Consider the following 115,343-nt stretch of genomic DNA (forward strand, 5'->3'; position numbering starts at 1 on the left):
CCCAAAACGCCCGCGAGCTCGCACCGGTCGTGGTCAAGGCCGGCGCGGAGATCCTGTTCATCCAGGGCGAGATCATTTCCGCCGAGCATGTCCAGGAGGGCGGCGAACCGCTCAACCTCAAAGAGTTCATCGGCTCCCTCGATGTTCCCGTCATCGCCGGCGGTGTGGCCGACTACACCACCGCGCTGCACCTCATGCGCGCCGGCGCGGCCGGCATCATCGTCGGACAGGGCGCGACCACCTCGTCGGTCGCTTTGGGCATCGACACGCATCTGGCTACCCAGATCGCCGACGCGGCAGCCGCGCGCCGCGAATACCTCGACGAGACCGAAGGCCGCTACGTGCACATCATCGCCGACGGCGACCTTGCCACCAGCGGCGAGATCGCACGCGCCGTCGCGTGCGGCGCGGACGCCGTCATGCTCGGCAGTGCGCTCGCCGGCGCCGCAGAGGCGGCGGGCCGCGGCTACTACTGGCAGCCGCAAACCGCTCACCCGCGATTCCCGCGCGGCACGATTTCCAACGCCGTGGACGGCTCCGGTTTCGGTTTCGGCCTCGGGTGGTACTCCACGGAAGGAGACACCCCCGCAGATCAAGAGCGCGCCCGCGAAGAGATGCTGGACAAAATCGGCGACGGCCGTCCGAGCCTGGAGTCCATTCTCCACGGGCCGAGCACCAGCACCTGGGGGCACTCCAACTTCGTCGGCGGGCTGCGCCGCGTCATGGCCAAATGCGGCTACACCGACATCAAGAGCTTCCAGAAGGTGGACATCAGTCTCACCAACTAGCTGCGCACTTTCACAGCCGACAACGCCCGGTGGATCTCCAATGATCCCCCGGGCGTTCTCATGTCTCCGGGTTGAGGCGAATGTCACGGTCGAGTCATCTTGACTCTCCTGCAAGTACGACTAAAGTATGGCCAGAGCAAAAGTACGGCTAGACGTAACGTATAGAAAAGCCTCGGCGGAATACAGTTTCAGGAAAGGAAAAACTCAATGGTTCGGTCGGAAAATCAGGCGTCACGATCAGCGCTGTTTGTGGCGGCAGCCGCGATGATGGCGATGGTTCTTGCGGGGGCGCTCACAGCGTGCGCCCCGGAGGAGGATCGCGGGGACGGTGGAAAGCCGAAAGTGCTGACCACCTTCACCGTGATCCAGGACATCGCCCAGAATGTCGCGGGGGAGCACTTGACCGTGGAGTCTTTGACGAAGCCGGGGGCGGAGATCCACGGCTACGAGCCCACGCCGGCTGATATCCGCCGCGCGTCCGATGCCGACCTCATTCTGGATAACGGGCTGAACTTGGAGAACTGGTTCGCGCAATTCGTCGAGGGAGTCGACGCGCCCCACGTCACCGTCAGCGACGGCGTGGACCCGATCGACATCACCGAGGACGAGGGCGCAGGCAAACCGAACCCGCACGCGTGGATGAGTCCGGTTGAGGTGGAGAAGTACGTGGACAATATGGTCGCCGCCTTCAACGAACTCGATCCGGACCATGCTGAGGACTTCACGCAGAACGGCGAGCAGTACAAAAAGCAGCTGCAAGAGGTCCAGGACGGCATGGTCAACGAGTTGGCGAACTTGCCTGAGCAACATCGCGCACTGGTGACGTGTGAAGGCGCATTCTCCTACATGGCACGCGACGCTGGTTTAGAGGAACGGTTCCTTTGGGCCGTGAACTCCGAGAATGAGGCAACCCCGCAGCAGATCACCCGCGCCATCGAATTCGTCAAGGAAAACGACGTGCCGGCCGTGTTCTGCGAATCCACGGTCTCGGACGCACCGATGCAGCAGGTGGTTGACGCGACCGATGCCACCTACGGCGGCACCCTGTACGTCGACTCCCTTTCGGAGAAAGACGGTCCGGTTCCGACCTACGTCGACTTGATCAAGCACGACGCCGACGTGATCACGCAGGCGTTGACGGGTAAGAAGTAGGCGTCGCGATGCAACAGGAAACGTCAACACCCGCGGCGGCCGTGCCGTCGAACGCGACTCCCGCGATATCCGTGCGCGATGTCACCGTTCACTATGGGAGCGTGCTCGCGCTCGACGGCGCGTCCCTCGAGATCGCGCCGGGACGCGTGTGCGGACTCGTCGGAATGAATGGATCCGGGAAATCTACGCTTTTCAAAACGATTATGGGGCAGACTCGGCCAGATTCAGGGACCGTCGCCGTGAACGGAGATGACCCCGCTGTCGCCCGCCGCACCGGTGTGCTCGGGTACGTTCCTCAGCGCGAGGCAGTGGACTGGGATTTCCCGGTCAGCGTATGGGATGTGGTCATGATGGGCCGCTACGGACAACTCGGTTTCACCCGCCGGCCTCGCCGGGCTGACATCGAAGCCGTTGACCATGCACTCGAGCGTGTGGAGCTCACAGATTTCGCCGCCCGTCAGATCGGTCAGCTTTCGGGCGGCCAGCGGAAACGCGCCTTTGTTGCCCGGTGCATTGCCCAGGGGGCGAGGATCATGCTGCTGGACGAGCCTTTTGCGGGCGTCGATAAGCGCAGCGAAGCGACAATGACCCGGCTGTTTCGCGAGCTTGCTGACGGCGGCGCCACCGTCTTTGTGTCGACGCACGACCTCCCCACGTTGCCCGATTTGGCTGATGAAGCGATGCTGCTCAACCGGCATGTGCTCATGCACGGCTCGCCCAAGGATGTCCTGCAACCCGATAATCTCGCCGCTGCCTTCGGACTGGATGTGATGAAACGATGATCTCTTTTCTCTTCGACCCGTTCGCCTACGACTTCATGGTCCGCGCGTTCGCCACGAGCCTGATTTCCTCCATCGTGTGCGCGGTGCTGTCGTGCTGGCTGGTCCTCGTCGGCTGGTCGCTGATGGGCGATGCCGTGTCCCACGCGGTGTTCCCCGGCGTGGTGCTGGCGTATATCGCGGGCGTTCCCTTCGCTCTCGGGGCAGTGGTCTTCGGCTTCCTCGCTGTGGGATTGATCGGTGTTGTGCGTGATACGAGCCGGGTCAAAGAAGACGCTGCGATCGGAATCGTCTTCACCACGCTCTTCGCGTTCGGGCTCGTGCTCATATCCGTCACGCCCTCGCAGACCGACCTCAACCACATTATCTTCGGCAACCTGCTCGGCGTCTCCAAAGCTGATCTTGTACAGATCTTCGTTTTGGGCGTGGCCACGCTGGCTGTGCTCGTGCTCAAGCGCCGCGATTTCACGCTTTTCGCTTTCGATCCCGTGCATGCTCACGCGATTGGTTTGCGGCCGAAGCTGATTGGGGCAGTGTTGCTCGCCCTGCTCGCGCTCACTTGCGTGGTGGGGTTGCAGGCCGTCGGGGTGATCCTCGTGGTGGCGATGCTGATCATTCCGGGCGCGACCGCATCCCTGCTGACCGACAGTTTTGGCCGCATGCTGCTGATCGCCCCTGCGGTGGCCACCGTATGCTCTGTCGTGGGGCTGTACGCGAGCTATTACCTCGACGCTTCGCCTGGCGGACTCGTGGTCATGGCGCAGGGGGTCGCATTCCTGCTGGTGTACCTGTTCAGCCCGCGCCAGGGGATCGTCACAGCGCGTGCGCTCCGGGGCGGAACGGCGCGTCTAACTGGAGACGAACAGCGCGCCGGAAGCGGTGCGGCCGAGCGGAACTGAGTTCTTTGCCCCGTCCACCTTCACATCTAGCGACTCGGAAAACGGCGCACCTTCTGAGACCGTGAGGACGGCACCGACAACGATGCCGTTCTCCTCGAAAAACTTCAGCAGGGTCGGGTCCGAATCGGAGATCCGCTCGACAGTGACCGTCGTCCCCGCTGCGCCGGCGCCCACCCCAGCATCCGTGAGGCGGCGCGCGTCCAAAACGGGCACCGTACCGTCGGCGGCCGGGATCGGATCCCCGTGCGGGTCGCGGGTGGGATGGCCGAGCAGCTTGTCTAGCCTGTCCACCAGGTAGTCAGAGACTGCGTGCTCCAAGTGCTCCGCTTCGTCGTGCACTTCGTCCCACGTGTACCCGAGAGTCTCCACCAAGAACGTCTCGATGAGCCGGTGGCGCCGAATCATGTCCACTGCGTATCCGTGGCCCTTCTCGGTCAATTCCACCGAGCCGTAGGGGGCGTGCACGATCAACTCCTGTGCGGCGAGCTTGCGCACAGCATCCGAGACCGACGACATCCGCAGCCCCGTCTGCTTCGAAATCAGGGTCGCCGTGACGGGTTCCGTCGACCATTCCGTGAGACTCCAGATGACCTTCAAATAGTTCTGGGTCGAGGTGGATAATTCGCTCACCGACATGCGTTCAACTCTACTTATCTTCCGGGAGCATGCTTATCGACGTCGCCCTGAACCCGCAATTCACCCTGCACAGTTGCGACTGTTCGGTCTATTCAGGCCATGAGTTAGACTCTGAAACCGTGACTACCTCCGCGAACGCACCAGAGCAGACCCCGCCCGCAAACGCCCACCCGCGCCCGGTCCTTGTCGTCGACTTCGGCGCGCAGTACGCGCAGCTCATCGCCCGCCGCGTGCGCGAGGCCCGCATCTACTCCGAGGTCGTTCCGCACACGATCACGGCGGATGAACTCAAGGCGAAAGACCCGGTGGCGCTCGTGCTGTCCGGCGGCCCGTCGTCGGTGTATGAGGCCGGTGCACCCCAGCTCGACCCGGAGATCTTCAAGCTGGGCCTGCCCACGTTCGGCATTTGCTACGGCTTCCAGGTGATGACGCAGGCTCTCGGCGGCACCGTGGCCAAGACCGGCTCGCGCGAGTACGGCCGCACGAACATGGACGTGCGCGGCGGCGTCCTCCATTCCGGCCTGAACGAGCAGCACCCGGTGTGGATGAGCCACGGCGACTCTGTGACGAAGGCGCCCGACGGTTTCGATGTCACAGCTGCGACTGAGGGCGCACCCGTCGCCGCTTTCGAGAACGTGGACCTGTGCATGGCCGGTGTGCAGTACCACCCGGAGGTAATGCACTCGCCGCACGGCCAGCAGGTGCTCACCCGCTTCCTCACCGAGATCGCAGGCCTTGAGCAAACGTGGACGGCGTCCAACATCGCCGACCAGCTTATCGACGCCATCTCGGAGCAGATCGGCCCCGACGGCCACGCCATCTGCGGTCTGTCCGGCGGCGTGGACTCCGCCGTTGCTGCAGCCCTGGTGCAGCGCGCCATTGGCGACCGTTTGACGTGCGTGTTCGTTGATCACGGTCTGCTGCGTCAGGGGGAACGCGAACAGGTGGAGACGGACTTTGTCGCTGCAACCGGTGCCCGTTTGGTCACTGTCGACGAGCGCGAAGCCTTCTTGGGCAAGCTCGCTGGTGTGACTGATCCGGAAGCGAAGCGCAAGGCCATTGGTGCGGAGTTCATCCGTTCCTTTGAGCGGGCCGTGGCCGGTGTCCTTGAGGGGCAAGATGTCGGCTTCCTAGTGCAGGGCACCTTGTACCCGGACGTTGTCGAATCCGGCGGCGGCACGGGTACCGCGAACATCAAGAGCCACCACAACGTCGGTGGTCTGCCGGACGACGTTGAGTTCGAGCTTGTCGAGCCCCTCCGCACCCTGTTCAAGGACGAGGTCCGCGCCGTGGGCCGCGAGCTGGGCCTACCGGATGTGATTGTGAACCGCCAGCCCTTCCCGGGCCCGGGTCTAGGTATCCGCATCGTCGGCGAGGTCACCGCTGAGCGCCTGGAAACTCTCCGCGCCGCCGATGCCATCGCCCGCGAGGAGCTCACCCGCGCCGGCCTCGACGACCAGATCTGGCAGTGCCCTGTCGTCTTGCTTGCAGATGTCCGCTCCGTCGGCGTCCAAGGCGACGGCCGCACCTACGGCCACCCGATCGTGTTGCGCCCCGTCACCTCCGAAGACGCGATGACCGCGGACTGGGTCCGTGTCCCGTATGAGGTGATGGAAACCATCTCCACCCGCATCACCAACGAGGTCGAAGACGTCAACCGCGTGGTTGTGGACATCACGTCTAAGCCGCCGGGAACCATCGAGTGGGAGTAGTGAGCGGCCTCGCCGCTCACCCGACGAGGCCAGTCTTAAGATCTCGATTGCATTTTTGCCCCGTCAATCAAAATCGACCAGGGCTTTTATCGCGTGTTTGACGCGGTGATGTAATCGAGATCTTGGGGTTTGGTCTACTTCGCCCACGCGACCTGAATCGAGCCCACGTTCTGGTGGATGTTGATGGTCAACAGTTCGCCATCGCCGTGGATTTCCTCTGGCGGGCAGGCCGTGTCACCGACATCGATATCGCAGTTCACACGAGCGTGGACTTTCTCGTCGGGCATGAGCACTTCGATCGAACCGACTTTCTGGTTGATGTCGAGAGTCACTGGTTCCTTCAGCGGCTGCAGGTCGGTGAGGTCCACGGTGAGTTCACCAACGTAGGTATTAACCGGGTGGATGCCATCTGCGTCAGGGAAGACGATGACCGTTTGTCCGAAGCGGGACCAGTCGCGGTTGCGGATCTCGCTTGCGGCCGCCATCGCCACGAATGTCGCAATGGTGAGCAATAAAGCTACGGGAATCCACACCCACAGTGGCCGGTTTCTCTTCGCGCTCGGCTGCTGCGGCGGTTCGTATCCGGGGTCGGGCAAGTGCCACAGTTCCGGAACAGTTCCTAACGGGTCCCACGACGGCGGCCTCGTATGCCCGTGGGCCGGGTGCGGATAACCTTCCGGAGCGGTGAATCCACTGGTGACAAGGTGGCTCGCCGGAGTCGTGGCTGGCTGGGGCTCCGGATCCCCAAAACCAGGCCCCCCAAAACCAGGCCCCCCAGACTCAGGCTGGCTGCCCTCCAGCTTCTTCGGTTGTGCGATCACCCCCGGGGGCGGCTCTGGGAGGCGGCGGTAGAGCACCCACCATGCGAGCGCGGAAAGGGCTAGCCCGGCGAGCGCGGAGGCGGTTGCTTCGGCCCAGGTCCACGCGCTGATCGTCGGGAAGAAGAGGAACAGCAGGACCAGTAGGCCCCAGCCGGTGTCGCGCTCTTTAACCTCCACGGCGTCGAGCTGACGTGTGGGGGTTGAAATGGCTTGGGCGGGGGACGTCGATAAGCCGAAGCGCGGCATGAGGAAACCGCACAGGGTGTAGACGAACAGCCCCACACCGAACGCGAGTGACAGCGCGGCGAACGCAACGCGCACGAGGGTGGGGTCGATGTGGTAGCGGACGCCGATTCCTTCGCAGATGCCGGCGACCATGGCGTCTCCGCCTTGTTTCTTCGGGATCCGCGGTGGGCGGGTGTCCCACATCAGTTTCAGTGTCTCGTTCATGGTTTCAGTATGCGAAGTACTGGGTGAAAGCGGTATCGGGATTCACCCTGAAATCACAGGTTCAGGGTTTGTCCTGATTCCCTGCCGCACGCCGCGTGCCATGATGTACAGCATGCCCCAGCACTACGCCCCCGAGCCGCCCCGGCCCTACCCGCGCTTTGTGCGCGAGCAGGAGCACCGGGTCATTGCTGGTGTCGCGGCGGGGTTGTCTGCGCATTTGCTTGTCGACGTCACCTACATCCGCCTTTTCCTCTCCCTCTCCTCCCTCCTTGGCGGGCTGGGCATCATCCTGTACGCCGCTTTGTGGATCTTCACCCCGCTGGGCGCACCGGAGCGGCCTGTCGTGGACAGCAAGCAGATCGGAGGGGTTTTCAACCTGCTGTTGGTCGGGGTGGCGTTTGTGCTGTGGTCGATGTCGACATCTGCGGTGGGTGATCCCGGTAACGGCGCGTTCGTGGCGGTGGTGGTCATGGTCGCGGTCGGTGCGGTGCTGGCCTGGCGCGCGTACGACCGTGGCATGCGCACCGCCGGTTCGATTGCGTCCCTGCTTGTTGGCGGTGTGCTGGTCATGGGCGGTGTCATTGTCATCGCGCTCATGGGGGATCGCGGCGGGATTATGGGCGTGGTTGTGGCTGTACTGGTGGCGGTGCTCGGGGTGGGCATTCTCGTGGTGCCGCTCATTGCGCGTCTGTTCCGTTCGCTCGTGGAGGAGCGCCAAGATAAGGCGGTCGCCGCGCAGCGTGCCGACATCGCCGCTCACCTGCATGATTCCGTGCTGCAGACGCTCGCGCTCATCCAGAAGCGCGCCAGCGACTCCGAGGAAGTCGCCCGCCTTGCGCGCCGCCAGGAACGCGAGCTGAGGGCATGGCTTTACGACGCTTCTTCCGCCCCCGGCTGGACCACCCACACCACCAATCCCGAACCCGCGCCGACTGCTGCCGCGCCACCCACGCCGGCTACCTTCTTCGCCGCGATCAACACCGCCGCCGGAGAAGTCGAGGACCTGTTCAACGTGACCATCCGCCCTGTCACAGTTGGGGAGGACACAGCGTTCGACGACACTGTCGAGCCCATCGTCCTGGCTGCCCGGGAAGCTATGGTGAACGCGGCGAAGCACTCCGGAGCGGGAGGGATCGACGTGTATGCCGAGAACCTCGCCGGTGAGCTCTCCGTGTTCGTCCGCGACCGCGGCGCTGGGTTTGACCCAGCGGCGATCCCGGCCGACCGCCACGGCGTTCGCGATTCGATCACCGGCCGCATGGAGCGCGCCGGGGGCACAGCGACAATCAAGACCGCCCCGGGCAAAGGCACCGAGGTCGCACTGACTTTGGCTGCGTGACCCAGCACCTTCGGTGCGGGGTAGTGTCGGGTTCATGGCAGTCAAGGTGTTCCTCGTCGACGACCACTCGGTCTTCCGCTCCGGCGTCCGGGCAGAGCTGAGCGCGGCGCCCGGCATTAAGATTGTTGGTGACGCCGGCACGGTCGCCGACGCGGTCACAGGAATCGGGGACACCCAGCCTGACGTCGTGCTTTTGGACGTTCACATGCCCGATGGCGGCGGCCTCGCCGTGATCACCCGAGCACCCGGGCCGCAGTACCTGGCCCTGTCCGTCTCCGACGCCGCCGAGGACGTCATTGCGCTGATCCGCGCCGGTGCCCGCGGGTACGTGACCAAAAATATCGACGGGCCTGAGCTGGCCGAAGCGATCACCCAGGTGCACGGCGGGGACGCGTACTTCTCGCCGCGGCTGGCCGGTTTCGTGCTCGATGCGTTCGCGTCAGGCGGGGTAGTCGAGGATCCTGCGGGGGAGCCAGAGAAGGCGGGGGAGGATGAGGCGGTCGTCGATAAGCTGACGCGGCGCGAGCTCGAGGTGCTGCGGTTGCTCGCGCGCGGGTACACGTATAAGGAAATCGCGTCTGAGCTGTTCATTTCCGTCAAGACGGTGGAGACGCACGCGTCGAATGTGCTGCGCAAGACGCAGACATCGAACCGGCATCAGCTCACGCGGTGGGCGTCGGAACGCGCGCTGGACTAAAGATCAGCTTGGCGCTCGCGAGGTACTCGAAAGCTACTCGAAACGTACTCGAAACACGTTGTATCTAGTCTGACCTGCGCAGATCAATCTACTTGAAACCTACTCGAAACGGTTTCAAGTAGATTGCGTCATGCATGGTCTGAAGTCGCTAGGCCATTCCGCCGCATAGAAAGCATGTTCGACTTTTTCGATTGACCTTGGTTACCCCGGCGAGCATAATCATCTCCGTGAGTGGAACAAGTGTTCGCAAGGTGGATGTGGAGGCGCTGGCCGGGTTGGCTGCCGCCTCCGGCTCCGCTGCGCCTGCTGGTCCCGCCAGTTCCGCTCGCACCGAGCAGATCGCGCAGCTGCGCGCCCGCATGGCGCAGATCGGCGGGGAGGTTCCGGACCAGCTCGGCGGGCCTCATGCTGGCCACATTGCAAGGGCTGATGTCCTGGAACTCGGTACGCAATTCGAGAATATTCTGCCCGGCGGCGGCCTGCCGCGCCACGCGGTGACGCACATGAGTGACACCCCGGCACTGGTGGTGGAGATGCTGCTGCGGATCACCGAAGTGGGCGGGTATGTCGGCGTGGTCGGCTGGCCGGAGCTGTCGTACGCGGCGCTTCCGCCAGAGTGTTTGAATCGTGTCATTGCGGTCCCGGACCCCGGGGTGGACCCGTTGGGGATCACCGGGGTGCTGGTGGAGGGGCTGGATCTGGTGGTCTTCCGCACCCGCGCGCGCGTGGAGCTGACCCCGGTGCGGGCGCGTCCGCTGCTGGGCAAGCTGCGCAAAGGCCGGGCCGCGCTCATGCTCGTCGGCGCGACGGTGCCGTCGCCGGCGCTCACTGTCACTGGTGACGTGCAGGAGTTCCGGGGGATCGGCCGGGGCACAGGGCGCATCACAGGGCTGGATATCCGGGTGCGGGCGCAGCCGAAAAGCGCGCATCCGGCATCGGGCACGGTCACCGTCGGTCAGGCTCGGGAGACGGTGGCAGCCCCGGCAGCTCCGGCGCTCAAGGTGGTGACGTAGATGCGCGTCGCCGCCATATGGTTCCCCGATTGGCCGGTGCAGGCTGCATGCCTCGAAGACGATCTGGCAGAGCCACTGGCCGTCGCGCGCCAGCACCGCATCAAGGTCGTTTCGCACGCCGCCCGCAAGCTGGGCATTCGCCGCGGTATGAAGGTGCGCCACGCGCAGTCGGTGTGCCCGGGACTCACGGTCGTCGACGACAATCCGGACCGTGACGGGCGCATCTTCGCTGCGCTCGCGGCCAGTTTCGATGATGTGGCTTCGTCGGTCGAGGTGTTGCGCCCTGGGCTTGTCGTCGTGGACATTGCGGCTGCAGGCAAGTTCCACGGCGGTGAGGAGCGCGCTGCCGAGATGCTTATCGACGCTGCATCACGCCCCGGCATCAACCCGCTCATCGGGATCGCGGACGAGATCGCCACGGCCGTCGTCGCCGCGCGCACCTGCGCGGTGGTCCCGCCGGGCGGGTCGGTGGACTTCCTGGCCAACCAGCCGTTGCGTGTGCTCACAGCGGAGACGGCGCTCGGTGCAGATGCAGAGACGGTGAAGTCGCTGGGGCAGCTGGGGATTAGCACGCTGGGGGATCTCACTGCCGTACCCGCCACCGCAATCTCGACGCGTTTCGGCCAGACGGGGCTGCACTGCCACCGGATTGCGCGGGGTGCTCCGGACCGCCGCGTCGCCCCGGAGCTGCCCACGTCTGATCTCGCGGTGTCCGTGACACCCGAGGATCCGATCGACCGCGTCGATGCCGCCGCCTTCGCCGCCCGCGCGCTGGCCGCCAGCTTGCACGAGCGGCTTGCTGACGCTGGGCAGAACTGCGTGCGGCTCAAAGTGAAAGCGGAGCTGAGCGACGGTACCTCCCTTGAACGCATCTGGCGCACCCGCGACGCCCTGACCGAGGAGGCCACTGCTGACCGCGTGCGCTGGCAGCTCGACGGGTGGCTCACCGGCGGGGGAGCGGGCGCGATCGCCTCCCTCATCCTGGAGCCGCTGGAGGTCGCGGCACCTGAACCGGCCGGTCAGCTCTGGGGCGGTGCTGCCGCGGGGCCGGAGGAAGCGGCCCGGGAAGCCCGCCGCGTCGCCGAGCGGATCCAGTCCTCGCTGGGCATTGATGCCGTTGTACAGCCCCGCCCCGCCGGGGGCCGTGGCGTTGCCGAGCGCATCGCCCTCGTCCCCTTCGGCGAGCAGGGCAGTGAGGCTGCCAGTGCCGCAGCGGCTGCCTCGTGGCCGGGCGCGATCTTGGCCCCGCTGCCTGCCCGGATCGGCGGCGGTCTGGACCACCCAGCGTCGCGGGTGAAGCTGATCAGCGCGGACGCACGGCAGATCGGTGTGACAGCGGAAGCGCTGCTGACGGGGGAGCCGTACGCGTTGGGATGGGGTGAACACCGCTACGTGGTCACCGGCTGGGCGGGGCCATGGCCTGTGGACGAAGGGTGGTGGGGCGACCACCCCCAAAAGGTCGCTCGCCTGCAGGTGGTAGGGGAGAAACCCACGGGCGGTGAGTGCGCGGCGTGGCTGCTGTTGTGGTCGAAGCAGCAGTGGCGGATCGAGGCTTTATATGCCTGAAAGCGAGATAGGCTACCCTAAGAAGTATGCCCGCTCCCCGCCAGCCAATGTGTTCCGATGTCGAAGTCGAACCGCTGCCCGGCACCGCCAAAACGGCGGGGACCTATGTCCTGTTCGAGCACCCTGGCCCCTGGAGCCACGATGTTCTCGACGGTGGAACCTTAGGTGAGGAGCTCACCGCGAAGCTCAAAGCGCACCTGAAGAAATTCGATGCCTCGCTTCAGCTCATCCGTCACCCCACGCGGGAGGGGCGCGACATTGACAAGCCGCACCTGTACACCGTCTTTTCAGATGTCGGAATCACGGAGGTCCACCACGTCGATGGTGTTGAGGACCTTCTGGAGATGGATTTCTCCGCACCGGGCCTCAACGGCGGGCAAACGCGCATCGCGCCACTGCTGCTGGTGTGCACGCACGCGAAGCGCGACCGTTGCTGTGCCGCGAAGGGGCGCCCGCTGGTGATGGAGCTGGAGCGGCGCTATCCGTTCCGCCGCACCGGTGACATCGTGTGGGAGACCTCGCATGTCAAGGGGCACCGTTTCGCCCCGGCAATGCTGCTCATGCCGTGGGGGTACAGCTTCGGGCGGATGAATCTGGAGGCCACGGAAGCGATGATCGGCGCTGCGATGCGCGCGCAGTACTTCGTCCCCGGCAACCGCGGGCGCGGAACGTTGTCGGCGCCGGCGCAGGCCGCCGAGATCGCCGTGGCCGCCCACCTGCAGAACGAGGGCGAGGATGTCGCCTACGGCCAGTTCACGCTCGTGGACGAAACCGTTGGTGACGGTGCAGCCACAATCGTGTTTGCCGACGATACGCACCGGGGACCGCGCCAGTTCGCAGTCACCCTTACACAAAACGAAGCCGCAGGAGTGATTTCCTCCTGCGGCGACGAACCGAAAACGGGTAAGTACTGGGGTGTCGAAAAGCTCGAACTTATCGGCGCATGACCTTCCGCGACAGCACGTTGCCCAGCAACTGGGCGAGCTGAACGATGACCACAATGGTGATCACTGCCAGCCACGTCACCTGCGGCTCAAACGCGCGGTAACCGTAGACGATAGCGAAGTCACCCAGACCGCCGCCGCCGATGTAGCCGGCCATGGCGGACATGTCGATCACGGCGATGAAGATGAAGGTGAAGCCCAAGATCAGCGGGCCGAGTGCCTCCGGGACGATCACGGTGCGGATGATGCGCCATGGGCCAGCACCCATCGCGCGGGCTGCTTCAATCACGCCGGGATCGATGGCGACGAGGTTCTGCTCCACGATGCGCGCCACGGTGAACGTCGCGGTCACGCACATGACGAATGTGGCCGCCCCGCGTCCGATCGTCGTGCCTACCACCGACAGAGTCACGGAGTAAAGCATGGCGATCATGATGATGAACGGGATGGGGCGGAAGAAGTTCACCAGGATGTTCAGCGTCCAGTAGACAAACCGGTTCTCCAGCACACCGCCAGCGCGGGTGGTGTAGAGGAACATGCCGATGATCAGGCCGAAGAACCCGCCGACGAGCATGGTGATGATCACCATGAACAGCGTGTCCTGGATGGCCTGGAAGTAGGTGGGGCCGAGGCGGTCCCAGTCCATTTGGGCGAGGATCTGCTCAGTCATTTACTTCTCCTCCCCAATCTCAGCAGTGGTATTGCCGGTGATCTCGTGAATGGTGGTGGTCTCCTGCATTCTGCGGTAGAACTCCTCGATGGCGCGGTTGTCGCCGGTCAGGCGCACCGTCATTTTGCCGAAGGACTGTTCCTGCAGGGTGGTCACGCTGCCGTGCACGACATCGAGCCCCACGCCCTGCTCCTGCAGCTTCGCGGCCGCGGAGAAGAACCCGGAGTTCGACGACAAGTCGACGGTGAACAGTCGGCCGTCGCCGCCCAAGAGTTCGCGCTCTTCGCTTTTCGACGGAGTGTTGCGCAACGACGTCGACACAAACCGCTGCGCCACGTGCGTCTTCGGATTGGAAAACACGTCGTAGACAGGGCCGTATTCGACGACCTTGCCGGCCTCCATGACAGCGACCTTGTCCGCGATGGCGCGGATGACGTCCATCTCGTGGGTGATCACGACGATGGTGATCCCGGTGCGCTGGTTGATCACCCGCAACAGTTCCAGGACTTCCTGGGTGGTTTCGGGGTCGAGGGCGGAGGTGGCCTCGTCGGCAAGCAAAAGCGAGGGATCCGTGGCAAGCGCACGGGCGATGCCGACGCGCTGCTTCTGGCCGCCGGACAGCTGCTCCGGGTAGTTCTTGCCGCGCTCACCCAGGCCGACGAACTCGAGTAGTTCCTGCACGCGGGCGGCGCGCTCGGACTTGCTCATGTCCGTCATTTTCAGCGGGTACTCAACATTGCCTGCCGCAGTGAGCGAGGTGAGCAGGTTGAACTGCTGGAAGATCATGCCGATGTTGCGGCGCACGTCGCGCAACTGCTTGCCCGGTATGCCGACAATGTTGGTGCCGTCCAGCAGAATCTCACCGGAAGACGGGGTGTCCAGCCCGTTGATCATGCGCACGAGCGTGGACTTGCCGGCACCCGAATATCCGATGACGCCCAAGATCTCACCGGGTTCAACGGTGAGGTTGACGTTGTCGAGTGCGACGACATCCGCCCCGCCCTTCTTGGAGCGGAACGTCTTGTGGACGTTCCGGAACTCAATCCGGGTGCCGGTGGGTGCCATTACTTGAAGTCCTCTTCCAGGCGCTTGAGGATCTCGTCGAGCTCCTCCTTGGTCTTCTCCACCTGGACAGCGGTGCCGTTGGAGTCCTCGTTCAGAGCCTCGGTGACCTCGTCGGACTGCCAGATCTCCACGAGCTTGTCGTAGGTCGCGTTGTCGACGTCGTCTGCGCGGACAGCGAAGATGTTGATGTACGGCTCCGCCAGCTCAGAGTTCGGGTCGTCTGCGAAGACGGCCGTGGATGCGTCGATGCCGGCGCGGCCCAACCAGGTGTTGTTGATCACGGCCGGGTCGCCCTGGTTGTAGACGGTCGGGGTCTGGGACGCGTCGACCGGGGTGACCTCAACCTTGGAGGCATCCTTGTCGATGTCGGCCGGGGTCGGGTTCAGCGTGTCAGCACCGTCCTTGACCTTGACCAGGTCAGCCTGGACCAGCACGTTGATGGCGCGGCCCTGGTTGGACGGGTCGTTCGGGATGGCGACTTTCTGGCCCTCGATGTCGTCGAGGCTGTCGTGGTCCTTCCAGAACAGACCCAGGGTGTTGATTTCGCCGGAGCCGACGATCTTCAGGTCGTCGCCGGAGGAGGCGTTGTACTCAGCCAGGTACAGGATGTGCTGGAACTTGTTGATGTCGATCTGGTCCTGAGCCAGCGCCGGGTTGACCGGCGGGTACTCGGTGAACGGGGTGAGCTCGAGGGTGATGCCCTCCTTCTCAGCCAGCTCCATGAAGACAGACCAAGCCTTCTGGTCGGAGTCGGTGGTGCCGATCCGGACAACCTGATCGTCGCCGCCGTTGTTCTTGCCGGCTGCGTTGTCAGCCGACTCGTCAGAGCATGCGACCAGGCCGGTTGCCGCCAGAACGGAGGCTGCGGCGGTCGCGATGATGCGGTTGAAGCGCATATCTTTTCCTGCACTTTCTTGCTAGGGGTGGTCAGATGTGACTTCGAAAATCTAACACCTAACGGACCGCTTAGTCTAGTTTGGGTTCACACCAACCATTGCTATGCCGGCACTGGATACGGCCCCGCGCCCGTTGCTGATTGGAACAAAGTTTCGACCGTGATTATTCTGGGGGCGTGCGTTTCCATGGCGGCGAGAGAATGTCCTGGTCGCGGCTGGAGAGGATCCTCTCCGGCCGCCCCGGGCCTACTCCTGTGCCCGTCAACCACACGGGCACGCCCGCCGGGGCGGTCTATGCGCCAGAGGGATCCGAAGCAGAAGGCGGCGCCGCGCCGGGGGATGGGTCGGCAGGCACCGCGCCCCGCCGTGCACCTGCCGTCCCGTTCGCCGAGCTGCACGCCGTGTCCACCTACAGTTTCCTCAGTGACACCGGCGGTGCGAGCGAGCCGGAAGAGATCGTGGCCCGGGCGCAAGAACTGGGCCTATCGGCAGTCGGCCTGCTGGACCGGGACGGTTTTTACGGCGCGGTCAAATTCGCTGAGGCAGCGGCAGAAGTGGGCATGCCCACAGTCTTCGGTGCGGAGCTGTCGCTCCCGCGTGACGATGGCGGCCCAGGCGATGACTCGGTGATTCCGCTGTCCGTCATCGCCCGCGGCCCCGAAGGCTACCGCCGCCTGTCGCACCTCATGGCCGCCGCCCACATGGCAACGGGGGAGAAAGACACAGTCCTCTATCCGCCCCTGCCGGTGATTGCCGATGAGCTTGCCGGGACGTGCACCGTCCTGGCCAGCTGGCAGTGGGCGGACCGTATCGATGATTTGATCGAATACTTCGGCCCCGACCGGGTTGTGCGCGAATTCACTGCCACCATGCTCCCCGAAGACGCCGACCATAACGAGGCGTTGCGTGCATACCCGCACGTCCCCGCGATCATCAGTGCGGCACCCGGGGCGGCTACGCGCCAGGGGGCGCGGTTGGCGGGGGCGAAGAGGTCGCTGGCGCGTCGTCAAGCAATGGGCGTTGCGTACTGCGACCTGCACCCAATGGGCGCGAACTGGCTGCGCAGCGGCGAGCAGCTGCTCGCGATGGCACCGGGGTGCGCGGACATGCTCGCAGCCACCGTCGATCTGGCGGCCGAGTGCGCGTTCACACTCAACCTTGTCGCGCCGCAACTGCCGCTCTTTCCCACGCCCGACGGCCACGACGAAATGAGCTGGCTGCGCCATCTCGTGCGTGTCCGCGGCGAGGAGCGCTACGCCTCGCGTCCCGCTGACGTGCGTGAGCGGGCGTGCACACAGATCGAGCACGAACTGAACGTCATCGAGCAGCTGGGGTTTCCGGGCTACTTTCTCATCGTCAACGACATTGTGGACTTCTGCCGCGAGTCCGACATCCTGTGCCAGGGGCGCGGGTCGGCGGCGAACTCGGCGGTCTGCTTCGCCCTGGGGATCACTAATGTGGAGCCGATTTCGGCGCAGCTGCTGTTCGAGCGGTTCCTCTCGCCGGACCGCGACGGGCCGCCGGACATTGACATTGATATCGAATCCGGCCGCCGCGAGGAAGCAATCCAGTACGTCTACCGCACCTACGGCCGCGACAACGCCGCGCAGGTGGCCAACGTGATCACGTACCGGTCAAAGGGTGCGGTGCGCGACGCCGCCCGCGCGCTCGGATACCCGCAGGGTGCGGCAGATGCCTGGTCAAAGGGGCTCTCAGAACCGCCGAGTCTTGTCTCTTCGCTAGCCGAGCAATTGCGCGGCCAACCCCGCCACCTGGGCATCCACTCCGGCGGCATGGTCATTTGCGACCGCCCGATTGCCGATGTCGTGCCCGTCGAATGGGCCCGCATGGAGGACCGGTCGGTGGTGCAGTGGGACAAGGACGATTGCGCGTCCGCAGGCTTGGTCAAGTTCGACCTGCTCGGCCTGGGCATGCTCGAGGCGCTGCACCACATGATCGACCTCGTGCGCGAGACCACAGGCCGCGAGGTGCGCTTGTGGGAGCTTCCGCTTGACGACGCTTCCGTGTACGACATGCTCGCCCGCGCCGACGCCGTCGGAGTCTTCCAGGTGGAGTCCCGCGCCCAGATGAACACGCTGCCGCGGCTGAAACCGCGCGAGTTCTTCGACCTGGTGGTGGAGGTCGCCCTGATCCGCCCCGGCCCGATTCAGGGCGGATCGGTGCACCCCTACCTACGTCGCCGCGACGGGCGCGAGCCAATCGACTTCGATCACCCGGTGCTGGAGAAATCCCTCGGCCGGACGCTGGGCATTCCGCTGTTCCAAGAGCAGCTCATGCAAATTGCTGTCGACGCCGCAGGCTTCACCGGCGCCGAAGCCGACTCTCTGCGCCGCGCCATGGGGTCGAAGCGGTCACCGGCGAAGATGGAGGCGCTGCGGCAGCGCTTTTTCGACGGCTGCCGTGAGACGAACGGCATCGACAGTGCCGTCGCCGACAGGCTCTGGCAGAAGATCGTCGCGTTTGCCGCCTACGGTTTCCCGGAGTCCCACTCCCAATCGTTCGCGTCGCTGGTGTACTTTTCCGCCTGGTTCAAGCGCTACTACCCGGCGCAGTTCTGCGTGGGCCTGCTGCGCGCGCAGCCGATGGGGTTCTACTCGCCGCAGTCGCTCATCCAGGACGCGCGCCGCCACGGCATTGACGTGCTGCCGGTCAGCGTGAACGACTCTGGGTGCGAAGCGCGCTGCGTTGTGGATGCTGTTTCGGGTGCGGATCCTGCCATCCGGGTAGGCATGAACCTGATCAAGGGGCTAGGTGACAAGGCCGCTGAGCGGATCGAAGCTGCCCAGCCGTTCACCGGCATTCCTGACCTGTCGCGCCGGGCTGACTTGTCGGTCGAGCACGTCGAGGCTTTAGCGCGAGCTAGCGCGCTGGACTGTTTCGGGGTGGACCGCAGGCAAGCACTGTGGCAGGCAGGCGTTGCCGCCACCGAGCGAGACGGGATGCTTCCTGGGCTTTCTGCGATCTCGGCACCGGCACTGCCCGGCATGAACGCCTTCGAGCTCATGGCTGCCGACGTTGCCGCCACCGGTGTCACTCCCGGCTTGATGCCGATGGAGATGCTGCGCGGGGCGCTAGGCGCCAACGGGGTCGTCGCCGCCGCGGACCTCATGAGTGTTGAGGACGGCACCCGCGTGCGCATCGCCGGCGTGATCACCCACAGACAGCGCCCCGTCACCGCCGGTGGGGTGACCTTCATGGGTCTGGAGGACGAAACCGGGCTGATGAACGTGGTCATTCCCGTCGGGCTGTGGAACCGCCAGAAAGTGCTTGCCCGCACCGCCAAAGCACTGATCATTCGCGGCATAGTGGAAAACGCCACCGGCGCGGTGAGCATCATCGCCGACAAATTCGAGCCGCTGGAGATGGGCGACTGGCTCGCCCGTGGGGCGCGTGACTTCCACTAGCGGGGCAGGTGCCAGGTGGGCGCCGGGGGAGGCAGTCAGTCGGGGTAGAGCCAGACCGGAATACTGCTCGATTCTGGGGTGGAATACTGCTCGGCAATATCAACCGAAACGCATGCTTTTGACCTGCACGTTTGCGTGAGCAGTATTCCGGAAAACCGCCAACAGTATTCCAAGGCCGATCCTGCAAGAGGGGAGTGTGAATCTAAAGGCCACCCAGAGCGACTTAAATTCAGAGCACCCCTCGAGGTTGGATAGTCTGATTCTGTAATGACTGGAAACAACATCCCCAAAGCGGGCGACACTCCGAACGCCAACGTTCCTGCAGCGCCCAAACCCCCGGCCGCCCCAAGCGCGCCGGCTGCACCGGCTGCACCGGCTGCACCGGCTGCACCGGCTGCACCGGCTGCTCCCGGAGCGCCGAAACCCCCGGCTGCTGCACCGAAACCGTCCGCTGCGCCTACAACACCTGCAGCTCCGAAACCTCCGGCAGCGGCACCAGCGGCTCCCGCAGCGCCGAAGCCCCCAGCGGTGCCAGCTGCACCAGCGGCACCTGTCGCGCCACAGCCTCCTGCTGCGGCGGTACCACCGGCGGCACCTGCTGCACCGAAACCGCCCGCTGCGCCTACAACACCTGCAGCACCTGCTGCACCGAAACCGCCCGCTGCGGCACCAGCTGCTGCTGCACCGAAACCCCCGGCTGCTGCACCGAAACCGCCGGCAGCCGCACCGGCTGCAGCCAAAACTGCTCCCACCACACCCGCCGGGGAGAAGAGTGGTGGGGGGATGACGGTGGCGCGGGGCGTCGATAAGCGGAGGCGCTGGGTGTGGATCGCTGCGGTGGTCGCACTGGTGTTGCTTGCACTGGGTGTCGGGGGCGCCCGAGCGTTCCTGGATACGGAGACGGGCCAGGAGTTCGTGGAGAAGTACCCCGGTTATGCACCGATGCCGGAGAGCGCGCCGGTGGGCATTCCCGCGTGGCTGAACTGGTCGCACTTTTTCAACATGTTCTTGATGGTGCTGATCATCCGGACGGGCATGCAGATCCGCACCGAGCGCCGCCCTGAAGCGTACTGGCGGCCGAAGAAGGGCGGGCGGAAGATCAGTTTGACGCTGTGGTTCCACCAGGTGCTCGATATCTTGTGGGTGGTCAACGGGCTGGTGTTCGGTGTGCTGCTGTTTGTAACGGGGCAGTGGATGCGGATTGTGCCGACCAGCTGGGGTGTTTTCCCGAATGCGGTCTCGGCCGGGCTGCAGTATCTGTCCTTGAACTGGCCCACGGAAAACGGCTGGGTCCACTACAACGGCCTGCAGCAGCTGGCGTACTTCATCACAGTGTTCGTGGCGGCACCGCTGGCGATCCTGTCGGGTGTGCGCATGAGTAGCTTCTGGCCGGCCAACTCGGCCCGATGGAACAAGGTCTTCCCTGCGCAAGCGGCGCGGGCGATGCACTTCCCGGTGATGATCTACTTCGTGGTGTTCATCGTGATTCACGTCGGGCTGGTCTTGGCTACTGGCGCGCTGCGCAACCTCAACCACATGTACGCGGCGCAAGGCTCGACGGACCCGACGGAGTACGCGGGGAACTGGACGGGCTTGATCATCTTCCTGGTGTCGCTGGCGGTGGTCGCGGCGGCGTGGGTGGCGGCTCGTCCGGCGACGCTCGCACCGCTTGCCCGGCGCTTCGGTGAGGTCACCGCACGCTAGGCTGAACCGCATGCAGGGCGCCCACGAAGCAGAATCGCCGGATCGCCGCCGTTCGCACCTGAACCAGCCAGCACAGATGCCTACTGATGTCAGTGGCATGAATCCGGTGAGCCGAAAGCTCATCACCGCGCGCTATATCTCGCAGACGATCTGGGCTGCGGTCCTAGCTGGCAGCTTCGGCCTCGCCCAGCACCAGCTTGGCGGCGTGTGGTGGTGGGGTGCTGCCGCCATCGGCCTCTGGTATGTCTTTCAGCTGATCATGATTCCGTTGCGGGTGCGCAATACCGGCTGGTTAGAGACAGACAATGAGCTGCTGATCACCAAAGGCAAAATCACCCAGAATTTCACAGTGGTGCCGTACGGCCGGATCCAGTATGTCGATGTCAGCACCGGCCCATTCACGCGTCCGCTGGGGCTTAAAGAGTTAGCGCTGCACACGGCCTCTGCTACAACGGACGCGACCATTCCGGGGCTACCCGCCGAGGAAGCCGATGCGCTGCGTGAGCGTCTCGCGGTCCAAGCTCGTGAACGAATGAGCGGGCTGTGAATACCGCCCCGCAGTACCGCCGCGTCCACCGTCTGACTCCGCTGCTGCGTGTGTGGGCTGGCGTGGCGGCGATTGTCACGCTGATCGTGTTCAATTTCTTCACGTTCGTGGCTGATGCGTTGCGTGAGCGGGACCTGACGTGGGCCACCGTCGGGCAGGTCGCCGGCGGGGCAGGGGTGGCGATGCTTGTGGTCTTTCTCGGTTCACAGGTGTGGTGGTACCGCACGGGTTTCCGTCTCGGCACAGATGAGGTGGAGCTAACACGGGGCGTCATCTCCACCAAGGTGCGCGCGGCGCGGTACGACCGTATCCAAGCTGTCGACGTTGTCGAGCCGCTCGCCCCGCGCCTTATCGGCCTTGCGGCTGTGCGCGTCGAGGCAGCCGGAGGGTCCAACTCTGCCATCGAGATCGGCTACCTGCCCCGCACGGAAGCAGAGAATGTCCGCACGGAACTACTGCGAAAGATCGCGCAGCAGGGCACCGACGAGCAGCTGGACACGCTCACACAGACTGCGGGCGCTTATCTCGTTGAACCGATTCCGGTCGCGCGCTCGCTCGCCGGCGCGGCACTGCGTCTGACCACGGTGTTCACGGTCGCATGGTCGTTCATTCCGATCTTCACGGAGCTCACCCTGGCGGTCATCCTCCCGGTCCTGGCCGGGTTCATCCCGCAGATCTGGCGGCAGATCGACCAGTCATGGCGCTACACCGCGACGCTGGACGGCGACGTTGTGAACTTGAGCTACGGCCTAGCCAACCGCCGCCGCCAAGCAGTGCCGCTGGATCGGATCCACGCGATCGGACTGTCCCAGCCGGTGCTGTGGCGCATCTTCGGGTGGTGGTCGGTCACCGTCAACATCGCCGGTTACGGCCGCGAGTCGAATAAGCAGTCCGGCACGTCGCGGCTGCTTCCCGTCGGTTCGTACGAGCAAGCGGTCGCGCTCATCGAGGCGATCAGCCCGCTCACCCGCACGCACATCACAGAACCCGACTGGGATCTCCGCTCGCCGAAGCGCGCACGGATCCCATCGCCAATTGACGCGTCCCACCAAGCCGTCTCCCTCGACCTCATGGGCGGCATCCCCATGGCGACCACGAGGTACGGCCTGCTGAGCCGCCGCTTCGCATTCATCGAAGTGCCGCACATCCAAGAAATCACGTTCCGCCAGGGCCCGATTCAGCGCCGTCTCAACCTGGCGCACGTGCGCTTCGAGCTTGTCCCCGGCACCGTGAAGATGTGCGCGCGCGACCTCGCTACGTCCGACGCCTGGGCGCTTATCGACGAGCTCCGCACCCGCAAACTTCCCCCTCACACCCCGCCGGGGAACCCCAACTGCCGCCACGCCTCGTAGGAGGCCACGGCAGCCGAGTTGGCCAGGTTCATCGACCGGCGCCCGGGCAGCATCGGGATGCGCAACTGGTCTGTCACGCGCGGGTGGTGGGAGTGCTCCTCGGGCAATCCCGTCGGCTCTGTGCCGAAGAGAAGCGCATCTGTGTCCCGGTACTCCACGTCTGTGTAGTGGCGGGTGGCGTGGGTGGTGAAGGCGAAGATGCGTGCGTCGATAAGCGACGCGAAGCAGGACTCGATGTCCTCATGAATCTGCACGTCGGCGAGGTCATGGTAGTCCAGGCCGGAGCGTTTCAGATGCTTGTCATCCAGCAGGAAGCCCAACGGTTTGACCAGGTGGAGCGTGAACCCGGTGCCCGCGCAGAGGCGGATCGTGTTGCCGGTGTTGCCGGGGATGACGGGGTTGTCGAAGATCACGTGCACGCCGCTTAGTCTAAAGCTCAGTCTAAGATGACGGGTGTGACTGCGATCAAACTGGACGGAAAACTCTACCGCGAAGAAATCTTCGCCGACCTTCAAGCTCGTGTAACTCGCTTGAAGGAGAAGCATGGTGTGACGCCGGGCCTGGCCACGGTGCTTGTCGGTGAGGATCCCGCCAGCCAGAACTACGTGCGCATGAAGCACAAGGACTGCGAGGAGCTGGGCATCGCGTCCATCATGAAGGAGCTGCCGGGGGATTGCACCCAGGATGAGCTCGACGCTGTCATCGAGGAGCTCAACAACGATGACGCAGTGACTGGCTACATCGTGCAACTGCCGTTGCCGAAGCACCTCGACGAGAACCGTGTGCTGGGACTGATCGACCCGGACAAGGATGCTGACGGCCTGCACCCGGTCAACCTTGGCCGCCTCGTGCTCAACGAGCCCGCCCCGCTGCCGTGCACCCCCAACGGGTCGCTGGCTCTTCTGGAGCGTTTCGGCGTTGACCTGAACGGTGCCATCGTGTGCGTTATTGGTCGCGGTGTGACCGTTGGCCGCCCGATCTCGCTCATGCTGACTAAGCGCGACGTCAACGCGACCGCCGTGCTCTGCCACACCGGCACCAAGGATCTCGCCGCGGAGACCCGCCGCGCCGACGTCATCATCGCCGCCGCGGGCAAACCCCACATGATCACCGCGGACATGATTAAAGACGGTGCCGCAGTGCTCGATGTCGGCGTGTCGCGTGTCGACGGCAAAACCACCGGCGACGTCCACCCCGACGTGTGGGACAAAGCCGGCTGGGTGTCGCCCAACCCCGGTGGTGTTGGCCCGATGACGCGGACCTTCCTGGTGCGCAACATTGTGGAGAGGGCAGAGCGGATTGCCCACGCCGAGTAGCTCACGCCCAGCAAGACGCCCCCCAAGGTGCCCTAACGTAGACCCGGCGGGGCGGGCCGCAACCGCGCCAGCGTCAGCGGCCGCTCCAGCGCAGGTGTCTACGGCTCCGCCGCCGAGCTTGGATAATCCGCACGACATTGGCACCCCGCTGTCCCGGCTGCCCGTGCGCGTCCAGCAGATAATGATCGTGCTGTTCGTCCTCGGTTTCGTCGCGGCCTCGCTGTTCTCGGTGACAGAGCACTGGCGCCGGGCGGCATTCACTCTCGGCGTATCTATGCTGTGGCTCACCGTGTGCCGCTTGACGTGCGACTCGCAAGTGATGGGGTTGTTGGCGGTGCGGTCGCGACGTTTCGACGCGCTATTCTCGGCGTCGACAGGCGCACTGCTGCTCTGGTTGGCGCTGTCGGTGGATGCGTTGGGGAGCTAGAGCGCAATGGATATGACGTCTCGCGAAACGCAGGAAGCTTACTCGGACGTGGCGGGCAGGTACATCGATCAATTGGGGAGCATCGATTCTGTCGACGAGGCGGATCGTCTGTTCATCGCGGAAGGTTTCAAAGGCGTCACCAACAGCATTCTCGATGTGGGTTGCGGTCCTGGTCACCTCACGGCGTACCTCAACAGTCTGGGGCATCAAGCTGCTGGAATAGACCTAGTTCCTCAGTTCGTGAATCATGCGCGGAGGGCATATCCAAGCATTGAGTACTCGGTGATCGACATTGAGAGTTTCGAAGGGGACGTCGAGAGCGCGGGTGGGGTGCTGGCGTGGTACTCGCTCATCCACATGACGCCGGAGGACATGCTGACGACCCTCGAAACGCTCTCGAGGATTCTCGTTCCTGAAGGCGTGCTCGTTTATGGCGGGTTCCTTGCCGATTCCCGAAAGCTCTTCGCTCACAAAGTTTTCCCGGCGACGGCGTACTCGGAAGACGACATCACATCCCTTATTGAATACGCAGGCTTTCGGGTTAGCAGAGTGGAAACTCGTCCTGCCACCGCACAGAAGCGTGCACATATTGCTGTGACTGCAGTGCGAGCCTAGCAGTGGGTTCTAGTCATCAACAGGCGTTGGCTGGGGCTGTTGGCGGACGCACTGAGGTCTAACTGGAGGGTTTCAGATATTTCATAATCTGTTCACTGCGAATCCATAGTTTATTTCATTGGCCACCCCTAGTGTAGGACCGTTAGTTCTTAACGCTGGAGCAGGTATGGATAGTTCGCACGTCTCATTGCGCGGAGTGCGCCGCGAGTTCGCTGACGGAACGGGGTTGCACAAAACCTCGCTGGACATCGCGAAAGGTGAATTTGTCTCAATACTCGGCCCGTCTGGATGTGGAAAGTCGACGCTATTGAGGTGCATCGGTGGACTTGAGACACCGGACGACGGAGTTATTGAGTTTGCAGGCAACGAAGTGTTCGGTCCCAACACCAATGTCCCAGTAAACAAACGCAACCTGTCGATGGTGTTCCAAGATCTCGCGCTATGGCCGCATATGACGGTGGCCAAGAACGTTGAATTTCCGCTGACGACTGGTAACCAGAAGGTTTCGAAAGCCGAGCGCGAGGAACGCGTCACTCGTGCAATGGACATGGTGGGCATCGGTGCTAAAGCCGAGCAACGTCCGAACGAATTATCCGGTGGCCAACAGCAGCGTGTCGCTATTGCGCGCGCACTTGTTTCAGATCCGCAGCTGTTGCTCATGGATGAGCCGCTGTCCGCCTTAGACGCCGCTCTTCGCACACAGATTCGTTCGGAGCTGACCCGCTTGGCGTACGAGCTGAACCTGACCGTCATTTACGTCACGCACGACCAGTCCGAGGCGTTGGCCATGTCGGACCGTGTCGCCGTGATGAATGCTGGCAACGTCCGCCAATTCGCCGACCCGGTCGAGCTGTACGACCACCCGGCAGATGACTTTGTCGCCGGTTTCGTCGGTGTGACCAACACCCACGAAACGCTTCCGGCGAACCGCCCCGAGGACCTCGAGGTCACTCCCCTCGATGGAAAGCGACCGGACACGCAACCGGCGAACTCCATCATCGGCGAGGTGGTGGAGAGCCAATACACCGGTGGACGCTACGAGGTCCGCTGTGTGGTGCCCGGTGCCGCCGATCCCTGGCTGGCTTACTCGCGGCACCGCCTCGGCCGAGGTGACCAGGTCCTGCTGACGGTCACCTCGCATTCCTAAATTTTCCCGTTTTTCAACAAGGAGTTTGCTTTCATGAAGAAGTTTGCTGCTGCACTCGTCGGCATTGGTACCGCTTTCGGCTTGGTCGCCTGCGGATCTGTTGAATCGAGCGATGATGCTGGATCCACCGGCAACGATGACACCGCCTCCACTGCTGAACAGTGGCAGGCGCCGGACGGGCTGTCTGGTTCCATCGACTACTACTCGGCAAACCCGCAGGGTCTTACCGATGCTCTGGTGGAAGCGTTCCAGGAGCGCACTGACGTGACCGTCAACGTCTTCGCTGGTACGACCGGTGAAGTCACTGCGAAGATCAAGGCAGAAGAGGCTAACCCTCAGGCCGATGTCGTTTACCTCGCTTCCTGGAGCGCAGCGGACAAGCAGTCTGAAGGCGGCGCACTAGAGGAGTACAAGCCGGAGAATATCGACTCCGCGAACGCTGATTGGAACGCATCCGACGACACGTTCCATGGTCGTGACGGCTCTGCTTTGGCTCTGGTTGCCAACACCGGTGTAGTCACTGACATGCCCAAGGACTGGGAGGATCTCGCTGACGAGAAGTACAAGGACCAGGTGATCATGCCGGATCCTCGCGAGTCTGGCACCGCGGCTGACCTGATTGCCGCCATGGTGTCCCAGTGGGGCGAAGACAAAACCTGGGAACTCTTTGACAATCTCTTTGACAACGGCATGATCGTTCAAGGCGCCAACGGCCCGGCTCTTGACCAGGTCACCTCTGGTTCCAAGGGCATTGTCCTCGGCGGCGTGGACTACTCGGCTTACTCCGCTAAGGACAAGGGTGAGCCGATTGAGGTCATCATCCCGTCCTCCGGTACCACGGTGACCCCTCGCCCGGTCATGATCATGAAGTCTTCCGACAACATGGACGCAGCAAAGGCGTTTGTCGACTTCATGTTCTCCGAGGAAGCGCAGCAAATTTCTGCTTCCAAGAACATGATTCCGGCTAACAAGAACGTGGATCCGAAGAACGGCCCGAAGCTCGACGAGATTGATCAAATCTCCGACGATTGGTCTGCAATTTCCTCTGAATCGAAGGATCTCCGTGACAAATTCGCTGAGCGCTACCTCTCCTAGGTCGCCAGAGAGTAAGGACAAGTTCTAAGGCGATGAGAACGAGAGCTAAAACTAACGCCGGTGTGTACCCGGTGCTGCTGATCTTGCTAGTGCTGGTTGCGGCGCCGCTCGTGTCCGTCTTGGTCACCGCAGTGACGGGCTACCGGGACGAGGATTCTGCACTGCATACCCTCTTCCGTCCCGAAATGCTTCGGGTCATCTGGAACACAGTTTGGCTTTCGTTCCTCGTCGTCATGTTCTCCACCCTCTTCGCTGCTCCGCTAGCCTTCCTTCGCGCTTGGACACCCATGCGGAAGGCAGAATGGGTAGAGGTCATGATCATGATCCCGTTCATGACGCCGCCTTTTGCCGCAGCTCTGGCGTGGATGGACTTCACACGCCTGCGCGGCGTTGCGGACATGCTCCTCGGCCCCGCGCTCGGTGACGCGGTCCGTTCCGCGATCAACTCGGTGTGGGGTATGGGCTTCATCATGGCGGCGGAACTCTTCCCGTTCCTGTATCTCATCCTCAGAAATGCCTTCGCCTCTATTCCGGCTTCGCAGCTGGAAATGGCGCAAGTGGCAGGGGCGAGTCGCTGGCAGCAATTCAGCCGTGTGGTCGCTCCCATTGTGCTCGGGCCGTACTCGCTAGGAGCACTCATTGTCTTCATTAAGGCCGCGGGTGAGTTCGGTACTCCGGTCACGCTCGGTAACGCGATCGGGTACCCGGTTCTCGTTTCCTCTATCTACCAAGATGTGACCATCGATCCGCTGAACTTCTCAAAGGCTGCTGCATCCTCGAGTGTTCTGTTCACACTGGGCGTGCTCGCTTGGGGTACTCAGCAGTGGGTTGCACGTACTGACTTGGTGAGCGGTGGCCGGGTCTCCCGGGCTGTGCACCTGAACCCCTCGCGCCCCGCGATGGTTGTGGCTTGGATCTACGCTGCGGTGGTGTTCATCCTGCGTGTGGTGATTCCCTACATCTCTATCATCCTCGCGTCGATGACGATCCTGCGTTCAAAGCCGCCGACACTCAACAACCTGACTTTCGATTACTTCAAGATTGTCCTCCAGATGCCGTCCGGGCAGGAGGCGCTAACGCGTTCCATTGCGCTTGGTGCAATTGGTGCAACGACAGCGGTTGTGCTTGCTCTTGCAGTAACGATCTTCACATTGCGTAACCGCACGCTGTCTTCCCGCTTGAGCGACTTCCTTGCAGTGGCTCCCGATACTGTTCCGGGAATCGTGCTCGCGATCGGTTTCATCTTGCTGTGGAACTCTCCGCGTTTGCCGTTCACGCCTTACGGTTCACAAATCATCCTTGTGATGGCATTCACCGTGCTGTTTGTCCCCATGGCGGTGCAGAACATCAAGACGTCTGCAGTGTCCATGTCGCCGACACTCAGCGAGGCATCCGCCGTTTCGGGTGCTACGCGATGGCAAACGTTCACGCGCATCACACTCCCCATGCTTGCCCCAGGAATTTTCGCAGGCTGGCTGCTGGCGTTCTTCGTGGGCATCCGCGAGCTGGTCATGTCGTCTCTGATTAGGCCGTCGAACATCAACCTGCTCGCACCCTGGATCATGAACCAGTTCGAGCAGGGACACAGAGCCGAAGCAATGGCGATGACCCTGATCGGAGTGGGTACATCGACTGCGGTCCTGGTGCTCATCCGATGGTGGCAGGGGCGTGCAAGCCACCAAGCCCGCTAGAGGAACCCTACAGTTTTCGGTTACGGTTCATCTTGTGAGTTCTGTAGCAGTCCTTGCTGACGTACACCTTGGCCGCAAACAGACCGGAGACAAGAAAACCGGGCCCGGAATTGAATGGGCCCTAGAGACCCTTGATCATGCGACCGCTGCCGGGGCGAGCCACCTTGTCGTGGTCGGTGACATCATCGACCGCAAGCGCTACACCGAGGCCACGTACTCTGAGGTGGCTGCATTCTTCAGCCGTGGGCTCGAACTGTTCGAAACGGTGGTTTTCACCGCGGGCAACCATGACGTCTACCACGATCTCGGCGCCGTCATTCCGCGGGGAGTCATTGTCTCCGGCACACAGCCACACACCATCGAGGTGGGTGAGTGGGCATTGCATTCCGCTGCTGTTGAGGTAGATAGGGACCCGCGCTCACTCGTGAGCGACTTTCCGCACCCTTTACCTCATGCCGTGAACCTTGGGTTGCTTCACACTTCGGTTACCGGCGAGTACTCCAAACACGATTGCCTTCCATGCACGACAGAGGAACTCCTCGCATGCGGGTATGATGCGTGGATCTTGGGTCATGTCCACTCGCAAATCACACTGAACCCTGAGCCTTTTATCGGCTGGGTAGGTATGGGGCGGGCGTATCTCATTGACGTGAACGACGGAGACGTCCGTGTGCAGAACCTGGTGGTGTAAACACAGGCTGGCACCGCGTTACCTTTTCCGGAGGCTTTTGGTGCGTTCGAACGCATGCAGGGCTAAGCCCCTAGATGTCGTAGTTGCCCTGCTCCTTCGCTAAGTCGCTCGCGGACGGGGTCTGGTCCGCCATGGCAATGAAGTTGCGCAGGATGTGGCCCATTTGGCGGGTTTCCACTAGGAAGGCGTCGTGGCCGACGGGGGAGACGATCTTGTTCATGGCCAGCAGGTTGCCGATGTTGCGCGAGATGTGCTCTTGCTGGTGGAACGGGTAGAGGATGTCGGTGTCCACGCCGACGACCATCGTGGGCACGGTGATTTGTGCGAGTGCCCGGTTCAGTCCGCCGCGTCCGCGGCCGATGTCGTGGCGGGAGAGGGACTCGGTGATGGCGACGTAGGAGCCGGCGTCGAAACGCTCCACGAGCCGCTGGCCCTGGTAGTCGAGGTAGCTCTGCACGGCGAAGCGCTGCTGCCTGTCGCGGAAGGCGCCGAGGGGGTTCTCGCCTGGCTGGGCCATGGTGCCAAAACGCTCGTCAATCTCCAGCTCACCGCGGTAGGTCAGGTGCGCCAGCCTGCGTGCGGCGGATAGACCTGCATCGGGGGAGCGGCCGGTGCCGTAGTAGTCGCCGCCCTGCCAGTCCGGGTCGCGTTCGATGGCGGAGATTTGCGCGGACTGGATGCCGATCTGCCAGGCGCTCGCGCGCGCAGACATGGCGATGACGCAGGCGTAGTTCGCCCAGTCCGGGTACATCAGCGTCCACTCGAGGGTGCGTGCGCCGCCCATGGAGCCGCCGATCACGGCGTGCATCGAGGTGATGCCGAGCGCCTCTAAGAAGTGGGCTTCGGTGCGCACATGATCGCGTATCGACGTCGCCGGGAACCGCGAGCCCCACTTACCGCCGTCCGGGTGGTCGCTCGACGGGCCGGTCGTGCCAGAGCAGCCGCCGAGGACGTTCGTGCAGATGACGCAGAAGCGGTCCGTGTCGATCGGCGCGCCGGGGCCGATCAGCCCGTCCCACCACACGACGGCGTTGGAATCGCCGGTCAGGGCATGTTCCACAAGGATGAGGTTGTTGCGGCCATGGGGATCCCCGTGGAACTCACCCCACCGCTGGTAGGCGACAGTCACGTCGCGGATGACGGCACCAGCCTCCGTCTGGAAGTCACCGATCGGTTGGTGGGTGAGTTCGCCTTCGGGCGGAAGCGGGATCATGCGATGGCCGCGAATCCGTGCTCGAGATCGGCGATGATGTCGCGGACATCTTCAATACCGACGGACAGGCGGATCGTCGCCTGCGTGATGCCCGCGCGCGCCAGGCCCGCTTCGTTGGACTGCGAGTGCGTCGTCGACGCCGGGTGCACGACCAGCGAGCGCACATCGCCGACGTTGGCCAGGTTGGAGTGGAGCTTTAGTGCATCGATGAACGCCCAGGCAGACTCGCGGGACGCGTCCGCGATATCAAAGGACAGCACGGACCCGGTGTACTTCAGCCCGAGCTTCTCCTTCGTGGTGTAGTGCGGGGAGCTAGGCAGGCCAGCGAAGTTCACGGTGGCAACTTGCGGATTCGCATCCAGGAATTGTGCGACTTCCAGAGCGTTCGCGTTGTGCTTTTCGACGCGGAGGCCCAACGTATCCATCCCCTGCAGCGCCAACCACGCGTTGAAGGGGGAGATCGCCGCACCTGTGTCACGCAGGATGCCTGCGCGCGCCTTCACGGCATAGGCCGGCGCACCCAGATCCGCGTAGACGAGACCGTGGTACGCCGGGTCGGGGTTGGTGAAATAAGGGAAAACGTCTGCTCCGTCGCGTTGGACGGTCCAGTCGAAAGATCCGCCGTCGATAATCGCTCCGCCGAGCGCCGAGCCGTTGCCGGTGTAGAACTTCGTCGTGGAGACGACAACGATGTCCGCGCCGAGCTCAAGCGGCTTGACCAGCGCGGCTGTGGCCATCGTGTTATCCACGATGAGCGGGACACGGTTAGCGTGGGCGACGTCCGCGATGGCAGGAATGTCCAAGATGTCCGCGATCGGGTTGCCGAAGGTCTCGCCGTAGAAGGCCTTCGTGTTGGGCTTGACCGCAGCCTCCCAAGAGGCCGGGTCATCCGGATTATCCACGAACGTGAACTCGATGCCGAGGCGGGGGAGGGTGACCTCAAACAGCGTCTCGGTGCCGCCGTAAAGGCGCGGGGAGGTGACAATGTGGTCCCCGGCGCTGGCCAGGTTCGTGATCGCCGCAGTCTCCGCCGCCATGCCGGAGGCGAACGCCACTGCCGCGACACCGCCCTCCAGGGAGGCCAGACGGTTCTCGAACGCGTCCTGCGTCGGGTTGGTGATGCGGGTGTAGATCGGCCCCGGGTCAGCCAGCGCGAACCTCGCCTGCGCGTGCTCCGTATCGTTGAAGACGTAGGAGGTGGTCATGTAGATCGGCTGGTTGCGTGCACCGAAGTCAGAGTCGACATTCTGGCCGGCGTGGACAGCGCGGGTATCAAAACCCCACTCGCCTGCAGCGCTGTTGTCGTATTGAGGCATATTTCCAACCTAGAAGCCCCCTGGTGCAGGGTGCAAGAAAGCCACGTGAATTTTATTCGTGTCTAACAGACGGCAGCAACAGCGAGCCAGCGGCGGGGGAGATCGCTCACGTCGGCGTGGAAGCGCCCGTCGAACCCGCGGGTGCCTGCTGCGGCGGCATCGGCTAACCGCTCGAGGAGGTCTGCCCGGTGTCCGCTAGCGTGTGCGCGCAGCCACGCGGCATCGGCCATGAGACGGTCGCGGTTGGTTCCCGTCGCCCCGCGCCGCCCCTGCCGGGCTACAGCATCACGCCAGCGCCGCAGCACCGTCGCCGGTTCCACCCGCGATGACGCCACCGCTTTCGGTGCGACGTTTTGGGGGACGCCGAGCCAATGCTCATTCGGCCGGTCCAGCCCGGGAAACACCCAGGTGCCGTCGTGGCCGACTCCGATGAGCACCCACGGGGATCGGCCCGGTTCTTCCGGCCTCCGCTCCCGCAGGCGCAGTTGGACTTGTGTTCCCACAGCGCTGGCCAGCACGCGCAACGCCGGGAGGCCCAGCCGTTCTGCCGCCGTGGTGACCTGGCAGCGTAGCGGTCCATCTCCAGTCTCAACAACGAGTACCGGGTGCTGGCCGTCGTCCTCCACTCCAGCCAGGACGCCGTCACCGATCCACCAGCCCTGCGCTGGCACAGCGGTCTCATCCGGGGTGCGAGCGCTCGCGCGGACCTTCGCGCCACGGCCCAGCCTGCCGTCGGCCGAGGCGGTGGCGTGGGTGAGCAGCAGCCCGCTGCGAGCAAGATCATGGTGGCTCAGCCCAAGTTCAGCAAACCCAGCGCTGGCGCGGTACGCCTGATCCACCTGTGTCTCATCCCCGGGAACCACAGACGGCAGCTGCCAGACGTAGCCATCGCGCTCATCGACAAGGTAGGTGATCACGCCCGCGTAGCCAGACTTGGTCAACACCGGCTCGCACGCCCATCCGCGCAGCTTCAAACCACCCACCGGTTGGTAGGTTCGCCGCGCTGTGCCGACGGCATCGATGCTCAGCGTCCCCGCATCGTGTCCGTGCCGGAGCTGATGGGTGACCAGGGCAGCGTCGACCAGCAGCGAGATGGCAGCCTCCGTCACTCGCCCGTCTGCACTACCCAATTCACCGTGCAGTCGGGCGAACGCCCCCGCCAATGACGGAAGGCGCTGCACTCGCCCAGCGGACACAAGCCAGAGGACCGACGAACTGTCCATCGCGGTGAGGCCGCCCAATCCCCGGTCAAGCAAACCCCTTAAGCATTCTTCAGCGAGGGAAAGGGTGGCCAACTGGTCATCTGTCAGCGTCAACGGCTCGTCGACGGATGCGGGATCTGCGGCGCCGTCCACGTCGGCGGGCTCGGACAATTCTGCGGAATCTGCGGTGTCGTCAGGGCTGGCCGCTGCAGGCGGGCAGGCCATGAGCACCTGGGCGAGGTGGAGGCACCGTGGGCTGAGCAGGCAGTCGCATTCCGCGCTGGCAGGCGGGTGCAATGTCACGGTGGCGGTGCCGACGGTCACGGTGGTGCTGCTGATCGTCCAGCTGTCCAGGTCGGCGGAGCCCAGGCGCTTCTGCAGGCGGCCGGGGAGTGCCTCGATCGTGGCGGCGACAAAGGCCGGGTCCATGCCAGGCAGGTCGTGGCGGGAATCCGTGTGCGTCATTGCTGCACCTGCTCTGCTACCCACCGGGCCAGGGCTGTTGGGGAGACCGCGGAGACAGCCATGCCGACGTCCGCGAGCTGCCTGGCGATTCCTACGTTGTACCGGGCCTGCCCTGTGTCATCCAGGGCGGCGCACCCGAGTAGCCGCACCCCTGCATTATTGAGCGCCTGAACGCGGGCCAACAACCTTTCCACGGAGCCGTATTCGTCGAAATCGCTGATGGTGATCAGCAGCGTGCGCGACGGCACAGTCACGTGCTCGTGGGCCACTGCCAGTGCTCCCGCGATGTTCGTGCCGCCGCCGATGTGGATCTCCAGCAGCAGAGATAGAGGGTCCGAGACATGCCCGCTGAGATCAATTACCTCGGTGGAGAAGGCGAGGAACGTCACCGATAAAGCGTCTACCCCGGACAGGATGGAGGCAGTGAGCGCCGCGAACACTGTCGATGGCTCCATCGATGCAGACACATCCACGACAACGATGACATGCCACTCGGACCGTTTAGCGATGGGTTGGCGGAAGATCGGTGTGGCCACCACCAGCTGGGGTGTGCCGTCGCTGTCAAGCACAGCGTGGCGCAGATTGCGGTGAATCGTGCTCAGCGGGTCCAATTCCGGGGAGGGGCGTGTGCTGGGACGCCATCCTTGCAAGCCGCGCAGGGCGGGACGCAGCTGGCTGGCCAGCACCTGTGACAGTTCCTCGACCATGCGCCGAAGCACCGGGCGCAGTTTGGCCAGGACGGATTCGGGCATGCCGCCAGCGAGGGTGAGAACGTCGCTCAGCAACTCCACGGATGCGCGCGGCTGCGTCTCTGTGAGCAGCTCCATGGCGTACGGGTGGCGCGTGTCTACCGCGGTGGCCGCGATGTCCTCGCGCACCTCTTCACCGAAGAGCGCGTCGAGCTCGTCGACCCAATCGCGTGCTGTGGGGTAGGGCGGTTCGTTGCCGGCGCGCCCGCCCATGGACCCGGCGGTGGATCCTTCGCCGGCGCCGCTGCCGTAGAGCTGGTCGAGACTGCGCGCCAAGCGGCGCTGGGTAGGGGACGGGTTTTCCTCACGTCGCCGCCCCAGCACCAAAGACCACCGCTGCGCCGGCGTCAGTGCCGCAGACGCCAGCCCGAGCCGCTGCAGGCGTTCCCAGGCGGCGATGTCGTCGGCTGCCCAGCGGCCGAGCTCTTCGACCGGCACGTTGACAGGGCGCGCCCGGTCAGCACCGACAGCGTCCATGAGACGTTCACGTTCGGCGGCGGACAGCGGGTCGAAACCGCCGCGCAACGCGGGAAGGCGGGCGATGAACACAGCCTCTTCGAGATCTTCGACGCCTTCGCGGAGGTCGTCGAGGAGGTCGGAATCGTCGGTAAGCAATTCGGGGCTCGCACTGATGAACCCCGTCAACCAGCGGCGCAGGTCCATCCGGCCCGAGGAGGTGGCGGCAGCACGGATTCGCGTAGCGATGCTGGGCAGATCCTCCGGTTGTGCCCCAAGCCGGTGCAATAGTGCGGTAGCTGCGCCCTGCATCAGCGGGGACGCATCTGCGACGAATCCTGTGAGGGTGTGCGCAAGCCGCACTCCGAAGTCGGTGTGCTGCAGCGCGACAAGATGCCCTAACGCGGCGGCATCGTCCGGTTCGTCGCTGCCTGCAAGCCCGCTGACTTGGGCGACCGCGGCGCGCGAGAGGATGTCCAGCGCTTCCGCGATCGCTTTACGACGCTCCGGCCCCACCCCCAGCATCCCCGCCACGGTTCCTTCGCTCATGGCCACTACGGCAGTGAGCACGCTTGCCAATGTGCTCACTCCGGCGCGACCTGGCAGCGTGTCTACCACCGCACCCAGCCACCAGTCGAACTCGTCGAGCAGGCCCGCGGCGGCGGCATCCGCGAGACCCGTGGCGAGAGCATAGTCGGCAGTCACGTCATCCGCATCGTCCACCGGGTTCGGCCGGCGTGCGCGCAGCGTGCCCGCCGCGACTTGTTCCACGGTCACTCCGTAGCGGGAGGCACGGGCGAGACTGGCATCGGTAGCGGCGTCATACAGCACCGTCCACCGCGTACTCACTGCCTGTGCGCCTCCGACACCAGCGACGTGGTCGGGAACGGCATAGCCGATCGCGGCGACTCGGCAGCGGTGTAAGAACACCTCGCGGCGGGTGTCCAGCGTGTCTTGCGGCGACGAGTTTTTCAGGCGCAGCGGCTCCAACGTGAGTTCGCGCGAGGGCTCCCCCGGTCCGGGCAAGCGCAGATCCTCAATCTGTGCGAGGAATTCGGGGGCCAATCCGGACTTCGGAGTACCCGGCGCAAGCTGGCCCACGCCAGTGCCTACGAGAATGCTTTGGGCGGCGCGGGCGACGACGCGCCCGCGCCCGAGCACATCACCCTGGGCGAACACGCTCGTGCACGCCTCCAACAGCTCCCGGCGCCCCGGCACCGGGAGTGCCCGTAGCGCCGCGAGATCGAGCGCCATGCGGTGGGCCTCCTGGATCTCGCCCGGGCCGCAGGGGTGCCCCTGCGCGCGGATGCCGGACGCCATGCGGGTCAGCAAAGTAGCCACGGCGTCCTCGAACGCAGCCCGGTCGCCCCCGTCCTCCAGCACCGCCTCCTGCCAGCGCGGGTCGCGAATGCCCGAGGGATAGCCCGACCGAGAATCCAACAGCGCGTGAGAATACGGGACCAGGCTCGCCGTTGTTGTGCGGCTGTTCCGCAGCGGCTGAAGTTCGCTGAGCAGCGCAACGTCCGCTGTCGCGTCTTCGCTGATGCGGGTCTCGGTGAGCACCGGGCTGTGCCACGCTCCCGTGACCGCCGCGATGCGGGGGCCGTGTTCGGCGCGGGCGCGGCGGATGCCCTCACGCATGGAGGCTTCGCGGGCAGCGGTGCGGGCATCAAGCGGCTGGCCCTGCCGGTACGCCCAGCCGAAGGCCAACGCGGCGCGCCGGACCGCCTCGCCGCTCGCCCCGGCAGAAGGCACTTCGACTAGGCGGTCCCACGAGTCGTCGTGGTGGTCGGCGCCTACGTAGTTGTCAAGGAAGCGGCCCACACTCGAGGTGGGGTGCTCGCTGTCATCGGGTGTATCCCCCTCTGGGCTCGCGCCGGGGGAGAGGTCCGCGCAGATCACCGGCACCCCGTGCGCGTGTGCCCAACGCAGCGCGGTCAGCTCCGGGCTGAAGTCAGCCAACGGCCAAAAACTGATCCCGCCGCCGTCATCAGCAACTGCGAACGCCATCGGTGCGACAGCATCGGGGTGGGCAATCCATTCGCACCACGGCGCTGCTTCTTCCGGTATTTCCAGCACCAGCGCATCCGGTTGCGCGTGGTCTAACAGCTCCGGCAGCACGCGTGAGAGCGACGGCGAATGGTGGCGCACACCGATCAGGTACACAGAATCGCCGGCGAGCTTATCGACGGCCCCCGCAACCTCCGGTTGTCGAACTTCCGTGTTGTATCTGGCCATGTCAGGCGAGTTCTTCGCGCTGGTCCCACAGGGTGCGCCACGGAGCAGCACCCTCCTCGGCCCGGCGGTGAACAACCGCATCCCAGTAGCCGCGCAAACGGTCAGCGTCAGCGGGGTCATCTTTGAGGACGACGCCGAGCAGGTGGCCGGCCAGGTCGCGCAAACCGTCGCTGCGGGCGGGGAAGTAGGCGGCCGACAAGGCGATCGAGGTGCTCACGGACACAGCTTCTGCGGTGGAGAGAACCGTGGTGGGCTTTTCCACGGGCCACCCTTCGCGGCTCACACCGGCGCGCAAGTCGCGGAACGCGGTGACCAGCACTTCCACCACGACATCGTCGACAGGCGTGTCGATCTGCGCAGTCTCCAGCGCCCGCTTTGTTTGGGCTGTCACGAGGGCGACTTCGGCGTCCAGGTCGGCGATCGGGTGGACCGTCTCAAAGCTGAAGCGGCGCTTCAGAGCAGCACTCATCTCAGACACCCCTCGGTCGCGCAAGTTCGCTGTGCCGATGAGACCGAACCCTTCGGTCGCGGCGACGGACATATCCCCGAGCTCGGGGACAGCGATGCGGCGCTCCGACAGCAGCGACACTAGCGAGTCCTGGACCTCCGGCAGGCAGCGGGTGATCTCCTCGATCCGGGCGATCTGGCCTTGCTCCATGGCGCGCATCACAGGGCTGGCTACAAGCGCCTCCCGCGTCGGCCCCTGGCCGAGCAACATGGCGTAGTTCCAGCCATAGCGCAGCTGATCCTCGGTCGTGCCGGCGGTGCCCTGCACGACCAGCGCGGAGGTTCCGCAGATCGCGGCCGACAGCAGCTCCGAGAGCATGGACTTGGCGGTGCCGGGCTCACCGACGAGCATGAGTCCGCGCGAGCCGGCGAGTGTGATCACGCAGCGTTCCACAAGTGCGGGATCGCCCACATATTTCGGCGCAATGGTCAGTCTCGAGCGGCCGGCCTTCAAATCGGCCCCGCCCATGATGAACGTGACCACGGCACGCGGCGTGAGCCGCCACCCCGGCGGACGCGTGCCGGTGTCCCAGCGCTCCAGAAACTCCAATTCTTTGGCGTAGCGCTCTTCAGCGAGCACGACCTGTTGCGTCATCGGCGTCTCCTTCGGGTGGTTTCCAGTTCGGCGAAACGCGGTGCATCCTCACCTTGCGAGCGCTCCCAGCACGCGGCGAACCAATCCGGCGGCGGCAGCGGTGCCACCGGAATACCCAACTGGGGTTCGTACACGCCACGGTATCCCGTCGGCTCGATGGCGAACGCACTGAGCTTCCACAGCTCGATGGGCAACTCCGGAGCAGTCGCATCGATCCAGCCGCCCATGAGGAAGAAACTGCGCCCTGAACGGGGCCGTTTCCCGGCCACAACGACATCGGCGGCGACCAGCTCATCACCCGCGCGGGTGATGTCGGCCTTCTTCCAGTTGTTCCAGCGGCGCACGTTGGCGTCTGTGGGATCCGGCCATGCCAGCAATTGCAGGTAGTAGCGGGCGGCATCCTCGCTGACGCCCAGTGCAGCAGCCGCCTCCGCCACCAGGCCAGGCGCGGAGACGAGAGGGTCGCGCGGCTCGCCGTCGCCCGGTTGCCGCAGCCACTCGGCGAAGGCAGTCAGAGCCCCGCGCACATGGTAGACGGCCGCCTGGACAACCAACCTCCGCTCGGAGTCCCTCAAGTCCCTGGCCCACTCACGTGCCACTGCCAAGTCGGGGTCAGCCGGGTCGGTGATTCCGGTGAAGTCGAGGTACACCCAGTCTGACGAGGACTCCTGGAACAGGGTGAATCGACCCGACTGGATGGTCTTGTGGCTCTCATCGCCGGGCACCCTCTCCGGCACACCGATGGCGCGGCGCAGCTTGCTGCAGGACTTGTCGCCCCAGGCGACACCGATCATTACGTGGTCGATTCCCCTCGGGTTCGCGTGCAACCGTTCAGCGTAGTCCGCTAGCACGGGACGCAGCGGGTCAGAAAGATCCAGCTCGCTCGCTACCCAGAAAAGGGCGGCCATCTCCTCAGCCCACGCGGTCTCCGAGTCGTCGCCGTCCGCGTGCCGGCCAGCGACCACGCGCTGCGTCACCTCTTCCGGTAGCGTCTTCGGTTTCCGGTCCGCGATGTGGGGTGGCAGCGCAGGAAGGTAAGCGGGTCCGTGTTGGGACCAGAACTGGGCCATGGATGCGGTGTCCAAACCGTCGTCAAGCAGTGTGCTGGCATCTTCGGGCACACCCGCAGCCAACACACCAAGGAATTGCTCGCTTTGGTCCCACAGCCGCTCCCGGGCGAGCTTCGCTTCATCCACCTTCAACCCCATGGCGGTGCGCAGTTCCTTCGACAGGAAGTTGACCTCAAGTGCGCGGAAGTTGGGAAACCCGGCCATGATCAAGTGCGCATCCGCCAGCGGCGATCCAGTGGCGGCGGCGAAAGCTTCGCCTGGCTCCGGCGACCACGGCAGCGGGCCCTCGGCACTGATCCGCTCAAGCAGAGCATCGAAAACCGGCTCAAGGTCGGTACGCGAGGCAGGGATTTCGGTGCGATTCTTCAGCGAAACCGCCTTACCGCCTGCAGTCAAAGGCTCGCTGCCTGCAGCCCGGACAATCACCTCGTCACGCGTGAAAGGCGATAGGAGTTCTTTCGACTGTGGCGGCAGTTGCTTTTCAAGACTCACCGGATACGGGATGCATTGATAGGACTCCACCACGAGGTTCTCCGCTCCCAGAGCACCTGCGTCACGCATCACCGTCCATAGTTCCTTCAACGCCTGGACTTCTTGCGCAGTCCGGCCGGGGATCGCCGCGAGTGCGAGCAAAGCGTCGCCGTAACCGAGCAGGTGCATCCAGTCGCTGCTTCCATGACGGCGGTAGCCGGATTGCCGCTTTGTGGATACGTGGCGGTCGTGCAGCCCCAGTTCCGACGCGCCTTCCCATATGTCAAAGGCATCGAAGTCATTGAGGCTATACCGTTTGACGGGGTCAAGAACGTGCCGGTGCTCCGCAAAGGTCGGGGCCGGTGTCAATGTTTCTGCCTGTGTCTCCGCGTCCGGCTGCGGCCAGGAAGAAGCCACGTCGTGCACGACACTCGCGATGGCAAAGCGCAGCACCGGATCCTCAATACCGAGCAGGTCGCCTACCGCTGTGCACAGCTTCTCGGTGACCCCCGCAGCTTGCTCGGTGTGCGCGTGGTCAATCAGCGGGCGCACCTCCTCGGCGGTGATCGACCGCAAACGATCGCTTACCTCCTGGTCGCGTACGCGAGTGTGGTGCCACCACATAGCGCAGTCGGAATCGGTGCCGCGCAGCGGGATCGGCGCGAGATCTTCTGGGTCTACAACCGCCGGGTCCGAAGCCCATGTGGAAAGAATCCAAGTACCCCCGCCTGGGCGGCGCAAAGTGCCCTGCGCATCTCTGGCGGAGGCGCCGGTGATGGTGTATTCGGTTCCGTCTGCGTCCACGATCAGGCAGAAGTCCGGGTCATCTGGGCGAGTGAACACCGCGTGCCGGTGATAGCCTGCCGCGGTGGAGAAGGGGGACTCGCTCGTTGCATCTGTCGCCGGGCGATGCTGCGAACGCTGTGGATCGAGCACCAGGTCTGGGTGACGGCGGCGTTGCTCCTCCATCCAGTCAGGCAGGCAGGCGCGCCCTGTCGCACCGGTGGCAGGGTCAATCTCCAGCACCTTTTCGTCCGTGACCAGCCATACTCGCTCACCATCCACAAAGAAGTGCTCGCTGCCCCTGGCCCACGTCGATTGGCCGGGGCGCATGATCACTCCCTCGCCGAAAAGCCGGCCCCCGGGTACCGGCACGGAGACGTTCAACCCTTGGCTGTCAAAGTGTTTCAGGTTGCTCGACATGCCCTTCGGGGCTTCGGGCCACCACACCCGGGGGTTGTTATCGTGATACGTCGCCAGACCGAACTGGCCGTCGACTTCCTTCACGTCGAAAATGCTGTCACCAGTCCAATTTGGGATCGTGGTGGAGGTTCGGCCGCGCAGGTATGTGATGCCAGATCTGTTCTCCACAATGACACCGGGCCAACAATCGCTGGTGTCAAGCCACGTGGAAAGTTGTCTGCACTCCCCATAGTCTCTCTGGGCCTGTTCCAGCTCAGGCCAGCCGAGCTCGTCGGGCAAGCCGCGGCGCAGTGACTCCGCCAGCGGTACGGCCGGGTCGCGGTGGATGACCCGGACTCGGTCGAGGAGCGATTGGATTTCAGGGTCATCGACCTGCTCAAAACCCCGGGCGAACCCGGTGATACGTGTCAGCAGTTCGACTGGCGGGATACCAGTTTCAAGCTTTTCGACGCTCTCACCGAGCAGCTCCAGCACCAAGGGGCGAATGTGCGGATCGGAGGCGAGCGTATCCACTATCTCGGGGTAGGCCAGGCAGGCGGTTATTCCCTCGACCATGTCTTCGCGCAGTGACTCGTCTGCAGCGAGATGGGGCAGGGGTTCCCGATCCGGTCGGCGGGCCCACCTCCCGAGAGCAATGTATTCAGCCTGTTCGTGATGAGAGAAGGCGAAGGGGATGCCGGAGGCGGCAACTTGCTCGACTACGGCGGCGGGAAGATAGCTCAGCCGGTCGTGGGGAAACGGCACCTCCTTCAGCCCGGCGTGCGGCAGGATGTCGGCCAGCACCGACGCTAGGTCCTCAGATTCGGTCGGGGGCCAGTCCCGCAGGATGGATTCAAACCACAGAATGCGCGGGACGAAGTCGGGGTGGTTGCCTTCTTTGACCTTTTCCAGCGCTCCTGTCTTGCTCAGCAGGTTCAACCACACGTCGGTGTCCACACCGTAGGGAGTGAGCGAAAGGAGGCGGTCTACTAGGTCGTCCTCTTCCGTGACAGCCTGGCAGATCGCTTTCTCGTAGTTCTTCCAAAAATGCGCGCCGGCGTACTGGATTGATGCTGCCCGGAGCATCTCCTTGGCGATGGTGCGCTCTTCCGCTGCCGGATCCAATCCGGCAGCGGAGGCGAGCTTGGCCAACTCTTTTTTCATTCCGGCATGCGGTGTGAGACCGCCGCGCACCCGTTCCACGCACAACGTGCGGTAGGTCTGGTACGCCTCGGCCGGCTCCATGCTTTCTGCGAGACGTTTCGCTTCGTTGCTGAGCTCCTTGGTGTTCATCGCCCCCGCGTAGGCGAATTCCATCACGGCTTCGAGGTGGCGCTCTTCGTCGATAGGCAGCCGGTGGCGCTTTTCTGCATCGCGTGCGAGCGTGAACATTTGCGCTGCGAACCGGGGGTTCTCGGCCGCGATGCAGATTCGCCCGGCCTCTTCCAGGAACGTGGGTAGGAAGTGCGGCGCACTGTTGTCCAGCTTGGTTGCAAGCGTGTCGACGATCTCTTTGAAACGCTTTGGTTTCGTGTGCGCGTATCGGCCGGCCCGCTCAAGATCGGTGATCAAATTCAGCGCGTGGTGCGCGTTGGCGGGGTCGGTGAGAATTGGCCACGCTGGAAAACCGATTGCACGGCGGCGCGTGTGACCGACGTGGACGTGGCCCTGGGAGACGAGTCCGGCGACCCCGAGAGCGAGATCCTCAGCTTTCGCTAGAGCCTCTGGTATGAGCTGGACGATGGTGCGGTTCGGCAGCGCCGGGTGGGTGTAGCTCGCCGCGACGAGCGGTACGGACGTGTCCGTTGCATCGGTAGTGATGCCGCCCTGTTCAAGGCGGACTGTACTGGGTTGCGTCATTGGCGCGTCCTCCGGGTGGTTTCTAGATTGCTGAACTGCGGTGCGTCATCACCACGGGAGCGTTCCCAGCACGCTGGGAGCCACAACGTGGGCGGAAGGGGCGCCACGGCCACTCCCAGCATTGGACGGGGTTTGGTGAAGTCAGGCAAGACGACCATGCCGAAAGCCTCCTTCTTCCACAGCTCCAGCGGCACGTGCGGGGGAGCGGCTTCAAGCCATCCGCCCGGCAAGAAGAAGTTGCGTCCAGAGCGAGTCCGCTTCGCTTCTAAGACGAGGTCTACCGCAGCGAGTTCTTTGCCCGCGCGGGTGATGTCGGCTTTCTTCCAGTTGTTCCAACGGCGCACGTTCGCGTCGGTCGGGTCTGGCCACGCAATCAATTGCAGGTAGTACCGCGCGGCGTCCTCACTCACGCTTAGCTCTGCGGCGGCGTCGGCAACAAGCTCAGGCACAACGACGAGCGGATCGTGAGGATCCCCCTCACCGTGTTCACGCAGCCACTGCGCATACGCGAACAACCCGCCCGACAACCACACATCCACCGCAGCAAGCGTCTGGACATCGCCGCCGAACGCCACACCCCACTGGCGCGCCAGGTTCAGATCGGGATCCTCCGGGTCAGTGATGTCGCTCAAATCCGCGTGCAAACTGTCTTGCCAGCGATTGGATTCGACGCGGAACCGTCCTGCCTTTTGCTGTTGCGATCCGATGCTCGCCTCCTCCGGGCCGGGAAGTCCGAGACGCTGGCGAACATGGGCGTAATCGCGAATGCGGCCGAGGTGAACGGAGTCCAGGCCAGCGGGGGACTGCGCCAACTCCTCGGCGTAGTCCGCCAAAGCGATGCGAAGTGGGTCGGACAGGCCCACATCGTTGGCGATCCAGAGCAGCATAGCCACCTCCTCGCCCCAGAACCTCTTGTCGTGCTTGCCCGCGATGACATCTCTGAAGGTGGTATCCCACAAAGACGTCGGTTTGCGGTCGGCCAACGTAGCGGCGGGCTTTTCGCGGGCAGAAGTGTCAGCGTGGAGCTGTTCGGGGGCAGGAGGGTGCCCGGGCCAGCGTGCCGCCATAGCCTGGGTGTCCAGTCCATGCTCCAGCAGCTCAGCTGGGTCCTTAGGCACACCGGCAGCAAGGACGGCCAAGAAGTGCTCGTTGACTTCTTGCAGCCTTCTTTTCGTATCCAGCGCTTTCTGGACTTTAAGGCCTAGTGCTGTGCGCAACTCTTTTGGCAGATAGTTTTCTTCAAAATCAGCAAAGTTGGGGAAACCGGCCATGATCAGGTGCGCATCCGTCACCGAGACCCCACTGGCGGCGGCGAACGCCTCGCCCGGTTCCGGTGACCACGGTTGGGGTCCATTGGCGCTCACACGCTCCATCAGCGCATCAAAGACCGGTTCGAGATCTGTGTGCCCTGGCGCGATCTCGCGCCGTTCCAGCAGCGTGAACGTGCGCCCTCTGCGGGCCACGGGCTTGCCGGAATCAGCACGCAACAGGGTGACCGTATCGATGCCATGATCAATCTCCAGTGTCCGCGGGGGTGCGACGTGGAGGAACGGGTCAACTCCGTCAGGTATTTGCAGGACGTCAACAAAGAGGTTAGTGGTGCCCACGAGCCCCGATTCGCGCAGCACGGACCACAGCTCTTTCAGGGCCCGAATCTCGCCAGCGGTGCGGCCCGGAATAGCGGCGAGAGCGAGAAGCGCATCGGAGTTGCCCAGCAAATCGCCCCACGAGTGCCGCAGACTAGGAAGGCGATCTTTTTGGGCGTGCTTGGGCAGCTCGCGGTCATGCAACCCGAGCGTTGCTGTGTCGCGCCAAATGGACATGACGTCGAACTTGGTCAAGTGCGTGTGCATTGCCGACGTGAGCACGCGCAGGTGGTGCTTCAGCGTTGGAGCGTCCGGAAGTGCGGGGGTCGGGGCTGAGGTGGCCCAGCCCGGCCACGAGTGCACTAAAGCATCGGCATGCTTGGCGACGGCATCGCGTACCGCAGAGCTGGGCAGCCCGAGCAGCTCGGAGACCGCCTTCTGGATCACGGTGACAGTAGGGAGACCGCGCGCCGAGATACGCTCGATCAACGGGCGTATCTCCTCTGCAGTGATCTGGCGTAACCGTGCACTGAGTTCGGGGTCACGCGGAACTGCGTGATGCCACCACAGGGGCGTTTCGAAGCCGATTCCATGGTGAACCGTGGGCATGAGGTCATCCGGGTCGAGGAGATATATGGTGCGGCCGTTTCCGGCAAGAACACGAGGTTGCCCGTCGGGTAAGCGAATGACACCGCGTACTAGGGGAGCGTACGTGCCGGTAACGGGATACTCGGTCCCGTCGGCGTCGACGACGAGCTGAGAGTGCGGATCATCCGGACGGTAGAACACGGCGCTTCTGTGATAGCCGTCCGCAGTTGAGAAGAGTGAGCCCGTGGTCTCGTCGGTGACGGGTCGCAGCTGCGAACGAGTCGGGTCAAAGACGAGATCGGGGTGGCGGCGGCGTTGTTCCTCGAACCAATCCGGTAAGGATTCGCGGCCCTTGGCGCCGGTTTTCGGATCAATCTCAACGACCTTGACGGTCTTGCGGTTGTCTTGGACCATCCAAAAGCGGTCTCCCTCGTTGAAGAACTGCTTGCTGCCGTCGCTCCACGTTGATCGGTCAGGGCGAATGATCGTATTCGCGTCGACAAGCCGCCCACCGGGAACGGGAATAGATTCATCCGGATCGTGGAACCAGGATTGACGTGTCCGGGCCACGAGCCGCTCGCCAGAACTAGACCAGTTGACGTAATTCTTTCCCGTGGAGAAGTCATGATCCATGATCGCGAACTGCCCCTCGACTTCAGTCACACCGTATATGGATGCGCCGGTCCAATTCTGGATGTCGTGGCTCGTGCGTCCGCACACATACGTGGCCTTGCTGTCGTTGTATGCCACGACACCCGGCCAGCACTCTTGCAGCCGTGCCCCATGGCGACCGTTGCCAGCGGTGTTGTTTTTGTACGCCTCCTCGAATTCTGGCCAGCCCAACTCATCGAGCAAACCGCGGCGCAGAGTCTCGGCGAGCACTTCGGCGAGATCGCTGTGATAGGCCCGCACACGGTCCAGCAAGGCTTGCACCTCCGCATCAGCAATGAACTCGAAGTGACGGACGAATGAGGTCACCTCGGTCAGCCGGTCGGCCGTCGGCGGGGCCGACTCAAGTAGTTCAACCTGCTCAGTGAGCATTTCGATCAAGACGGGACGAAGGTCGGGGTCGGTGGACACAATCGTCACAACGTCCGGGGACGTGAGCGCACGCTCTATGCCGTTGATGAGATATTTCCGTAAATCCTCATGGGCTGCCAGGTGCGGCAGGGGTGCGCGATCTTCGCTGTCCACCCATGCCTTCATATCGACGAAGGTCTCGGGGCCGGCGTCGTCCACCTCGACCGCCACGTCGTGAGCCGCCAACTGTTCAAGCACTGCGGCGGGCATCTCATTGATTGTGCGCCGCGACAACGTCACTCGAGTGCATCCTGCGTGCGGAAGAATGTCAGCGAGCACCGGTGCCAGCTTCTTGCTCGGCTCTGGGGAACCCCACCGCCCCCACCTGCGCTCGGAGGCGAATGACACGATTAAAGGCACGAACTCTGGGTGGGTGCCTTGTTTGACTAGTTCGAGCGCCCCGGAGGCGTCGAGAAGCTCCAGCCAGTTGTCATTATTCGCTTCTTTCGGTGCCAGCGTCAACAGGATGGCGCGCAGCTCCTCGTCCTTCGCTGCCGCCTTGCGGATCGCTGATTTGTAGTTCTTCCAGAAGCTCTCGTTCGCGCGCTCGATGGAACCGATCCGCAGCAGTTCGGAGACGATGCGGACTTCTTCGTCGGCAGGTTTCAGTCCAGCTGCTTTCGCCAACTTAGCCAGGTCCTTCTTCATTCCGGAGTAGGGAGTCAGACCACCGCGGATGCGTTCCACACACAGGGTGCGGAACGTCTCGTAAGCGTCAGCCGGCTCTAACCGTTCGGAGAGGCTTTGAGCCTCAGCAGAGAGCGCTTTCGCACTGATGGCGCCAGCGTACGCGAACTCCATTAGGACGTCGCGGTGGCGCTGCTCGTCGATAGGTAGCGCGTAGCGGCGTTCGGCTTCACGCGCCCTACCGAACATTTGCGCGGCATAGGCGCTGTTTCCCACGCTCAAGTAGACGCGGGCAACCTGTTCTAGGAACGTCGGCAGAAAGTGCGGTGCGCTGTCTTCCAGCGAGGCGGTCAGCTCTAAGATCTCTCGCTTGGTGGCGCCCGGCTTCGGACGCGCACGCCGGGTCGCTCGCTCCAAGTCGCCAACGAGGTTCAGCGCATGCTCGGCATTGTCAGGATCGTTGAGGATCGGCCACGCCGGGAAACCCACCCCGCGGCGGCGCGTGTGACCGACCGGAGTGCTTCCCTGTAACTCAACCCCGGACACATCTAAGGCGAGGCGTTCTGCTTCCAGCAGCGGCTCCGGGATCAGCCGGACGATGGTGCGGCCGGGCAGGACAGGGTGCGTGAAGGTAGCCGCAGTCAGCGGGTAAGTAGTGTCGTCTGCCTGCAGCGTGATGCCGCCTTGTTCCAGGCGAGCTCGGTTGTCACTCATTTCCCTCCCCTTCCACTGACCGGCCTGCGTAAATGAATGTGGCCATGCGGACACCTTCGCTGTAGGCGACGGGGCCGAGTTCGCGCACGGGGACGGTCTCGCCTTCAACCTCCCACTGCAGTTCACCGGTCCAGGTTTCTACCTCTGGGTTCTCGTTCGCCCCGATCCAGTACCGGGCTTCCACAAGGCGGCCGGCTTCATGAATGCGAGCCACCGCGAATCCGCCCTTGATGGCGAATCCGGCGGTTTGTGCGCGGCCGGTGGAAAAACGTCCCTGTTCGAACCGACCATTCGCCCACGTGTCCAGCTTGGTCACGGCAGGCTCTGGAAGCGGGTCGGGCAGTTCATAGACAGCGCGTTGCAATTGGTCGAAGCGCTGCTCCACGCCGAGATCTGCGGCGAACTCCCGCAAATCAGCAAGATCCTCAAGCAGTGCAGGGTGGGGGATGAGGATCTCGTCCGTCACGATGGTGCGGGTTTCGCCGTCTAAGTCGACGATGCCGAGGTGAATCTGGTCATCTGTCGCTGATGCGTCCCGCAGAAACCCGGCTTCTTCAGCATCAGAATCTTCACCGTCAACCGGCTGGATGATGAGGTCGCGCAGCCAGGACTGCCATGTCTCATCCGGCCACACAGCCGCAATGACGGCGGTGGGGACAGGCAGCGAGCGCAGCAGCCAGGTTTCCACTGTTGAGCCGCATTCAGCGTCGTGGGACTGCAGCCACGTCAGCAGGTTGTCTAGCTCAAGGAATTCATCAGTTTTCTTCACCTTTGCAGGCACCGACTTCAGTACCTTGCCCTTGGCGTTACGTGCCTGGATCGCACCGTCTGCAATGGTCAGGGCGTATCCGTCGGGGGCTTGAATCCAAGTAGAGTCTGCGGGCTCAGTCATGTCCACAAACTTACCTGCTTCTCAGCTTCTGGGTGGGAGAGAAAAAGTGCGCCGCCAGCACCCCAGGCGGGGCTCCGGCGGCGCTAGTTGGCGCTCGTCGTTCTAGTCGTCCTCAGTTTTGTCGACGATCTTGTTGAAGGTTTCCGACGGGCGCATGACCTTCGTGGTCTTCTCGTTGTCTGGCCAGTAGTAGCCGCCGAGATCGGCGGGATCGCCTTGGACGTCGAGAAGCTCTTGCAAGATCTGTTCCTCGTTGTCGCCGAGGTCCTTCGCAATGGTTTCGAAGCCGGAGGCCAGCTCTGTGTCGTCCTCCTGGGAGGCGAGCTCTTCGGCCCAGTAGCGGGCGATCCAGTAGTGGGAGCCACGGTCATCGATCTCGTTCACCTTGCGCGACGGGGAGCGGCCCTCGTCGAGGAAGGTCTCAATCGCGCGGTCGAGGGTGTGGCCCAGAATGCCGGCGCGGGCGTTGTCGTTCTTCTCTTCCTCGTGGAAGAAGGATTCGGTTAGAGCGAGGTACTCACCAAGGGAATCCCAGCGCAGGTGGTTTTCCTCCTGGACCTGCTGGACGTGCTTCGGGGCGGAGCCGCCGGCACCGGTCTCGAACAGGCCGCCGCCTGCCATGAGCGGGACGACAGAGAGCATCTTCGCCGACGTGCCCAGCTCGAGGATGGGGAACAGGTCGGTGTTGTAGTCGCGCAGGACGTTACCAGTGACGGAGATGGTGTCCTCACCGCGACGGATGCGGTCGACCGTGGTCTGGGTAGCTTCCTCCGGGGACTGGGAGGAAATGTCCACGCCCTCGAGATCGTGCTCTTCGAGGTGCTTGTTCACCAGCGTGCGGATGTTGTTGTCGTGGTCGCGGGCCGGGTCGAGCCAGAAAATGGTCTTCATGCCGGACTTGCGTGCGCGGTCGACGGCCAGCTTGACCCAGTCCTTGATGGCGGGGCCGCGCGTGTGGCAGGAGCGCCAGATGTCGCCCTCTTCCACCTCGTGCTCCATGAGCACGTCGCCGCTCGAGGAGACGACCTGCATGGTGCCGTCGAAAGGCATCTTGAAGGTCTTGTTGTGGGAGCCGTACTCCTCTGCCTTCTGTGCCATGAGGCCGACGTTGGGGGAGGTGCCCATCGTGGTCGGGTCGTAGGCGCCGTTGGCGCGGCAGTCGTCGATGACCACCTGGTAGATGCCGGCGTAGGAGGAGTCCGGGATGACAGCCAGGGTGTCCTGCGGCTTATCGTCGGCGTTCCACATCTGGCCGGAGTTGCGGATCATGGCGGGCATGGAAGCATCCACGATGACATCAGAAGGCACGTGCAGGTTAGTGATGCCCTTGTGGGAGTTGACCTGCGCCAGGTCCGGGCCCTCGGCCATGGCCTTGTCGAAGGCCTCACGGATCTCCGCGCCGTTCTCGAGGTTTTCCAGCCCGGAGTAGATAGCACCCAGGCCGGACTCGCCGTCCAGGCCAGCCTCCATGAGCTGCTCACCATACTGGTCGTAGACGTCCTTGAAAAAGGCGCGCACTACGTGGCCGAACATGATGGGGTCCGAAACCTTCATCATAGTGGCCTTCAGGTGGATGGAGAACAAAACGCCTTCATCCTTTGCGCGCTGAATCGCGTTCAACAGGAAGGCATCCAGTGCCTTGGCGGACATGAACGTCGCATCCACAACGTCACCGCTATCGACCTTCATGTCATCGCGGAAGACCTCTTCGCGCCCGTCTGCGCCCACGAGCTTCATGGTCAGGGTGTCGTCGTTGTCGAGGATGACGGACTTCTCGTTGTGGCGGAAGTCGTTGTCCTCCATCGTGGCCACGTTGGTCTTGGAATCGGAGGACCACTCACCCATGGAGTGGGGGTTCTTGCGCGCGAAGTTCTTCACCGAGCGCGGCGCACGACGGTCGGAGTTGCCCTGGCGGAGAACCGGGTTCACAGCGGAGCCCTTCACAGCGTCATAGCGGGACTTGATGCCCTTCTCCTCGTCGCTGGACGGGTTAGCCGGGTAATCCGGAATCTTGAATCCGGCGTCCTGCAACTCTTTGATGGCGTTCTTCAGCTGGACCAGGGAGGCAGAGATATTCGGCAGCTTCACAATGTTGGCTTCCGGCGTCTCCGCCAACTCACCGAGCTTTGCTAGGTCGTCGTTGACGCGCTGGTCCTCGTCGAGGTAATCCGGGAACTGTGCAAGGATGCGGCCTGCCAGTGAGATGTCGCACGTTTCCACGTCCACGCCAGCGTTCGACGCGAAGGCTTCGACAATCGGTTTGAGGGAGTAAGTTGCCAGCAGCGGGGCTTCATCCGTCTGCGTCCAAATGATCTTGGCCATGGTTCACCTCAATTAATAGGAGCTATTCGTTTCGCTCCCACACTACCTATTTGGTCAAACCTGCGCCGAGTACCCTGGCTTCCTATGAGTCTCACTATCGCCTCCGTGAACGTTAACGGCATCCGCGCCGCCACCAAGGTCCGCAACGAGTCCAACCCGGGCATGCTCGCCTGGTTGACCGACACCACTGCCGACGTGGTGCTCATGCAAGAAGTTCGCGCAACTGAGGAGCAAGCCCAGGCAGCACTCGCGCCCGCCATCGAGGAGGGGTGGTATGTGTACACCGCGCCCGCAGCCGCGAAAGGACGTGCGGGGGTGGCCATCGCCTCGCGCACGCCGCTTATCGACGTCTCCTACGGCATCCCCGGATTCGAAGACTCCGGCCGGTTCATTGCCGGAACGACCGCCGGTGGGGAACGCGTCGCATCCCTGTACCTGCCGTCTGGGTCCACCGGCACAGAGAAGCAGGACGAGAAATGGCAGTTCCTCGATCAGTTCGAGCCGCTGCTAGCCACCTGGCCCGACGTGTACCCCGACATGGTCATCGGCGGCGACTGGAACATCTGCCACCGACGTGAAGACTTGAAGAACTGGAAGACGAACCAGAAGTCCTCCGGCTTTCTGCCGGGCGAGCGCGCCTTCATGGACTCCGTCTTCGGTTGCTTCCCGGACGACGAGGCCCAGGACACCGCCGCCAAGGATGAGGCCGGTTTCTTCGGTGCTGTCGACTATGTCAGCGATGCGCGCCGTTCCGCCTGCGACGAGCCGCGCTGGTTCGATGTCGCCCGCCGCCTCCACCCGGAAGATGCTCCCTACACGTGGTGGACCTACCGCGGCCAGGCTTTCAACAACGACGCTGGCTGGCGCATCGACTACCACGCCGCCACCGCGAGCATGCTTGAGCGCGCCGAGCGCACCTGGGTGGAAAAGGCGCCGACGGTTGAGCAGCGGTGGTCGGATCACTCACCGCTGCTTGTGGAGTACCGCTAACTAGCGGCGCTGTCCTTTCATCACTGTCCTGTATCTACCGCGAAGTTCTACCAGTCGTCTGGGCTTTACCGTCGCAGGCGCGGGGTGCGGGCGATCATGTATGCCGAAGCGGACAGCATGATTAAACCGGCGATGGATGCGGCGGCGATGGGAACAGACCTTGGTTCGGCCAGCGGAACGATCATGTGCGCGGGATCAACTGGGTCTACCTGCCCGCTGGTGTACGGGAAGGCGAGCACGGTGTAGGTGATGGCGTACGCCACGATCGCGATGACCACGGCCGCCGGGAAGAGTAAACCGCCCCGGCGCTTCATGGTCAGACCGAGCGCGAGGCCCCCGACGCAGCACAGCGCGAAGAAGGTGAACGTGAGCAGGGCCGTCAAGGCGACGGTGAGGATGCTCTGGCCAGCGTTTTCCACCAAATACGGTTCAGGAACGAAGCTGGAATCGGCAAAGGGGCCCGGGGAAGTCGCCCACTCGACCGGTTTGTCGGTGGTGAACAGGAAAAAGTCGTAGCCCTTGTAATAAGGATTGAGCTTTTGGTTGATCACCGAGGAAGCTGCCGTCACAAGTGCGAGCACTCCGGAGCCGGTGATCATCGTGAAAGCGGCGGAGTTCATCCACTTGGTGAAGCTCGCTCCGAGTTGGTCCACGGCCTCCCAGTTCCTCCCTGCAATTGCGAAGAGGGCGAACATGCCCGCACCGCCCAGGAGTGTCCACACGGTGCCGTCCCCGGCGAGGAATCGGCCAAGGGGCACAATCACGCACAACACGGCGAACGGCGCGAGGTATTTAACGGGCTTGTGCGGGCTGAGGAAGAGTTTCATAGTTAGGCCTTTCCTGCTCGTGCCGGGGTGGCGGAGGAATGTTTTGACACGGGACGAGTATTTCTTTGGTTTATAGGTTCACCACTCATGTGGGTAACCATATAACTGGTTGGCTCAGTAGCGCAAGCGGCAGGAGGATGCGAAAGGTTTGCTGCGCGCAGAAAAAGGCCCAGCCTGCGCCGATAGTCGGCGAGGCTGGGCCTTGAGGGGACTAGTGGAGGGGCACTGGAGGGGTGCCAGGCATTAATGGCATCCAGGGATAGCCAAATTAGTAGCGCGCGAAGTTCTGGGTCGCGTAGCGCTTTCCATCGGGGTGATCGGCGACACCGACACCAATGCGGTTGATCTCCGGGTCGAGCATGTTCTTGCGGTGGCCCGGGGACTTGGCCCACTGTTCCACGAGGTCATCAGCGTCAGCATCGGTCATGTTCTGCAGCACGTTCTCTGACGCGTTCTTCCATCCCTCCGGGTAGCTCTCGGCAAAGTCGGGGCGGTGCGAGATGTCGCCCCCGGTGCGGGCGAGCTGCTCAGACCAGTCTTGGGCGAGGTCGTTGAGCTCGGGCATCGGTTCGAGCTCTGGGAGTTCGTTTTGGACGCGGAAGCGGTTGGCCGCATCGATCAGCGCCTCCTGTAGATCGCTCAGCTCCTCATCGGAAACCTGTGCGGCATCGTCTGCAGGGGCTTCTGCGGAGTCGTTTGCGGCCGGCACGGGGGCACCGCCCTCGACGAGCGGCTCCTCGGCTTCCTCGCTCAGCTTCGCAGGGGCAGCTTGTACTTGCTCTGCGGTGCCGGTGTCGGGCTTGTGGTCCTTAGCCAGTTCACCAAATGGGAGCCCGAAGATGGGCAGGATGGAGGCAATCAGGCTAATGAACGATTGCAAGATGAGGTTCGTCATCGGGTCACTTTCTCAGTAGGCGCTGCTCCGGTAGGAGCGGTGTCTAGGCGGTAAATCGCGCTACCGTCAAACTGACCGTACCGTCTCCAAATTGTTATGAAAACGTGTCTTATTGAATTCGTAAACATTTCTCAGCCAGGATGCTCGGCTCTGGCCGGTTCCAACTCGCCAGGGTGCTTCTTGAACAGTGTTCAATCATTGCTCTAAGCTGGCATTGAATACGGACCGATTGGAGACAGATACATGCACGACATTCTCGCAGTGGCACGGGAGAAAGCTCTCGAGAACGGGGAGGGACTGGGCGAGCAAGAGGTGCTTGCTGTCCTGAACGCTGAAGACGATCACCTTACTGAGCTGCTGGGCATTGCTCACCAGACACGCATCAAGCACTGCGGTGTGGATGTCTCGCTCGAGGGCATCATTTCGCTGAAGACCGGTGGTTGCCCAGAAGACTGTCATTTCTGTTCCCAGTCGGGCTTGTTTGAGTCCCCGGTGCGTGCGGTCACTCTCGACATCGCGGAGTTGGTGGAGGCCGCGAAACAGTCAGAGAAAATGGGTGCGTCCGAGTTCTGCATTGTCGCGGCGGTGAAAGGGCCGACGCAGAAACTCTTGGACCAGGTCGCCGAAGCGATCGTGGCTATCACGGACGAGGTGGACATTTCCATATCAGCGTCATTGGGCATCCTCACCCGCGACCAAGCCCGCCAACTGCGGGAAATGGGCGTGAGCCGCTACAACCACAACCTTGAAACGGCCCGCTCCTTCTTCACCAACGTGGTGACCACCCACACCTGGCAAGAGCGCAAGGACACGCTTGAGCACGTGCGCGCAGAAGGGATGGAGACCTGCTGCGGCGGCATCATCGGCATGGGCGAAACCCTCGAGCAGCGCGCGGAGTTCGCAGTTCAGCTCGCCTCCGTCGAGCCGGAGGAAGTCCCGTTGAACTTCCTCGACCCGCGCCCCGGCACGCCATTTTCGGACCGCCCACTCGTTCCGCAGGGAGAAGCATTGCGCATGGTCGCAGCAATGCGGCTTGCGATGCCGCGCACACAGTTGCGGTTTGCAGGCGGCACTGAGCTTGCGCTTGGCGACGACGGAACCGAAGCCGGTCTCCTCGGCGGCGCCAACGCCATCATCGGAGGGAACTACCTGACCACCTTCGGCCGCCCGATGGAGCGCGACCGCGATGCCGTCGACCAGGCCATGGAGGCCGGTGCGAAACCTGGAATGAAACCGGGTATGAACATAGGCATCACACCGGTCGGGCAGAAGCGCAACTCCGGCAACGGTGCACTCTACGACACCCTCACGGCGTTGTAGATGAAAATTCCCGACAACGACGAGCTGGCTAGCGCAGTGCTCTCTGGCGAGGTCGCGCTGCCGGCTGACCCTGCCCGGCCGTACGACGCGCCGCGGATCTGCCCCTTATGCCAACGGCGCATGGTGGTGAAGATCAGCCCGATGGGGTGGGCGGCAGCCTGTTCGCGCCACGGGGAGCTGCGCTCGGAGTGGTTAGAGCGTTGAACGCCGAAAAAGCCCGCCACTTTCATGGGAGCGATTCCCTCGTGGCGGGCTTTAGGGTGGTTAACGGATGAGCCGCGGGGCGCGCGCGATCGAGAAGGCCGAAGCTGCCGTCGCGATGAGTGTCGCGACTGCAATAGTGAGCAATCCTGTGTAGGCAGGGGGAATCGACACGAATTCTCCCCCGATCTCCCTCGTGCTGTAGGCCATGATGGCCACGTTGCAGAACACTGCGGCGGCAACGGCGGCTATCGCGGCGACGATTGGAAGCCAGCGGTACTCGGTTTTCGCTGCGAGACCCGCCCCCACGCCGATCAGGCAAGTAAGGAAAAGGAATGCGAAGGTGACAGCGAACGTGGCCATGATCGTCCCGGCGTTCTGGGCGGCGGCGTCGAGCAGATATGCCTCCCCGTTCCTGGTTCTCCATTCGACGGGGTCGTTGCTCACCACGAGGAATGCGTCATAGGCCTTGTAGTAGGGGTTTTGTTCCTGGTTCACTACCGATGAAGCGGTCGTGACCGCAGCGAGTACTCCGGACACTGCCGCTGCGGTGGCTGCGGCAGACTTCAGCCACGTGCGGAAGCTCGTGCCCAGTTGGTTCATCGCTGGCCACTGCATCGCCCCGATGGTGAACAGGGCCACTAAACCGAGTCCGCCGAAGACGGTCCACACAGTCCCGTCGCCCGCGTAGAAGCGTCCGAGGGGTACTGCAGCGACAAGCGCGGCCAAAGCGAGCAGATAGGTGTAGCTAGAGAATGGGCTCAAGAACAGTTTCATGGCTGGGCCTTTCGGGTCGTTGCTTCGGAGGTTGCGGCGGGAGCGGGAGTCGTTGCCAGGATGTCGAGGAGCTGTGCATCGTCGGGATACTCGACGCTTAGCCCTGGCATGGAGTCCAGATCTAAAGGTGTTTCGGCGAGTGTGACCCGCGCGGTGGGGCCGAGGGTCGACCGGGTCAGCTCACCGTAGCGTTCAGCGAGCGCGTTCACGTCCTTGATGGGGCCGGTGACGGTGGGGAAGGAGGTGCGGAGATCGTCGATAAGCATTGGCTCGCTGATCTCATGCTCGAACGCTTGAATGACGTGCGTGGCCAGGCCAGCGAAGTCTTCAGTGCGGTGAGAGGCCATGACGATCGTGCGGTCGGTGTTCTCTGCGAGGTAGGCGATGAGGTTCTCCCGGGCGGTGCGGCGCGAGGTGACGTCGAGGCCGTCGAAAGGTTCGTCAAGAAGCAGTAGTGGCGCGTCGACGGCGAACGCGAGATTGATCGTGAGCAGGCGGCGTTGGCCGACGGAAAGGTCGCTGAAGCGGGAGGACTCCTGCACCTTGTCCGGGAGCGATACCGAACTCAGCTTCCTGATCGTGGTGGCGGCGCGAAGATGATCCGCCACGGTGCGGCCAGCGAAGTGGATGTCTGAACCGGCGGGAACGAACGCCGCATCCGGGCCAATGAGGCTGTGGAGGAAGTGGGTCTTGCCCGCGGCGTTGGGGCCCACGAGGGCGTAGAAGCCGGGGGAGAGGGGAAGTGTCGGTGTCATGATCGGCGCTCCTTAGCAATCAAATCAGTCAGCTCATCAGCGGAAATGCCTAGTTGGTCCGCTTCCCGCAGGAGCGGGCGGATGAAGGTAGCGGCAAAGGCGTCGCGCCGGGTGCGCAAGACCTGGTCACGCGCAGAATCCTTGACGAACATGCCAAGACCCCTGCGTTTTTCCACCAAGCCGTCGTTGAACAGCTCGGTTAGGGCTTTTGCGGAGGTGGTCGGGTTGACGGAATAGAACTGCGATAGCTCGTTGGTGGATGGGACTCTTTCGCCCGGCGGATAGGTTCGGGATGCTATGTGATCACGGAGTTCGTCCGCGATCTCTTGGTATAAGGGTTTGCCACTCATGTGGGTAACCATATGACCCAGGGGCCTAAAGGTCAAGAAAAAATCCCCACCAGCCGCATGGGCGTGAGGTGGGGAGTGCGGAACGAGCAGGTCAGCCTGTTGGCGACTACCTCTTCGGGGCGAGGAAACCGATGTGGCGGTAAACGCTGTCAAGCAGCGGCGCTGCGACCTCGCGTGCGCGCTGTGCGCCCTGAGCCAAGATCTCCTCGAGCTGAGCGCGGTCGGCCATGAGCTCGTCGTAACGCGCGCGCAGCGGGGTGGTGAACGCTTCGAGCACGTCGGCGGTGTCGACCTTGAGAGCGCCGTAACCCTGGCCGTCGTACTTGGCCACGAGCGTGTCGATGCTCTCACCCGTTAGGGCAGACTGAATGGCCAGCAGGTTGGACACGCCCGGCTTCGTCTCCCGGTCGAAGGCGATAACGCCGTCGTCATCGGTGACCGCGGACCTGATGCGCTTGGCGGAGGTCTTCGGCTCATCCAGCAGGTTGATGATGCCCTTCGGGTTCGAGCCCGACTTGCTCATCTTCGCCGTCGGTTCCTGCAGGTCGTAGATCTTCGCCGAGCCTTCCGGAATGAAACCCTCCGGGACAACGAAAGTCTCTCCGAAGCGGGAGTTGAAGCGCTCCGCTAGCGTGCGGGTGAGCTCGAGGTGCTGGCGCTGGTCCTCGCCGACGGGCACGAGGTGCGGGGAGTAGAGCAAAATGTCTGCCGCCATGAGCATCGGGTAGGTGAACAAGCCGACGGACGTGCGGTCTTGTCCCTGCTTTGCCGACTTGTCCTTGAACTGCGTCATGCGGCTAGCCTCGCCGAAACCGGTCAAGCACTGCAGCACCCACGTCAGCTCCGCGTGCTCCGGCACATGCGACTGCACAAACAGCGTGGACTTCTCCGGGTCAATGCCCAGCGCAATGAGCTGCGCACAGCCAGCGATGGTGCGGGTGCGCAGCTCCTCAGGGTTCTGGTCCACCGTAATGGCGTGCAGGTCCGGAATGAAATAGAACGCGTCGTAGGAGTCCTGCAGGTCAATCCACTGCTTGAGCGCACCAAGGTAGTTGCCCAAGTGGTAGGAGTCCGCAGTGGGTTGAATGCCGGACAGGACGCGTTGCTTTTCATCGTGAGTGCTGGAGCCAGTCATGTGGCCTAATCCTACTCAGCGCATGAAAACCGGGTGATCTCGCGTGCGCCGGAATACCCTACGGGAGACATTTGCACGCTACTGTGGGAGACCGATGTCATCACACCCTGTCGTGTACCCCTGAAAGGAACAATGACGCATGGCCACCTCCACTTCGCCCCGCACGGGCTTCACGGATGAGCAAGGGATCGAGCGCGCCCACCCGACCCAGCAGGACGAAGGGTTGATGGGGGACGTCAAGGAGAAAGCTCCTGTCGTCGGCCACGCGATGCGGATGAACGAGCGCTTTGGGGCCAACGGCGGCAACCAGTTCGCTGCTGGCATCACCTACTTCTCGGTGCTGTCGCTCTTCCCGCTGGCTATGCTGCTGTTCGCGGGCCTTGGTTTCTTCCTGGCAGCGCGCCCGGACCTGCTGGATCAGATCACCGAGCAGATCACCAACTCAGTCGAGGGTGAGGCCGGTGAGATGATCAACAGTGTCGTTGAATCCGCGATCGATCAGCGCGGCGCCGTTGCCGGCATTGGTTTGCTGACCACCCTCTGGTCTGGCCTGAGCTGGATGAACCACTTGCGCGCCGGCATCAGCGCGATGTGGAACCTCGATGCCAATGAAGGCGGCAACTTCGTGATGAAGAAGTTCTGGGACCTGATCGCCCTGATCGGGCTGCTCGTGCTGTTCATTGTTGCGTTTGCGGTCACCGCCATCGGTGCGTCCAGCTTCACGTCCACGCTCATGGAGCGCCTGGGCATCGGCGACTTCCCGGGTGCACGCTTCCTGGTCTGGCTGGTCGGTTTGGCCGTCGGTGTCCTGGCGAACTTCCTGGTGTTCTGGTGGATGATCGTGTTCATGCCGCGCACCAAGGTGCCGATGCGCGCGGGCCTGAAGGGCGCACTGATCGGCGCGATCATTTTCGAGCTGCTCAAGCAGTTCTCCACCGTGGTCATCGGTTCCGCCACCGGCAACCCGGCCGGCGCCATTTTCGGCCCGATCATCTCGCTCATGGTCGTGCTGTACCTGGTCTGGCGCATCGTCTTGTACGTCTCCGCCTGGACGGCCACGTACCAGGAATCCCTGGCGCTTGAGGAGCCGAACGTTCCGGAACCCGCCGTGATCAACATCCGCGCCGGCGTCAGCGACGAGGACAACACTGGGCGCAACATCGGCATCGGTGCCGCGATCGGTGCGATTGGTGTGGCAGCGGTTTCACTGCTCACGCGCTAGCTGCTTATCGACGGCGCGACCGTACCGACAACCACGTCCCCACGGCCGCCAGTACGAGCCCTCCGACGAACACAGCCGCGGCCTGCCACGGAATTCCAGTAGCGGCGAAGCGCCCAGTACGTGAGTCGGTGCCGGTTTCGTCTGTGATGGGGGTGCCGGTTTCTGTGGGGTTGGCGGTGGCGTCGTCAAGCGATGCGACAGCCTCGGACGAGGTGAACCTGTAGCTTTCGTGCAGCAGCCGCTGTGCCTGCTCCCACGCGCGCGCCTCGTCCGCGGTGGTGTCTAGGACGACCGCCATGAGCCTGCGCCCGTCGCGGTCAAGTGCGCCGACGAAGGTGTGGTGTGCGTCATCGGTGTAGCCGGTCTTGCCGCCGATGCCGTCCGGGTCGTTCAAGTAGAGATGGTTGTCGTTGTAGACGTCGAACGGTTCGAAGACGGTGCCGTCTGCTGCGGTGTAGCCGGGGAAGGGGTACATCTCCGTTTTGATGATGTTCGCGAACGTGTCGTTCTCGTACGCGACCCGGTACGCCAGACCCATGTCCCACGCGGAAGTGGACATGCCGGGCGCGTCGAGGCCCGAATAACTCGCGGCGTAGGTGTCCTTCAGATTGAGCTCGCGGGCCTTCGCGTTGATCTTCTCCAAGGTGGCTTGATCCCCGCCGAGCTCTTGGGCGAGGGCGTGGGAGGCATCGTTGCCGGACACCATGAGCAGGCCGTGCAGCAGGTCATTGATAGTGTACGCGCCGCCGGCGCCGATGCCGACGGCGGAGCCCTCCTGACCGGCGGATTCTTCGCTGACCGTGACCTTCTTGTCCAAGGGAAGCTCGTCAATAGCAACGAGCGCAAGCAGCACCTTGATGATGGAGGCCGGCCGGTAGCGGCCATGCGGGTCCTTCATCGCAATGACATCGCCCGTATCGACGTCCGCCACCATCCACGCCGCGGACACCACCGCTTCATCGACCGTGAAGCCGTCCGGCGTGATGTACCCGCACGGGCCGTCGTAGGTCACCGGCAGCGGCGTCGGCGACGCACTGCCCGGCGCCACGCGTTCCGACGTGCTCACCGGCTCCGGCGGCACCGTCGCCTGGGGGCAGTTGTCCGTGTCCGGGGCTTTCTCGCGCGAGGGAGGGGTGTACTCGGTTTCCGTGACCGTTTCGGTGACGGTGGCGTCGTTCACGGCCTGCCCGTCGTAGCCGAACAGCCCGTCCTGAGCGGCGGCGAACGGGACTGTCAGGGGTGCTGCCGCAATGGACGCTGCGGCAAGAGCAGCGGCGGTGCGGGGCGCGGCATGTGAGTACGTCTTCATCGTCAGCCAAGTGTAGGCCGTGAGTTGATGGTCCTGGCGGTTGCCCGCACCGAAGCTGAGCCTAACCTCAAAAATACTGCCTGACCTGCAGTTAGTAAGTGCTTGCTTGCTTGCGCCCCAAGTTGGCAGCGGGGTAGACCTTGAAGCATGAAGACAACCGAAAGCACGAACGCCGATCACTCTGCGGACGAATTCCCGGAAGTCGAGGTGGAAACCCACGGCATGGGCGAGAAACTGAACCGTCTGCGCGCAGCCGTCCTGGGCGCGAACGACGGCATTGTCTCCGTCGCAGCCGTGGTCGTCGGCGTTGCCGGAGCGACGTCGAGCATCCGTGAGATCTCCACTGCCGGTATTGCGGCGCTCGTCGGTGGCGCGATCTCCATGGCGCTAGGGGAGTACGTCTCCGTCTCCTCCCAGCGCGATGCCGAAAAGGCCGCGATTGAGACCGAACGGAAACTGCAAGAAGCTGACCCGGATGCAGAACTCACCCATCTGGTGCAGGCCTACAAGAACTCCGGCCTGTCCGAGGAAACAGCTATCGCAGTGGCACGGGAGCGTACCGCCCTCAACCCGCTAGCCGCCCACTTGGAGATCCACTACGGCATCGACGAGGAAGACATTGTCAGCCCCTGGTCGGCCGCGATCGCGTCGTTCTTGGCGTTCTTCGTCGGCGCGGTTGTGCCGCTCATCGCCATCGTGCTCGCCCCGGCATCAGTGCGCGTTGCGGTCTGTGTGGCCGTGACCTTGGTGGCTCTGGCGGTTACCGGTGCGATCTCCGCGAAGCTCGGTGGCGCGAAGGCCAACCGGGCAGTAGTCAGGCTCGTCGTCGGCGGCGGGCTGGCGCTGGCCGCGACCTTCCTGGTGGGCATGCTCTTCGGCACCACGGTTGGCTAAGCGCAGACCCGTTGGGTTCGGGGCGCAGACCTGGTAAGCGGATTTAGATTGCATCGTTGTCTCGGCAACGAAATCTGACCTGGGGTTTTGGCGCTACATAGAGCGCTCAATGTGAACGAAATCTTGGGGGCCCAGGACGCCCCTAGAGCCGCGCGCTCAGCCCGCCCGCGTGAGAACCTAGAATTTGGAGAACCTCTTGACCAGCATCTCCTCGAGCTCCTTCCACGCTTCCGCCTTGTCGGTGAACGGGGCGGATGGCACGTAGCCGGCGGCCTCGGTGGAGCCCATCATGTAGGCGAGGTAGTCCTGCATGCGCGGGTTGGACAGCAGGAAGGAGTTCAGGGAGTCGTCCTTGGCCCAGTCGGCAGCGTCAGCCATGAGCTCGTAGGCCTTGGTCATCTGCTGGGTGTCTACAGCATCGACGCCCTTTTCAATGTCGGTGGCGATGCCGTTGAGGGAGTAGGAGTTGTCGGCGTGGACATCGACCTCGAGTTCGCCGGCGTTGGCAAGCGTCATGATGTCTTCCCAGGTGGACACGCCTGCCAGGTCGTGGTCGTCATTATCGACGATCCAGCGCAGCAGGTGCTTGGCTGTGGGGAAGGTGAAGATCTCCCCGTACTTGCCCAGGAACACCGGAGCGCCACCCACGTACGTGCGCAGCGTGTACACGCCTTTGCCCTGGACGGTCATCTTCACCGGGTCGATACCGGCATCGGCCCAGGGAGAAACGTCGTACGGGTCGGCGGCGGCGCGGGTTTCCTCGGCTTCCTGCTCCGCCTTGGCGCGTGCCTCTTCACGGGCAGCGGTGGCGGCGGCGATGCTCTCGCCCGCCTTCTCCACGCGCGTGGAGTCCAAGTCCTCGTTCTCCACCACGCGCACAGCGCCGTCGAGGGATTCGACGACGTCTTTCCAGTTGGTCAGCACTGCACGGCCAACACCGGTCCACTCGTCCATCCCGTTGGGGCCCGAGTAGTGCTCGTGCCCGCGGTGAATGTTGTTCAGGATGGAGTGGGACGCGAAGAAGATGGATGCGGTCTCGGCGCCCGCGACGTCGGCAAGCGAACGCGAAATCTGGAACACGCGCGAGGCGGCGGAGACGTTTTCGTGGCTGGGGCGGCCGGCCAGGAAGTGGGGTAGGCCGATGATGTCGTACTCGTTCTTCTCCGCGGGCACGACGCGGTCGTCGCCGCGCGCCTGGAACGCGTCCCACTGGGGGTGATCTGCCAGGTCGTGCTCGGCGTGGTCCTCGAGGTACACCAGCAGCGCTTCGGGGCTGGTGAACGCCAGAATGTCATCCTTGTCGCCGAAGAAGGCCTGCCACTCGGAGCCGCCCTGGCGCCATGTGGGAGCCCAGAGGGTGTAGAAGTCGCCGTGGGTCAAGGAGATTTTCACCGGCAGAATTGCACGCGTCGTCATGGGCAATCACTTTACCTAGGGTCATGCCGTCGGTCGCCAGAACCCCTTGAACGGCATGCCGATGTTTTCTGTGCGGACCGGGTTCATTTGCACCGGATCGCCAGCTTCAACCATCATGCCGTCGCCGGCGTACATAGCCACATGCCCGGACCACACCACAAGGTCGCCGGGTTGTAGCTCTTCATAACTGACTTGTTGTCCCACCGCCTGGTTCTCCGCAGTGCGCGGGATCTCCACCCCGGCCTGCTTGTACGCCCACGACGTCAATCCCGAGCAGTCGAATCCGCCCGGTTGCGATCCGCCCCACACGTAGGGCGTTCCCATCTGCGATTTCGCCGCTTCCACGGCTGCGCGCCCGGCGGCACTGCCTCCTTCACTCTCCCCATCGGGAGGTGCCGTGTCGCCAGCCGGAGGTGGAGGAACTTCGGCGGATGCTGCGGCCGGCGCAGTCTCCGGGGCGTCTGCCAGTTCGCGGAGTTCCTGTTCCGCCGCCTGCGCTTCCGGCGGTGCGACAAGCGGCGGGCGTTCCAACGCGCGCGCCACCACCGTGTCCAGGCGCTCAGTGAGAGGAGCGAGGTCTTGCTCGAGTTGCTCCACACGCTTGACGACGTCCACCAGCGCCTCTCCCACCAACCCCGCCATCCGCCCTATCGCCATAGGGGCGGTGAGCGGAAACATGGCTCCGAGCGCGAACGGGGCGGCGTCAGTGAGGAAGCGTTGCCCGATCATGACGATGTCCGCGGAGGCCGTAGCGACATGCGGTACTGCCTCGCGCACAGCGGCGTCGATTGTTTCACGGTCGGCGGTGAGCGCTGTGGCGGCGTTGTTGATCGTGCTCGGGTCCGCCCCGACAATCTCCGCCAGTGGTGTTACCGAGGTGAAGTCGGGTGTTGCGGGAAACGACATATGCGGTAGCTGCTCTGGAACGGCCTGCATGATCGCGTGGATGCCCTGTTCAATCTGCGAGGCCCAGGGCGCCGTGCGTGTCGGGGACAGAAGTTCGTTCAAAAGTTGCGTCATTGCTGGATTCTCCCGAACGCGTCGCCGGTGGCCCAGTCGGTTCGCTCAGCTGCCGTGACCAGCGTATCCATAGTGCCTGCGGTGCGGCGGGCTTCGGCGGCGAGGAGTTCGGCCTGATGGTTCGCGGCATCAACGGCGGCAGATAAGGCCGCCGCGAATCCGGCGACGGGGCCGGTCGTGGGTAACGGCGGGAGGGTGGTGGGGGTGGTCGAAGAAGCGTCGTTAAGCAAGCGCTCGATGTGGCTGCGTGCGGTGGGCGGATCCAAGATGAAAGTGTGCATGCCATGTTGGACTGCTTTTGACCCGCTTTCGGTTCCCTGCAGCGCGAAATTTCTGGTTAGCATGTCGAATATGCAGATCACAGTGATCGACCACCCGCTGGCCACCGCGCGTTTGACTAAGCTGCGCGACGCGCGCACCAACAACTCCGGTTTCCGCGCCGCGTTGTCGGACTTGGGCGCAATGCTCATCTACGAGGCGTCCCGCGCGCTGGAGGCCGAGACATTCGACTGCATCACCCCTGTTGGCACCGCCGTAGGTACGCGGTTGAAGAACCCGCCGATCATCGTTCCCGTCATCCGCGCCGGGCTGGGGTTGGTGGATCCGGCGCTGTCGATGATCCCGGACGCGCAAGTCGGCTTCATCGGGCTGGCGCGCAACGAAGAAACGCATGAGCCCGTGCCGTACCTCGAAGCGCTTCCCGACGACTTAGCGGGCCAACCCGTCTTCCTCGTCGACCCCATGCTGGCCACCGGCGGATCGCTCGTGCACGCGATCAACCTGCTCACCGACCGCGGCGCCGACGACATCACCGTGATCACCGTCGTCTCCGCACAGCCCGGCGTGGACCGCATTGCGGAGCTGGACGCCCCGATTCGACTGGTCACCACAGCGATCGACCCGGGGTTGAACGAGGACGCGTACATCGTGCCGTGCCTGGGCGACGCCGGTGATCGGTTGTACGGCCCGCGCAACATCGATCTGTAGTAGTCTCAGAGCGGAAACAATCGATGGGGGATCGGTAAAGGGGGGCACCACCGTGAGCGATGCCAGCGCAGCTAGCGGGGCCAGCGAGAACAGCGAAATCTTGCCGGACGCCAAATGGGCGAGCTACGGGTACAGCCTGTCCGCGCGGCTGAAGTCGGTGCGCACCATGCGCGGCGTGAGCCAACAGCGCCTGGCTGACCTGTCCGGACTTTCGCGCAGCCAGGTGTCCAACTTAGAGCGCAACCACAACAACAGCCGCCGGTCCAACGACCCGAACTTGAGCACGATCTACCGCCTGGCGTACGCGCTGCGCGTGCCGCCCGTGCTGCTTCTGCCAGGCGCCGGGGAAGAAGTGGGGGAGATCTGCTGGGACAGTTTCGGCCCGCAGGACGTCAGCGCGCTCAACCTGGAAATTCTCTGGCCAGCCCGCCCCGAGGACACCCGGCCGTTCGCGCTGTAGAAGCCGGCCAACCCCAACTGTCTGTACAGCTTGGTCTAGTACTACACTTCCACAGGTACCTGTCGCACTGTCGTGCATTGTCCGGGAGGGTTGTTCCGTGGAAAAAGTGGGGTTGTCGGCCCAGATTGACTCGTGGTTTGCCGCGCACCGCGACGAAGTCATTCAGTGGCGTAGGCACCTGCACTCTCACCCAGAGGTCTCCCACCACGAGATTGACACCACCCAGTTCATCGCTGAGCGTCTCCGCGAGCGCGGCTTGGAGCCGCACCTGTTCCCGGAGACCGGACTGTACGTCGACATCGGGCCGCAGAGCGACGAAAAGCTCGCCTTCCGCGCCGACATTGATGCCCTGCGCGTCGAGGAAACCACCGGCTTGCCGTTCGCGTCGCGCACCCCGGGTGCCTCCCACTCGTGCGGCCACGACGTGCACACCGCGATCTCCCTGGCGCTGGCGTGCGCGCTGGCGGAGATTGACGTGCCCTTTGGCGTGCGCGTCATCTTCCAGCCGGCGGAGGAAGTCATGGACGGCGGCGCGCCCGACGTGATCAAGTGGGGTGGTCTCGATGGCGTGGCCTGCATTTATGCCGTCCACGCGGAGCCGAAGCTGCGCGTCGGCCAAATCGGCGTGCGCACCGGGGCGATCACCTCGGCCGCCGACGTGCTGCGCATCAACGTCACCGGCCCCGGCGGCCACAGCTCGCGCCCGCACCTGACTAACGACATCGTCTACGCCCTGGGCAGCCTGGTCACCCAACTGCCGGCGCTGCTGACCCGCCGGATCGACCCGCGCACCGGCACCGTGCTGGTCTTCGGGCAGATCGAAGCCGGTTTTGCCCCCAACGCCGTGCCGAAAACAGGTCGCGTGTCCGGCACGATCCGCACCCAGGACATTGCGACGTGGCGCACGCTTGAGCCGCTCATGAGCGAGCTTATCGACGCGATCATCGCCCCGACCGGCTGCTCCCACGAGCTCGCCTACACCCGCGGTGTGCCGCCCGTGATGAACGACGACGTGGCTACTGCCGCTCTCGTCGAAGCGGTGCGCAGCGTCGACCCCCATGCCATCGTCCAGGCCCCGCAGTCCAGCGGCGGCGAAGACTTCTCCTGGTATCTCGAGCAGGTGCCCGGCTCCATGGCGAGGTTGGGGTGCTGGCGCGGCACCGGTAAGAAGTACGACCTGCACCAGGGCGACATTGACATCGACGAACGCTGCATTGACGTGGGCGTGCGCCTGTTCGGCACCATCGTGGAACGCTTCGCGGATTCGGACCGGGGGCCCACCGGCGCGTGATGGCCTTCGTGGCTACAGTGGTCTAGCGAGAATCTGACCGTTCGCAATTCGCTTTTCGCAACAGGAGTTTTCGCATGTCCAAAAAGATCGTGATCATCGGCGGCGGCCCCGGCGGCTACGAGGCTGCGTTGACTGCGAGCCAGTACGGCGCGGACATTACCCTGATTGAGGCGCTCGGCATGGGTGGTTCGGGCATTCTGCGCGATGTGGTGCCGTCGAAAGGCTTCATCGCCGGCACGAACATCAAGACGGACCTGCGCCGCGCAGACGCCATGGGTCTGCGCCACGGCTTGGGTCAGGTCGATCTGTCCATTCCTGCGCTGAACAACCGCGTTGTCGCGCTCGCCTCTGAACAGTCCCGCGACATCCGCGCCCAGCTTGAGCGTTCTGGCGTGCGCATGGTCAACGGCCGCGCCCGCTTCGCGTCCGAGCAGGCGGGCCACACCACCCACCGCGTCAAGGCGGAGCTTGCCGACGGCACAGAGGAAACCTTCGACTGCGACATCGTCCTCATCTCTACCGGCGCTTCCCCGCGCGTCCTGCCGAAGGCGAAGCCCGACGGCAAACGCATTCTCAACTGGCAGCAGATGTACGACCTCATCGAGACCCCGGAGCACCTCGTCGTGGTCGGTTCGGGCGTGACGGGTGCGGAGTTCGTCTCCGCCTACGCTGAGCTGGGCGTGAAGGTGACCATGGTGGGCTCGTCCGACCGCATCCTGCCGCATGACGATGCTGACGCCGCTGACGTCCTCGAATCCGTCCTATCCAACCGTGACGTCACCCTGGTCAAGGATGCCCGCGTGGAGAGCGTGGAGAACACCGGCCAGGGCGTCATCGTGCGCACCAGCGACGGCCGCGAGATCGAAGGCTCCCACTGTCTGATGTCCATTGGTTCGGTGCCGAACACTAAGGACCTCATGCTCGAGTCCCAGGGTGTGGACGTCACCCCGTCTGGCCACATCCACGTCGACCGCGTCTCCCGCACCAACATCTCGGGCATCTACGCCGCCGGCGACTGCTGTGACCTCATGCCGCTGGCATCGGTAGCTGCAATGCAGGGCCGCATCGCGATGTATCACGCGCTGGGGGAGGGCGTGGCACCGCTGCGCGTGCGCACCGTCGGCTCGGCCGTGTTCACCCGTCCCGAGATCGCCGCTGTCGGTATCACCGAGGCGGAGATCCGCAACGGCGACTATGACGCCGACATTATCAAGCTGGACCTGCCCACCAACCCGCGCGCCAAGATGCGCTCGTTGAAGACTGGTTTTGTGAAGATCTTCTCCCGCAAGGGTTCCGGCCAGGTGCTCGGCGGCGTCATTGTCGCCCCGACCGCGTCCGAGTTGATCCTCTCGCTCACCATCGCGGTGACCAACAATCTGACCGTTGCGGACTTGGCCAACTCGATGGCGGTCTACCCCTCCTTGTCGGGTTCGATCACGGAGGCGGCGCGCCGGTTGGTGCACAAGACCGACCTCAACTAGCGGCCGTTCGCCTTTCACAGTTCGCCTTTCACGCCGACCTGCGGGTTTGTCCGTCGGCGAACCGCGATAGGCGAACCATGAAAATCGAACCCGGCCCGGCCAAGAAAACCCGGCCATTCCTCTGTGCGAAATTATTAGTTCACGCATACTAAGCGCACGAACTCCCGGCTGTCCGGCGTTGTCGGCGCAGCCCCACCCGAAGCGCTTGAGGAGGCCCGCTCACCATGATCAACCACAAGGTGCGCACGCACCGATCCGCCGAAAACTTCCCGTATGAGGAACACCTGGCCTACAAGGTCGCCCAGGTCGCCGCTGATCCGGTAGAAGCACCGGCGGATACGATGGAGGTGATCATCAACCGCATCATCGACAACGCCGCGGTGGCGGTGGCGTCGGTGGTGCGCCGGCCGGTCACATCCGCACGTGTGATGGCGCAGGCGCACCCGGCAAGCCAGGCTGCAGGGGAGGGGGCGAAACTCTAAGGAGTATAAAAACGCTTGGCGCGGGGGGGAGTATAAGGAGTATAAAAGGCTGGTAGGCCTGGTAGGTGGCGTGTGAGAGGAGATCATCGTGGCTAACCCGTTCATTCCGACATTCGGTGTCTCGCCGATGGTCTTTGCCGGCCGCGCGAGCGTCGTGTCGTCCTTCGGCCGCGGGCTCGACGGCGGGGTCGGCGACCCGCGCCGGGTGCTGCTGCTGAGCGGCCCGCGTGGCATCGGCAAGACCGTCACCCTCAACGAGCTTGAAGACGAAGCGAAACGCCGCGGCTGGGTCGTGCTCCGGGCCCACCCCAACGCGGTGGTGCATCCCCTGGTGGACACCGTCATCCCGCAAACGCTGGCCACGCTCCGTGAGCGGCCGACCGTCAAACGGCGCATCACCGGGATCAGGGCCAGCGGGTGGGGCATCGAGACGGAAGTGGACACCAGCCGCAAACCGTCTGCGTCGCTCATCTCCTCGCTCAACGAGCTCTCGCGTGAACTCGGCCCGGGCAGCGGCATCCTCATCACCGTCGATGAGGTGCAATCGGCCGACCCGGAGCAGTTGTGGGAGCTCACGGCGGCGATCCAAGACCTCATGCGCGACAACCACAACGTCGCCTTCGCCGCGGCGGGGCTGCCGGAAGGAATCGGTGCGCTGCTGCAGCACCCGGGCACGACGTTCCTGCGGCGCGCGCAGCACGCGAACCTCGGGCCCATGACCCCGCAGGACGCCGCCGACGTGCTGGTCCAAACCGCCGCAGAAGGCGGGGTGAGGTTCAATCAAGGCGCGCTCGACGAGGCAGTGCAGCTCACCCGCGGCTACCCGTACCTGGTGCAGCTCGTCGGCTTCCACCTCTTTGAGCGGGCGGCAGCAGGTGGCAGTGTGGTCGAGTCGAACGACACGCTCGCTGTGACCCCGGACGTGCTGGAAACACTCGGGCAGCTCGTGCATGAGCCGGCGCTACGCGGTGTCCCGCCGAAGCAGCATGAATTCCTTGTGGCTATGGCTCAGGTGCAGCACGGCAACGAGGCTGTCTCCGTCAGTGACATCGCCGATGAACTGGGTGGAACCTTGCAATCGCAGTCGATGGCGCGCAAGGCGCTGCTCGACCGGGAGCTGATCTACAGCCCGCGGCGCGGGTTCCTCAACTTCACCATCCCGCATATGGGGTACCACCTGGACAATGAGGGGATCAAGGACACCGGTTGGGACTAGGATCGGGAAGACAGTCCATTCTTTACCGATCCAGGGAGACGAAACCCCACCATGACCACCCCGCAGACGACGAGCCTCCCCGATCCGACAGATCTTCCCACCTTCTCCAAGGTGCTCGTGGCTAACCGCGGTGAGATCGCCGTGCGCGCCTTCCGTGCCGCCGTGGAGACCGGCGCGAAAACTGTCGCCGTGTACCCGCGCGAAGACCGCCACTCCTTCCACCGCCCGTTTGCGGACGAGGCAGTGCTGATCGGCACGGAAGGCCAGCCGGTCAAGGCGTACCTCGACATCGAGAGCATTATCGACGCCGCGAAGCAGACCGGCGCCGACGCGATCTACCCCGGCTACGGCTTCCTGTCGGAGCGCGCAGAGCTGGCGCGCCGCTGCCGCGAAGAGGGCATCAAGTTCATTGGCCCGTCCGCGGAAACGCTCGACCTGACCGGCGACAAGGCCGCTGCAGTCCAGGCCGCCGAGCGTGCCGGCCTGCCCACGCTGAAGGACTCCGAGCCATCCTCTGACCCTGCTGAGCTGGAAAAGTTCGCTGAGGACTTCGAGTTCCCCGTGTTCGTCAAAGCGGTTGCGGGTGGCGGGGGACGCGGGATGCGTTTCGTCGAAAAGCGCGAGGACCTGGCTGCACTGGCAGCAGAAGCCAGCCGCGAAGCGGAAGCCGCATTCGGCGACCCGGACGTCTACATCGAGCGCGCCGTGATCAACCCGCAGCACATCGAGGTGCAGATCATGGCTGACGCGCACGGCAACGTGGTGCACCTGTTCGAGCGCGACTGTTCCGTGCAGCGCCGCCACCAGAAGGTCGTCGAGATCGCGCCCGCGCAGCACATCACCGAGGAGCAGCGCCAGCGCATCTGCCAGGACGCGGTCAACTTCAGCAAGGAGATCAACTACGAAGGTGCCGGCACCGTCGAGTTTCTTGTCGACGAAGCCGGCAACCACGTCTTCATCGAGATGAACCCGCGCGTGCAGGTCGAGCACACGGTGACCGAGGAGGTCACCGGCATCGACATTGTGAAAAACCAGATGTACATTGCCGCCGGCGCCACCTTGGACGCGCTGCACCTGCGCCAGGAAGAGATCTCGGTCTACGGTGCGGCCCTGCAGTGCCGCATCACCACCGAGGACCCGAAGAACGGCTTCCGTCCCGACGCAGGCACCATCACTGGTTACCGTTCGCCGGGCGGTGCGGGCGTGCGTCTCGACGGCTCCGTGGCCGTCGGCACCGAAATCACCCCCAACTTCGACTCGCTGCTGGTGAAGATGACCTGCCGCGGCCGCACCTTCCAGGTCGCTGTCGACCGCGCGTTGCGGGCACTCAAAGAGTTCGCCGTGGACGGTGTGTCCACCAACATCGGCTTCCTGCGCGCGCTGCTGAGCGAGCCGGACTTCCGTTACCAGCGCATCAACACCGGCTTCATCGCCGACCACCCGCTGCTTCTCGACGCCCCATCTGCCGACGACGATGCCGAGAAGATCCTCAACTACCTGGCCACCGTCACGGTGAACCAGCCGAACGGGCCGTGTCCGTCGACGCTGCAGCCGTCGAAGAAGCTGCCGCCGCTGGACTATGGTGAGCTGCCGCGCGGTTCCCGCGACGACCTGCTCGAGCTCGGCCCCGTCAAGTGGGCGGAGAAGCTGCGCAACCAGACCGCGCTGGGCGTGACTGAGACGACGTTCCGCGATGCGCACCAATCGCTGCTGGCCACGCGCGTGCGCACGAACACGCTCGTCGCCGCGGCAAAGCACGTCGGCCACCTCACCCCGGATCTGGTGTCGGTGGAGGCGTGGGGCGGGGCGACCTTCGACGTCGCCATGCGCTTCTTGCACGAGTCGCCGTGGATGCGTCTCGACGAGCTGCGCGAGGCGATGCCCAACGTGAACATCCAGATGCTGCTGCGCGGGCGCAACACCGTCGGCTACATCCCGTACCCGGAGTCCGTCACGCGCGCGTTCGTGAGCGAGGCCGCCTCCAGTGGCATCGACATCTTCCGCATCTTCGACGCGCTTAACGACGTCTCCCAGATGCGCCCGGCCATCGACGCCGTCCTGGAAACGAACACAACGGTCGCCGAGGTCGCCATGGCTTACTCCGGTAACCTGCTCGACCCTGCAGAGGACATCTACACCCTCGACTACTACCTGCGACTGGCCGAGGAGATCGTTGAGACCGGCGCCCACGTCCTGGCGATCAAGGACATGGCTGGCCTGTTGCGCCCGGCGGCTGCCGCCAAGCTGGTCACTGCGCTGCGGGAGCGTTTCGACCTGCCCGTTCACGTGCACACCCACGACACCGCAGGCGGCCAACTGGCCACCTACCTGGCGGCGGCGAACGCTGGTGCCGACGCTGTGGACGTCGCCTCCGCGCCGCTGGCAGGCACGACCTCGCAGCCGTCCATGTCGGCGCTTGTGGCCGCCTTTGCCAACACCGAGCGCGACACCGGCATCCCGCTGCAGGCTGTCTCCGACATGGAGCCGTACTGGGAGGCAGTGCGCGCCGTCTACGCGCCGTTCCAATCCGGCATTCCCGGCCCGACCGGTCGGGTGTACAAGCACGAAATCCCCGGCGGCCAGCTGTCCAACCTGCGCACTCAAGCCAGGGCCCTGGGCCTGGCCGACCGCTTCGAGCTCGTCGAGGACTACTACGCCGGCGTCAACGAGATCCTCGGCCGCCCCACGAAGGTGACGCCGTCGTCGAAGGTCGTCGGCGACTTGGCCCTCTACCTCGTCGGCGCCGGTGTCACCCCGGAAGAGTTCGCGGAGAACCCGCGCAAGTACGACATTCCCGAGTCCGTCATCGGCTTCCTGCAGGGCGAGCTGGGTACCCCGCCCGGCGGCTGGCCGCTGCTGCGCGAGAAGGCGCTGGCCGACCGCGCGCCGGTGGACCGCACGGTGCAGGTGCCCGACGACCTCGTAGCCGAACTCGCTGCAACGGACGGCGAGGCGCAGAAGCGCCGCCGCGTCGCCCTGGACAAGCTGCTCTTCCCGAAGGAGTACGAGTCCTACCTGGAGCACCGCCGCCTTTACGGCATCACCGACCAGCTCGGCGACAAGGCCTTCTTCTACGGCCTGGAAGAGGGAAAGGAAGTGATGATCTACTACGGCGAGATCGACTCGAAGCAGACGCCGCTGGTCGTGCGCCTGGACGCGATGAGTGAGCCGGACGAGAAGGGCATGCGCCAGGTCATTCTCACCGTCAACGGCCAGGTCCGCCCGATGACGATCCGTGACGAGAACGCAGAGTCCACCGTCGCCGACGCTGAGAAGGCCGATCCGGGCAACCCGAACCACGTCGCCGTCCCGTTCGCCGGGGTGGTCACCATCACCGCGAAGGTGGGCGACACGGTCAAGGCGGGCGACCCGATCGCCACGATCGAGGCGATGAAGATGGAGGCGGCGATCTCCGCGCCGCACGACGGCACCGTGGAGCGCCTCGCGTTCACCCAATCGACGAAGGTGGAAGGCGGCGACCTCGTGGCTGTGGTCACCGCGGGCAGCTAGATGATTCTGCGCTCCCGCGCCTTATCGACGGCCGCCGTGCGGTTATCCACGCCCAACTTCGCATAGATGTGGATCAGGTGAGTCTTCACCGTCGCCTGGGAGATGAACAAGGCCTCGGCGATTTCTCGGTTGGACATGCCGGTCTGCAGGGCTTTGAGCAGTTCGATCTCACGGCCGGATAGCGCCTCGTCCGGCTTGAGCACCCGCTCGGCGAGCACGTTGGCCACTTGCGGGGACAGGGCGCGCTCGCGCTGGGCGGCGGCGACGACGGCGTCGTGCAGCTCGTCCTCCGGCGCGTCTTTGAGCAGGTAACCCATCGCGCCGGCTTCCACGGCCGCAACGACGTCCGCCTGGGTGTCATACGTGGTCAAGATGAGCACCGGCGGCCCGCCCTCAGCCACGAGCCGGCGGGTCAGTTCGATCCCGTCGACGCCGGGCATCTGGATGTCGCTGACCACCACATCGACGTCCGCCGGGACCTCGGCCGTGCCGTCGGAAGCCTCGGCGACGACGTCAATGTCGCCGAATGAGTTGAGGACGGCGCGCAGGCCGGCGCGGACGATGGGGTGGTCGTCGATAAGCATGACGCGCATTAGGCTCCTTCCAGCGGCAGCGATGCTGCGAGCACGTTGCCTTCGACGGTGAGATCGCCGCCGGCTTCTTCCACACGCGCACGCAGCCCTTTCAGCCCGTAGCCTTCCGGCCCGGTGATGCCGCGGCCGTTGTCGTAAATGTCGACGGTCGCGTGCGCCCCCAGCTTATCCACCGTCACCACCGTCAGCGTCGCCCCCGCATGCTTGACGACGTTACTCAGCCCCTCCCGAACCACCCGCTCCACCACCGAAGCGACCGGCTCCGGCAGGTCGACCGCGTCCACGCGGACCTCCAGGGGAGTGCCGAGAGCCTTCTGGCGGGCTTCAGCGGAGCGGGCGAGACGCTCGATGCGCGCGGTCAGCGTTTCCCCGGCACCAGGGCCATTTACCGCCCCCACGCCAGCCCCGGTGCCGCCTGCCGAGTTGCCGGTGACGAAACGGCGGGCCTCCGCCAAATTGTCGGCAGCTGTGTCGTGAATGATGGCGAGGGTGTCGCGGGAGGGGGCGTCGCTAAGCTGCTTGTCCAGCGAGCGGGCGAGCAGCACGATCGAACTCAACCCCTGCGCCATGGTGTCGTGGACCTCGCGCGCCAGGCGCGCGCGCTCCTCCGCACGTCCTGCCTCGTGCTCGGCGGCGGCGAGCTCCAACTGCGCGGCCCGAAGATCCGCGGCGACCTGGCGGTAATGCTCCGCCTCCGCACGCAGCGCGCGGTACGCGTGCACGATGCCGACCGCCAACACCGTGCCGATCGTCGGGCCGATCAACCCGCCCACCCCGTTCGCCGGGACCGTCACCGACAGCGTGAACGCCAACAACCCCGCCGTCACGGCGATGCCCCACCACGTCGGCAGCACAAAGCACGCCACCATCACCAGTGGGAACTCCAGCCACACGAACGACGGCGACAGCAACGCCAGCGCCACCCACACCGCAATGACCACCGCCAGCCACACCGCCGCCTGCGCCTGCGTGTACGCGCCACCGCGGTTCTGGTGCACCGTGCCGAACAAGTACACCGCCGCGAATGTGCCCGCGGCAGCGACAGTGAGCCAGTCCCGCGTACCTGCGAGACCGACAACCAACAGCACAGCCACCAACACGTGCAAGCTCACGCGCAAGGTGGCCAGAATCCGGTGCGACGTCATGCGCGCCACCCTATCCGCTTGCTGGCGCATGCTTGATCAACCGATCGGTTGACCGCGTTTTCAACCACCCGCCCGATGTCTAGTCGTGCAGGTCAGCGCCACAATTGAGGCATGTTCGTGGGAATCAGAGAAATCAGGAAAGCAAAGGGGCGCTTCGGGCTCATCGTGGGCGCCGTCGCGTTGATCACCCTGCTCGTCGCTGTGCTCACCGGGCTGACGTCGGGCCTGGGCAAGCAGAACACGTCCGCGCTCGAGCCGCTTGCACCGCAGTCCGTCGTTTTCGAGGATCCGTCCGAGCCGTCGTTCACCACCTCGCGCGTTGAGGCGGAGGCGGGCACGGAACCGCTCGGCACGGGTCAGACCCTTATGCAGGTCGACGGCGGCGACGAAGAATCCGTCGCCGTGCTCTCCCTGCCGCGCGGCACCACGTTGCCCGGGGGAGAGGTCTTGGGCGACGGAGTGGTTGCGTCCGAGTCGCTGGGCCTTTCGCGTGACGACGCCCTGCGCCTCGGGTCCGCCACCACCACCGTCGACGCCGTGACCGAGGACCTCCACTTCTCCCACACCCCGGTGCTGTGGGTGCCCACCGAAACGTGGCAGGAGGCCTTCCATACCGACGCCGACGGCACCGTGCTGCTGTCCAACGACCCCGACCGCGCCGACGGCGTGTCCCTCAAAGAATCCTTCCAAGGCTTGGCGGCGTACTCCTCCGAGCAGGGCTCGCTGAAGATGATCCAGGGCTTCCTCTACGCCATCGCCGCGCTGGTCATCATCGCCTTCCTCACCGTGTGGACGATGCAGCGCACCCGCGACCTGGCCATCTTGAAGGCCATCGGCGCCTCCAACACGTACTTGCTCAAAGACGCGCTCGGCCAGTCGGCTGTGCTGCTGCTCGTCGGCGTGCTCATCGGCGGGCTGGCGGCCTTCAGCATCGGCCTGGCCATGGCCGGCACCGCGCCGTTCACCCTGTCGGCGTCCGTGATCGGTGTGCCCCCGGTCGCCGTGTGGCTCCTAGGCATGGCCGGCGCCCTGCTGGCCACCCGCTCGATTACCAAAGTCAACCCCCAAAGCGCACTCGGAGGTGTCGCATAATGCTCGAACTCACCAACGTCACCGTGTCCTTCCAGGACGGCGAAGAGCGCCGCACCGTCCTGGACAACATCAACTTCACCGCGCAACCGGGCCAGCTCACCTTCATCGTCGGCGAATCCGGCTCCGGCAAGTCCACGCTGCTGTCCGTCGCAGCCGGGTTGATCACCCCGGACTCCGGCACCGCCACCTTGAACGGCCGTGAGGTCAACGACGCTGTGCGACGCGACCGCATGGGCATGATCTTCCAGCAGGCCAACCTGATTAGCGCCCTCAACGTCCGCGACCAGCTGCTGGTCACCGACCACATCCGCGGCATCAAACCCCGTAAGGACCGCGCGGATGAGCTGCTGGCCACCGTCGGTCTCGACGGCCTCGGCGACCGCGACATGCAGGCCCTCTCGGGTGGCCAGCGCCAGCGCGTCGGCATCGCGCGGGCCTTGATGGGCTCCCCGGAGCTCATCCTGGCCGACGAGCCGACTGCCGCCCTCGATTCCGACCGCTCCCATGAGATCGTCTCCCTGCTGCGCCGGCTTGTCGACGAGCATGGCGTCGCCTGCGGGTTTGTCACCCATGACCGCTCGCTCATCTCCACCACCGATGAGGTCTTCGAGATGGACGAGCACACCCCAGCCTTCGCCTAACTTCGCTTAACTCTGTTGTCAGGCACGCCAGCTAGCCCGTCCGCCGCATGCGCGGGACGGGTTTCGGTGTTTTCGGCAGCAGAGCGTTCGCGTGCTACGGCAAGCGTCAACTGTCGCGGGCGGCGGCCGCGTTTCTTTGCTGGGTTAACGTGTAGCGGTCGCGGGCCGCTTCCTCCAGTGCCCGAAGAGCGTGTGCATCGCACCGAACGGGTGGCGAGTGTTGGTCCGCGGGTAACCGGTGGGGGAGACCCAGACGTGGCGGCCGCCTCGAATTTCGATGCGGCCGCGTTTGCGAATGTGGTCATCGTCGTCGTTAACGCGGTTGTGGTACTCGCACAGGACCGTCAGATTGTCCATATTGGTCAGGCCGCCGTTCTTCCAGGCTTGCGCGTGGTGGATTTCGCAGTGGTCGGCGGGCCGGCGGCAGTCGGGGCTTGCGCAGATCGGTTGGGTGGCCTTGGCCAGGGTGCGCTGCTTTTCGCTGGCGAAGCGTTTGTCCCGGTAGTGGTTCAGCGGCCCCTCGGTGGGGTGGAACAGTGCGGCCTCGATACCGTAGGCAGGGCCCGCGAGGAACCGGTTCACAAAGTCTGCACCGCTCATCGTGGTGCCGTCGCTCAAGCCCAGGACAACATCATCACCGTCGCCGGCGATAACGCGCGCGAGCTCCGGCGCCGGGACGAGGACGAGCGGCCGGGGAGCAGCGGCAGGCACCCCAGCCCCGGAGCGCATCAGGTCTTCGAAGGCGGCGGCCATCTGCGGCGCGGCAGGCTTGTCACGGTTGATGCTGCCGCGTAGCGACGCCTCCAGGTCGGCCATGACGTGCTCGTCAGCAGTGATGATCGACGTGCGCAGGCCATTGCGCGACAGGCCGAAGTGCGCCCCCTTGACCGGCTTTGCCTCCTTGGCGGGGACGATGGTCTTGGCGTAACGCGCGAGGGAGGCGCAGGTGGTGGCTGTGGTGGCGGCGGCGTCGATAAGCGCCAGGCGATAACGCGCGCGGGCGCTGTCGGAGGCGATGTGGCGGATGCAGCGCTCGATCTGGGCGAGCATGTCGATGCACACACCCGATTCGACCGCAGCCGTGACCGTCTCGGGGGTGGCGGTGGTGCCATAGTACGCGGCGTGGACGAGGTGCAGCTCCGTCACCCTGGCAGGCGACAGGCCGGCGGCGAGGAACGCGGCGCGGTTGAAGCTGGAGAGGTCCTCGAGGCCGATGCCGGTGAGGAGCTCAAGAAGCGGGCTGGATTGGCTCATGCCTCGGACGCTAACCCAGCTCCACCGGGAAGGAAAGGCCTAGCGCCAAGCTGTGGAAAGCGCACAACGCGGCAAACAAAAGTCCCAGGACCTGCGGAAAGTTATCCACATCCCGCGAACTTTTTTGGCCCGCAGGGAACCGAAACTGCCCCGCGGAGGTCTAATAAGGGTTTGGGGGTTTAGAGCGCCTCTAGAGCTGCTTGACCATCACTTCCGGGTGGTGGTCCGACTGCACGAAACCAAAATCTTCGTAGACCTGGCGGGCGCGGTCGTTGCCGGGCTCGACGTGCAGCGCAATGGTGCGGGCGTGGTGCTCGGCGGCGAGGTCGCACGCGGCCTGCAGCAAGATGCGGCCCAGCCGGTGGCCGTGGGAGCGGTTCTCCACGGCGATGGCTAGCTCAGGAATGTCGGGGCCCAGGTTGGCTTCGGAGTAGTCCTCGCCGGGCTTCCAATAGCGCAGCCACACGCCGCCGGCGGGGACGAGTTCGTCGTCGTAGGCGATGAAGCCGCCGTCGTGCTCGGGGGACCACTTGCCCACGTACTCTTCGGCGCTTTGGACGCTTCCGTGGCGGCGGTGCGACTCGTCGCCGAAGACGTCGGCAAGGTAGTCGAGCCGGCGCAAGTACGTGCGGTCGGACTCGGTGGCGGGAACAAGCGTGAATTTCATGGTTACCTCCGCTGACGTTGTTGGCCGTGGATTTCTTCTCTCATGTCTACCCCTTGACACCGCCGGCGGTCAGCCCGGAGATGATGCGCCGCTGGAAAATCAGCACCATGATGATCAGCGGCACGGTGACCAGCGAACCCGCCGCCATGATCGAGGCATACGGGTACTCGAATGCGCTCGGGCCAGCGAAACGGGCGATGGCCACAGTCACCGGTTCGGTGGCCTCGGTGGACAGCTGGCGTGACAGCATGAACTCGTTCCACGTCGCAATGAACGCGATGATCGCGGTGGTGAAAATCCCGGGCGCCGCCAAGGGCAAGAGCACGAGGCGGAACGCCTGGGCGCGCGTTGCCCCATCGACGCGGGCGGCTTCTTCCAGCTCCCACGGCAACTGCCGGAAGAACGCGATGAGCGTGTACACCGTCAACGGCAACGCGAAAGAAATGTTCGGGATGATCATTGCGCGGTACGTGCCAATCCAGCCAATGTCACTGAAGAGCTGGAAAAGCGGGGTGACAAGCGCGATTCCAGGGAACATCGACGCGGCCAGAATGATACCGGTGACAATGCCTTTGCCGGGAAAGTTCAGCCGGGCTAGGGCGTAGCCGGTGAAGACACCCACAGCGACAGCAAGTGCTGTCGTCGTGAGTGAAATGATCAGCGAGTTGCCGATTGCGCCAAGAAAATCGTTGCCTTTGTCCGTGACCAGCGCATCCCGGAAGTTGTCCAACGTGACGTGCGTGGGCCATGGGGTGGTGTCAAAGGTGAATTGCTTGTCCCGCAGTGCGGTGACCAGCATCCAGTAGAACGGCGCTAGGCCCCACAGCAGAATGAAGGCCACGCCAATGTAGTGTCCGATTTTCTTCATCGTGCTTGCTCCCGTTCCACTGCGTTGTGTGCGTCGGCAGGTGCTCCGGCCGAGTCTTTCTTGCTGGCTGCGCGGGAGCGGCGCTGACGGCGTGCGCGTTGCTTGTCGGTCTTGCTGCCCCCGTCAGCATCCCCACCTACATCTGCACCGAGGAAGCGGATCATGATGAACGCCACTGCGAAGATGAGCAGGAAGATCAACGTGGACAACGCGGCGGCCGAGTTGAAGTTGCTCTGCCGCATGTCCTCGACCACGAGCTGGGAGATCGTGGCGGTGGGGGAGTTGGACGAGTCAGAGATCATGATCACTGGCAGGTCGTACATGCGCAGGGCATCGAGCGTGCGGAAGAGCACAGCCACCATGAGTGTCGGGCGCACTAAGGGGAGAGTGATGCGGGTGAATGCTTGCCACGCAGAGGCTCCGTCTACGTGTGCTGCTTCGTATACATCCTTGGGCACCATTTGCAGCCCCGCTAGGATCAACAGGGCGACGAAGGGGGTTGTTTTCCACACGTCGGCGATGATCACAGCGACACGTGCCGCCCAGGGGTCCGTTGTCCACGCGATGGATTGTCCAAGCAGCGAGTTCACCAGACCGTTGGGAGCGAACATGAACTTCCATAGCTGTGCGGTCACTGCGGTAGGAATGGCCCACGGAATGAGCACTGCCGCGCGAATCAGGGAGCGGATCCGGGAGGGGTGGTTCATGATCAGCGCCATGATCATGCCCAGCACGACTTCGAGCGAAACGGTGACCACGGTGAAGAACAACGTGACACCCACGGCAGGCCAAAAGTCGGTGGACAGCACGCCCGGCGGGCAGTCACCGACGGTGCCGGAGGGAGTCATGCATTGGTTGTTGATCCAGTAGAGGTAGTTGTCCAACCCGGCGAATCCGCCTTCGACGAAGACTCCTGTTGCTGGATCGAGGTGCCGGTTGGATTGGAAGGATAACCAGATCGCCCGCACAATCGGATAGCCGATGACAACGGCGAGAAACAGCATTGCCGGCGCTATGAGCAGGTATGCTCGCCGTGCGTCGGGGGAGTTGCTGCGGCCGCGGCGCTGACGCGGATCAGGCGCGGCGGTGGAACTGGTTCGGTCGGGCGTCCGCGTAGTCGTCGACGACGCGGCTTCAGCGTTGATAGGGGTGCTCATCGGGGAATGACCCTTCATGCGTTGGCTGGTGAGAAGGAAGAACGGGCGAACGCCCGCAACGGGGGGCAATCCGTTGCAGGCGTTAGTCTATGGGGGCTGATTCGAAGTCAACGTGGCTCAACGCAGGCCCGCGCTGTCTGTCACGTTGACAGTGCGCGCTGCGAACAGCCGCACGCCCCATGGACACTCTTACTGTGCTTGCTTGATAGCTGCGGCCATGTCCTTGGTGGCTTCGTCTACGTTCTTGTTGCCGTTCAGGGCGGCGTAGGCGTTGTCCTGGATCGCCTTCGAGATGGCTGGGTAGAACGGGGACACCGGTCGCGGCTTGGCGTTCTCCAGGGATTCTTTCAGGGCAGGCAGGTAGGGTTGCTGCTCAATAAGGTCTGGGTCGTCGTAGACGGATGCCAGCACCGGCGGGAAGGATGCTTCTGCGAAGGAGCGCTGGTTTTCCTCGTTGATGATGAACTGGATGAAGTCGTGCGCGGTGGCCTTGTGCTGCGAGTTGACGTTGATTCCGTTGTTGTAGCCGCCCAGGGTGGACGTGCCCACTCCGTCTGCGCCGACGAGCGGCTGGACCTCGAAGTTGATGCCGTTTTCTTTGGCGTTGGCGTACATGTACGGCCAGTTGATGGCCAGAGCAGTCGTGCCTTCGGTGAAGGCGATGTTGGTCTCTTCTTCCGTGGCGGAGGTGGAGTTCTTGGAGATTGTGCCGTCCTTGTAGGCATTCACCAGCGCTTCCAAGCCTGCCTTTGCTTCGTCCGATTCAACTGTGGGTTCGCCGTTGCTGTCGAGCACCTCACCGCCCCAGCCGTTCATGAAGCCGACCGTGTTCACGGTGAGGCCTTCGTATTGCTTGAGCTGGGTGGTCAGGCAGTCACCTTCAACTGCCTCGCAGGCGGAGGTGATGTCGGCGAATGTGTCCGGCTTCGAGTCGATCTTGTCCACGTTGCGGAACAGCAGCTGGCCATTGGTGTTCTGCGGCAGTGCGTAGAGGGTGCCGTTGTAGGTGGCGGACTCCACCGTGGGCTGCAGCAGCTTGGAGGTGTCCACTGCGAAGTCGCCTTCCAAAGGCACGAGCCATTGGTTCGCTGCGAAGTCTGCGGTCCACACAACGTCGAGGGCCATGACGTCGTAGTCGGAGTTGCCTGCCTGAAGCGACTGCACGAGGGTGTCGCGCTGATCGTCGGCCTCACCGGCGAGCTCCTTCAGAGTCACCTGTTCGTCCGGGTGCTCCGCATTCCACGCATCGATGATCGGGGTCAGCTTGTCCGTGTCATTGCGGCCCATGGCGAAGGTGATGGGGCCTCGCTCGCCGGCGCCTTCCGAGCCGCCGTTGGAGCCGGAGGAATCGCTGGAGCATGCTGCGAGAGTAGTAGCGGACAGTGCGATTGCGCACAGCGCTGCGCCAGTCCGACGACGGGTTGCGTGAAGTTTCATGCGTAGACCTTTCAGATAGGAGGTTTCCCCAATGTTAAATAACGCGTGCCTTGAAACCGGGATTCAGTGAATTTTCAGTGAACAACCCTGCAGAAATACCACACCCGTCACCCCCGACCCGGGGGTTTCATTCCGGATAAGGCCCGTTTGGTCGCAGCCGTCACACGAAAAACGTGTATTTCTTCCCGTCGCGCACCCCGCGGTTAGGGGGAGAGCCAGCCGCGTGCAACGCGTGCAATACGAAAACCGCCGCGGCCCGAAAGCGGGCGCACGGCGGAATATCGGTGATGGTGAGAACTTAGACCAAGTCGCGGTACATCACGTTCGGGTTCTCCTTGGTGGGGATGAAGCCGAACTTGTCGTACACGTAGCGCGCACGCTTGTTTTCTGGCATGACCTCGAGCGCAATGCGCTTCGCGCCCTGGTCGATGGCAAGCTCGCACACGGAGTGCAGCAGCACGGCACTGAGGCCGTAGCCGTGGGAGCGCTCCTCCACAGCGAGGATCAGCTCCGGCACGTCCGGGCCCAGGTTGGCCTCGCTGGTCTTGTCGCCATTTTCCCAGTAGCGCAGCCAGATGCCACCGGCCGGGGTTTGGTCCTGGTCGTGGGCGATCCAGCCACCGTCATTCTCGGGCGACCAATCGTCGACAAATGCCTTGACCTTCTCCTGGCCGCTGCTGAGTCGCTTGGACTCGTCTCCGAAAACATCTGCCAAGTAGTACAGACGACGGATGTAGGTGCGGTCCGATTCGGTGGCGGGCTTGAGTCTGAATTCCATAAACACCAATTATAACGAAACGCACGATTAATAGACGCCACTTATGAGAATCTAATTATCCTTAATGACATAGAAAACTGCCCCTTCGTCTCTGGTTTCCGCGGCAGCGGCAGAGACAGAGGGGCAGTGGCAGTTGTGATGGGGGGGGCGGGCTGCTTAGTCCTCTTCGAAGTACAGCTGCTTGTTGACGAATTCGTCCATGCCCAGCGGTCCGAGCTCGCGACCGAAGCCAGAGCGCTTCACGCCACCGAATGGAATCTCTTCGCCCTCTCCTGCGGGGGTGTTCACGTTAGCCATGCCGGAGTTGATCTGGCGGGCGATTGCGCGTGCGCGCTCCGTGTCCTGGGAGAAGACGGCGCCGCCGAGGCCGTACTGGGTGTCGTTGGCCAGCTCGAGAGCTTCCTCGTCGGAGGAAACCTTGAAGACGAGGGCGATCGGGCCGAAGAGCTCTTCGCTGTACACCGAGTTGTCCTTGCCCAAGTCGGTGATCACGGCCGGGGCAAAGTAGGCGTTGTCACCGAGGCCGCCACCGGCGCGAAGCATTGCGCCTTCCTTGACGGCGCGGGTGACCTGCTCGTCGAGACGCTCGGCGGCGTCGCGGGAGGACAGCGGGGAGTAGATGCCGTTCTCGCCAGCTTCCTCAGGCGTGCCGGGCTTCGCTTGCTCGGCCAGCTTGACCAGCTCGTCGACGAACTCGTCGTAGATGTCATCCATGACGATCATGCGCTTATTGCCGTTGCAGACTTGGCCCATGTTGTAGATGCGGGTCTCCCACGCCAGCTCAGCGGCGGCCTTCACGTCGTCGGTGTCCAGCAGCACGTAGGGGTCGTTCCCGCCGAGCTCCAAGACTGCCTTCTTCAGGTTCTTGCCTGCCGTCGCGCCGACAGCGGCACCGGCGCGCTCGGAACCGGTCAAAGAGACGCCCTGAACGCGAGGATCCTCGATCATCGTGGTGATCTGATCGTGGGAGGCGTACACGTTCTGGTACACGCCCGCGGGGACACCAGCATCCTCGATGATCTTCTGGATCGCGGCGGAGGACTCCGGACAGATCTCAGCGTGCTTGAGAATGATGGAGTTTCCGTTCATCAGGTTCGGCGCCGCGAAACGTGCGACCTGGTAGTAGGGGAAGTTCCACGGCATGATGCCCACCAGGGCACCGAGCGGGAGGTGACGGATCACAGCGGTGCCGCCGTTGAAGCTCTCGATCTTCCGGTCGGCGGCGAACTCTTCGCCGTTATTCGCGTAGTAGCGGAAGATGTTGGCGGACAGCTCCACCTCGTCGATGGCGTGGGGGCGAGACTTGCCCATTTCGCGGCCGATGATCTCGACGAGCTCGTCCTGGCGCTCGTCGAAAAGCTCGGCGATGCGCAGCACGTACTTCTTACGCTCAGCAATGTCGAGGGCGGACCATTCTTTAAAGCCCTTTTCCGAGGCGGCGAGCACCTCCTGGATCTCATCGTCGGTAGCGGTGGGGAAGGTCGTGATGACCTCGCCGGTGGCCGGGTTTTCTACCCGGTAGGACATATCTTTCTCAGCCATGTTTCTCCTTAATTCGTAGAGCTTTCGTTATCTGTGCTCGTTGTCTGTGTTCTTTTGTGCGGCCCAGTGTAGGGAGGCGCCCTGTGAATCAGATGTGCCTTGTGCGCTGCCTAGATGGTCAACATCTCGCCTTGCTCATCGTCTTCAGCCGTGGTCCGTGGCAGGGTCTCGTTGCGGAAGAATGCCGGGTGCCGTAGGCGTGTGAACAGCATGAGCACGGCGCCAAGCAGGAGGATGCCCATGCCGAGCACGAACACGGTTCCCACGCCAAAGATCGAGGAGCCGGAGCCGTAGGACGGATCGATCGAGTCGAATGCGGTGACGAAGAACATCGCCAGAAGCATCGTGCCGCCGATCAATGGCAGCAAGAAGCGGAAGATGAAGCCGCGCACCGAATCCGTGATCTCCTTGCGGAAGAACCACACACAGGCAAACGCGGTGATGCCGTAGTAGAAGCAGATCATCAGGCCCAAGGCGGTGATCGTGTCCCACAGCGCATTTTCCGACGCGATTCGGGTCACGGTGTAGAACCCGCCTGCCGCGATAGCGGAGGCAGCAGTGGCCACTGCCGGGGTGTGGAACTTCGGGCTAATCTGCGCGAAGATCGGCGGCAGCGCCTTGTAGAAGCCCATCGCCAGCAAGGTGCGGGCAGGCCCGACCATCGTCGACTGCAGGGAGGCGAATGAACTCGCCAGCACCGAAATCGACATCAGAATCGCCCACGGTCCCATGACCGGGCTCGCCAGCGCGGCGAAGATCGATTCTTGGTTCTCCGGGTTGCCGGCGCCTAAGCCGGTGTCGCCGGTGCCTGCCCAGGCCACGACCGCGACAGCGGTGAGGACATAGACGGTGATGACCACGAGCACGGTGAGCGTGGCCGCGCGGCCCGGGGTCTTCTCCGGATCCTTCGTCTCCTCGTTCATGGTCAGGGTGACGTCCCAGCCCCAGAACATGAAGATCGACAGGGAAATGCCAGCTGCCACTGTCGAGAAGTCACCGATGGTCAGCGGATTGAACCAATCCGCCTCAACCGGGTGAAAATCGAAGCCTTTGCCGTGGTACGCGTTCCAGAGCGCCATTCCGCCGAAGAGCACGAGAGTGAACAGCTGCAAGGCGACCAGGAAGTACTGGAGTTTCTCCGTGGACTCGAGCCCGCGGTACGAGATGTATGCGGCGACTGCGAGTAGTGCGATCGTCGTCGGAATATTCACCCATAGGTTGCGGGTGAGATCCGCGATCGCCTCATTGCCGGTCAGCTGGGCGAGCAGGATATAGAAGAAGTCCACGGCCACAGCTGCGAGATTCGACAGCACCAGGATCGTCGCGGTGATCAGGCCCCATCCGCCCATCCAGCCGACCCAGGGGCCGAATGCTTTCGTTGCCCACGTGAACGAGGTTCCCGAGTCGGGCACTCGGTTATTCAGCTCGCGGTAGGCAAACGCGACGAGCAGCATGGGGAAGAAACCCAGCAGCAGGATAGCGGGGACGTGGTCGCCGACTTCAGAGATCGTCGGGCCGAGACCGGATGTCAGCGTGTACGAGGGGGCGATGCAGCTCACGCCGATCACGACGGCACCGATGAGGCCGACACGTCCTGCGATGAGGCCCTTTTCGCTTTGCGACGGCTGGTGTGCCAGGTTCTCTACCTTCTTACGCTTGCTCATTCACCCGCCTCCTCGGACTCGTCCTTCTTTTCCAGTGCGGGAGTGATCACGAGCGGGATCGGCAAGGTTCGAAGCACCTTCGCAGCGCGCGGGCCCATGAACACTCGGCCTGCAGTGGCCAGGCGCGACGACCCGGCGAGCAGGATTTCGTCGTCGTTCCACTCCAGTTCGGTGGCTGCCTCAGCGACCGTCTTTCCGGTGACGATCTCGGTGGAGGCAGACCCGGCGTCGACAAGCTGCTTTGCTTGTTCCGCGAGGTAGCGGTTCGCGTTCGCCTCGACGTTTTCCAGCACCTTGTGGCTGACTTCCTGGTTGAGCGCGCCTGCGTCTTCCTGGGTGAGGAAGGAGATGAGGCGGAGCTCGCTGCCGGACTTCTTCGCTGTCTGGATCGCGGTGTCGATTAGCTCGTGCGACCCGGAGAGCGTGCCGAACATGCAGGAGATGCGGCTGATGCGCTCGGGAGCCTCGTAGCGTGGCGGTGCCAGTGCGACGGGGATCGACGACGAATGCAGCAGCGTGTTCGCCGACGACCCGATGCTGAACCGACGGAGTAGTCCGCCACCGCGGGTCCCCAGAATGATCAGGTCGCAGTCCAGCTCCTTCGCAGTGCGGTGGAGTGAGCGCGCAGCGTCGCTTCCCGACACGACCCGGCCGGTGGCGTTGATCTCGTCGGGAACTTTCGCGAGCGCGTCTTCCAGCCATGTGCTCAGCTTGCGGCTGATCACCGTCTCATGCGCCCGTGTGTGCGGGTACGTGCCGGAATGTGCCTCGGAGTGGGGGACGACCATCGCGATTTCGAGGTCGGCATTCCAACTCCGCGCCAGGCCGATGCCGAGGTTCAAGGCATCGCTGCCGGACGGAGTGGCGAGGTATCCGACCAGGATCTTCGCCGGTCCCTGGTCAGTGGGTTGTGGTGACGGTTGTGTCATATCACCTATTCCTATCCGTTATCGAGGATGGCGTTCGCAGCGCGCTCGCCCTGGCGGATAGCGCCGTCGACGTGCTGGTAGCCCTCGTCGGCGATATCGGAGCAGGCGAAGTGGATCGGTCCGACCGGCTGGTTCTGCAGGTGGCCCCAGCGGGACAGGCCGCCCAGGTCGTAGCTGGTGGCGTAGGCGCCACGAGTCCACTCCTCAGCAGCCATGTCGGAGAGGTAGAACGCGATCGGCTCCATGGTCTCCGGCCCCAGGTACTCGGCCATGGCGGACAAAATGCGCTGCTTGCGCTCTTCCTCCGGCAAGTGCCACATCTCCTCGGCGTAGACATCGGAGACGAAGCCCACGAGCGTGCCGTAGGCGTCCTCTTCGCCAGCGGTGCCACCAGCGATGTTCTGGCCGCGGTTGGTGTTGTCGTAGACCTCCTGGACCAGACGACCGCCACCGAAGCCGGTGCCGGACAGGCCCTTGTCGCGCCAGAACGGCGTTTCGTAAATGGCGTGCACCTTGATGACCAGGCCCATGGAGATGTGCTGGTGGGCGATATGCAGGTCGCGCGGCATCGGCGGGACGTAGGAAATGCGGTTGTACAGGTTCGGCGGAACAGCGATGACGACGTTCTTGGCGCGGACGGTCACCTGGTCGGAGACGACGGTGACCTCACCCGGCTCGCCGTTGTTCGGGATGCCGTTGCGCACGTCCGGCTTGACGTTGTTCAGGCTGTCTTCGGTGGACGGGTCAGGCTGAGCCCACTGGATCTCGCGGACCGGGGTGCCCAAGAAGACATCGTCGCCGAGCTCTGCGGCCAGGGTCTCGGAGACAGACATCATGCCGCCTTCGACACGGCGGTCGAGGATGAAGTCCTCATCCACGAGATTGGAGAAGGAGCCAGCGGAGGCGGCCATCAGCACGGCCTGCAGGGCGGAGAACGTGAAGGACGGCTTGGTCAGCATGCCGGACGCGACGTAGATGGAGATGTTGTCGATCGCCTCTTCGTCGTCGGACTGCTGCTCGAGCCAGTGACGGAAGGAGATGGAGTCGAGCTCCGCGGCCTTCGGGTGCGCCCACGGCTCCTTGGCTCCGATCTCGGCTGCCAAATCGTCGAGAATCTTGATCAGTTTGTCCATCTCGGCCTGAGTGCTGTCGGCAGCCGGAAAGACCGGGCCCTCGTACTCGTGGCGCTCACCGTTGGGGGAGAGGTAGATGGACTTGCCTTCGCGGTAACGCTGGAAGGTGGACAGGCCCAGCTCGTCGACAAGCTCGATGAGGCGGGTCTGGTCGGGGGAGATCCACTGACCGCCGAGCTCGACGAAGTGGTCGACGCCGTTGTCGTCGCGCACGCGGCCGTTCCATGTGCGGCCACCGACTCGCTCGCGCGCCTCGAGGACGGCAACGGACTTGCCGGCCTTGGACAGGGTGCGTGCCGCCATCAGGCCCGCAGGGCCAGCGCCGACGACGACAACGTCGCGCTCGATTTCTGTGCGTTGTGCGCTAGGATTCATGCTTCTGCTCCTGTTCTTGAGGCCGGATGGATCCGACCGTCGCGGGTAATGAACGCCATTCATTAATGGTGTGATTCAGGATACATTCGAGTTCGGGTAGAAGGAAGAGTCACATGGGAAATGAACGTGGTCGCCCGGCTGAACCCCTGGTCAGTCGCGAAAAAATTGGTTTCGCCGCACTAAGTATTGCCTCCGAACGGGGCTACGAGACGTTGACAATGGCCGCAGTAGCTCGCGAAATCGGGGTGGCGCCCAGCGCTTTGTACAACCACATCTCGGGCAAGGGAGAGCTGCTTTATTTGCTCCAGGATGCGGTCATGCAGCTTGTCGACGTCACATCGCTGCAGCACGCCATCGCCGCAGGCGAAGGCTACCGGGAGGCGCTCGAGGCGTGGGCACACTCTTACCGCGATGTGTTCGCCGGGCATACCCCGTTGATCCCGGTCATCGCACGGCAGCCCATCGGCGATTCGCCACGTACCCAGGAAATGTACGAGATCGTCGCTCGCGCAGTCTCTGCCGCCGGCTGCCCGCACGAGAAGGTGATGGAGCGCATCATCGCGCTCGAATCCTTCATCTACGGCTCCGCATGGGATGCTACTGCGCCGGCGGACCTCTTCGATCCCGCCGCGATTTCCCCGGAACACGCGGAGTTGCGCCGAGTGGCGGATGCCATGCGTGCCCGGGCAGCAAAAAAGGGTCAGCATGACGCTAACCCTTATGCCGACCAGCCTTTTGAAGCTGGCCTGAAAGATCTGTTGGACGGAATTACGGATCCGTCCAACTAGCTGTAATTAGGCGTTGTTGCGCACGGCCTCAGCCATGACACGCAGGCCGTCGCGGAGCAGCTCCTCTGGGATGACCAGCGACGGCAGGAGGCGGACGACATTTCCGTCGAGGCCGCATGTGAGGATGAGCACGCCAGCAGCCTTGCATTCGGCGGCGACCTTGGCGGTCAGCTCAGCGTTCGGCTTGCCGTCCTTGGTGACGAGCTCCATAGCGATCATCGCCCCGCGGCCGCGGATCTCAGCGACCTCGTCCAGCTCGGTCAGCGGGTCGAGCTCCTCGTGGATGATCTCGGCGATCTCCTTGGCGCGCAGAGCGAGGTTGTGCTCCTTCATCTCCTCGATCGCGGCGATAGCGGCCGCGCAGGCCACCGGGTTGCCGCCGTAGGTGCCACCCAAACCGCCGGCCATCGGGGCGTTCATGATCTCGGCGCGGCCGGTCACAGCGGACAGCGGCATGCCGCCGGCGATGCCCTTTGCGGTAGTGACCAGGTCCGGCTCGATGCCTTCGAAGCTGGAGGAGAACCACTCGCCCGAACGGCAGAAGCCGGCCTGGATCTCGTCGGCGACGAAGACGACGTTGTTCTCGCGGCACCAGTCGACGATGGCGGGCAGGAAGCCTTCGGCCGGCTCGATGAAGCCACCCTCGCCCTGGATTGGCTCGATGACCACGCAGGCGAGGTTCTCGGCGCCGACATTCTGCTCGAGGAAACGGATGGTGCGCTCAGCGGCTTCCGGGCCCTTCAGGCCGTCGCGCAGCGGGTAAGACATTGGCGCGCGGTGCACCTCGCTGGCGAACGGTCCGAAGGTCGACTTGTACGGCTTATTCTTCGCCGTCATGGCCATCGTCAGGTTGGTGCGGCCGTGGTAGGCGTAGTCGAAAACGGCCACACCCGTCTTGCGGGTGTGGGAGCGGGCGATCTTCACGGCGTTCTCCACTGCCTCCGCACCGGAGTTGAACAGGACAGTGCGCTTCTCGAAATCGCCTGGGGTCAACTCGTTGAGCAGCTCAGCGACCTGCAGGTAGCTCTCGTAGGGGCTGACCATGAAGCAGGTGTGAGTGAAGTGGCCGGCGGCATCGGCGACTGCGCTTGCAACACGCTTATTGGAAGCGCCCACCGAGGTCACAGCGATGCCGGATGCGAAGTCGACGAAGGAGTTGCCATCGGCGTCGACAAGCACACCACCGTCGGCGTCGACGATGTAGCCGGGCAAGCCCGGGCTCAAGGCGGAGGCCACGCTCGCTGCGCGGCGCTTGTCCAGTTCTGCGCTTGCCGGTCCCGGCAGCTCGGTGTCGATTCGACGGACCTGGGGGAGGCGATACTCGAGATCCTGCATGGTGCGGGTTCCTTTCCAATTCAATCCAGCGGGCTGCCCGAAAACGGACAGTGGTTCATGGCTGTAGTATCCGTCCCCCGCCCACCCTCAAAGCAACCGACACAGTGTCGATCTTCTTCGTGAAACTTCTACACTGTGTCCATGAGCAAGGATGTGCTTGACGACGCACGAAGCGGTCATCCCGAGTGGGAGACCGCCGTTGATCTCCTAGATCTCAGTTGGTTGTACGGAATCAGAGCCTTGAACCTCGACCCCGTCGGAGACCTCAGGCGGGGGCGATTCGAGTCTGTCCAAGCCAGTGAGATTATGGAGACCGCTGAGTTCTTCCGGCCTTTCTCTGTCATTCTCACGTTGGGCCTGCGCATTCAGCCGGACGATGAAGCAGGCATCGCTCACTACGTGGAGCAGTTGAAAGAGTCCGGGGTGGCGGCCCTTGGCTTCGGTACGGGGCTGCAGCATGCCGAGATTCCTCCCGCCCTCATCCGGGCCTGCGCCGACGCGGCTCTGCCGCTATTCGAGGTGCCGCGGGCGACCCCCTTCGCCTTGATCTCAAAGGTGGTGGGGGAGGAGTATGCGCGATTGCAAGCAGTCGCGGCCAACGAGATTCTCGAGGCTGCGGAAGGTCTCAACCGCGCAGCATGGATTGGCGGAGTCGATGCACTCGTTGGACGCACCCGGACAGCAGTCGGCGCCGATGTGCTGATCGGGGACAACACCGGCAGAATCATCTCCTCAGCCCCTGCGAAGCCAACGGAGCGCGCGTTGAAGGCCCTTCGTCTGGCCGTTGCCGATAACGGGCGGAGCCGCGCGTACCGGACGGAGAACCGCACCATGATCGTCCAGCGGATGCGGGCGATGGGAGGAAAATACTTCGTCGCTGTGGTGGATTCCCCGCGCCCTCTGCCGCCGCTCGCGCGCAGTGCCGTGAAGCATTTCGTGGGGCTCGCGGAAATCGTATTGAGAGATCCGCAGGCGCTCAGGAGCGCGGAAACGCAACTGCACGGGTCGGCCCTAGAGACTTTTCTCGAAGGCCAGGAGGCTTCTCCAGCAGCCGCGCGTTTGCTGGATCGTGCCGCGGACGCTGACGGGGCTGTCGTCCCAGTCGCGATCGTCGCCGCGAATAAGGCCGCGTCTAACAGGTCGCTAGCTCGTTTGGATGAAGGACTCAATCTGCGCGACAACCCGTTGGCGCATGTGAGACTCGCCCCGGACGGCTTCGTGTTCTTATCACGCAGGGTGATCTCCGAGGCCGCCGTGACGGAGCTTATCGGTGATTTCGGGGCCCGGCTGCGCGTCTTGTCCGGTCGGCAACAGTCCTGGCGCGAGCTAGGCCGTGACGAGCTGCAGGCATTGCTCGACCGTGCGCGCGCGCTTCCGCCGGGCACCGTCGACGAATATCTCCCTCGGCGGCTCGACTGGACGGAAGACACGGGGGTCAGGCAAGTGCTGTCCCGCCGCTATAAGGAAGTGCTCGCGCCGCTCGCAGAGGATGACCCAGCCCTGCTCGATGCAGTCCAAGCCTATTTGGTGCATGGTTGCGAGATCCGTGCTGCCGCTGAGTCTCTCAGCATTCACAGACACACCCTGAAGGCGCGCATCGACCGCGCCGAGCAACGCTACGGGTTGCCTTTGGATGACCCGCTCGGCCGCGCGGAGATTCTTGTGCTGCTCAACGCTGCAGGATCGAACTCCTAGCACAGGAGTTTGGCGTTTTCAATGCCCCTGAACGGGGGCGTGCGGCAACCGTACGCTGAGTAGCCTGCAGCGGTATAGCGTGTTTTCGAGAAAAGGCTGGCGTGAGCCAGTTCGCTGAACACCGGCGAAATCAATCTACGAAAGGCGAGATCATGGCTGATTCCAACGGCGCTGTCGATACTGCACAACTGCTCGATTCCCTGCCCACCGGTCTGTTTATCGGTGGCCAGTGGCGTGACGCGTCCACCAACGAGACATTCGATGTGGAGAACCCGGCCACCGGCGAAGTCCTGGTGACACTCCAGTCCGCGAATAGCGACGACGCGGTTGCGGCGCTAGACGCTGCGGTCGAGGTGCAAAAGGACTGGGCACGCACCCCGGCCCGCGAGCGCAGTGAGATCCTGCGACGTGCGTACGATCTGGTCACCGAACGCACCGAGGAATTCGCCACGCTCATGACTCTAGAAATGGGTAAGCCGCTGGCGGAAGCACGCGGTGAGGTGAAGTACGGCGCGGAATACCTGCGCTGGTTCGCCGAAGAGACCGTCCGTCAGTACGGCCGCTCCCAGGAAGTGCCAGAGGGCGGCATCCGCATGGTCACTCGGCGCAAGCCGGTCGGCCCGTGCCTGCTGATCACCCCGTGGAACTTCCCGCTGGCGATGGCGACCCGCAAGATCGCCCCGGCGATCGCTGCGGGCTGCACGATGGTGCTCAAGCCGGCTGAGCTTACGCCGCTGACCACCTACTACTTCGTTCAGACCATGGTTGAGGCAGGCCTACCGGCAGGTGTGCTCAACGTTGTCTGCGGTACCGATCCGGCAGCTATCTCCGAGCCTCTCATCGCGGACCCGCGTCTGCGCAAGGTCTCCTTCACAGGCTCAACGGCGGTGGGCAAGATCCTGATGAAGCAGGCAGCTGATTCAGTGTTGCGCACCTCCATGGAGCTTGGTGGCAACGCGCCGTTCATCGTCTTTGAGGACGCGGACATTGAGCAGGCGATCACCGGCGCAATGGCAGCGAAGATGCGCAATATCGGCGAGGCCTGCACTGCGGCGAACCGTTTCCTCGTGCACGAGAGCATCGCCGATGAGTTCACCGAGAAGCTCGTCGCGGCGATGGAAGCGCTCACCGTGGGCAACGGCCTCGACGAGGGCGTCAACGTCGGCCCGCTGATCGAGGAGAAGGCACGCAAGAATGTCGCCGCGCTCGTGGAAGACGCGAAACAGAACGGCGCCGAGGTTCTCACTGGCGGCGGTGCCGCTGAGGGTGATGGCTACTTCTTCCAACCGACGGTCCTGCGTGGCGTCAGCACTGATTCCCGGATCTTCAAGGAAGAGATCTTCGGGCCGGTCGCATCGGTCTACGAGTTCAGCGATGAGGACGAGGTGATCGAGCTGGCCAATTCCACCGAATACGGCCTCGCCTCCTACGTCTATTCGGAGGACCCGGACCGCATGTGGCGGTTGGCTGACGGCCTGGAATTCGGCATCGTCGGCTTCAACGCCGGTGTCGTCTCCAATGCAGCTGTCCCGTTCGGCGGCGTGAAGCACTCCGGCTTGGGCCGCGAAGGCGGAGCAGAGGGCATCGACGAGTACACCGAGGTGCAGTACATCGGTGTCCGCGACCCGTACGCCAACCAGTAGAACCAGCGCGTTCCGCGCAGTTGACGACGCACGGACCGGGGTGACATCTGGGCCACATAGGACCTCAAGTGTGACCCCGGTCAAGTTGTTGCTACATTCTCGCTATGTCATCAACCACTTCTGTGCACGCGCCGTTGCGCGACGACGAATCTGCCCGTTCCGATGAAGCGGGTCACGCCCTCGGTTTCTGGAAGGGCGTAGCCCTGATCTTCGGCACCAACATTGGCGCCGGAATTCTCTCCCTGCCGTACGCGGCCCGCAACGGCGGCTTCCTCGCTCTAGTGGTGGCGCTCGCGATCGCAGGCACCCTGACCACTATTTCCATGCTCTACGTCGCGGAAGTCTCCCTCCGGACAAAAGAGCCGCTCCAGTTGTCCGGCTTGGCGGAGAAGTACCTGGGTCAGACCGGCCGCTTCCTCGTCTTCACCGCGATCATGGTCAACAGCGTCGGTGCATTGATTGCGTACGCATCCGGCTCCGGCAATCTCATGCACAACCTGTTCAACCTGCCTTCCTTGGCGGGCACCTTGATCTTCTATGCCCTGGGTGCCTTCATCATGTGGAAGGGCCTGCAAGCCACAGGGAAGGTGGAAGGGCTGATCACCAGCGGCATGGCGATCATCATCTTCACGCTGGTGGTGTGGACAATCGCCGGTCCCGGCATTGAGCCCGCGAACCTTTGGGTGCTCAAGCCCTACTTCATCATCCCGATCATGAATCTGGCCGTGTTCACATTCCTGGCCCAGTACGTGGTGCCGGAGATGGCGCGCGGCATGGCCGCCACCAAGCCGGAAATACTGCCGAAAGCGATCATCGCGGGCATGTGCATCACCGCGTTCACCCTCGCGGCTGTGCCGTTCGCGGCGCTCGGCCTGCTGGGCACCGAGGTGACTGAGGTGGTCACCATCGCCTGGGGCGAGAAACTCGGGACTGCGGCTTACTACATGGCCAACTTGTTCGCGCTGCTGGCCATGTTCACGTCCTTCTTGGCCATCGGCTTCACTGCGATGCGCAACGTGCTGGACATCTTCCATTGGCCGGAACACGGGTGGCAGCGTCTCGCCGCAACTGGACTGACGGTGCTTCCGCCTCTCGTGATTGCCGTGGCGGGCCTTGGCGGTTTCGTCTCTGCGCTGACTTACGCCGGCGGTTTCGCTGGCGCCATCATGTCGGTCGTTCCCGTGTTGCTGCTTCGCCGCGCCCGGGCGAACGGGGATCAGACTCCGGTGTGGCAGGTGCGCGGAGTAGACAACACCGTCATCCAGGCGCTCATCATCATCGTCTACGTGGCGGCGTTCATCTACTCCATTATCTCGCTGCTGGGGCTTGTCCCGGCTGGCTGGGCATAAGAGAAACACCGGGGGAAGAGCTTGAACCCTCCCCGGAAAGCGGTGCGACCCGTACGCCAACCAGTAGTTAGCGGATTTCTAGGAGCACGGCGGTCTTATTCACCTGATCGCCCTGCTCAACAGCGAGCCCCTTCACGGTGCCGGACTTGTGCGCCTTGACGGGGTTTTCCATCTTCATGGCCTCGAGCACGAGGAGGATATCGCTCTCGTTGACGGTGTCGCCCTCTGCGACGTTCACCTTGACCACCGTGCCTTGCATCGGGGCGGGCACGGCATCGCCGGACAGGGCTGCCGCGGAATTGCGGCGCTTCTTGGCCTTGCGCTTACCGCTGCCACCGATCACGAGCGAAGCGGGAAGGGCGACCTCGACACGACGGCCGTCGATCTCCACGGCGTAGGTGCGCTTTGTGCCCGGCTCCTCGCCTTCTTCCTCATCGTCGGTATACGGCGGGATCTCGGCGGTGAACTCCTCCTCGATCCAGCGGGTGTAGACGCCGAAACCGTTCTCGTCGCCGATGAAGGCTGGGTCGTTCAGCACTGCGCGGTGGAAGGGGATCACGGTGGGCAGGCCGTCGACGATGAACTCGTCGAGAGCACGGCGGGCGCGCTGGATGGCTTCCTCGCGGGTCTCACCGGTGACAATGAGCTTGGCCAGCATGGAGTCGAACTGGCCGCCGATCACATTGCCGGTGCGCACGCCGGAGTCGACGCGGATGCCGGTGCCGGCGGGCTCGACATAGCGGGAGATCGTGCCCGGTGCCGGCATGAAGTTCATGCCCGGGTCCTCGCCGTTGATGCGGAACTCGATGGAGTGGCCGCGCGGGGCCGGATCCTCGGTGTGGCGCAGCTTCTCGCCGTTCGCAATACGGAATTGCTCGCGTACCAGGTCGATGCCTGCGGTCTCCTCGGTGACGGGGTGCTCGACCTGCAGGCGGGTGTTGACCTCCAGGAAGGAGATGATGCCCTCCGGGTTCTGCTCGTCGGCAGGGCTGACCAGGTATTCGACGGTGCCAGCACCGTGGTAGCCGGCTTCTTTCACGATGGCCTTGGCAGAGGAGTGAATCGCCTCGCGCTGAGCATCGGACAAGAACGGTGCAGGAGCTTCCTCCACGAGCTTCTGGAAGCGGCGCTGCAGGGTGCAGTCGCGGGTGCCGGCGACGATGACGTTGCCGTGAACGTCGGCAAGCACCTGGGCTTCGACGTGGCGGGCGCGGTCGAGGTAGCGCTCGACGAAGCACTCGCCGCGGCCGAACGCTGCGACGGCCTCGCGCGTGGCGGACTCAAACAGCTCGGGGATCTCTTCTCGGGTGTGGGCGACCTTCATGCCGCGGCCGCCGCCACCGAATGCGGCCTTGATGGCGATGGGCAGGCCGTGTTCGTCGGCAAACGCGAGAACCTCGTCGACCGAGCTGACCGGCTCTTTAGTGCCCGGTGCCATCGGCGCGCCGACCTTCTCGGCGATGCGGCGGGCCTCAACCTTGTCGCCCAGCAGCGCGATGGCCTCCGGCGAGGGGCCGATCCAGGTGAAGCCTTCGTCGATAACGCGGCGGGCGAAATCGGCGTTTTCGGACAGGAAGCCGTACCCGGGGTGGATCGCGTCCGCACCGGAGGCCTGGGCGGCGCCAATGATCCGGTCGAAGCTCAGGTAGGAATCGGCGGCGGTGGCCCCGCCGAGCGCGAACGCCTCATCAGCCAGGCCCACGAACGGGGCATCCGCGTCCGGCTCCGCGTAGACAGCGACGGATGCGATGCCGGCGTCTTTCGCGGCGCGGATCACGCGCACGGCGATTTCGCCACGGTTGGCAATGAGAACCTTCGAGATTGTCACGGGGATCTTCCTTCTAGCCGGGTGTACAGACAGTTATCGCCAAGGGTAAAGCACAGCGCAAGCACAGCTGAACTTCAACCGGGCAGTTACGGATGACTAATCGCAAAAACGCTTATCGACGTTTCCCCCGCACCCCAAGCAGCCGCTTACTCTGTGCCCCGCTCAATCGGCATGCGGACCATGTTGCCCCATTCGTACCAGGATCCGTCGTAAAGCGAGACGTTCTCCACGCCCAGCACGTGGCGGAGGATGTACCAGGTGTGGGCGGCGGACTGACCGGCACTGCAGTAGGTGATCACCGGAGCGCCGGCGGGCACATCGGTGTAGGCGGCGGCGATGGACTCGCGGTCTTTCACGCGCCCGTTGGGGTGGACGGAGTCACCCCACGGGTGGTTCACCGCACCCGGAATGTGGCCGTGGCGCAACACAGGGGAGGCGCAGTTGGAGTCGGGGGCTACTTCAACCTCGGCGCCGGCGAAGTATTCGGGGCCGCGGACGTCGATAAGCAATGTGTCCTCGGGCCGCGAGCGGACGTGCTCCACGAAGCTGCGCCACGTGCTGTCGTCGCGCTCGACCACGGGGTAGCCCTGCGCCGGGTACTCGGGCACAGCGAAAGAGGTGTCGCGCTCTTCGCCCATCCACGCGTCGCGCCCGCCATCGAGTAGGCGCACGTCGGGGTGGCCGAACAGCTCAAACACCCACGTGGTATAGGCGGCCCACCAGTTGTTGCGGTCGCCGTACACCACCACCGTGTCATCGCGGCTGATGCCGCGGGCATCCATCAGCGCGGCAAAGGCTTCCCCGTCGATGAAGTCGCGCTGCACCGGATCGTTCAAGTCGCGGTGCCAGTCAATGCGCACCGCCCCGGGAATGTGCCCGATGTCGTACAGGAACGCGTCCTCGTCCGACTCCACCACCCGCAAACCGTCGACCCCCAGGCGGGCCGACAGCCACGACGCGGAGACGAACTTCTCCGGGTGGGCAAAGTCCTGGAACTGCGGAAACGGGTCAAATTCTATGGCCATGCGAGATTCCTCTACGGCGTGAAAACGGTCACTGCCTAACCTTACCCGTCAACCATTCCTGCCGAGCGCATTTAGTGTGATGCACACCCGGTGTGAAGTTAATTACTATCTCCGTCACTCGCCGAGCGACGACCTGAAAAACGGCTTAATCTCAGGGGTGGATCACCCTTTACCTGGTGGAGGTCCGCAGACGTAAAAGCACTGATCGAAAGGGAACTCACGTGCACAAGGCTATCGTCGTCTTCGAGGTTGAGGGCGGTTCTGACAAGTACTTCGACGGTCACCGTCGCGACACCATGCCGATTGTCAACTCCATCAAGGACAAGGGCTGGCACTCCGAGGTGGTCTTCTTCCGCCCCGAGTGGTCCGACGACATCTTCAACTACGTTTCCGAGAACTTCGACGGCTACATCTCCCGCGTCAACCCGGGCAACATCCCCGGCGGTGAGAAGGGTTACTTCGACCTGCTGACCCGCCTGTCCGAGGCTGGCCTGGTGGGCATGTCCACCCCGGCAGAGATGATCTCCTACGGCGCGAAGGACGCCCTGGTCAAGCTGAACAAGACCGACCTCGTCCCGGAAGACACCGCCGCTTACTACGACGTCGAGTCCTTCCACGAGACCTTCCCGACTTCCCTTTCCTACGGCGAGCGCGTGCTGAAGCAGAACCGCGGCTCCACCGGCTCCGGCATCTGGCGCGTCCGCCTCGCCGACGAGTCCCTGGCAGAGTCTGTCGAGCCGGGCACCGCGCTGCCGCTGGACACCAAGCTCAAGTGCACCGAGGCTGTGGACAACCACACCGAGGAGCGCGAGCTGGGCGAGTTCATGGACTTCTGCGACCAGTACATCATCGGCGACAACGGCATGCTCGTGGACATGCGCTTCATGCCACGCATCGTCGAGGGCGAGATTCGCATCCTGCTCGTCGGCCCGCACCCGGTCTTCGTCGTGCACAAGAAGCCGGCTGAGGGCGGCGACGCTTTCTCCGCGACCCTGTTCTCCGGCGCAAAGTACACCTACCAGAAGCCGGAGGAGTGGCAGGAGCTCGTCGACATGTTCGCCGAGGCCCGCCCGGTCATCGCCGAGAACCTCGGCGGCGACAACATCCCGCTGATCTGGACCGCCGACTTCATGCTCGCCGACGATGACGAGACCGGTGAGGACACCTACGTCCTCGGCGAGATCAACTGCTCCTGCGTCGGCTTCACCTCTGAGCTGGACATGGGCATCCAGGAGATGGTCGCTGACGAGGCCATCAAGCGCGTCGAAGAGAAGAACGCTTAAACGCGCGCTTATCGACGTAAAAGCTCCCCGCCTGGTCCAGGCGGGGAGCTTTTCGTTGCTGGGGCCGGTGTGACGGCCGGGAGGATTACTCGCCGGCGATCAGCTGGGCGGCCCTCTCGCCGATGATGTAGCAGGTGATGTTCGGGTTGACTGCCACGATCTGCGGCATCACGGATGCGTCGGCGACACGCAAGTTCTTTGTGCCCTTGACGCGCAGCTCTGGGTCGACCGGCGACATCGGGTCATCCGCAGAGCCCATACGTACTGTTCCCACCGGGTGGTAGACGGTGTTGTGGGTCTTGCGGATGTAGTCCGCGATCTCTTCGTCCGTCTGCGCCTCCGGGCCTGGGGACAGCTCGCGCTTTACAATGTCCTTCAGGGCCGGCTGCGCCGCGATCTTGCGGGCCAGCTTGATGCCCTCGACGGCGATGTGCATGTCGTAGCCCTCTTCATCCGTGAAGTAGCGCGGATCGACCTTCGGCTTGTCGCGGTAGTCGTTGGAGCGCAGCTTTACCGTGCCGCGGGAGCGGGCGTGGCAGACGTTCGGTGTCAGCGCGAACGCTTCGTCGGCCTGCGGGTAACCCTGGCGTGCGGTGTGCATGTCAAATGGGGTGCACCCGTAGTGCATCATCAGGTCCGGTAGGTCGGTGTCGCCCTCGATCCGGGTGAAGATGCCGATCTCCCACCACTGGGTCGAGTCGCGCACCATCGGCACGTTGGACTCGAACTGGATGACAGCTTCCGGGTGGTCCTGGAGGTTCTCGCCGACACCAGGGGCGTCGACAAGCACATCGATGCCGAACTCTTCCAAGTGCTCGCGCGGCCCGATGCCAGAGAGCATGAGCAACTGCGGGGTGTTGATCGCGCCGGCAGAGACGATGATCTCCTTGTTCGCGGTGATCGTGGTCTTGCGGTTGAACACGTCGGCAAGCAGTTCGACACCGGTGGCGGTGTTGTCGTCGCTGAAAAGGATGCGCGTGACCCAGGCGCGGGTGATGATGTCCAGGTTCTCCCGGTCCTCGTTCGGGTGCAGGTAGGACACCGCCGAGGAGCCGCGGGTGTTGTCGGCGTGGGAGTTGATTTGGAAGAAGTTCGCGCCGTGGGTGACCGTCTCACCGGTGTTGAACGGCTTGCGCGGCAGCCCCGCCTCCTCACAGGCGTCGAGTACGGCCACCCCCACCGGGTCATTCTGCGGAACATCCATGAGCTGCACCGGGCCATCGTGGCCGTACTGCTCGCCGTCGCGGGAGTTGGTCTCCATCTTCTTGATCAGCGGCGTGATGTTCTCCGGGGTCCAGCCGTTAGCGCCGAGCTTCTCCCACAGCTCCATGTCTTCAGCCGGCGGGTGGAACGCGATGCAGGAGTTGTGGGAGGAGCAGCCGCCCAACACCTTCGCGCGGGCGTGGCGCATAAAGGAATTGCCGTTCTCCTGCTCCTCGATCGGGTAGTCCCAGTCCAGGCCGGATTCGAGCAGCTCCGGCCAACGCTTCAGGCGCAGCACCTCGTCGTGCTCGCGGTCGTCGGGGCCGGCTTCGAGCAGTGCGACGGTGACATCCGGGTTCTCCGACAAGCGGGAGGCGACAGCCGCTCCGGAGGAACCGCCGCCGATGACGATGTAGTCGTAGGATTCGCGTGCGTCAGACAGGTTCATAGGTGGGGTCTCCTTCTAGTTCTGCTTGTTGGGGAACCAGCCGGTCACAGCAGGTTCGGTGTTGTGATAGATGTGCTTTGCCTGCGTGTACTCCTCCAAGCCGGCGATACCGAGCTCGCGGCCGATGCCAGACATTTTGAACCCGCCCCACTCCGCCTGCGGGATGTAGGGGTGGTAGTCGTTGATCCAGATGGTGCCGTGCTGCAGGGCACGGGAAACGCGGTTGGCAACGCCCATGTCAGAGGTCCAGACTGCGCCGGCAAGACCGTAGTCGGTGTCGTTGGCAATCGCGACGGCCTCTTCTTCCGTGCTGAAGGTCTCTACGGTGATGACCGGGCCGAAGCCTTCCTCTTGCACGGCGGGGTTGTCGCTGGCGCACTGGTCCAAAACGGTGGGGGAGTAGAAGTAGCCGTTTTCGTGTTCTGGGCCGCCCCAGTCGCCGCCGCAGCGCAGCCGCGCCCCGGCATCGATGCCGCGCTGAACATAGTCGGTGACCTTGTCGCGGTGCTCCTTCGAAATCAGCGGACCGGTTTCAGCCTGCTCGTCGAAGGGGCCGCCCATGACGATGTCCTTCGCGCGCCCGACGAGGTCATCGACGAACTTTTCCGCGATGGACTCGTGGATCACGAGGCGCGTGCCCGCGGAGCACACCAGGCCGGAATCCATGAATCCGGCGTTGAGCGCGTTGTCCAGCGCCGCGTCGTAGTCGGCGTCGGCGAAAATGACGTTGGGGTTTTTCCCGCCGAGCTCAAGAGCGACCTTCTTCACGCCCTCTGCGGCTGTCTTGGCGATGATCCGGCCCGTCTCCAGCCCGCCCGTGAAAGACACCAAGTTGATTTCTGGGTGGGAGGAGAGCACGGAACCAACGTTGGCGCCGTCACCGGTGACAACGTTGGCCACACCCTTCGGCAGGCCGAGGTCATCGAGCACCTCCGTGATGAGCAGCGTCGTGTGCGGGGTCAGTTCCGACGGTTTGATCACGAAGGAGTTACCGGTTGCCAGGGCCGGAGCGATCTTCCACGCAGCCTGCAACAGCGGGAAGTTCCACGGGGTGATCATTCCGCACACTCCGATGGGCTCGTACACGACGCGGTCGATAACCGAGTCGTCTCCGGCATCGACCAACCTGCCGGGGTTGGAGTCCGCGATCTTGCCGAAGTAACGGAAGCAGCCGGCAATGTCGTCCATGTCGCCCTCGGCCTCCACGAGGCGCTTGCCCGTGTCGAGAGCCTCCGCCTTGGCGAAGTCCGCTTTGCGTCGTTCAATTTCCTCGGCCACCCGAATCAGGAAATCACCGCGTTCCGAAGCGGGCGTGTTACGCCATTCACCCTTGTCGAAGGCTGCGCGGGCAGCCTCAACTGCACGGTTGGCGTCGTCCGAGGTGCCTTCCGACACCACACCGACCTCGGAACCGTCGGCGGGGCAGATGATTGTGCGCGTCGCCCCGTTAGAAGCGGCCACCCATTGTCCGTCAATGAACAAAGTTGCAGTTTCCGGCATATGCCGTGTCCTTTCGATCCTTAATTTCTAGAGGGCTGTCTCTTGCGCTCTCTACTGTGGATACGTTCCCGAGGGTACAGATCCTTGCGTGTCCGCCTCCGGGGCCGATGCTCCGGCATCCTCCCACGTGGTCGGTGCAGCGACGGTGGTATCAGCGATGACGGTTCCGAAGTCGTCTCCGGCCATGTCCATGTAGAGACGGTGTTGGTCGTAGTAATTCAAGACATCAGAAATCAGCTGGTCTGAGGTGTACCCCATGACATTGTGGCCGCGGGTGCCGCGGGCGTCGAAGACCTCTACGCGGTAGAAGAAGTCTTGGTCGTCTTCCGCGCCGACGGCATAACCCGGCATCTCGTAGGCAACGGGGCATAGCTGGTATTTGAAATCGTCCTGCTCATCGAATTTGACGTTCAAGTCGATGAACGGAAGCTGATTTTCCTCATCTACCCCCTCAATGAAGGTCGCATCCAGGCCCATGTTGCGCATCTCCAGATAGACCTCACGCAGCGCGGGCTGGGCGGTGGAGCCAATGAAGTCCCTGGCTTGATCGCTTGTTGGCCACGATATGTGGCGGGCGAGCCGCTTCTTCCAGTATTTCGAGTCTTCCCCGGTGCCGGCAGGTGCCGCGGCCCGCGATGCCAGTGCACGCTCCTGGGATTCCATCGCCCACTTCTCCGCGCGCAGCACCTTCATCACGGAAGCCATGAGTAGGTACATCACGACCGAAAAGGGCAGTCCGATAAGGACGGTGGCTGCTTGGAGGGTGTACACACCGTCGATAAGCAGCATCGCGAGAGTGAGCACACCGATGATGACAGCCCACACAATGCGCAGCCACGGAGCACCGTCAGAATCTCCTTTCGTCGCGTGCGAGGTCATGTTCGCCATCACCAACGAACCGGAGTCGGCCGACGTGATGTAGAACAGCAGCCCGACGATAACGGCGAGCCCGATGAGGAACGTGGCACCCGGGTATTGCTGCAGCAGGTTGTAGAAACCGGATTCTGGCACTTCCAGCGCCTCATTCAGGAAGTCGGTGTCGCCGTCACGGAAGAAACGCAGCGCGGAATTACCGAAGATAGAAATGACCAGCACAATGAACCCCGGCGGCACAAGCAGCACACCGAGAATGAACTCGCGTAGCGTGCGGCCGCGGGAGATGCGGGTGAGGAAGAGCCCGACAAACGGAGTCCAGGCGATCCACCAGGCCCAGAAGAACAGGGTCCAGTCCTGCAGCCACTGCCCGGCCGGGTAGTCGCTCATGCCGGCGGTATAGCCGAAGGTTTCCAGCAGCATGCCGGGGAAGCGGGAGATCGAGTCGCCGACGTTTTGCACTAACTGCGTGAGCAATGTCGCCGTCTGCCCGGTGATGAGGATCCACGCCAGCATGCCCAGCGCTAAGTAGACGTTGAGTTCCGAGAGGAACCGGATGCCTTTGTCGACGCCAGACACCGAGGAGACGATGGAGATCGCCACAGAGACGACAATCAGTGCCGTCCACACAGTGATGTTGTTCGGAATGCCGAATAGCGACGACAAACCGTAGTTGAGGAAGACCACGCCGATACCGAGAGAAGTCGCGATACCGAAGATCGTGCCGATCGTGGCGGTGACATCCACCGCGTCACCGGCAGCGCCCTTGACGCGCTTGCCGAACAGCGGCGCAATAGCCGAGCGCAGCGACAACGGCAGGTGGTAGCGGTAGGCTGCCAAACCCAACGCCACGCCCATGAGCGCGTACATTGACCACCCCGGCACGCCGTAGTGGAAGATCGTCCAGATCGGGGCCATGCGGGCGGCCTCGTCCGACATCGGGGCGACATCTGGGGGAGTGGCGAAGTTCGTCGCTGGGCCCGCGATGGCGAAGAACATCAAGTCCACGCCAATCCCGGCTGCGAAGAGCATCGAGGCCCACGTGAACAGGCTGTACTGCGGCCGTGAATGGTCAGGGCCCATGCGGATATCACCGAATCTGCTCAGTGCGACAACGAGCACGAACAGCACGATGAGACCGGCGGTGAGCACGTAGTACCACCCCAAGTTCGCTCCGATCCAGTCCATTGACCCGAAGATCACTTTTTCTGCCTGGCCCGGGAAGAACGCCGACCAGAGAACAAAACCGACAATGAGCACACCCGAGGTGATGAATACGGGCTTGTTCACCCGGGCAAAACCTTTTTCGTTCAATGCATCGTCGGTTTGCGATTCACCGGAAGAACCGGGATGCGAACCGCCGACACCATCTGAGAAAGAAGCGGTGGTGGTCACCGTGACTCCTTGAGAAAGTAGATCAAAATTTGCAAGAACCAGCTCCCTGTGACCGGGGGCCAGCTTTACTACACAGTAGTGACAGTCACCACACAGGGTCATGTGTTGCATCTTTTCCAGTGGCGCGGTGCACTCCACTCACCCCACTCCGGGCACCGTCACCCCCGCAGCGACCCGTGGAAATTTTGCAGAAGATAGTTAAACTACAGACGTTCAAGTAGCCACGAACCGAGAAGGACCTAGCAATGTCTACACCGAATAAGCCGAACTCAAACGAGCCCATCAACCCCAACGCCAACGAGTACGGATCATCCGGCTTCGACACCACCAAACCCGGTTCCCGCTCTGACAACACCGGCTCTGATTCGGCGCCTGGCTCTACGCCGTACTCCGGCTACGTCGAATCCTCCGTCCCGTCTTCGCGCAGGAAGCCTGGTGCCGCTGCCGGCACGTCCGATAGTTCCCACCCGGACACTACGGTGATCTCCACGAACCGCGAAGGTGCCGCCGGTTCTGCTTCGACAGGGGGTTACTCGTCGTCCCAGGGCTCTACGGCCTACAGCGCTGGTTCCGCGGGCGCAGGCAACACCAGCGGCACCACTGGTTCCGCGGGTGCTGCTGGCACCACCGGCTCCGCAGGTTCTGCAGGCGCCACCGGTTCGGCTGGCTCCATGGGTTCTGGCGTGCACGTCGGCACCTACCAGTACGGCCAGTCTGCTGAGCCCGCAGGCAATTGGGCCGGCACGAGCGCTTCTTCCAGCGCTCCGCAGTCCTACGGTAACCAGTACCCGTCGTCGTACGGCACGCCGGCAGGCCAGCCTGGGCAGCCGGGTCAACCGGCACAGTCGACGCAGACGAACCAGCCGGGCAACCAGTTCGGGCAGCAGCCGAGCTACTTCGGCCAGCCCCAGCAGGGCCAGCAGGCACAGTCCCAGGCGCAGTTCGGTGGCCAGTTCCTCAGCTCCGAGCAGGCCCACGAGATCCGCAGCTCCAACCAGGCCTACGGCGCTGACCAACCGTACGGTGCTAACCAGCCGTACGGCCAGCAGCAGCAGTTTGAACAGCAGCAGTTCGACCAAATGCAGCAGTTCGACAAGGTCCCGCAGGAGAAGGGCAAGGGCTTCTTCAGCTCGTTGTTCGACTTCAGCTTCCGCGAGTTCGTCACGATCGACTTCGTGAAGATCATTTACATTGTGCTGCTGGTCGCCGCCGCGGTCTTCTGGGTTCTGGGCTTGATCGGGTCCTTCTCCGGTTTCGAGGACGGCGCAGGCACCGGCATCATGTTCCTGCTCGGCTGGCTGATCTTCGGCACGCTGGCGACGCTGCTGCAGATCATCCTCATTCGCGTCGGCCTGGAGGCTCTCGTGTCGGTGGTCCGCATCGCTCAGAACACGACTGATCTGGTGGATGAGGAAAAGGGCGCCGAGGACGCTGTGAGCGTCGACAGCGCTGAAGACACCACCAAGTAAAAGCGGCTTACAGCAGCTTTTCGACGGCCGCCGGATCCGCATCCGACAACATCTGGCGGCACCGGTCGTACTCCGCGTTGTCGCCGATGGCCTGAGAGGTCAAGGCCAGCATTGCGATCGATTCGAGAACGCCGCGGTTGGGTTCGTGGGAGTAGGGCACCGGGCCCCAACCCTTCCACCCGTTGGCGCGCAGGCGGTCCAGCGAACGGTGGTAGCCGGTGCGCGCGTAGGCATACGCCACGAGCAGCTCTCCGCCATCTAGTTCGCGGCGGGCGCGGGCGGCCCACACACTGGGGGAGTCGGGGTGGGTGAGGGCGGTGTCGTCGTTGAGCAATTCTTTGCCTGCGGCGGGGTCGTCCGGTAGCTGCACGGGCGGCGGGGCCATCATGTCCTTGAATTCCATGGGGTCAATCCTGCCACTTCGGGCCGCGGCGGATGCGGATCGAGCCTTTCGCCGCGGCCATGTCGACTTCGCGGTCGCCCTGGGTGATGATCACCGTGCCCACAGCGGCGAGTTCAGCCGCAGCCGCGCGCACGTCGTCCATCAGGTCGCGCCAGTCATCGCCGTGGTCGCGTGCGACATCGGACGGGCAGATTGAGGATTCTGGTTTGCGCTCCGCCAGCTTAGCGACGATCTCTTCCCCCAACCCCACCTAACGCCCGCGGGCAATGTCGAGCGCGCCGGTGATCATCGGCACCTGGAGCGGCAACCGTGCCAGGGCGACGGCCTGCATGGGCAGGGGCTTCTTCCGCCACAGGTAGGCCATGTAGAGGTTGGCGGGGAACATGGGTGCCATGTTCTTCCGGAAAAAGTCAGTGAGGGCCATGCCCGCGAGTCTAGCCCCACAACTCGGAGGCGTTGACCCCGAACGAGTAGAGCGCCTTGCGCAGCAGCGGCAGCGACAGGCCGATGACGCTGGTCTGGTCCCCCTCAATCGAGTCGATGAACCAACCGCCCAGGGCTTCCAGGGTGAACGCACCGGCGCACTCGAGCGGTTCACCGGAGCGAGCGTAGGCCTTGATGTCGGCATCGGAAACATCGCCGAAGCGGATCTTCGTGGACACCGCATCGGTGATCCACGTGCCGTTGTAACCGATGGCGTGGCCGGTGATCAGCTCGGCGGTCTGGCCGCGCTGGGCCTGCCAGCGGCGGATCGTCTCCTCGACGGTGTGCGGCTTGCCCTGCAGCTGGCCGCCCAGAAAGAGCATGGAATCGCAGCCGACCACGATGTCGTCCGGGTAGGCCGGTGCGACGGCCTCGGCTTTAGCGTGGGCGAGGGAACACACGGAGTCGGCGGGGGAGGCGTCGATAAGCGAGGCGAGCAGGGCATCTTCGTCGATGTGCGCAGGCTTGACCACGGGCTCCACGCCGGCGTTGCGCAAGATCATCAGCCGCGACGGCGACTGGGACGCTAGAACAAGACGCACTAGAACAGCGCGGTCGAGTTGAACGCCGAAGGGTTGAACACCACCGGCCCGTGCACACGGTTGGAGGGACGGCCCCACAGGTTGCGGTGGCCGCCAGCGGTGCGGGACTTCGCCTCCTGCTGCAGGTCGCTCAAGACCTGGGTCAAAGCAGCGAGTTCGGCCTCAGTCGGGTTGCCCTTGACCACGGTGAACTGTGGCTGCGATGAGGACTGTGACTGTGTCATGGTTAGCTTCCTTCCAGATCTCGCTACAGCGGAATGTTGCCGTGCTTCTTCGGGATGGCGTAGACCACCTTGCGCTCCAGCAGACGCAGAGCTTCGGTGACCTGAGTGCGGCTGTGGGAGGGTTCGATGACAGCGTCGACAAGCCCGCGCTCGGTGGCCACATAGGGGGTGAGGTGGGCTGCAGCGTACTCGTCGGCGTCGACGCTGAGGTGCTCAGCGGCGGTGGTGGCGTCCGCAAGCGCGATCTGCGCGGTGGGCCACGCGAAGACCATGTCGGCGCCCAAGTCCTTCGAGCCCATGACCACGTACGACGGGCCGATGGCGCGGCGGGTGATCACGGTGATCTTGCCCACCTGGGCCTCCGCGTAGGCGAAGGCAAGCGCCGCACCGTACTTGGCGGAACCGAGGTGCTCTTCCTCCTCGGAGGGGAAGAAGCCGGGGGAGTCGACGAATTCGACGATGGGCAGGTTGAAGGAGTCGCAGACGCGGATGAACGCGGCGGCCTTCTTCGCGGCGGCGTGGTCGAGGCAGCCGGCCAGCACGCTCGGCTGGTTGGCCACAATGCCCACGGCGCGGCCGGAGATGTGCGCGAAACCGACGACAACGTTATCGGCGTAACCGCGGCCCAGCTCGACCAGGCCCTTGTCGGTGACGCGGGTGATGATCTCGCGGACGTCGTACGCCGCGGAATCATTGTCCGGGATGTAGGTGTCCAGGGAGCTGGTGTCCGGCTCGGCGGAGTTGTCGTTGATCGGGGAGGCGGCGCGGTTGTTCTCCGGCAGGAACGCGGCCAGCTCGCGCACGGTCTGGATGGCCTCCAAGTCGGATCCGGCGGTCAGGTGCGCCACGCCGGTGACCGTCTGGTGAATGTCGGCACCGCCGAGGGACTTCGCGGTGGCCACGCGGCGGGTCACCTTGGTCACTGCCGAAACGGAAGTCAGGTGCATCGTGGCGGACTCGACCATGACCACCAGGTCGCTCAACGGCACGAGCAGCGCCGCCAGGGAAGCGACTTCGCCCGCCACCACAGAGATCTGCGGCACGACACCGGAGGCTTCTGTCGCCTTGCGCAGGATGCGTGCCGACATCGCGGCGGTGACTACGCCTTCTTGCAGGCGCGCGCCGGTGGAATCGTGAATCGCGATGACCGGCACACCAGTCTTGATGGCCAAGTCGTAGACCTTCAGGATCTTCTCGGCGTAGACCTCACCGAGCTGCCCGTCGAAAATCGAGGAGTCGTGGGCGTAGACCGCGACGCGTCGACCGTCGATAAGCCCATAGCCCGTGACCACACCGTCAGTGACGGGCTTGGTGCGGTCCATGCCGTGCTCCTCGACGCGGTGGCGCGCCAAGGCGTCCGTCTCCACAAACGTGTCGGGGTCAACCAGCGCTTCCACGCGCTGGCGGGCCGTGGAAATACCGGCTTCACCTGCGGTGCGCGCGGCTTCGCTGCCCATCGGCTCGCGAGCCTCCGCCAAGCGGTTGCGCAAGTCCGTGATTTTGCCGGCGGTGGTGGTCATGTCGGGCTTCTTGTCGGTCATAACGCCTCATCCTACGGGGTCGGGTGCATCCATTCGCTTATCGACGCAACCTCCCCCACCGTTAACCACCCTTGTCCTGGGCCCTACTCTCCGTAGTGGCCGAGCATGTACTGGCTGCCGTTCCAGTAAAGATTGAACGCTTCGACATCACCGCTGACCGGTGCAATCCGTCCGTTGTCGAATCCGAGCGTGACGTGGTTCTGCAGCTTCACGCTTCCGGTGAGGTCCTGCTGGCGCTCGCTCCAGGAAAAGTCGATGGTGTCATCGTTGAGGGTCACGTTGGTGATCCCGCGGAAGGTACGCATATCTCCATCGGGCTTACCGTCGATGTAGAACGCGATGCCATCCGACACAGCGGCGCCGGTGCCAGCGGGTCCGTCGACGCTGCCGCGGCCGCCGTGGAAGATGATCCAGCTCACCGGCGCGCACGGGTCGTAGTGGTTATCGATGTCCTCGATCCAGTAGTTAAAGTCCGATCCGTCCGTCGAAGGCATCCGGCCCGGAGCAGAGTTAGAGGGGTACTGCTCGCGTGGATCTTTTGGCAGCTGCGCGCACTTCTCTGTGTCCTTTTGCTTGTCTTTGGGCTTCTCGGTGACGGTCTCGATGACGGTGGCCGGGCCCTCGGCGTCACCATCGTCCTGCGCGTCAGGGGCGGCTGCTGTGGTCAGGGCGGGCTCCTCCGAATCGGGGAGCGTGGACTGCGAGCAGCCTGCAAGCGCGAAAGCGCAGGCGAACGCCGTCGTTGTAGCGGCAAGCATTGTGACGATGCGGGTGCGGAACGTGAGCGGCGAGGAAGACATGTCAGCAGATTACACCGCAGCGGCCCCGTGGACCTGCGGTTGCGGGTGACAGTCTCCACTCGCTAAGCATTGGCGGCGAGTAGTTCGCGCAAGCTCTTCCGTGCCCGGTGCACCCGCACCTTTGTTGCAGAGAGGGAGGAGTCTTGGTGTTCAGCGATCTCCGCGAGCGTGAATCCGGCGACCTCGGCGAGCACGAGTGCTTCGCGGGACTGGTCGGGGATAGCGGCCAGCGCCTTCGTCAACGAGTCATTGTCGGCGATGGACTCCTCGAACTCCGCGGCAACGTCTTCGATCTCTAACGGGCCCGCGTCGTCGTTGCCACCGAGCGGGGAATCGATGGAGACCTCCGGGCGTCGCTTCCGAACAATCTCCAGCGACGCATTCGAGGCGATGCGGTACATCCACGTGCCAAAGCCCGACTCGCCCCGGAACTTCTCCAGGTTCTTCCACCCGAGGTACAGCGCCGCCGCGAAGGCGTCCTCCGCATCGTGATGGTTCGCCGTGATGCGCAGGCACACGTTGAACAGCTTCACCTCGTGCTGTTTCACCAGCTCAGCGAAGGCCGATTGATCGCCGGCCTTGGCGTTAGCGATGAGCTGGGGTTCGTGCATAACGGACAGGCTACTTTAGGGCAGCCCGGACTGCCCGCATAACCCTTGCAGATATGCCGGCGCGGGGGTTAGAAGTCCGGATCGGTGTCGAGATCCTCGTAGTCGTCAAGGGACATGTCGTCCGTGTCGTCGGTGTCCGCCGTGCTATCGAAGCTCTCCGTTGGGTCGGCAGAGTCCGGCATCTCGGGGTCGGTTTCTGGCGCAGGGTCAGAGTCTGGCTCGGTGGTAGCTGGAGCGGTGTCGGCGTCGACCGGGTCGTCGAGCGCGAGGTCATCGTCATCGATGGTGTCGGTCGCGTCGTCCTCGGCCGCGACATCGGGAACGAGGTCAGCCTCGTCCCACTCCGGCCACTCTTCGGTGGTGAACGCGGTGTTCAGGGAGCGTTCGGTCAAGCCTTCTGGGATCGGTTCTGGTGTGATCATGGCGTTAGAGAAGGTCGTAGGTCTTGAACCAGTCAACGGCATCCTGGGGCGAGGCGAAGTCGAAGGAGCTCATCACCACGCCGGTCTCAGTATCGGCGTAGGTGATCGAAGCATCGTAGAGATCATCGGAGTCGGCTCCGATGGCTGCGGATCCGTCGGAGTTTTCCTCCATGATCCCCTCATCGGACTTGGAGTAGCGGCCTTGCTTGATCAAGGCGCGTTCCCGCTTCGCGGCCTCCTGGTTCACGGCGAGGTTCACGTAGGAGGAAGCGTAGCGGCCTACCTCACGGAAGTGCTCAACCCCCTCGCTATTCGTGTTGACCTTGCACTGGATGCTGGGCGCGCCGAGGAGACCCGAACTGCTTGTGTTCAAGGAGCAGTTCTGGACGGCGCCCTGGAGCTTCTCCGGTAGTGCTGCATAGATCTCTTCGCCGGTCTTCGGCTCTGCGGACTCAGTCTGGGTTGGTGCCGTGGACTCGCCGGCGGATTCAGCCGCGGTGCCTCCATCCTGCGCCTGGTTCTCAGCGGGGTCGTTACCGCCGCGGGTCAGGGCGAAGGCGCCGATGCCGCCGATGAGGAGAACCGAACCCAAGACTGCGCCGACAGCCAGGGCGGTGCGGTTCTTCTTGCGGGGCTCGGACTGGCTAGGCTGGCCGGTCTGGCTCGACTGGCCCGGCCGACCTGCAGGACCCGGCTGGCCGGCGTACGTCGGCGTGATGGGCGCAGTCGAGGTATGCAGACCGGTGACAATCGGCGCGACGGCAGACAGCGCACCCTGGGCGACCACCATCTTCGGGTCGTCGAGGTTGGCCACCGGGCCGAGGCTCTTGATCTCCTCCTGAACCATCGGGACGCGGGATGACCCGCCGGTCATGTAGAGGGCTTTCAGGTCGCCGGGGGAGGTGACGCCAGCGTCGATAAGCGTCTGGCGCGTCAAGTCAGTCGCACGCTGGACGGGCTGACGGATGATGTCCTCGAACTCGTTGCGGGTCAGCGTCAACCGGACAGATTCGGATTCGCCGGGGACGGTGATCGTCGCGGTGGGGGATTCGGAGAGGACCTCCTTCGCACGGCGGATGCTGTCTTCGACGGCGTGGCGGTCGGACAGGGGCGCGCGGCGGCGAAGGTACTCGATCTGGTCCGGGTGGTCGTCCTCAAGCTGGCGGTCGACCCAACGCCGAATCAGGGCATCGAAGCTCTTGCCGCCCAGAGAGTTGTCACCGCGGGCAGCCACGATGTGAAAAGACCCGTCGTTTTGCGCCTCCAGCACAGCCACGTCGAGGGTGCCGCCGCCGAAGTCGAAGACGGCGATCTTGTCGCCCGGTTCCAACGGCTGGTTCGCCGAGTAGTACTGGGCGGCTGCCTTCGGCTCAGAAACCGTGCGGATGTTGGTGGCGTTGAGGCCGAGCTGCGTTGCAGCGTCGAGAAGCACCTTGATCTCCGCGTCCGTCCACGCCTCCGGGTGGGTGAGCACGAGCTCAGCCGGGCGGTGGTCATTGTGCTCGCGGGACGCCCGGCGCACCACCGACTCCAACACGGCAGCAACCGGGGTGGAGGCAGGAATGTCGTAGCCGTTGATCTGGAAGATCTGCTGCGGGATGACGCGCTTCGGCGCGGCGAGGAAGCCGTCCGGGTTGCCCTCCGCCTTGTTCAGGGCCACGTCGCCAGTCTCGACGTGTTCGGGGGTCTCAATGTACACCGACGACGGCATGGTCATCCTGTCGTGGGACAGGCTGACGGCTTCCACACCACCGCGGGTCGGGTTCGTGTGCGCCGCCGCGGTGTTGGATGTGCCGAAGTCAATGGACAGAGTCCAGTCCTTGGACATGGGGGTCCTCCCTAGCAGTAGGTGGTCTTCATGGCTAACAGTAGTTAGATGCCGGGGCGGGGCGGGAGGTTACACCCCGCCCCGGAAAAACCGGAGGGTATCCGGCCTTTCCAAGGAAGGGGTTCTAAGACTCCGCTGCTGGGGTTTCAGCAGTCGTTTCAGAGAGGGTTTTCGCGGCGCTATCCGCATTGTTTTCGGCCGTGTTCTCTGCAGTGTTTTCTGCGGTGTCCTCCGCCGAGCTCTCTGCAGCGCCGTCCGCGTTGCCCTCTGCCTCAGCTACCGCAGCGCGCAGCATCAGGTACTGGGCGGCAACCATCTGGGACAGCTGGGTCTTCGGGTCGACCTTGTTTGCTTCTTCTTCCGGGTCGTTGCCAATGGTCGCTTCGGAGTTCACCGAAGTGTTTTCGAACTTGGAGATGTGGGCGTAGTAGTTCTCGTACTTCAGGTAGCAGTAGTGGAGCTTTCCGCTGCCCTCGTAGGTGGAGTAGCACTCGGTGCCGGGCACGCCCTGCGGCTCGTCGAACTTCTCCGGGTCGTCTTCGGAGTCCAGGGCACGGAAGGACGCCAGCATCATTTCCGCGTTCTGCGGGTTGGCCAGACGGAAGAGAGTGGATTCACCGATCGCCATGGCCTCGATGTCGGCTTGGTCCAGCAAGCGGGAGACCTCACCGGTGGCCTTGAACATGCCGTTCATCGCGCGCTTGTTCATGTGGGCGGGGACAGGGCCGGTCATCTCCACGCCCTCTGGGGACATCACGACGTACTTCAGGATGTTGTCCGGGTCCATCGGCTGCAGTTTGTCGTGTTTGCCGAAGCCTTCTTCGGTCTTGTGGGTTTCAATGTCATCCATCATCGGAAGCTGCATGGTGAGGAACTTCGACATGTAGTCCACCGCCCACGTCAGGTCTTGGTTCTTTTCCTCTTCGGCCATATCCAGGTCCCGGTTGTCCATGGCGTTGGCGAAGATGACGAACTCGTTGTACGTGGTCACCATGTGGACTTGGTCGCCTTCTTCATCCTTCATGCCAGCGGCACCGGGGTGGCCTGGAATGTCGATGTACTCCAACGGGTAGGTCGTGTCGTCTTCCCAGTTGATGCCGCCCTCTGCCAGGTAAGTGTCGCGAATTGCGTTGGCGAACCCTTCGGCAGAGGTCGGGTCGGTGAAGCGCCAGATGTAGTTTTCGGCGATCTGGTTGCCGTCCTCGTCGCTGGCGGGGTGAATGTAGCCGGAGATGTAGTTCTTCTCAAACGGCTTGGTCGCCTCGTTCACTGCGTCGGGGAAGACCAGGCTGATCCGGCCGAACGTGTTGTAGCGCACTGGCATGCGGCCTTGGGTGAACCGTTCTGGGTCGACCTCGTAGGGCAGCAGGGTTTGGTAGCCGATCTGGTTGCCCTCTGAGTAGGAAGTCATGTCAACCGGGGTTTCGGGCCATCCCGGGTGCGGTTCCTTGCGGTACTGGCCGGTGTCGTATTTCTCTTCTTCGGGGACCTCGGAGGTGGTCTGCTCTTCGGAGGCTTGCTGCTCTTCTGGCTGCTGGAACTGCTCCAGCACGGAGCAGCCGGTCAGCGCGCCGGCAGCGGCAACGGTGGTGAGGATCGCGGCGACGCGGGTGCTGATACGGGACACGGGGGAGGGGCCTTTCTTCATGAAGGTGCGATGCGGTCACAGTTTGGATGCGGGGAAAGCCTGCGAAGGTTACACCCTGGAGGGCGGTTTCGTTCTGAATTTTGCATAAGAGTCTGGCATATCTTTCCTCCGCGCGCGTGGAAAGGGGCTGTCCCTGCCCCGCCCGGCGATATCTCCGCCACAATGGGGGACGCATATACTTCCCTCTAGCTAACCCCCACACGTGAGAAAGCTTAAGAAGTGACCCAGCCGGATCAATCCACCGCAGCGCCTGCAGCCCAGCAGGAGGACGTGCACGCCAAGGCCAAGGGCTACATTGACCGTGTCTGCGAGGGGATCTTGGACAAGCGCGGACGGGCGAAGGTGTCGGTGCGAGTCAAGCAAGCGGCGTCGGCGGAGCTGCAAACGAATACAGTGATTCTCGCCGGCGAGGTCAACCGCGGCAAGAGTTCGTTGGCGAACGCGCTTGTGGGGTGGCAGGGAGTCTCACCGTCGAGCACGGACTTTACGACGGTCATTCCCATCGCCATCGGACCTGAAACCGAGGAAATCCCCGCCGGTAGTGCGGCCTTGATCTCGGCCGAGGGAACGGAGATTCATCCGCTGACCGAATTGCCCAGCCGCGTGGACCGCGCGTTGCAGTCC

Annotated in this window: 95 protein-coding genes and 1 pseudogene (2 of these 96 running past the window's edge); 42 read left to right on the top strand and 54 right to left on the bottom strand. The window is 63.7% G+C overall.

The window, feature by feature from the left end:
- The 4 genes from KBX18_RS00900 to KBX18_RS00915 form a co-directional block, all read left to right on the top strand.
- Positions 1–788, top strand: the 3' portion of a protein-coding gene (locus tag KBX18_RS00900) for a GuaB3 family IMP dehydrogenase-related protein (protein ID WP_255994448.1). Its footprint begins 451 nt before the window's first position; the window shows 788 of its 1,239 coding nt (coding positions 452–1,239); the start codon falls outside the window, past its left edge; it ends in the stop codon at positions 786–788.
- A gap of 273 nt (positions 789–1,061) precedes the next feature.
- Positions 1,062–1,940, top strand: coding sequence for a metal ABC transporter substrate-binding protein (locus KBX18_RS00905; protein WP_255994572.1), 879 nt, complete (start codon positions 1,062–1,064; stop codon positions 1,938–1,940).
- An 8-nt stretch (positions 1,941–1,948) separates the two neighbouring features.
- Complete coding sequence (locus tag KBX18_RS00910; protein ID WP_255994449.1) at positions 1,949–2,722, top strand: metal ABC transporter ATP-binding protein; 774 nt, start codon at positions 1,949–1,951, stop codon at positions 2,720–2,722.
- Entirely contained in the window at positions 2,719–3,618 is a 900-nt protein-coding gene (locus tag KBX18_RS00915; protein WP_255994450.1) for a metal ABC transporter permease, read from the top strand. The genes KBX18_RS00910 and KBX18_RS00915 overlap by 4 nt, the downstream gene beginning before the upstream one ends.
- Here the strand turns inward: KBX18_RS00915 and KBX18_RS00920 are convergent.
- The gene (locus KBX18_RS00920) at positions 3,568–4,254 is read right to left on the bottom strand and encodes a metal-dependent transcriptional regulator (RefSeq protein WP_255994451.1); all 687 of its coding nucleotides are present in this window, start codon (positions 4,252–4,254) and stop codon (positions 3,568–3,570) included. The genes KBX18_RS00915 and KBX18_RS00920 overlap by 51 nt on opposite strands.
- A gap of 119 nt (positions 4,255–4,373) precedes the next feature.
- Here KBX18_RS00920 and guaA point away from each other — a divergent pair, with 119 nt between their 5' ends.
- Complete coding sequence (guaA, locus tag KBX18_RS00925; RefSeq protein ID WP_255994452.1) at positions 4,374–5,966, top strand: glutamine-hydrolyzing GMP synthase; 1,593 nt, start codon at positions 4,374–4,376, stop codon at positions 5,964–5,966.
- 134 nt (positions 5,967–6,100) lie between these two features.
- Here guaA and KBX18_RS00930 read toward each other — a convergent pair whose 3' ends face one another.
- The gene (locus tag KBX18_RS00930; protein ID WP_255994453.1) at positions 6,101–7,237 is read right to left on the bottom strand and encodes a PspC domain-containing protein; all 1,137 of its coding nucleotides are present in this window, start codon (positions 7,235–7,237) and stop codon (positions 6,101–6,103) included.
- Between the two features lie 112 nt (positions 7,238–7,349).
- On the opposite strand from KBX18_RS00930, the gene KBX18_RS00935 reads away from it, so the two are divergent.
- The 5 genes from KBX18_RS00935 (at position 7,350) to KBX18_RS00955 (ending at position 12,799) form a co-directional block, all read left to right on the top strand.
- Entirely contained in the window at positions 7,350–8,576 is a 1,227-nt protein-coding gene (locus KBX18_RS00935; protein WP_255994454.1) for an ATP-binding protein, read from the top strand.
- Positions 8,577–8,610: 34 nt separating this feature from the next.
- Positions 8,611–9,273 (top strand): response regulator transcription factor, encoded by a 663-nt coding sequence (locus KBX18_RS00940; protein WP_005286508.1) that lies wholly within the window; start codon positions 8,611–8,613, stop codon positions 9,271–9,273.
- A gap of 227 nt (positions 9,274–9,500) precedes the next feature.
- A complete protein-coding gene (locus KBX18_RS00945) occupies positions 9,501–10,286 on the top strand; it encodes a hypothetical protein (protein WP_255994455.1) in 786 nt (261 codons plus the stop codon).
- The gene (locus KBX18_RS00950; RefSeq protein WP_255994456.1) at positions 10,287–11,852 is read left to right on the top strand and encodes a DNA polymerase Y family protein; all 1,566 of its coding nucleotides are present in this window, start codon (positions 10,287–10,289) and stop codon (positions 11,850–11,852) included.
- 26 nt (positions 11,853–11,878) lie between these two features.
- Positions 11,879–12,799 carry a sucrase ferredoxin gene (locus KBX18_RS00955; RefSeq protein ID WP_255994457.1) on the top strand — a complete coding sequence of 307 codons (921 nt, stop codon included), beginning with the start codon at positions 11,879–11,881 and terminating at the stop codon, positions 12,797–12,799.
- Here KBX18_RS00955 and KBX18_RS00960 read toward each other — a convergent pair.
- From KBX18_RS00960 to KBX18_RS00970, 3 genes are read right to left on the bottom strand one after another with little or no spacing between them, the layout of a single operon-like run.
- Positions 12,786–13,466, bottom strand: a complete 681-nt coding sequence (locus tag KBX18_RS00960) for a methionine ABC transporter permease (RefSeq protein WP_255994458.1) — start codon at positions 13,464–13,466, stop codon at positions 12,786–12,788. The genes KBX18_RS00955 and KBX18_RS00960 overlap by 14 nt on opposite strands.
- A complete protein-coding gene (locus KBX18_RS00965) occupies positions 13,467–14,531 on the bottom strand; it encodes a methionine ABC transporter ATP-binding protein (RefSeq protein ID WP_255994459.1) in 1,065 nt (354 codons plus the stop codon).
- Complete coding sequence (locus KBX18_RS00970) at positions 14,531–15,427, bottom strand: MetQ/NlpA family ABC transporter substrate-binding protein (RefSeq protein ID WP_255994460.1); 897 nt, start codon at positions 15,425–15,427, stop codon at positions 14,531–14,533. Before KBX18_RS00970 ends, KBX18_RS00965 begins: the two co-directional genes overlap by 1 nt.
- 200 nt (positions 15,428–15,627) lie before the next feature.
- Here KBX18_RS00970 and KBX18_RS00975 point away from each other — a divergent pair, with 200 nt between their 5' ends.
- From KBX18_RS00975 to KBX18_RS00990, 4 genes are all read left to right on the top strand, one after another.
- Entirely contained in the window at positions 15,628–18,852 is a 3,225-nt protein-coding gene (locus KBX18_RS00975; protein ID WP_255994573.1) for an error-prone DNA polymerase, read from the top strand.
- Positions 18,853–19,119: 267 nt separating this feature from the next.
- A complete protein-coding gene (locus KBX18_RS00980) occupies positions 19,120–20,556 on the top strand; it encodes a cytochrome b/b6 domain-containing protein (RefSeq protein WP_255994461.1) in 1,437 nt (478 codons plus the stop codon).
- 97 nt (positions 20,557–20,653) lie between these two features.
- Positions 20,654–21,103 carry a PH domain-containing protein gene (locus KBX18_RS00985; RefSeq protein WP_255994574.1) on the top strand — a complete coding sequence of 150 codons (450 nt, stop codon included), beginning with the start codon at positions 20,654–20,656 and terminating at the stop codon, positions 21,101–21,103.
- A complete protein-coding gene (locus tag KBX18_RS00990) occupies positions 21,100–22,455 on the top strand; it encodes a PH domain-containing protein (protein ID WP_255994462.1) in 1,356 nt (451 codons plus the stop codon). The genes KBX18_RS00985 and KBX18_RS00990 overlap by 4 nt, the downstream gene beginning before the upstream one ends.
- On the opposite strand, the gene KBX18_RS00995 is transcribed toward KBX18_RS00990, so the two are convergent.
- A complete protein-coding gene (locus KBX18_RS00995; RefSeq protein ID WP_255994463.1) occupies positions 22,413–22,874 on the bottom strand; it encodes a tRNA (cytidine(34)-2'-O)-methyltransferase in 462 nt (153 codons plus the stop codon). The two genes, KBX18_RS00990 and KBX18_RS00995, sit on opposite strands and share 43 nt — an antisense overlap.
- A 27-nt stretch (positions 22,875–22,901) precedes the next feature.
- On the opposite strand from KBX18_RS00995, the gene KBX18_RS01000 reads away from it, so the two are divergent.
- From KBX18_RS01000 to KBX18_RS01030, 7 genes are all read left to right on the top strand, one after another.
- Entirely contained in the window at positions 22,902–23,771 is an 870-nt protein-coding gene (locus KBX18_RS01000; RefSeq protein WP_305082851.1) for a bifunctional methylenetetrahydrofolate dehydrogenase/methenyltetrahydrofolate cyclohydrolase, read from the top strand.
- A 94-nt stretch (positions 23,772–23,865) separates the two neighbouring features.
- Positions 23,866–24,198 carry a DUF3017 domain-containing protein gene (locus KBX18_RS01005; protein ID WP_255994465.1) on the top strand — a complete coding sequence of 111 codons (333 nt, stop codon included), beginning with the start codon at positions 23,866–23,868 and terminating at the stop codon, positions 24,196–24,198.
- A gap of 6 nt (positions 24,199–24,204) precedes the next feature.
- Positions 24,205–24,813 (top strand): trans-aconitate 2-methyltransferase, encoded by a 609-nt coding sequence (locus KBX18_RS01010; RefSeq protein ID WP_255994466.1) that lies wholly within the window; start codon positions 24,205–24,207, stop codon positions 24,811–24,813.
- Between the two features lie 166 nt (positions 24,814–24,979).
- Entirely contained in the window at positions 24,980–25,960 is a 981-nt protein-coding gene (locus KBX18_RS01015; protein WP_255994467.1) for an ABC transporter ATP-binding protein, read from the top strand.
- 33 nt (positions 25,961–25,993) lie between these two features.
- Entirely contained in the window at positions 25,994–27,055 is a 1,062-nt protein-coding gene (locus KBX18_RS01020; RefSeq protein ID WP_255994468.1) for an ABC transporter substrate-binding protein, read from the top strand.
- Between the two features lie 32 nt (positions 27,056–27,087).
- Complete coding sequence (locus KBX18_RS01025) at positions 27,088–28,746, top strand: iron ABC transporter permease (protein WP_255994469.1); 1,659 nt, start codon at positions 27,088–27,090, stop codon at positions 28,744–28,746.
- Positions 28,747–28,780: 34 nt separating this feature from the next.
- A complete protein-coding gene (locus KBX18_RS01030; protein WP_255994470.1) occupies positions 28,781–29,437 on the top strand; it encodes a metallophosphoesterase in 657 nt (218 codons plus the stop codon).
- 70 nt (positions 29,438–29,507) lie between these two features.
- On the opposite strand, the gene KBX18_RS01035 is transcribed toward KBX18_RS01030, so the two are convergent.
- From KBX18_RS01035 to KBX18_RS01075, 9 genes are all read right to left on the bottom strand, one after another.
- Positions 29,508–30,650 carry a homoserine O-acetyltransferase gene (locus KBX18_RS01035; protein ID WP_255994471.1) on the bottom strand — a complete coding sequence of 381 codons (1,143 nt, stop codon included), beginning with the start codon at positions 30,648–30,650 and terminating at the stop codon, positions 29,508–29,510.
- Entirely contained in the window at positions 30,647–31,966 is a 1,320-nt protein-coding gene (locus KBX18_RS01040) for an O-acetylhomoserine/O-acetylserine sulfhydrylase (protein ID WP_005286436.1), read from the bottom strand. The genes KBX18_RS01035 and KBX18_RS01040 overlap by 4 nt, the downstream gene beginning before the upstream one ends.
- Before the next feature lie 62 nt (positions 31,967–32,028).
- Positions 32,029–33,633: a hypothetical protein gene (locus KBX18_RS01045; protein ID WP_255994472.1), complete on the bottom strand. Its 1,605-nt coding sequence runs from the start codon at positions 33,631–33,633 to the stop codon at positions 32,029–32,031.
- The gene (locus KBX18_RS01050) at positions 33,630–37,076 is read right to left on the bottom strand and encodes a DUF5682 family protein (protein WP_255994473.1); all 3,447 of its coding nucleotides are present in this window, start codon (positions 37,074–37,076) and stop codon (positions 33,630–33,632) included. Before KBX18_RS01050 ends, KBX18_RS01045 begins: the two co-directional genes overlap by 4 nt.
- Position 37,077: 1 nt before the next feature.
- Positions 37,078–38,178: an AAA family ATPase gene (locus KBX18_RS01055; RefSeq protein ID WP_255994474.1), complete on the bottom strand. Its 1,101-nt coding sequence runs from the start codon at positions 38,176–38,178 to the stop codon at positions 37,078–37,080.
- Positions 38,175–42,761, bottom strand: a complete 4,587-nt coding sequence (locus KBX18_RS01060; protein WP_255994475.1) for a hypothetical protein — start codon at positions 42,759–42,761, stop codon at positions 38,175–38,177. The genes KBX18_RS01055 and KBX18_RS01060 overlap by 4 nt, the downstream gene beginning before the upstream one ends.
- Entirely contained in the window at positions 42,758–47,356 is a 4,599-nt protein-coding gene (locus KBX18_RS01065; RefSeq protein ID WP_255994476.1) for a hypothetical protein, read from the bottom strand. The genes KBX18_RS01060 and KBX18_RS01065 overlap by 4 nt, the downstream gene beginning before the upstream one ends.
- A complete protein-coding gene (locus KBX18_RS01070) occupies positions 47,349–48,248 on the bottom strand; it encodes a DUF4132 domain-containing protein (RefSeq protein WP_255994477.1) in 900 nt (299 codons plus the stop codon). The genes KBX18_RS01065 and KBX18_RS01070 overlap by 8 nt, the downstream gene beginning before the upstream one ends.
- 102 nt (positions 48,249–48,350) lie before the next feature.
- Positions 48,351–50,570: an NADP-dependent isocitrate dehydrogenase gene (locus tag KBX18_RS01075; protein ID WP_255994478.1), complete on the bottom strand. Its 2,220-nt coding sequence runs from the start codon at positions 50,568–50,570 to the stop codon at positions 48,351–48,353.
- Between the two features lie 84 nt (positions 50,571–50,654).
- On the opposite strand from KBX18_RS01075, the gene KBX18_RS01080 reads away from it, so the two are divergent.
- Entirely contained in the window at positions 50,655–51,560 is a 906-nt protein-coding gene (locus tag KBX18_RS01080) for an exodeoxyribonuclease III (protein ID WP_255994479.1), read from the top strand.
- 65 nt (positions 51,561–51,625) lie between these two features.
- On the opposite strand, the gene KBX18_RS01085 is transcribed toward KBX18_RS01080, so the two are convergent.
- A complete protein-coding gene (locus KBX18_RS01085) occupies positions 51,626–52,387 on the bottom strand; it encodes a hypothetical protein (protein ID WP_255994480.1) in 762 nt (253 codons plus the stop codon).
- Between the two features lie 268 nt (positions 52,388–52,655).
- Positions 52,656–53,282: a CAP domain-containing protein gene (locus KBX18_RS01090; protein WP_255994481.1), complete on the bottom strand. Its 627-nt coding sequence runs from the start codon at positions 53,280–53,282 to the stop codon at positions 52,656–52,658.
- A 243-nt stretch (positions 53,283–53,525) separates the two neighbouring features.
- On the opposite strand from KBX18_RS01090, the gene bioB reads away from it, so the two are divergent.
- Together bioB and KBX18_RS01100 are read left to right on the top strand one after the other, a co-directional pair.
- Positions 53,526–54,602: a biotin synthase BioB gene (gene bioB, locus KBX18_RS01095; protein WP_255994482.1), complete on the top strand. Its 1,077-nt coding sequence runs from the start codon at positions 53,526–53,528 to the stop codon at positions 54,600–54,602.
- The gene (locus tag KBX18_RS01100; RefSeq protein WP_255994483.1) at positions 54,603–54,806 is read left to right on the top strand and encodes a hypothetical protein; all 204 of its coding nucleotides are present in this window, start codon (positions 54,603–54,605) and stop codon (positions 54,804–54,806) included.
- 60 nt (positions 54,807–54,866) lie between these two features.
- On the opposite strand, the gene KBX18_RS01105 is transcribed toward KBX18_RS01100, so the two are convergent.
- The 4 genes from KBX18_RS01105 to trpS all read right to left on the bottom strand — a co-directional run bounded on the left by KBX18_RS01105 (position 54,867) and on the right by trpS (position 57,820).
- Positions 54,867–55,580, bottom strand: coding sequence for a hypothetical protein (locus KBX18_RS01105; protein WP_255994484.1), 714 nt, complete (start codon positions 55,578–55,580; stop codon positions 54,867–54,869).
- On the bottom strand, positions 55,577–56,335 hold the full coding sequence (locus tag KBX18_RS01110) for an ATP-binding cassette domain-containing protein (RefSeq protein WP_255994485.1): 759 nt from the start codon (positions 56,333–56,335) through the stop codon (positions 55,577–55,579). The genes KBX18_RS01105 and KBX18_RS01110 overlap by 4 nt, the downstream gene beginning before the upstream one ends.
- Complete coding sequence (locus tag KBX18_RS01115) at positions 56,332–56,685, bottom strand: GntR family transcriptional regulator (protein ID WP_156774774.1); 354 nt, start codon at positions 56,683–56,685, stop codon at positions 56,332–56,334. The genes KBX18_RS01110 and KBX18_RS01115 overlap by 4 nt, the downstream gene beginning before the upstream one ends.
- A 106-nt stretch (positions 56,686–56,791) precedes the next feature.
- The gene (gene trpS / locus KBX18_RS01120) at positions 56,792–57,820 is read right to left on the bottom strand and encodes a tryptophan--tRNA ligase (protein ID WP_255994486.1); all 1,029 of its coding nucleotides are present in this window, start codon (positions 57,818–57,820) and stop codon (positions 56,792–56,794) included.
- A 139-nt stretch (positions 57,821–57,959) separates the two neighbouring features.
- On the opposite strand from trpS, the gene KBX18_RS01125 reads away from it, so the two are divergent.
- Positions 57,960–59,042, top strand: a complete 1,083-nt coding sequence (locus KBX18_RS01125) for a YhjD/YihY/BrkB family envelope integrity protein (protein ID WP_255994487.1) — start codon at positions 57,960–57,962, stop codon at positions 59,040–59,042.
- Positions 59,043–59,046: 4 nt separating this feature from the next.
- On the opposite strand, the gene KBX18_RS01130 is transcribed toward KBX18_RS01125, so the two are convergent.
- On the bottom strand, positions 59,047–60,351 hold the full coding sequence (locus tag KBX18_RS01130) for a D-alanyl-D-alanine carboxypeptidase family protein (RefSeq protein ID WP_255994488.1): 1,305 nt from the start codon (positions 60,349–60,351) through the stop codon (positions 59,047–59,049).
- A 147-nt stretch (positions 60,352–60,498) separates the two neighbouring features.
- Between KBX18_RS01130 and KBX18_RS01135 the strand changes: the two genes are divergently transcribed.
- The gene (locus KBX18_RS01135) at positions 60,499–61,245 is read left to right on the top strand and encodes a VIT family protein (protein WP_255994489.1); all 747 of its coding nucleotides are present in this window, start codon (positions 60,499–60,501) and stop codon (positions 61,243–61,245) included.
- A gap of 177 nt (positions 61,246–61,422) precedes the next feature.
- Here KBX18_RS01135 and KBX18_RS01140 read toward each other — a convergent pair whose 3' ends face one another.
- The 3 genes from KBX18_RS01140 to KBX18_RS01150 are packed head-to-tail and all read right to left on the bottom strand — an operon-like array spanning position 61,423 to position 63,962.
- Entirely contained in the window at positions 61,423–62,661 is a 1,239-nt protein-coding gene (locus tag KBX18_RS01140; protein ID WP_255994490.1) for a hypothetical protein, read from the bottom strand.
- 21 nt (positions 62,662–62,682) lie between these two features.
- Positions 62,683–63,681: a C40 family peptidase gene (locus KBX18_RS01145; RefSeq protein ID WP_255994491.1), complete on the bottom strand. Its 999-nt coding sequence runs from the start codon at positions 63,679–63,681 to the stop codon at positions 62,683–62,685.
- On the bottom strand, positions 63,678–63,962 hold the full coding sequence (locus tag KBX18_RS01150) for a hypothetical protein (protein WP_040423413.1): 285 nt from the start codon (positions 63,960–63,962) through the stop codon (positions 63,678–63,680). The genes KBX18_RS01145 and KBX18_RS01150 overlap by 4 nt, the downstream gene beginning before the upstream one ends.
- 70 nt (positions 63,963–64,032) lie before the next feature.
- On the opposite strand from KBX18_RS01150, the gene upp reads away from it, so the two are divergent.
- The 7 genes and pseudogenes from upp to KBX18_RS01185 all read left to right on the top strand — a co-directional run bounded on the left by upp (position 64,033) and on the right by KBX18_RS01185 (position 73,108).
- Positions 64,033–64,668, top strand: coding sequence for a uracil phosphoribosyltransferase (gene upp / locus KBX18_RS01155; protein ID WP_255994492.1), 636 nt, complete (start codon positions 64,033–64,035; stop codon positions 64,666–64,668).
- A gap of 52 nt (positions 64,669–64,720) precedes the next feature.
- Positions 64,721–65,128 (top strand): helix-turn-helix domain-containing protein, encoded by a 408-nt coding sequence (locus KBX18_RS01160; protein ID WP_005286363.1) that lies wholly within the window; start codon positions 64,721–64,723, stop codon positions 65,126–65,128.
- Between the two features lie 106 nt (positions 65,129–65,234).
- Positions 65,235–66,419 carry an amidohydrolase gene (locus tag KBX18_RS01165; RefSeq protein ID WP_255994575.1) on the top strand — a complete coding sequence of 395 codons (1,185 nt, stop codon included), beginning with the start codon at positions 65,235–65,237 and terminating at the stop codon, positions 66,417–66,419.
- A 74-nt stretch (positions 66,420–66,493) separates the two neighbouring features.
- Complete coding sequence (locus KBX18_RS01170; protein WP_255994493.1) at positions 66,494–67,900, top strand: NAD(P)H-quinone dehydrogenase; 1,407 nt, start codon at positions 66,494–66,496, stop codon at positions 67,898–67,900.
- Positions 67,901–68,124: 224 nt separating this feature from the next.
- Positions 68,125–68,364, top strand: a pseudogene (locus tag KBX18_RS01175) (MmgE/PrpD family protein); the annotation flags it as partial.
- A 106-nt stretch (positions 68,365–68,470) separates the two neighbouring features.
- Positions 68,471–69,598, top strand: a complete 1,128-nt coding sequence (locus KBX18_RS01180; RefSeq protein WP_255994494.1) for an ATP-binding protein — start codon at positions 68,471–68,473, stop codon at positions 69,596–69,598.
- A 51-nt stretch (positions 69,599–69,649) separates the two neighbouring features.
- On the top strand, positions 69,650–73,108 hold the full coding sequence (locus tag KBX18_RS01185; protein ID WP_255994495.1) for a pyruvate carboxylase: 3,459 nt from the start codon (positions 69,650–69,652) through the stop codon (positions 73,106–73,108).
- Here KBX18_RS01185 and KBX18_RS01190 read toward each other — a convergent pair.
- Together KBX18_RS01190 and KBX18_RS01195 are read right to left on the bottom strand one after the other, a co-directional pair.
- Complete coding sequence (locus KBX18_RS01190) at positions 73,105–73,701, bottom strand: response regulator transcription factor (RefSeq protein ID WP_255994496.1); 597 nt, start codon at positions 73,699–73,701, stop codon at positions 73,105–73,107. The two genes, KBX18_RS01185 and KBX18_RS01190, sit on opposite strands and share 4 nt — an antisense overlap.
- Entirely contained in the window at positions 73,701–74,846 is a 1,146-nt protein-coding gene (locus tag KBX18_RS01195) for a sensor histidine kinase (RefSeq protein WP_255994497.1), read from the bottom strand. The genes KBX18_RS01190 and KBX18_RS01195 overlap by 1 nt, the downstream gene beginning before the upstream one ends.
- A 111-nt stretch (positions 74,847–74,957) precedes the next feature.
- On the opposite strand from KBX18_RS01195, the gene KBX18_RS01200 reads away from it, so the two are divergent.
- Together KBX18_RS01200 and KBX18_RS01205 are read left to right on the top strand one after the other, a co-directional pair.
- Positions 74,958–75,938 carry an ABC transporter permease gene (locus KBX18_RS01200; RefSeq protein WP_255994498.1) on the top strand — a complete coding sequence of 327 codons (981 nt, stop codon included), beginning with the start codon at positions 74,958–74,960 and terminating at the stop codon, positions 75,936–75,938.
- Entirely contained in the window at positions 75,938–76,579 is a 642-nt protein-coding gene (locus KBX18_RS01205) for an ABC transporter ATP-binding protein (RefSeq protein ID WP_255994499.1), read from the top strand. Before KBX18_RS01200 ends, KBX18_RS01205 begins: the two co-directional genes overlap by 1 nt.
- Positions 76,580–76,723: 144 nt before the next feature.
- Here the strand turns inward: KBX18_RS01205 and KBX18_RS01210 are convergent, their stop codons facing one another.
- The 10 genes from KBX18_RS01210 to KBX18_RS01255 form a co-directional block, all read right to left on the bottom strand.
- Positions 76,724–77,833 carry an HNH endonuclease signature motif containing protein gene (locus KBX18_RS01210; RefSeq protein ID WP_255994500.1) on the bottom strand — a complete coding sequence of 370 codons (1,110 nt, stop codon included), beginning with the start codon at positions 77,831–77,833 and terminating at the stop codon, positions 76,724–76,726.
- 190 nt (positions 77,834–78,023) lie between these two features.
- Positions 78,024–78,500 carry a GNAT family N-acetyltransferase gene (locus KBX18_RS01215; RefSeq protein ID WP_005286330.1) on the bottom strand — a complete coding sequence of 159 codons (477 nt, stop codon included), beginning with the start codon at positions 78,498–78,500 and terminating at the stop codon, positions 78,024–78,026.
- Positions 78,501–78,546: 46 nt separating this feature from the next.
- Positions 78,547–79,368 carry a carbohydrate ABC transporter permease gene (locus tag KBX18_RS01220; protein WP_005286327.1) on the bottom strand — a complete coding sequence of 274 codons (822 nt, stop codon included), beginning with the start codon at positions 79,366–79,368 and terminating at the stop codon, positions 78,547–78,549.
- A complete protein-coding gene (locus KBX18_RS01225; RefSeq protein WP_005286324.1) occupies positions 79,365–80,372 on the bottom strand; it encodes a carbohydrate ABC transporter permease in 1,008 nt (335 codons plus the stop codon). The genes KBX18_RS01220 and KBX18_RS01225 overlap by 4 nt, the downstream gene beginning before the upstream one ends.
- 342 nt (positions 80,373–80,714) lie before the next feature.
- Entirely contained in the window at positions 80,715–81,962 is a 1,248-nt protein-coding gene (locus KBX18_RS01230; protein WP_005286321.1) for an ABC transporter substrate-binding protein, read from the bottom strand.
- Positions 81,963–82,260: 298 nt separating this feature from the next.
- Positions 82,261–82,740 (bottom strand): GNAT family N-acetyltransferase, encoded by a 480-nt coding sequence (locus KBX18_RS01235; RefSeq protein ID WP_005286315.1) that lies wholly within the window; start codon positions 82,738–82,740, stop codon positions 82,261–82,263.
- A 156-nt stretch (positions 82,741–82,896) separates the two neighbouring features.
- Positions 82,897–84,282, bottom strand: a complete 1,386-nt coding sequence (locus KBX18_RS01240) for an NAD-dependent succinate-semialdehyde dehydrogenase (protein WP_005286313.1) — start codon at positions 84,280–84,282, stop codon at positions 82,897–82,899.
- A gap of 110 nt (positions 84,283–84,392) precedes the next feature.
- The gene (locus KBX18_RS01245; protein ID WP_005286311.1) at positions 84,393–85,946 is read right to left on the bottom strand and encodes an APC family permease; all 1,554 of its coding nucleotides are present in this window, start codon (positions 85,944–85,946) and stop codon (positions 84,393–84,395) included.
- Complete coding sequence (locus KBX18_RS01250; RefSeq protein ID WP_255994501.1) at positions 85,943–86,875, bottom strand: universal stress protein; 933 nt, start codon at positions 86,873–86,875, stop codon at positions 85,943–85,945. Before KBX18_RS01250 ends, KBX18_RS01245 begins: the two co-directional genes overlap by 4 nt.
- Before the next feature lie 11 nt (positions 86,876–86,886).
- Positions 86,887–88,383, bottom strand: a complete 1,497-nt coding sequence (locus KBX18_RS01255) for an NAD(P)/FAD-dependent oxidoreductase (RefSeq protein ID WP_255994502.1) — start codon at positions 88,381–88,383, stop codon at positions 86,887–86,889.
- A 113-nt stretch (positions 88,384–88,496) separates the two neighbouring features.
- Here KBX18_RS01255 and KBX18_RS01260 point away from each other — a divergent pair, with 113 nt between their 5' ends.
- Positions 88,497–89,171 (top strand): TetR/AcrR family transcriptional regulator, encoded by a 675-nt coding sequence (locus KBX18_RS01260; RefSeq protein WP_005286304.1) that lies wholly within the window; start codon positions 88,497–88,499, stop codon positions 89,169–89,171.
- 6 nt (positions 89,172–89,177) lie between these two features.
- On the opposite strand, the gene gabT is transcribed toward KBX18_RS01260, so the two are convergent.
- The gene (gene gabT / locus KBX18_RS01265) at positions 89,178–90,506 is read right to left on the bottom strand and encodes a 4-aminobutyrate--2-oxoglutarate transaminase (RefSeq protein ID WP_255994503.1); all 1,329 of its coding nucleotides are present in this window, start codon (positions 90,504–90,506) and stop codon (positions 89,178–89,180) included.
- Positions 90,507–90,647: 141 nt separating this feature from the next.
- Between gabT and KBX18_RS01270 the strand changes: the two genes are divergently transcribed.
- The 3 genes from KBX18_RS01270 to KBX18_RS01280 all read left to right on the top strand — a co-directional run bounded on the left by KBX18_RS01270 (position 90,648) and on the right by KBX18_RS01280 (position 95,193).
- Positions 90,648–92,201 (top strand): PucR family transcriptional regulator, encoded by a 1,554-nt coding sequence (locus KBX18_RS01270; RefSeq protein ID WP_255994504.1) that lies wholly within the window; start codon positions 90,648–90,650, stop codon positions 92,199–92,201.
- A gap of 152 nt (positions 92,202–92,353) precedes the next feature.
- Positions 92,354–93,844: an NAD-dependent succinate-semialdehyde dehydrogenase gene (locus KBX18_RS01275; RefSeq protein ID WP_255994505.1), complete on the top strand. Its 1,491-nt coding sequence runs from the start codon at positions 92,354–92,356 to the stop codon at positions 93,842–93,844.
- A 104-nt stretch (positions 93,845–93,948) separates the two neighbouring features.
- Entirely contained in the window at positions 93,949–95,193 is a 1,245-nt protein-coding gene (locus KBX18_RS01280) for an amino acid permease (RefSeq protein WP_005286293.1), read from the top strand.
- A 67-nt stretch (positions 95,194–95,260) separates the two neighbouring features.
- Here the strand turns inward: KBX18_RS01280 and KBX18_RS01285 are convergent, their stop codons facing one another.
- Positions 95,261–97,021, bottom strand: coding sequence for an acetyl/propionyl/methylcrotonyl-CoA carboxylase subunit alpha (locus KBX18_RS01285; RefSeq protein ID WP_255994506.1), 1,761 nt, complete (start codon positions 97,019–97,021; stop codon positions 95,261–95,263).
- A 146-nt stretch (positions 97,022–97,167) separates the two neighbouring features.
- Positions 97,168–98,046 carry a sulfurtransferase gene (locus KBX18_RS01290; RefSeq protein WP_255994507.1) on the bottom strand — a complete coding sequence of 293 codons (879 nt, stop codon included), beginning with the start codon at positions 98,044–98,046 and terminating at the stop codon, positions 97,168–97,170.
- A gap of 221 nt (positions 98,047–98,267) precedes the next feature.
- Here KBX18_RS01290 and KBX18_RS01295 point away from each other — a divergent pair, with 221 nt between their 5' ends.
- Positions 98,268–99,329, top strand: coding sequence for a Cj0069 family protein (locus tag KBX18_RS01295; protein ID WP_255994508.1), 1,062 nt, complete (start codon positions 98,268–98,270; stop codon positions 99,327–99,329).
- Positions 99,330–99,414: 85 nt separating this feature from the next.
- Here KBX18_RS01295 and KBX18_RS01300 read toward each other — a convergent pair whose 3' ends face one another.
- The 3 genes from KBX18_RS01300 to betT are packed head-to-tail and all read right to left on the bottom strand — an operon-like array spanning position 99,415 to position 104,748.
- Entirely contained in the window at positions 99,415–100,980 is a 1,566-nt protein-coding gene (locus KBX18_RS01300) for a GMC family oxidoreductase (RefSeq protein WP_255994509.1), read from the bottom strand.
- A gap of 15 nt (positions 100,981–100,995) precedes the next feature.
- Entirely contained in the window at positions 100,996–102,480 is a 1,485-nt protein-coding gene (locus tag KBX18_RS01305) for an aldehyde dehydrogenase family protein (protein WP_255994510.1), read from the bottom strand.
- A 51-nt stretch (positions 102,481–102,531) separates the two neighbouring features.
- On the bottom strand, positions 102,532–104,748 hold the full coding sequence (gene betT / locus KBX18_RS01310) for a choline BCCT transporter BetT (protein WP_255994511.1): 2,217 nt from the start codon (positions 104,746–104,748) through the stop codon (positions 102,532–102,534).
- A gap of 245 nt (positions 104,749–104,993) precedes the next feature.
- On the opposite strand from betT, the gene KBX18_RS01315 reads away from it, so the two are divergent.
- Positions 104,994–106,217, top strand: a complete 1,224-nt coding sequence (locus KBX18_RS01315; RefSeq protein WP_255994512.1) for a DUF4282 domain-containing protein — start codon at positions 104,994–104,996, stop codon at positions 106,215–106,217.
- A 7-nt stretch (positions 106,218–106,224) separates the two neighbouring features.
- Here KBX18_RS01315 and KBX18_RS01320 read toward each other — a convergent pair whose 3' ends face one another.
- The 11 genes from KBX18_RS01320 to KBX18_RS01370 form a co-directional block, all read right to left on the bottom strand.
- The gene (locus tag KBX18_RS01320; RefSeq protein WP_255994513.1) at positions 106,225–106,620 is read right to left on the bottom strand and encodes a DUF3151 domain-containing protein; all 396 of its coding nucleotides are present in this window, start codon (positions 106,618–106,620) and stop codon (positions 106,225–106,227) included.
- A gap of 4 nt (positions 106,621–106,624) precedes the next feature.
- The gene (locus KBX18_RS01325; protein WP_255994514.1) at positions 106,625–106,870 is read right to left on the bottom strand and encodes a DUF3253 domain-containing protein; all 246 of its coding nucleotides are present in this window, start codon (positions 106,868–106,870) and stop codon (positions 106,625–106,627) included.
- On the bottom strand, positions 106,871–107,044 hold the full coding sequence (locus KBX18_RS01330; protein WP_005286265.1) for a hypothetical protein: 174 nt from the start codon (positions 107,042–107,044) through the stop codon (positions 106,871–106,873).
- Positions 107,045–107,054: 10 nt separating this feature from the next.
- A complete protein-coding gene (locus KBX18_RS01335) occupies positions 107,055–107,645 on the bottom strand; it encodes a nucleoside triphosphate pyrophosphatase (protein ID WP_255994515.1) in 591 nt (196 codons plus the stop codon).
- Positions 107,645–107,869 carry an acyl-CoA carboxylase subunit epsilon gene (locus KBX18_RS01340; RefSeq protein WP_005286259.1) on the bottom strand — a complete coding sequence of 75 codons (225 nt, stop codon included), beginning with the start codon at positions 107,867–107,869 and terminating at the stop codon, positions 107,645–107,647. Before KBX18_RS01340 ends, KBX18_RS01335 begins: the two co-directional genes overlap by 1 nt.
- 23 nt (positions 107,870–107,892) lie before the next feature.
- Positions 107,893–109,410 (bottom strand): acyl-CoA carboxylase subunit beta, encoded by a 1,518-nt coding sequence (locus KBX18_RS01345; RefSeq protein WP_255994516.1) that lies wholly within the window; start codon positions 109,408–109,410, stop codon positions 107,893–107,895.
- A gap of 83 nt (positions 109,411–109,493) precedes the next feature.
- The gene (locus KBX18_RS01350; protein WP_255994517.1) at positions 109,494–110,210 is read right to left on the bottom strand and encodes a hypothetical protein; all 717 of its coding nucleotides are present in this window, start codon (positions 110,208–110,210) and stop codon (positions 109,494–109,496) included.
- 62 nt (positions 110,211–110,272) lie between these two features.
- On the bottom strand, positions 110,273–110,821 hold the full coding sequence (locus KBX18_RS01355) for an RNA polymerase sigma factor (RefSeq protein ID WP_255994518.1): 549 nt from the start codon (positions 110,819–110,821) through the stop codon (positions 110,273–110,275).
- A 68-nt stretch (positions 110,822–110,889) separates the two neighbouring features.
- A complete protein-coding gene (locus tag KBX18_RS01360) occupies positions 110,890–111,243 on the bottom strand; it encodes a hypothetical protein (protein WP_255994519.1) in 354 nt (117 codons plus the stop codon).
- A gap of 4 nt (positions 111,244–111,247) precedes the next feature.
- On the bottom strand, positions 111,248–113,071 hold the full coding sequence (locus KBX18_RS01365) for an Hsp70 family protein (RefSeq protein ID WP_255994520.1): 1,824 nt from the start codon (positions 113,069–113,071) through the stop codon (positions 111,248–111,250).
- Between the two features lie 124 nt (positions 113,072–113,195).
- Entirely contained in the window at positions 113,196–114,698 is a 1,503-nt protein-coding gene (locus KBX18_RS01370) for a hypothetical protein (RefSeq protein ID WP_255994521.1), read from the bottom strand.
- A gap of 240 nt (positions 114,699–114,938) precedes the next feature.
- On the opposite strand from KBX18_RS01370, the gene KBX18_RS01375 reads away from it, so the two are divergent.
- Positions 114,939–115,343, top strand: partial view of a dynamin family protein gene (locus tag KBX18_RS01375; protein WP_005286240.1) — the 5' end (the start) only. Its footprint extends 1,422 nt past the window's final position; 405 of the gene's 1,827 nt are visible here — the first part of the coding sequence; its start codon is at positions 114,939–114,941; its stop codon lies beyond the right edge, outside the window.

Origin of the sequence: Corynebacterium sp. CCUG 69979 (assembly GCF_024454095.1) — a bacterium.
In the GTDB taxonomy this organism is placed as follows: domain Bacteria; phylum Actinomycetota; class Actinomycetes; order Mycobacteriales; family Mycobacteriaceae; genus Corynebacterium; species Corynebacterium genitalium.

Coding starts and splice junctions, on each gene's coding strand:
- KBX18_RS00905 (WP_255994572.1), top strand. CDS start 1,062: ATGGTTCTTGCGGGGGCGCTCACAGCGTGCGCCCCGGAGGAGGATCGC.
- KBX18_RS00910 (WP_255994449.1), top strand. CDS start 1,949: ATGCAACAGGAAACGTCAACACCCGCGGCGGCCGTGCCGTCGAACGCG.
- KBX18_RS00915 (WP_255994450.1), top strand. CDS start 2,719: ATGATCTCTTTTCTCTTCGACCCGTTCGCCTACGACTTCATGGTCCGC.
- KBX18_RS00920 (WP_255994451.1), bottom strand. CDS start 4,254: ATGTCGGTGAGCGAATTATCCACCTCGACCCAGAACTATTTGAAGGTC.
- KBX18_RS00930 (WP_255994453.1), bottom strand. CDS start 7,237: ATGAACGAGACACTGAAACTGATGTGGGACACCCGCCCACCGCGGATC.
- KBX18_RS00935 (WP_255994454.1), top strand. CDS start 7,350: ATGCCCCAGCACTACGCCCCCGAGCCGCCCCGGCCCTACCCGCGCTTT.
- KBX18_RS00940 (WP_005286508.1), top strand. CDS start 8,611: ATGGCAGTCAAGGTGTTCCTCGTCGACGACCACTCGGTCTTCCGCTCC.
- KBX18_RS00950 (WP_255994456.1), top strand. CDS start 10,287: ATGCGCGTCGCCGCCATATGGTTCCCCGATTGGCCGGTGCAGGCTGCA.
- KBX18_RS00955 (WP_255994457.1), top strand. CDS start 11,879: ATGCCCGCTCCCCGCCAGCCAATGTGTTCCGATGTCGAAGTCGAACCG.
- KBX18_RS00960 (WP_255994458.1), bottom strand. CDS start 13,466: ATGACTGAGCAGATCCTCGCCCAAATGGACTGGGACCGCCTCGGCCCC.
- KBX18_RS00965 (WP_255994459.1), bottom strand. CDS start 14,531: ATGGCACCCACCGGCACCCGGATTGAGTTCCGGAACGTCCACAAGACG.
- KBX18_RS00970 (WP_255994460.1), bottom strand. CDS start 15,427: ATGCGCTTCAACCGCATCATCGCGACCGCCGCAGCCTCCGTTCTGGCG.
- KBX18_RS00975 (WP_255994573.1), top strand. CDS start 15,628: ATGTCCTGGTCGCGGCTGGAGAGGATCCTCTCCGGCCGCCCCGGGCCT.
- KBX18_RS00980 (WP_255994461.1), top strand. CDS start 19,120: ATGACTGGAAACAACATCCCCAAAGCGGGCGACACTCCGAACGCCAAC.
- KBX18_RS00985 (WP_255994574.1), top strand. CDS start 20,654: ATGAATCCGGTGAGCCGAAAGCTCATCACCGCGCGCTATATCTCGCAG.
- KBX18_RS01000 (WP_305082851.1), top strand. CDS start 22,902: ATGACGGGTGTGACTGCGATCAAACTGGACGGAAAACTCTACCGCGAA.
- KBX18_RS01010 (WP_255994466.1), top strand. CDS start 24,205: ATGGATATGACGTCTCGCGAAACGCAGGAAGCTTACTCGGACGTGGCG.
- KBX18_RS01015 (WP_255994467.1), top strand. CDS start 24,980: ATGGATAGTTCGCACGTCTCATTGCGCGGAGTGCGCCGCGAGTTCGCT.
- KBX18_RS01020 (WP_255994468.1), top strand. CDS start 25,994: ATGAAGAAGTTTGCTGCTGCACTCGTCGGCATTGGTACCGCTTTCGGC.
- KBX18_RS01025 (WP_255994469.1), top strand. CDS start 27,088: ATGAGAACGAGAGCTAAAACTAACGCCGGTGTGTACCCGGTGCTGCTG.
- KBX18_RS01035 (WP_255994471.1), bottom strand. CDS start 30,650: ATGATCCCGCTTCCGCCCGAAGGCGAACTCACCCACCAACCGATCGGT.
- KBX18_RS01040 (WP_005286436.1), bottom strand. CDS start 31,966: ATGCCTCAATACGACAACAGCGCTGCAGGCGAGTGGGGTTTTGATACC.
- KBX18_RS01045 (WP_255994472.1), bottom strand. CDS start 33,633: ATGACGCACACGGATTCCCGCCACGACCTGCCTGGCATGGACCCGGCC.
- KBX18_RS01050 (WP_255994473.1), bottom strand. CDS start 37,076: ATGGCCAGATACAACACGGAAGTTCGACAACCGGAGGTTGCGGGGGCC.
- KBX18_RS01055 (WP_255994474.1), bottom strand. CDS start 38,178: ATGACGCAACAGGTCGTGCTCGCTGAAGAGCGCTACGCCAAAGAATTG.
- KBX18_RS01060 (WP_255994475.1), bottom strand. CDS start 42,761: ATGACGCAACCCAGTACAGTCCGCCTTGAACAGGGCGGCATCACTACC.
- KBX18_RS01065 (WP_255994476.1), bottom strand. CDS start 47,356: ATGAGTGACAACCGAGCTCGCCTGGAACAAGGCGGCATCACGCTGCAG.
- KBX18_RS01070 (WP_255994477.1), bottom strand. CDS start 48,248: ATGACTGAGCCCGCAGACTCTACTTGGATTCAAGCCCCCGACGGATAC.
- KBX18_RS01075 (WP_255994478.1), bottom strand. CDS start 50,570: ATGGCCAAGATCATTTGGACGCAGACGGATGAAGCCCCGCTGCTGGCA.
- KBX18_RS01080 (WP_255994479.1), top strand. CDS start 50,655: ATGAGTCTCACTATCGCCTCCGTGAACGTTAACGGCATCCGCGCCGCC.
- KBX18_RS01085 (WP_255994480.1), bottom strand. CDS start 52,387: ATGAAACTCTTCCTCAGCCCGCACAAGCCCGTTAAATACCTCGCGCCG.
- KBX18_RS01090 (WP_255994481.1), bottom strand. CDS start 53,282: ATGACGAACCTCATCTTGCAATCGTTCATTAGCCTGATTGCCTCCATC.
- bioB (WP_255994482.1), top strand. CDS start 53,526: ATGCACGACATTCTCGCAGTGGCACGGGAGAAAGCTCTCGAGAACGGG.
- KBX18_RS01100 (WP_255994483.1), top strand. CDS start 54,603: ATGAAAATTCCCGACAACGACGAGCTGGCTAGCGCAGTGCTCTCTGGC.
- KBX18_RS01105 (WP_255994484.1), bottom strand. CDS start 55,580: ATGAAACTGTTCTTGAGCCCATTCTCTAGCTACACCTATCTGCTCGCT.
- KBX18_RS01110 (WP_255994485.1), bottom strand. CDS start 56,335: ATGACACCGACACTTCCCCTCTCCCCCGGCTTCTACGCCCTCGTGGGC.
- KBX18_RS01115 (WP_156774774.1), bottom strand. CDS start 56,685: ATGAGTGGCAAACCCTTATACCAAGAGATCGCGGACGAACTCCGTGAT.
- trpS (WP_255994486.1), bottom strand. CDS start 57,820: ATGACTGGCTCCAGCACTCACGATGAAAAGCAACGCGTCCTGTCCGGC.
- KBX18_RS01125 (WP_255994487.1), top strand. CDS start 57,960: ATGGCCACCTCCACTTCGCCCCGCACGGGCTTCACGGATGAGCAAGGG.
- KBX18_RS01130 (WP_255994488.1), bottom strand. CDS start 60,351: ATGAAGACGTACTCACATGCCGCGCCCCGCACCGCCGCTGCTCTTGCC.
- KBX18_RS01135 (WP_255994489.1), top strand. CDS start 60,499: ATGAAGACAACCGAAAGCACGAACGCCGATCACTCTGCGGACGAATTC.
- KBX18_RS01140 (WP_255994490.1), bottom strand. CDS start 62,661: ATGACGACGCGTGCAATTCTGCCGGTGAAAATCTCCTTGACCCACGGC.
- KBX18_RS01145 (WP_255994491.1), bottom strand. CDS start 63,681: ATGACGCAACTTTTGAACGAACTTCTGTCCCCGACACGCACGGCGCCC.
- KBX18_RS01150 (WP_040423413.1), bottom strand. CDS start 63,962: ATGCACACTTTCATCTTGGATCCGCCCACCGCACGCAGCCACATCGAG.
- upp (WP_255994492.1), top strand. CDS start 64,033: ATGCAGATCACAGTGATCGACCACCCGCTGGCCACCGCGCGTTTGACT.
- KBX18_RS01170 (WP_255994493.1), top strand. CDS start 66,494: ATGTCCAAAAAGATCGTGATCATCGGCGGCGGCCCCGGCGGCTACGAG.
- KBX18_RS01185 (WP_255994495.1), top strand. CDS start 69,650: ATGACCACCCCGCAGACGACGAGCCTCCCCGATCCGACAGATCTTCCC.
- KBX18_RS01190 (WP_255994496.1), bottom strand. CDS start 73,701: ATGCGCGTCATGCTTATCGACGACCACCCCATCGTCCGCGCCGGCCTG.
- KBX18_RS01195 (WP_255994497.1), bottom strand. CDS start 74,846: ATGACGTCGCACCGGATTCTGGCCACCTTGCGCGTGAGCTTGCACGTG.
- KBX18_RS01200 (WP_255994498.1), top strand. CDS start 74,958: ATGTTCGTGGGAATCAGAGAAATCAGGAAAGCAAAGGGGCGCTTCGGG.
- KBX18_RS01205 (WP_255994499.1), top strand. CDS start 75,938: ATGCTCGAACTCACCAACGTCACCGTGTCCTTCCAGGACGGCGAAGAG.
- KBX18_RS01210 (WP_255994500.1), bottom strand. CDS start 77,833: ATGAGCCAATCCAGCCCGCTTCTTGAGCTCCTCACCGGCATCGGCCTC.
- KBX18_RS01215 (WP_005286330.1), bottom strand. CDS start 78,500: ATGAAATTCACGCTTGTTCCCGCCACCGAGTCCGACCGCACGTACTTG.
- KBX18_RS01220 (WP_005286327.1), bottom strand. CDS start 79,368: ATGAAGAAAATCGGACACTACATTGGCGTGGCCTTCATTCTGCTGTGG.
- KBX18_RS01225 (WP_005286324.1), bottom strand. CDS start 80,372: ATGCTGTTTCTCGCCGTTGTCATCGGCTATCCGATTGTGCGGGCGATC.
- KBX18_RS01230 (WP_005286321.1), bottom strand. CDS start 81,962: ATGAAACTTCACGCAACCCGTCGTCGGACTGGCGCAGCGCTGTGCGCA.
- KBX18_RS01235 (WP_005286315.1), bottom strand. CDS start 82,740: ATGGAATTCAGACTCAAGCCCGCCACCGAATCGGACCGCACCTACATC.
- KBX18_RS01240 (WP_005286313.1), bottom strand. CDS start 84,282: ATGGCTGAGAAAGATATGTCCTACCGGGTAGAAAACCCGGCCACCGGC.
- KBX18_RS01245 (WP_005286311.1), bottom strand. CDS start 85,946: ATGAGCAAGCGTAAGAAGGTAGAGAACCTGGCACACCAGCCGTCGCAA.
- KBX18_RS01250 (WP_255994501.1), bottom strand. CDS start 86,875: ATGACACAACCGTCACCACAACCCACTGACCAGGGACCGGCGAAGATC.
- KBX18_RS01255 (WP_255994502.1), bottom strand. CDS start 88,383: ATGAATCCTAGCGCACAACGCACAGAAATCGAGCGCGACGTTGTCGTC.
- KBX18_RS01260 (WP_005286304.1), top strand. CDS start 88,497: ATGGGAAATGAACGTGGTCGCCCGGCTGAACCCCTGGTCAGTCGCGAA.
- gabT (WP_255994503.1), bottom strand. CDS start 90,506: ATGCAGGATCTCGAGTATCGCCTCCCCCAGGTCCGTCGAATCGACACC.
- KBX18_RS01270 (WP_255994504.1), top strand. CDS start 90,648: ATGAGCAAGGATGTGCTTGACGACGCACGAAGCGGTCATCCCGAGTGG.
- KBX18_RS01275 (WP_255994505.1), top strand. CDS start 92,354: ATGGCTGATTCCAACGGCGCTGTCGATACTGCACAACTGCTCGATTCC.
- KBX18_RS01280 (WP_005286293.1), top strand. CDS start 93,949: ATGTCATCAACCACTTCTGTGCACGCGCCGTTGCGCGACGACGAATCT.
- KBX18_RS01290 (WP_255994507.1), bottom strand. CDS start 98,046: ATGGCCATAGAATTTGACCCGTTTCCGCAGTTCCAGGACTTTGCCCAC.
- KBX18_RS01300 (WP_255994509.1), bottom strand. CDS start 100,980: ATGAACCTGTCTGACGCACGCGAATCCTACGACTACATCGTCATCGGC.
- KBX18_RS01305 (WP_255994510.1), bottom strand. CDS start 102,480: ATGCCGGAAACTGCAACTTTGTTCATTGACGGACAATGGGTGGCCGCT.
- KBX18_RS01315 (WP_255994512.1), top strand. CDS start 104,994: ATGTCTACACCGAATAAGCCGAACTCAAACGAGCCCATCAACCCCAAC.
- KBX18_RS01320 (WP_255994513.1), bottom strand. CDS start 106,620: ATGGAATTCAAGGACATGATGGCCCCGCCGCCCGTGCAGCTACCGGAC.
- KBX18_RS01330 (WP_005286265.1), bottom strand. CDS start 107,044: ATGGCCCTCACTGACTTTTTCCGGAAGAACATGGCACCCATGTTCCCC.
- KBX18_RS01340 (WP_005286259.1), bottom strand. CDS start 107,869: ATGACACAGTCACAGTCCTCATCGCAGCCACAGTTCACCGTGGTCAAG.
- KBX18_RS01345 (WP_255994516.1), bottom strand. CDS start 109,410: ATGACCGACAAGAAGCCCGACATGACCACCACCGCCGGCAAAATCACG.
- KBX18_RS01350 (WP_255994517.1), bottom strand. CDS start 110,210: ATGTCTTCCTCGCCGCTCACGTTCCGCACCCGCATCGTCACAATGCTT.
- KBX18_RS01355 (WP_255994518.1), bottom strand. CDS start 110,821: ATGCACGAACCCCAGCTCATCGCTAACGCCAAGGCCGGCGATCAATCG.
- KBX18_RS01360 (WP_255994519.1), bottom strand. CDS start 111,243: ATGATCACACCAGAACCGATCCCAGAAGGCTTGACCGAACGCTCCCTG.
- KBX18_RS01365 (WP_255994520.1), bottom strand. CDS start 113,071: ATGTCCAAGGACTGGACTCTGTCCATTGACTTCGGCACATCCAACACC.